The sequence below is a fragment of the Chryseobacterium ginsengisoli genome, assembly GCF_039542325.1.
Classification (GTDB): domain Bacteria; phylum Bacteroidota; class Bacteroidia; order Flavobacteriales; family Weeksellaceae; genus Chryseobacterium; species Chryseobacterium ginsengisoli.
The window spans coordinates 1-115,343 of the sequence record NZ_BAABHX010000007.1 but is presented as its reverse complement, the minus strand read 5'-3'; the positions used below and the strand labels follow the sequence as shown (position 1 = coordinate 115,343).

At 35.3% G+C, this 115,343-nt stretch carries 100 protein-coding genes and 1 riboswitch (1 of these 101 running past the window's edge); of the genes, 49 read left to right on the top strand and 51 right to left on the bottom strand.

Features of this window, described 5'->3' with window-relative positions; translation table 11 throughout:
* Window positions 1-318 carry the 3' portion of an AI-2E family transporter gene (locus ABD940_RS18510; RefSeq protein ID WP_345207250.1) on the top strand. The gene continues 795 nt to the left of window position 1, outside the view, so the window shows 318 of its 1,113 coding nt (coding positions 796-1,113); its start codon lies off the left edge, out of view; the stop codon is at window positions 316-318.
* A gap of 93 nt (window positions 319-411) precedes the next feature.
* Here ABD940_RS18510 and ABD940_RS18505 read toward each other — a convergent pair whose 3' ends face one another.
* On the bottom strand, window positions 412-663 hold the full coding sequence (locus tag ABD940_RS18505) for a bacteriocin-like protein (RefSeq protein ID WP_345207248.1): 252 nt from the start codon (window positions 661-663) through the stop codon (window positions 412-414).
* Between the two features lie 151 nt (window positions 664-814).
* Between ABD940_RS18505 and ABD940_RS18500 the strand changes: the two genes are divergently transcribed.
* Window positions 815-1,192 (top strand): MauE/DoxX family redox-associated membrane protein, encoded by a 378-nt coding sequence (locus tag ABD940_RS18500; RefSeq protein ID WP_345207246.1) that lies wholly within the window; start codon window positions 815-817, stop codon window positions 1,190-1,192.
* An 85-nt stretch (window positions 1,193-1,277) separates the two neighbouring features.
* On the opposite strand, the gene ABD940_RS18495 is transcribed toward ABD940_RS18500, so the two are convergent.
* Window positions 1,278-2,636 carry an acyl-CoA dehydrogenase family protein gene (locus tag ABD940_RS18495; protein WP_345207244.1) on the bottom strand — a complete coding sequence of 453 codons (1,359 nt, stop codon included), beginning with the start codon at window positions 2,634-2,636 and terminating at the stop codon, window positions 1,278-1,280.
* 207 nt (window positions 2,637-2,843) lie between these two features.
* On the opposite strand from ABD940_RS18495, the gene ABD940_RS18490 reads away from it, so the two are divergent.
* Complete coding sequence (locus ABD940_RS18490) at window positions 2,844-3,752, top strand: DUF4349 domain-containing protein (RefSeq protein ID WP_345207242.1); 909 nt, start codon at window positions 2,844-2,846, stop codon at window positions 3,750-3,752.
* Between the two features lie 76 nt (window positions 3,753-3,828).
* On the opposite strand, the gene ABD940_RS18485 is transcribed toward ABD940_RS18490, so the two are convergent.
* On the bottom strand, window positions 3,829-5,259 hold the full coding sequence (locus ABD940_RS18485) for a glycoside hydrolase family 125 protein (RefSeq protein ID WP_345207240.1): 1,431 nt from the start codon (window positions 5,257-5,259) through the stop codon (window positions 3,829-3,831).
* A gap of 206 nt (window positions 5,260-5,465) precedes the next feature.
* Here ABD940_RS18485 and pgi point away from each other — a divergent pair, with 206 nt between their 5' ends.
* The 9 genes from pgi (at window position 5,466) to ABD940_RS18440 (ending at window position 12,886) form a co-directional block, all read left to right on the top strand.
* Entirely contained in the window at window positions 5,466-7,106 is a 1,641-nt protein-coding gene (gene pgi / locus ABD940_RS18480) for a glucose-6-phosphate isomerase (RefSeq protein WP_345207238.1), read from the top strand.
* 42 nt (window positions 7,107-7,148) lie between these two features.
* Window positions 7,149-7,367: a hypothetical protein gene (locus ABD940_RS18475; RefSeq protein ID WP_345207236.1), complete on the top strand. Its 219-nt coding sequence runs from the start codon at window positions 7,149-7,151 to the stop codon at window positions 7,365-7,367.
* On the top strand, window positions 7,357-7,647 hold the full coding sequence (locus ABD940_RS18470; RefSeq protein WP_345207234.1) for a type II toxin-antitoxin system RelE/ParE family toxin: 291 nt from the start codon (window positions 7,357-7,359) through the stop codon (window positions 7,645-7,647). The genes ABD940_RS18475 and ABD940_RS18470 overlap by 11 nt, the downstream gene beginning before the upstream one ends.
* A gap of 31 nt (window positions 7,648-7,678) precedes the next feature.
* Window positions 7,679-8,563 (top strand): bifunctional 5,10-methylenetetrahydrofolate dehydrogenase/5,10-methenyltetrahydrofolate cyclohydrolase, encoded by an 885-nt coding sequence (locus ABD940_RS18465; RefSeq protein ID WP_345207232.1) that lies wholly within the window; start codon window positions 7,679-7,681, stop codon window positions 8,561-8,563.
* 7 nt (window positions 8,564-8,570) lie between these two features.
* Window positions 8,571-9,200, top strand: coding sequence for a 7-carboxy-7-deazaguanine synthase QueE (locus ABD940_RS18460; RefSeq protein ID WP_345207231.1), 630 nt, complete (start codon window positions 8,571-8,573; stop codon window positions 9,198-9,200).
* A 41-nt stretch (window positions 9,201-9,241) separates the two neighbouring features.
* The gene (locus ABD940_RS18455; RefSeq protein WP_345207229.1) at window positions 9,242-10,612 is read left to right on the top strand and encodes an exopolysaccharide biosynthesis polyprenyl glycosylphosphotransferase; all 1,371 of its coding nucleotides are present in this window, start codon (window positions 9,242-9,244) and stop codon (window positions 10,610-10,612) included.
* Between the two features lie 105 nt (window positions 10,613-10,717).
* The gene (locus ABD940_RS18450; protein WP_345207227.1) at window positions 10,718-11,470 is read left to right on the top strand and encodes an MlaE family ABC transporter permease; all 753 of its coding nucleotides are present in this window, start codon (window positions 10,718-10,720) and stop codon (window positions 11,468-11,470) included.
* Window positions 11,470-12,285, top strand: coding sequence for an ABC transporter ATP-binding protein (locus tag ABD940_RS18445; RefSeq protein WP_345207225.1), 816 nt, complete (start codon window positions 11,470-11,472; stop codon window positions 12,283-12,285). The genes ABD940_RS18450 and ABD940_RS18445 overlap by 1 nt, the downstream gene beginning before the upstream one ends.
* On the top strand, window positions 12,269-12,886 hold the full coding sequence (locus ABD940_RS18440) for an outer membrane beta-barrel protein (RefSeq protein ID WP_345207223.1): 618 nt from the start codon (window positions 12,269-12,271) through the stop codon (window positions 12,884-12,886). The genes ABD940_RS18445 and ABD940_RS18440 overlap by 17 nt, the downstream gene beginning before the upstream one ends.
* 39 nt (window positions 12,887-12,925) lie before the next feature.
* Here ABD940_RS18440 and ABD940_RS18435 read toward each other — a convergent pair whose 3' ends face one another.
* Both ABD940_RS18435 and ABD940_RS18430 read right to left on the bottom strand, forming a co-directional pair.
* Complete coding sequence (locus ABD940_RS18435) at window positions 12,926-13,243, bottom strand: hypothetical protein (protein ID WP_344833693.1); 318 nt, start codon at window positions 13,241-13,243, stop codon at window positions 12,926-12,928.
* Between the two features lie 91 nt (window positions 13,244-13,334).
* Window positions 13,335-14,141, bottom strand: coding sequence for a M48 family metallopeptidase (locus ABD940_RS18430; RefSeq protein WP_345207221.1), 807 nt, complete (start codon window positions 14,139-14,141; stop codon window positions 13,335-13,337).
* Window positions 14,142-14,249: 108 nt separating this feature from the next.
* Between ABD940_RS18430 and ABD940_RS18425 the strand changes: the two genes are divergently transcribed.
* Complete coding sequence (locus tag ABD940_RS18425) at window positions 14,250-14,795, top strand: DUF4251 domain-containing protein (RefSeq protein ID WP_345207219.1); 546 nt, start codon at window positions 14,250-14,252, stop codon at window positions 14,793-14,795.
* A 9-nt stretch (window positions 14,796-14,804) separates the two neighbouring features.
* On the opposite strand, the gene meaB is transcribed toward ABD940_RS18425, so the two are convergent.
* Window positions 14,805-15,788: a methylmalonyl Co-A mutase-associated GTPase MeaB gene (gene meaB / locus ABD940_RS18420; protein WP_345207217.1), complete on the bottom strand. Its 984-nt coding sequence runs from the start codon at window positions 15,786-15,788 to the stop codon at window positions 14,805-14,807.
* Window positions 15,789-15,958: 170 nt separating this feature from the next.
* Here meaB and ABD940_RS18415 point away from each other — a divergent pair, with 170 nt between their 5' ends.
* Window positions 15,959-16,246: a c-type cytochrome gene (locus ABD940_RS18415; RefSeq protein WP_345207215.1), complete on the top strand. Its 288-nt coding sequence runs from the start codon at window positions 15,959-15,961 to the stop codon at window positions 16,244-16,246.
* Between the two features lie 40 nt (window positions 16,247-16,286).
* On the opposite strand, the gene ABD940_RS18410 is transcribed toward ABD940_RS18415, so the two are convergent.
* From ABD940_RS18410 to ABD940_RS18370, 9 genes are all read right to left on the bottom strand, one after another.
* Window positions 16,287-17,279, bottom strand: coding sequence for an enolase C-terminal domain-like protein (locus ABD940_RS18410; protein ID WP_345207213.1), 993 nt, complete (start codon window positions 17,277-17,279; stop codon window positions 16,287-16,289).
* Between the two features lie 64 nt (window positions 17,280-17,343).
* Window positions 17,344-19,923, bottom strand: a complete 2,580-nt coding sequence (locus ABD940_RS18405; RefSeq protein ID WP_345207211.1) for a T9SS-dependent M36 family metallopeptidase — start codon at window positions 19,921-19,923, stop codon at window positions 17,344-17,346.
* Window positions 19,924-19,984: 61 nt separating this feature from the next.
* Window positions 19,985-20,512: a tetratricopeptide repeat protein gene (locus tag ABD940_RS18400; protein ID WP_345207209.1), complete on the bottom strand. Its 528-nt coding sequence runs from the start codon at window positions 20,510-20,512 to the stop codon at window positions 19,985-19,987.
* Window positions 20,499-21,197, bottom strand: coding sequence for a peptide chain release factor H (prfH, locus tag ABD940_RS18395; RefSeq protein ID WP_345207206.1), 699 nt, complete (start codon window positions 21,195-21,197; stop codon window positions 20,499-20,501). The genes ABD940_RS18400 and prfH overlap by 14 nt, the downstream gene beginning before the upstream one ends.
* Window positions 21,198-21,204: 7 nt before the next feature.
* Entirely contained in the window at window positions 21,205-21,825 is a 621-nt protein-coding gene (locus ABD940_RS18390; RefSeq protein WP_345207204.1) for a hypothetical protein, read from the bottom strand.
* A gap of 2 nt (window positions 21,826-21,827) precedes the next feature.
* Window positions 21,828-22,493 carry a nucleotidyltransferase domain-containing protein gene (locus ABD940_RS18385; RefSeq protein WP_345207202.1) on the bottom strand — a complete coding sequence of 222 codons (666 nt, stop codon included), beginning with the start codon at window positions 22,491-22,493 and terminating at the stop codon, window positions 21,828-21,830.
* 74 nt (window positions 22,494-22,567) lie between these two features.
* Complete coding sequence (locus tag ABD940_RS18380) at window positions 22,568-23,959, bottom strand: RtcB family protein (RefSeq protein ID WP_345207200.1); 1,392 nt, start codon at window positions 23,957-23,959, stop codon at window positions 22,568-22,570.
* 101 nt (window positions 23,960-24,060) lie between these two features.
* Window positions 24,061-24,498: a hypothetical protein gene (locus ABD940_RS18375; RefSeq protein WP_345207198.1), complete on the bottom strand. Its 438-nt coding sequence runs from the start codon at window positions 24,496-24,498 to the stop codon at window positions 24,061-24,063.
* A 36-nt stretch (window positions 24,499-24,534) separates the two neighbouring features.
* A complete protein-coding gene (locus ABD940_RS18370; protein ID WP_345207196.1) occupies window positions 24,535-24,702 on the bottom strand; it encodes a hypothetical protein in 168 nt (55 codons plus the stop codon).
* Between the two features lie 631 nt (window positions 24,703-25,333).
* On the opposite strand from ABD940_RS18370, the gene ABD940_RS18365 reads away from it, so the two are divergent.
* The 3 genes from ABD940_RS18365 to ABD940_RS18355 are packed head-to-tail and all read left to right on the top strand — an operon-like array spanning window position 25,334 to window position 28,573.
* Entirely contained in the window at window positions 25,334-26,767 is a 1,434-nt protein-coding gene (locus tag ABD940_RS18365) for a hypothetical protein (protein ID WP_345207194.1), read from the top strand.
* On the top strand, window positions 26,760-27,407 hold the full coding sequence (locus ABD940_RS18360; protein WP_345207192.1) for an ATP-binding cassette domain-containing protein: 648 nt from the start codon (window positions 26,760-26,762) through the stop codon (window positions 27,405-27,407). Before ABD940_RS18365 ends, ABD940_RS18360 begins: the two co-directional genes overlap by 8 nt.
* A gap of 5 nt (window positions 27,408-27,412) precedes the next feature.
* Window positions 27,413-28,573, top strand: coding sequence for an FtsX-like permease family protein (locus tag ABD940_RS18355; protein WP_345207190.1), 1,161 nt, complete (start codon window positions 27,413-27,415; stop codon window positions 28,571-28,573).
* Window positions 28,574-28,624: 51 nt separating this feature from the next.
* Here ABD940_RS18355 and ABD940_RS18350 read toward each other — a convergent pair whose 3' ends face one another.
* From ABD940_RS18350 to ABD940_RS18310, 9 genes are all read right to left on the bottom strand, one after another.
* Complete coding sequence (locus tag ABD940_RS18350) at window positions 28,625-29,125, bottom strand: hypothetical protein (RefSeq protein WP_345207188.1); 501 nt, start codon at window positions 29,123-29,125, stop codon at window positions 28,625-28,627.
* A 68-nt stretch (window positions 29,126-29,193) separates the two neighbouring features.
* Window positions 29,194-31,311, bottom strand: coding sequence for a methylmalonyl-CoA mutase (gene scpA / locus ABD940_RS18345; RefSeq protein WP_345207186.1), 2,118 nt, complete (start codon window positions 31,309-31,311; stop codon window positions 29,194-29,196).
* A 331-nt stretch (window positions 31,312-31,642) separates the two neighbouring features.
* A complete protein-coding gene (locus ABD940_RS18340; protein WP_425550372.1) occupies window positions 31,643-33,688 on the bottom strand; it encodes a prolyl oligopeptidase family serine peptidase in 2,046 nt (681 codons plus the stop codon).
* 118 nt (window positions 33,689-33,806) lie between these two features.
* Window positions 33,807-34,307: a hypothetical protein gene (locus ABD940_RS18335; RefSeq protein ID WP_345207182.1), complete on the bottom strand. Its 501-nt coding sequence runs from the start codon at window positions 34,305-34,307 to the stop codon at window positions 33,807-33,809.
* A gap of 80 nt (window positions 34,308-34,387) precedes the next feature.
* Window positions 34,388-35,053 (bottom strand): hypothetical protein, encoded by a 666-nt coding sequence (locus ABD940_RS18330; protein ID WP_345207180.1) that lies wholly within the window; start codon window positions 35,051-35,053, stop codon window positions 34,388-34,390.
* A 292-nt stretch (window positions 35,054-35,345) separates the two neighbouring features.
* On the bottom strand, window positions 35,346-36,431 hold the full coding sequence (gene prfA, locus ABD940_RS18325) for a peptide chain release factor 1 (protein ID WP_345207178.1): 1,086 nt from the start codon (window positions 36,429-36,431) through the stop codon (window positions 35,346-35,348).
* A 448-nt stretch (window positions 36,432-36,879) separates the two neighbouring features.
* Complete coding sequence (locus ABD940_RS18320) at window positions 36,880-38,181, bottom strand: APC family permease (protein WP_345207176.1); 1,302 nt, start codon at window positions 38,179-38,181, stop codon at window positions 36,880-36,882.
* A 4-nt stretch (window positions 38,182-38,185) separates the two neighbouring features.
* Window positions 38,186-40,615, bottom strand: coding sequence for a TonB-dependent receptor plug domain-containing protein (locus ABD940_RS18315; protein ID WP_345207174.1), 2,430 nt, complete (start codon window positions 40,613-40,615; stop codon window positions 38,186-38,188).
* Between the two features lie 106 nt (window positions 40,616-40,721).
* Window positions 40,722-40,825: riboswitch (SAM riboswitch) on the bottom strand.
* Window positions 40,826-41,210: 385 nt separating this feature from the next.
* On the bottom strand, window positions 41,211-44,054 hold the full coding sequence (locus tag ABD940_RS18310; protein ID WP_345207172.1) for an alpha-amylase family glycosyl hydrolase: 2,844 nt from the start codon (window positions 44,052-44,054) through the stop codon (window positions 41,211-41,213).
* Between the two features lie 249 nt (window positions 44,055-44,303).
* Between ABD940_RS18310 and ABD940_RS18305 the strand changes: the two genes are divergently transcribed.
* Window positions 44,304-45,311 (top strand): alpha/beta fold hydrolase, encoded by a 1,008-nt coding sequence (locus ABD940_RS18305; RefSeq protein WP_345207170.1) that lies wholly within the window; start codon window positions 44,304-44,306, stop codon window positions 45,309-45,311.
* 135 nt (window positions 45,312-45,446) lie between these two features.
* Window positions 45,447-45,878, top strand: a complete 432-nt coding sequence (locus tag ABD940_RS18300) for an organic hydroperoxide resistance protein (protein WP_345207168.1) — start codon at window positions 45,447-45,449, stop codon at window positions 45,876-45,878.
* A 148-nt stretch (window positions 45,879-46,026) separates the two neighbouring features.
* Here the strand turns inward: ABD940_RS18300 and ABD940_RS18295 are convergent, their stop codons facing one another.
* On the bottom strand, window positions 46,027-48,087 hold the full coding sequence (locus ABD940_RS18295) for a T9SS type A sorting domain-containing protein (protein WP_345207166.1): 2,061 nt from the start codon (window positions 48,085-48,087) through the stop codon (window positions 46,027-46,029).
* A 112-nt stretch (window positions 48,088-48,199) separates the two neighbouring features.
* Window positions 48,200-49,237, bottom strand: coding sequence for a T9SS type A sorting domain-containing protein (locus ABD940_RS18290; protein WP_345207164.1), 1,038 nt, complete (start codon window positions 49,235-49,237; stop codon window positions 48,200-48,202).
* A 145-nt stretch (window positions 49,238-49,382) separates the two neighbouring features.
* Here ABD940_RS18290 and ABD940_RS18285 point away from each other — a divergent pair, with 145 nt between their 5' ends.
* Window positions 49,383-50,252, top strand: coding sequence for a helix-turn-helix transcriptional regulator (locus ABD940_RS18285; RefSeq protein WP_345207162.1), 870 nt, complete (start codon window positions 49,383-49,385; stop codon window positions 50,250-50,252).
* A gap of 98 nt (window positions 50,253-50,350) precedes the next feature.
* Here ABD940_RS18285 and ABD940_RS18280 read toward each other — a convergent pair whose 3' ends face one another.
* Window positions 50,351-50,638: a hypothetical protein gene (locus tag ABD940_RS18280; protein ID WP_345207160.1), complete on the bottom strand. Its 288-nt coding sequence runs from the start codon at window positions 50,636-50,638 to the stop codon at window positions 50,351-50,353.
* A 170-nt stretch (window positions 50,639-50,808) separates the two neighbouring features.
* Window positions 50,809-52,416 carry a fumarate hydratase gene (locus tag ABD940_RS18275; RefSeq protein WP_345207158.1) on the bottom strand — a complete coding sequence of 536 codons (1,608 nt, stop codon included), beginning with the start codon at window positions 52,414-52,416 and terminating at the stop codon, window positions 50,809-50,811.
* 334 nt (window positions 52,417-52,750) lie between these two features.
* On the opposite strand from ABD940_RS18275, the gene fumC reads away from it, so the two are divergent.
* Window positions 52,751-54,145, top strand: coding sequence for a class II fumarate hydratase (fumC, locus tag ABD940_RS18270; RefSeq protein ID WP_345207156.1), 1,395 nt, complete (start codon window positions 52,751-52,753; stop codon window positions 54,143-54,145).
* A 100-nt stretch (window positions 54,146-54,245) separates the two neighbouring features.
* Here fumC and ABD940_RS18265 read toward each other — a convergent pair whose 3' ends face one another.
* From ABD940_RS18265 to ABD940_RS18250, 4 genes are read right to left on the bottom strand one after another with little or no spacing between them, the layout of a single operon-like run.
* Complete coding sequence (locus tag ABD940_RS18265; protein ID WP_345207155.1) at window positions 54,246-55,280, bottom strand: S41 family peptidase; 1,035 nt, start codon at window positions 55,278-55,280, stop codon at window positions 54,246-54,248.
* Between the two features lie 54 nt (window positions 55,281-55,334).
* Window positions 55,335-56,372 (bottom strand): outer membrane beta-barrel protein, encoded by a 1,038-nt coding sequence (locus ABD940_RS18260; RefSeq protein ID WP_345207153.1) that lies wholly within the window; start codon window positions 56,370-56,372, stop codon window positions 55,335-55,337.
* A 27-nt stretch (window positions 56,373-56,399) separates the two neighbouring features.
* The gene (locus ABD940_RS18255) at window positions 56,400-57,014 is read right to left on the bottom strand and encodes a hypothetical protein (RefSeq protein WP_345207151.1); all 615 of its coding nucleotides are present in this window, start codon (window positions 57,012-57,014) and stop codon (window positions 56,400-56,402) included.
* A complete protein-coding gene (locus ABD940_RS18250) occupies window positions 57,001-57,561 on the bottom strand; it encodes an RNA polymerase sigma factor (protein ID WP_345207149.1) in 561 nt (186 codons plus the stop codon). The genes ABD940_RS18255 and ABD940_RS18250 overlap by 14 nt, the downstream gene beginning before the upstream one ends.
* 189 nt (window positions 57,562-57,750) lie before the next feature.
* Here ABD940_RS18250 and ABD940_RS18245 point away from each other — a divergent pair, with 189 nt between their 5' ends.
* Window positions 57,751-57,942 (top strand): bacteriocin-like protein, encoded by a 192-nt coding sequence (locus tag ABD940_RS18245; protein ID WP_345207147.1) that lies wholly within the window; start codon window positions 57,751-57,753, stop codon window positions 57,940-57,942.
* Between the two features lie 91 nt (window positions 57,943-58,033).
* Here ABD940_RS18245 and ABD940_RS18240 read toward each other — a convergent pair whose 3' ends face one another.
* The 6 genes from ABD940_RS18240 to ABD940_RS18215 all read right to left on the bottom strand — a co-directional run bounded on the left by ABD940_RS18240 (window position 58,034) and on the right by ABD940_RS18215 (window position 64,886).
* Window positions 58,034-58,852, bottom strand: a complete 819-nt coding sequence (locus ABD940_RS18240) for a T9SS-dependent choice-of-anchor J family protein (protein ID WP_345207145.1) — start codon at window positions 58,850-58,852, stop codon at window positions 58,034-58,036.
* Window positions 58,853-59,001: 149 nt separating this feature from the next.
* Window positions 59,002-60,222 (bottom strand): aminotransferase class V-fold PLP-dependent enzyme, encoded by a 1,221-nt coding sequence (locus tag ABD940_RS18235; RefSeq protein ID WP_345207143.1) that lies wholly within the window; start codon window positions 60,220-60,222, stop codon window positions 59,002-59,004.
* Between the two features lie 159 nt (window positions 60,223-60,381).
* The gene (locus tag ABD940_RS18230) at window positions 60,382-61,029 is read right to left on the bottom strand and encodes a 50S ribosomal protein L25/general stress protein Ctc (protein WP_345207141.1); all 648 of its coding nucleotides are present in this window, start codon (window positions 61,027-61,029) and stop codon (window positions 60,382-60,384) included.
* 55 nt (window positions 61,030-61,084) lie between these two features.
* Window positions 61,085-62,023, bottom strand: a complete 939-nt coding sequence (locus ABD940_RS18225) for a ribose-phosphate pyrophosphokinase (protein ID WP_345207139.1) — start codon at window positions 62,021-62,023, stop codon at window positions 61,085-61,087.
* A gap of 84 nt (window positions 62,024-62,107) precedes the next feature.
* Window positions 62,108-63,640, bottom strand: a complete 1,533-nt coding sequence (locus ABD940_RS18220; protein ID WP_345207137.1) for a G-D-S-L family lipolytic protein — start codon at window positions 63,638-63,640, stop codon at window positions 62,108-62,110.
* 10 nt (window positions 63,641-63,650) lie between these two features.
* Window positions 63,651-64,886 (bottom strand): OmpP1/FadL family transporter, encoded by a 1,236-nt coding sequence (locus ABD940_RS18215; protein WP_345207135.1) that lies wholly within the window; start codon window positions 64,884-64,886, stop codon window positions 63,651-63,653.
* A 272-nt stretch (window positions 64,887-65,158) separates the two neighbouring features.
* On the opposite strand from ABD940_RS18215, the gene ABD940_RS18210 reads away from it, so the two are divergent.
* The 5 genes from ABD940_RS18210 to ABD940_RS18190 all read left to right on the top strand — a co-directional run bounded on the left by ABD940_RS18210 (window position 65,159) and on the right by ABD940_RS18190 (window position 72,428).
* Window positions 65,159-66,613 carry a PSP1 domain-containing protein gene (locus ABD940_RS18210; protein ID WP_345207133.1) on the top strand — a complete coding sequence of 485 codons (1,455 nt, stop codon included), beginning with the start codon at window positions 65,159-65,161 and terminating at the stop codon, window positions 66,611-66,613.
* On the top strand, window positions 66,606-67,070 hold the full coding sequence (locus ABD940_RS18205; RefSeq protein ID WP_345207131.1) for a gliding motility lipoprotein GldH: 465 nt from the start codon (window positions 66,606-66,608) through the stop codon (window positions 67,068-67,070). Before ABD940_RS18210 ends, ABD940_RS18205 begins: the two co-directional genes overlap by 8 nt.
* A gap of 6 nt (window positions 67,071-67,076) precedes the next feature.
* The gene (locus ABD940_RS18200) at window positions 67,077-69,455 is read left to right on the top strand and encodes a transglycosylase domain-containing protein (RefSeq protein WP_345207129.1); all 2,379 of its coding nucleotides are present in this window, start codon (window positions 67,077-67,079) and stop codon (window positions 69,453-69,455) included.
* Between the two features lie 75 nt (window positions 69,456-69,530).
* Window positions 69,531-71,072, top strand: a complete 1,542-nt coding sequence (locus ABD940_RS18195; RefSeq protein ID WP_345207127.1) for a protein adenylyltransferase SelO — start codon at window positions 69,531-69,533, stop codon at window positions 71,070-71,072.
* Between the two features lie 81 nt (window positions 71,073-71,153).
* Complete coding sequence (locus ABD940_RS18190) at window positions 71,154-72,428, top strand: DUF6080 domain-containing protein (protein ID WP_345207125.1); 1,275 nt, start codon at window positions 71,154-71,156, stop codon at window positions 72,426-72,428.
* 55 nt (window positions 72,429-72,483) lie between these two features.
* Here the strand turns inward: ABD940_RS18190 and ABD940_RS18185 are convergent, their stop codons facing one another.
* Window positions 72,484-73,023 carry an SPOR domain-containing protein gene (locus tag ABD940_RS18185; protein ID WP_345207123.1) on the bottom strand — a complete coding sequence of 180 codons (540 nt, stop codon included), beginning with the start codon at window positions 73,021-73,023 and terminating at the stop codon, window positions 72,484-72,486.
* A 184-nt stretch (window positions 73,024-73,207) separates the two neighbouring features.
* Here ABD940_RS18185 and ABD940_RS18180 point away from each other — a divergent pair, with 184 nt between their 5' ends.
* The 14 genes from ABD940_RS18180 (at window position 73,208) to ypfJ (ending at window position 89,934) form a co-directional block, all read left to right on the top strand.
* A complete protein-coding gene (locus tag ABD940_RS18180) occupies window positions 73,208-74,569 on the top strand; it encodes a c-type cytochrome (RefSeq protein ID WP_345207121.1) in 1,362 nt (453 codons plus the stop codon).
* A gap of 22 nt (window positions 74,570-74,591) precedes the next feature.
* A complete protein-coding gene (locus tag ABD940_RS18175) occupies window positions 74,592-77,657 on the top strand; it encodes a TAT-variant-translocated molybdopterin oxidoreductase (protein ID WP_345207119.1) in 3,066 nt (1,021 codons plus the stop codon).
* Window positions 77,658-77,682: 25 nt separating this feature from the next.
* Complete coding sequence (gene nrfD, locus ABD940_RS18170; protein ID WP_345207117.1) at window positions 77,683-79,080, top strand: NrfD/PsrC family molybdoenzyme membrane anchor subunit; 1,398 nt, start codon at window positions 77,683-77,685, stop codon at window positions 79,078-79,080.
* Window positions 79,067-79,588 (top strand): DUF3341 domain-containing protein, encoded by a 522-nt coding sequence (locus ABD940_RS18165; RefSeq protein ID WP_345207115.1) that lies wholly within the window; start codon window positions 79,067-79,069, stop codon window positions 79,586-79,588. The genes nrfD and ABD940_RS18165 overlap by 14 nt, the downstream gene beginning before the upstream one ends.
* 1 nt (window position 79,589) lies before the next feature.
* Window positions 79,590-80,279 carry a c-type cytochrome gene (locus tag ABD940_RS18160; protein WP_345207113.1) on the top strand — a complete coding sequence of 230 codons (690 nt, stop codon included), beginning with the start codon at window positions 79,590-79,592 and terminating at the stop codon, window positions 80,277-80,279.
* An 8-nt stretch (window positions 80,280-80,287) separates the two neighbouring features.
* The gene (locus ABD940_RS18155; RefSeq protein WP_345207112.1) at window positions 80,288-81,619 is read left to right on the top strand and encodes a quinol:cytochrome C oxidoreductase; all 1,332 of its coding nucleotides are present in this window, start codon (window positions 80,288-80,290) and stop codon (window positions 81,617-81,619) included.
* Between the two features lie 170 nt (window positions 81,620-81,789).
* Window positions 81,790-82,803, top strand: coding sequence for a hypothetical protein (locus ABD940_RS18150; RefSeq protein WP_345207111.1), 1,014 nt, complete (start codon window positions 81,790-81,792; stop codon window positions 82,801-82,803).
* A 50-nt stretch (window positions 82,804-82,853) separates the two neighbouring features.
* Complete coding sequence (locus ABD940_RS18145; RefSeq protein WP_345207109.1) at window positions 82,854-84,050, top strand: hypothetical protein; 1,197 nt, start codon at window positions 82,854-82,856, stop codon at window positions 84,048-84,050.
* 4 nt (window positions 84,051-84,054) lie between these two features.
* A complete protein-coding gene (locus ABD940_RS18140) occupies window positions 84,055-84,591 on the top strand; it encodes an adenine phosphoribosyltransferase (RefSeq protein ID WP_345207107.1) in 537 nt (178 codons plus the stop codon).
* Between the two features lie 118 nt (window positions 84,592-84,709).
* Complete coding sequence (locus ABD940_RS18135; protein WP_345207105.1) at window positions 84,710-85,333, top strand: hypothetical protein; 624 nt, start codon at window positions 84,710-84,712, stop codon at window positions 85,331-85,333.
* Window positions 85,334-85,489: 156 nt separating this feature from the next.
* Complete coding sequence (locus ABD940_RS18130) at window positions 85,490-86,185, top strand: YfgM family protein (protein ID WP_345207103.1); 696 nt, start codon at window positions 85,490-85,492, stop codon at window positions 86,183-86,185.
* 3 nt (window positions 86,186-86,188) lie between these two features.
* A complete protein-coding gene (ribH, locus tag ABD940_RS18125; RefSeq protein ID WP_345207101.1) occupies window positions 86,189-86,707 on the top strand; it encodes a 6,7-dimethyl-8-ribityllumazine synthase in 519 nt (172 codons plus the stop codon).
* 213 nt (window positions 86,708-86,920) lie between these two features.
* Window positions 86,921-89,005, top strand: a complete 2,085-nt coding sequence (locus ABD940_RS18120; RefSeq protein ID WP_345207099.1) for an LTA synthase family protein — start codon at window positions 86,921-86,923, stop codon at window positions 89,003-89,005.
* A gap of 77 nt (window positions 89,006-89,082) precedes the next feature.
* Window positions 89,083-89,934: a KPN_02809 family neutral zinc metallopeptidase gene (gene ypfJ / locus ABD940_RS18115; RefSeq protein ID WP_345207097.1), complete on the top strand. Its 852-nt coding sequence runs from the start codon at window positions 89,083-89,085 to the stop codon at window positions 89,932-89,934.
* A 52-nt stretch (window positions 89,935-89,986) separates the two neighbouring features.
* On the opposite strand, the gene ABD940_RS18110 is transcribed toward ypfJ, so the two are convergent.
* Window positions 89,987-90,838, bottom strand: a complete 852-nt coding sequence (locus tag ABD940_RS18110) for a GLPGLI family protein (RefSeq protein ID WP_345207095.1) — start codon at window positions 90,836-90,838, stop codon at window positions 89,987-89,989.
* A gap of 13 nt (window positions 90,839-90,851) precedes the next feature.
* Complete coding sequence (locus ABD940_RS18105) at window positions 90,852-91,814, bottom strand: GLPGLI family protein (protein WP_345207093.1); 963 nt, start codon at window positions 91,812-91,814, stop codon at window positions 90,852-90,854.
* 214 nt (window positions 91,815-92,028) lie between these two features.
* On the opposite strand from ABD940_RS18105, the gene ABD940_RS18100 reads away from it, so the two are divergent.
* From ABD940_RS18100 to ABD940_RS18070, 7 genes are all read left to right on the top strand, one after another.
* On the top strand, window positions 92,029-92,358 hold the full coding sequence (locus tag ABD940_RS18100) for a HesB/IscA family protein (RefSeq protein ID WP_345207091.1): 330 nt from the start codon (window positions 92,029-92,031) through the stop codon (window positions 92,356-92,358).
* Window positions 92,359-92,439: 81 nt separating this feature from the next.
* Complete coding sequence (gene sufB, locus ABD940_RS18095) at window positions 92,440-93,888, top strand: Fe-S cluster assembly protein SufB (RefSeq protein WP_047399199.1); 1,449 nt, start codon at window positions 92,440-92,442, stop codon at window positions 93,886-93,888.
* Between the two features lie 10 nt (window positions 93,889-93,898).
* On the top strand, window positions 93,899-94,276 hold the full coding sequence (locus tag ABD940_RS18090; protein ID WP_345207088.1) for a hypothetical protein: 378 nt from the start codon (window positions 93,899-93,901) through the stop codon (window positions 94,274-94,276).
* Window positions 94,277-94,289: 13 nt separating this feature from the next.
* Window positions 94,290-95,033 (top strand): Fe-S cluster assembly ATPase SufC, encoded by a 744-nt coding sequence (gene sufC / locus ABD940_RS18085; RefSeq protein WP_345207086.1) that lies wholly within the window; start codon window positions 94,290-94,292, stop codon window positions 95,031-95,033.
* A gap of 128 nt (window positions 95,034-95,161) precedes the next feature.
* On the top strand, window positions 95,162-96,469 hold the full coding sequence (gene sufD / locus ABD940_RS18080) for a Fe-S cluster assembly protein SufD (protein WP_345207084.1): 1,308 nt from the start codon (window positions 95,162-95,164) through the stop codon (window positions 96,467-96,469).
* A gap of 240 nt (window positions 96,470-96,709) precedes the next feature.
* Window positions 96,710-98,245: a YifB family Mg chelatase-like AAA ATPase gene (locus ABD940_RS18075; protein ID WP_345207082.1), complete on the top strand. Its 1,536-nt coding sequence runs from the start codon at window positions 96,710-96,712 to the stop codon at window positions 98,243-98,245.
* 254 nt (window positions 98,246-98,499) lie between these two features.
* Complete coding sequence (locus ABD940_RS18070; protein ID WP_345207080.1) at window positions 98,500-98,838, top strand: hypothetical protein; 339 nt, start codon at window positions 98,500-98,502, stop codon at window positions 98,836-98,838.
* 6 nt (window positions 98,839-98,844) lie between these two features.
* Here the strand turns inward: ABD940_RS18070 and ABD940_RS18065 are convergent, their stop codons facing one another.
* The 3 genes from ABD940_RS18065 to ABD940_RS18055 form a co-directional block, all read right to left on the bottom strand.
* The gene (locus ABD940_RS18065; RefSeq protein ID WP_345207078.1) at window positions 98,845-99,321 is read right to left on the bottom strand and encodes a DUF1905 domain-containing protein; all 477 of its coding nucleotides are present in this window, start codon (window positions 99,319-99,321) and stop codon (window positions 98,845-98,847) included.
* 10 nt (window positions 99,322-99,331) lie between these two features.
* Window positions 99,332-100,003, bottom strand: a complete 672-nt coding sequence (locus ABD940_RS18060) for a hypothetical protein (protein WP_345207076.1) — start codon at window positions 100,001-100,003, stop codon at window positions 99,332-99,334.
* Window positions 100,004-100,104: 101 nt separating this feature from the next.
* Window positions 100,105-102,303 carry a S46 family peptidase gene (locus ABD940_RS18055; RefSeq protein WP_345207074.1) on the bottom strand — a complete coding sequence of 733 codons (2,199 nt, stop codon included), beginning with the start codon at window positions 102,301-102,303 and terminating at the stop codon, window positions 100,105-100,107.
* An 86-nt stretch (window positions 102,304-102,389) separates the two neighbouring features.
* On the opposite strand from ABD940_RS18055, the gene ABD940_RS18050 reads away from it, so the two are divergent.
* Window positions 102,390-102,824: an META domain-containing protein gene (locus ABD940_RS18050; RefSeq protein WP_345207072.1), complete on the top strand. Its 435-nt coding sequence runs from the start codon at window positions 102,390-102,392 to the stop codon at window positions 102,822-102,824.
* A gap of 417 nt (window positions 102,825-103,241) precedes the next feature.
* On the opposite strand, the gene ABD940_RS18045 is transcribed toward ABD940_RS18050, so the two are convergent.
* The 7 genes from ABD940_RS18045 to ABD940_RS18015 form a co-directional block, all read right to left on the bottom strand.
* The gene (locus ABD940_RS18045) at window positions 103,242-105,302 is read right to left on the bottom strand and encodes a hypothetical protein (protein WP_345207070.1); all 2,061 of its coding nucleotides are present in this window, start codon (window positions 105,300-105,302) and stop codon (window positions 103,242-103,244) included.
* An 80-nt stretch (window positions 105,303-105,382) separates the two neighbouring features.
* Entirely contained in the window at window positions 105,383-106,054 is a 672-nt protein-coding gene (locus tag ABD940_RS18040) for a hypothetical protein (protein WP_345207068.1), read from the bottom strand.
* 92 nt (window positions 106,055-106,146) lie between these two features.
* Window positions 106,147-107,928 (bottom strand): hypothetical protein, encoded by a 1,782-nt coding sequence (locus tag ABD940_RS18035; protein WP_345207066.1) that lies wholly within the window; start codon window positions 107,926-107,928, stop codon window positions 106,147-106,149.
* A gap of 225 nt (window positions 107,929-108,153) precedes the next feature.
* A complete protein-coding gene (locus ABD940_RS18030; RefSeq protein WP_345207064.1) occupies window positions 108,154-108,855 on the bottom strand; it encodes a DNA-binding domain-containing protein in 702 nt (233 codons plus the stop codon).
* Between the two features lie 182 nt (window positions 108,856-109,037).
* Window positions 109,038-113,780: a DUF8202 domain-containing protein gene (locus ABD940_RS18025; protein ID WP_345207062.1), complete on the bottom strand. Its 4,743-nt coding sequence runs from the start codon at window positions 113,778-113,780 to the stop codon at window positions 109,038-109,040.
* Between the two features lie 93 nt (window positions 113,781-113,873).
* Entirely contained in the window at window positions 113,874-114,395 is a 522-nt protein-coding gene (locus ABD940_RS18020; RefSeq protein ID WP_345207060.1) for a hypothetical protein, read from the bottom strand.
* Window positions 114,396-114,825: 430 nt separating this feature from the next.
* The coding region (locus tag ABD940_RS18015; protein ID WP_345207058.1) for a hypothetical protein at window positions 114,826-115,343 on the bottom strand (518 nt) is incomplete at its 5' end.

Genomic DNA, 115,343 nt, shown 5'->3' with positions numbered 1-115,343 from the left:
TCCACTTGTATTTATGTGGCGATCGGCTATATTGGTATTCATATTGTTGACGGAAATATTGTCCTGCCGTTCGTTGTAGGTTCAAAAGTAAAAATCAATGCCCTGTTTTCTTTTCTCGGAATCATCATCGGAGAACATCTTTGGGGAATTGCGGGAATGTTTTTGTGTATTCCGGCAATCGCAATCATTAAAATTATTTTTGAAAGAGTTGATGGTTTAAAGCCTTGGGGAAAATTATTAGGCGAGGAAGAAAAACCTCACAAAAAGAAAAAAAGTTACAAAATTTCGAAAAATATTACTTTAAAAGAAATGGATTGATTCATGAATAATAAGTAATTGGTAATGAATAATTTTTCAGCTAATCAATATTTAATATAAAAGAAAGCCTTCAAATTGAAGGCTTTTTATTTTTTACGCTGCGCAAAGTGGGCTCATTCCGTTCGGACATGTTTCAGTACAATAGATATACGTTCCGTTATCCGGACAATATCCGATTGGATCTCCTGGTGGATCCGTTGGTCCACCTCCTCCACCTAAACATGGATCTCCTGGTGGAATCTTGCATGGACAACCAATTGGTCCAATATCACATTTTCCGGGACCTCCTCCTCCTTGAATTTCTTTTAAATCTGTACGATTCAATTTTTTAAGATTTTTCAACATACTATTTCGTTTTAATTTGTCTGTCAGACAAATATATAAAATCAAAAGATACAACCGTCTATTATTTCCCTAAAAAGAGAATATTTTTAAAATTATTTCCTTTTCTAACAACGAATTAGATTTTTATTTAATTTTAATAAAAAATCATATTATGAAAATCGTAAAATTTATTCTGTCCCTTCTTTTCGGACTTATGTTTATGAATGCGGGACTCGACAAATTCTTCCATTACACTCCAATGCCAAAATTGACTGATGCGCAAATTAAAGTTTTTGCCGCCTTCAATGAAATCGGTTGGTTGATGCCATTGGTCGGAACAGTTGAAGTAATCGGCGGGTTATTATTTATCTTTCCTAAAACCAGAGCATTGGGCGCAATCATTATTCTTCCGGTTATGGTCGGAATTGTATTACATAACGTTTGCAAAGATCAGTCTCAAATGGGAATTATAATTTCAGTTGTCCTGTTTTTGGTTAACCTTTGGATGATTGTCGATAACAAAGAAAAATATAAAGCCTTAGTAAGCTAAAAAAGATAATGGTCAATTGTGAATTCGCTTTGTCTGTTAATTTCTAATTCACTTGCTGACAAAATTCACAATTGACCATTTAATATTATACAAATGCACTGAAGCCTGTAATCGATCTTCCGACAATCAGTGAATTGATTTCTTTCGTTCCTTCGTAAGAATAAATTGCTTCTGAATCGGCTACAAATCTTGCGACATCATATTCAAGCAGAATTCCGTTTCCGCCCATCACTTCACGTGCTCTGGAAACAATATCTCTTGTTCTTAAGGTACAGAAAACTTTCGCTAAAGAAGCGTGTTCATCTTTAAGAATTCCTTCATCCTGCATTTCGGAAAGTCTGAAAACCATTGTCTGCATCGCCGTAAGATTTGACAGCATTTCTACCAAATGTCCCTGAATCATTTGAAAAGACGCAATCGGTTTTCCAAATTGTTCACGCGTTCTTGTGTACGCCAAAGCACTTTCATACGCACCTCTCGCGCAACCTGTTGCCATCCAAGCCACTCCGGCTCTTGTCATTCTTAGTACTTTTGCAGTGTCTTTGAATGAATTGGCATTTTGTAATCTGTTTTCTTCGGTGACTAAACAATCCTTCAAAGTTATCAATCCGTTCTGAACGATTCTTAATGCCATTTTTCCTTTGATTTTCTCAACAGAATAACCCGGATTATCTTTTTCAACAATAAAACCTTTTACTTCACCATCATCTAAATCTCTTGCCCAAATAATAATTAAATCTGCAAATGTTGCATTTCCGATCCATTTTTTCTGACCATTTAAAATCCAGCCTTCAGGAGTTTTTTTACAGGTCACTGTTAAACCACCTGCAGCTCCGGAACCGACTTCCGGTTCTGTTAAACCGAATGCTCCTATTTTTTCAAACTTCTGCATTTGAGGAAGCCATTTTTGTTTTTGTTCTTCCGAACCGCAAATATAAATTGAACCCATTGATAAACCCGACTGTACGCCAAAGAAAGTAGCAATCGAAGCATCAATTCTCGCCATTTCCATCGCAATGACACCTTCCATTAAAAAAGGCATTCCAGGACAGCCGTAACCTTCATATGTTACGCCACAAATATCAAGTTTTTGGAATTTTGGAATTAATTCAAAAGGAAATTCGTCTCTTAGCCAATAATGGTTTACCAAGGGTTTCACTTCTTTTTCCATGAAAGCTCTTACTTTCAACTGAATTTCGCGCTGTTCAGGACTTAATGTGTGATAAATATCGTAGAAATCACCATCAATTGGCGGTAGTTCTTTCTTTTTCTTATTCGGATCGAGCATTTTTATTAGACCTCCGAGTTGTTTATCATCAAGTTTTGAGAAGCTTTGCATCAGTTTTGGCAGGTCAACTTTTTGAGAAATGACACTTAACTGATCAAAATCTATTGATCTGAATAAATCTATCGCGTTTCTGATTTTGGAAAAAGTATTTGACATAGTAATTGTTTGTGTGTTGATTTGTAAAAGTTAAGCAAAAATTAATCCGAAAACAAGCACCTTTTACTGACTTCATTTTACAAAACGTTGATTATGAAATATTTAAAATAGAATCTCTCTTTACAAATTTTTTACCCGCGATTTTCAAACTTTACAAATGATTCCGTCTGAACTTTGGGATAAGCAAAACATTAAAAAATAAATATCATGAAAACCACTTACATCAGATTATCAATCGCAACAGCACTTTTATTAGGAATTTATTCATGTAAAAAAGGAGAAGCAACTGCAGATTACGAAAAAACAACGAGCCTAGATTCTGCAGCTGTTGCAGTATCAGACAGTGTTTCTTCAGTTGCAACAATGAAAGTAAAAGACAAACAATTCATTAAAACCGCAGATGTGAATATGGAGGTGAAAGATGTTTATGATGCAACAATTTCCATTGAAAAATCTGTTCAGGAATTGGGAGGATTCGTTACGCACAGTGATTTAAAAAGAAATGTCGTTTCAGAAGACACTTACAATACTTCAAACGAAGAAGCTATGTTGGTAAAAAAATATCAATCGGAAAATACAATGCAGGTAAGGGTTCCGACAACAAGATTAGGTGAATTACTGACTATAATTAATGATAAAAAACTATTCCTGAATTCAAGATCAATTAATGCAGAAGATGTGACTTCAAGTATAAAATATGCTGAATTAGAAGGAAAAAGAATCAAAAAAACGGGTGAAAATATTTCTCAGCTAAAAACCAATAAAGACAAAGTAAAACTCGACGACGAAAATATGTCTGAAAACAACCAGCAACAACTGGCAAATATGGATGTAACCGATAATCTGAAGTACAGCACTGTCGATATTTATATTAAAGAACCTAAAATCAGAATTGCAGAAATTGCCATTACCAACACAAAAAGTATAGATGATAAATATAAATTCGATTTCATTTACAGTGCAAAATCGGCTTTCGTGGAAGGATATTATTTAATTCAAAAAATTATTGTTGGATTAATTACAATTTGGCCACTTGTATTGATTGGAGCTGCAATTGTCTATTTCTTAAGAAAAAGAAAATCGCCTAAAAAAGAACAGACAACTACAGAAATATAAGCTTTTCTAACCTTTGGTTATCAACATATATTTAAATTTTACAAGAAACCTCCAGATTTTCAGGAGGTTTTTATATTTAGAACTTTCTTTTCAGAATTTCAGGTTTTGTTTTATGAAGGTGAAGAATCACTTCGCCAAAAAGTGTATTTGCCCAAGCAAACCACGATCTTGTAAAATCTTTCGGATTATCAACATCAAAAGATTCATGAATAAATCCTGTTCCAGCGTGAGTTGCCTTTATCGTTTTCAAGCAATAGATAATTTCCTCTTCATTATCGGTTGTCAAAGCCTGCATAATTAATCCGAGAGGCCAGATTTTATGTTCTCCGATGTGCGGTCCGCCAATTCCTTTGGCAAATTTCCCTTCGCTGAACCATGGATTTGACTTATTTAAAGAAAATTTTCTCGTGTTTTTGTAAATTTCATCATCTTTTGAAGCATATCCCAAATAGGGAATCGACAACAAATTCGGAACATTGGCATCATCCATAAATAAAGCATTTCCGAAACCGTCGATTTCCAGAGCATAGATTTTTCCGGCTTCAGGATGATTTAAAATAGCATATTTCTGAATGGCTTCATCCACTTCTTTCGCTAATTTTTTAAATTGATCTGAAGAATTTTCATCTTTTAAAATTTCAGAAAAAATCTCTGCTGTTTCTCTCAAAGAAACCACTGCAAACATATTGGAAGAAATCAAAAACGGATAAAAAGTAGAATCATCAGAAGGTCGGAACATCGAATGAATCAAGCCGATCTTTTTTGTCGGATTTCCGTAACCGCCACCAAATTGTGTGTCTAAAGGATTTCCATTTGATCTTTGAAATTTATACGGACCTTTTGAATCTTTTCGTTGCTGTTCTTGAAATGTCTGTAAAATTAAAAGCATTGCTTTTTTCCAATCGGCATCAAAAACTGAAGAATCGCCAGTTATTTTCCAATAATTGTAAGACAAACGCATTACATAACATAAAGAATCGATTTCCCATTTTCGTTCGTGAATTCCGGGTTTCATCTGCGTAGAATCGTTTTTCCATTCGCTTATTTTACTTGCATTATCGAAAAATGCATTCGCATAAGGATCAAGAAGAACACATTCGACCTGTTTATTGATAACACCTTTCAAAAGATCTTTTAATTTTTCATCTGCATTGGCAAGACTTAAGTAAGGATAAACCTGCGCCGAAGAATCACGAAGCCACATCGCGTCAATATCTCCTGTGATTACATATGTAAAAGGTTTGCTATCTTTCACATAAAATTTCACCGTTGTATCCAATGTGTTTGGGAAACAATTTTCAAACATCCAAGCCAATTCTTCATCAGCAATAGATTTTTTGATGGTTTTTATTGTTTTTTCAACAGCTTCGGAAACGAATTTTCTTTGATCCAAATTTGGTCTTTTAGAAATAAAATCATTTATAAATAAAAATTTTGCGGAGGTTGGTAAAGCGAAAAACCCTAATCCTAATGAAGATTTTTTAATGAAATTTCTTCTGTCAAGCATGATCTTAATAAAAAATATTTAACCCTAAAAGTAATAATTTTAAAGATTAAAATCTTCATTTAATAATAAACTTAGAATCGATTTTTAATCATCAATTAACATCATTGAAGTAAAATTCCGTAAATTTGCAAATCAATAATTTTGCATGAGGATTTGGCATTCAACAATCCTAGATCCAAAGCCTTAAAACCCTAATTTCTAAATATATGCTATCAAAAATAAATCCTACTCAAACCAATAGCTGGAAAGCGCTTGACGAACAATTTGCAAATAATGATTTCGATTTAAGAAGCCTTTTTGCATATAATCCGAATCGTTTTAATGAATTTTCTATCAAAAGACCTAACTTTTTGTTCGATTATTCTAAAAATCTGATCGATTCTAAAACGAAAAATCTTTTATTAAATCTTGCTGAAGAATGTGAATTGAAAGATGCAATTTCTAAAATGTTTTCTGGAGATAAGATTAATGAGACGGAAGGAAGAGCAGTTTTACATACAGCTTTGAGAGATTTTTCCGATAAAGAAATTTTGGTAGACGGAGAAAACATCAAACCTCAAATTAAAAGAGTGTTGGATCACATGAAATCTTTTTCTGAAAGCATTATTTCAGGAGATCATAAAGGTTTCACAGGAAAAGAAATTACAGATGTTGTCAATATCGGAATCGGAGGTTCAGATTTGGGACCTGTGATGGTGGTTTCGGCTTTGAAACATTTTAAAACTAGGTTAAATGTTCATTTTGTTTCTAACGTGGACGGAAATCATATGGCGGAAGTTGTAAAGAACTTAAATCCTGAAACAACTTTATTTATCATTGCTTCTAAAACGTTTACAACTCAGGAAACAATGACGAACGCAAATTCAGCGAAAGACTGGTTCTTAAAAGCTGGAAAACAAGAAGATGTAGCCAAACACTTTGTAGCTTTATCTACTAATGTTCAAGCAGTTAAAGACTTCGGAATCGCAGAAGAAAATATTTTTGAATTCTGGGATTGGGTTGGTGGAAGATATTCACTTTGGAGCGCAATTGGCTTAAGTATCGTTCTTTCAGTTGGATATGAAAATTTTGAACAACTATTAAGAGGAGCTTACGACACGGATCAACATTTCCAGACAGCAGATTTTTCTGAAAACATTCCTGTTTTAATGGGATTAATTGGAATTTGGTATCGTAATTTTTATGCCGCTACAACGGTTGCAATTCTTCCTTATTCACAGTATTTAGATAGATTCCCTGCCTATTTCCAACAAGGAGATATGGAAAGTAATGGAAAATGTGTTGACAGAAACGGTGAATTCGTAGAATACGAAACAGGACCAATCATTTGGGGAGAACCGGGAACAAACGGGCAACACGCTTTCTACCAATTGATTCACCAAGGAACGGAATTGGTTCCTGCAGATTTTATTGCCTATGCAAAAAGTCCGAACAAAGTTTCAGATCACCAAGATAAATTATTAGCAAACTTTTTCGCTCAGACTGAGGCACTTGCCTTTGGGAAAACAGAAGAAGAAGTTGAAGCAGAACTAAAAGCTTCAGGAAAAACCGATGAAGAAATTGATTTCTTATTGAATTACAAAGTCTTCCACGGAAACACGCCAACCAATTCATTCTTGTTCAATGAATTAACTCCTTTTTCATTAGGACAATTAATTGCTTTATATGAACATAAAATTTTCGTTCAGGGAGTGATTTGGAATATTTTCAGTTTCGATCAGTTTGGTGTGGAATTAGGAAAAGTTTTAGCTAATAAAATCCTTCCGGAACTTGAAAAGAATGAGGCAATTAGTTCTCATGATTCTTCGACGAACGGGTTGATTAATTATTATAAATCAAACAAATAAATTATTGTTGATTTTCATTAATTTTGATTAAAAATAAAAGATATGACACAGATTATCATTAACCTAAATAACAAGGAAGAAGAGACCTTTGTGGAAACTTTTTTGAAAAGAATGAAAATCAGCTTTGAAAAAAATGAGGATGGTTTTGCGTTGACAGATGAAATGAAAAGAGTGATTGATGAAAGATTAGCTGAAGATGAAAGTACATATGTAGATGCCGAAGAGTCTTTAAAAAAGATTTCTGAAAAATATGGTATATAAAATTGTTTTATCTACAAAAGCAGAAATAGAAATTGATGATGCTATTCAATATTATAATCAATTTTCTAAATCAGCAGCAAAATCTTTTAAGAAACAACTTTCAGACTCCTATAGAAAGATTCGACTGAATCCTTTTTTTGAAAAAAGATATAATAATGTAAGATTCTTACCATTTCCGAAGTATCCTTATATTGTTTTATTTCGGATTGATGAAATAGCAAAGAAAGTTTTTGTACTTTCCGTTTTCTGCACCCATCAGAATCCAGAAAAATATCCTTAAAAAATCTAATAAAAAGTAATAAAAGTAAAAAATGGCAGAAATTCTTGACGGATTAAAAGTATCCAAAGAAATAAAAGCAGAAATCAAGGTTGAAGTTGAAAAAATCGTTGCTTCAAAAAGAAGAGCACCCCATTTGGCAGCAATTCTTGTTGGAAACAACGGAGCGAGCAAGGCTTATGTAAATGCTAAAGTGAAAGATTGTGAAGAAGTAGGTTTCCAGTCGAGCTTAGTTAAATTTCCAAGCACGGTTTCTGAATCTGAATTATTGGAAAAAATTGAAGAACTTAATAAGGATAAATCTGTAGACGGATTTATCGTTCAGTTGCCTTTGCCAGATCAGGTTGATCAGGAGAAAATCATTAATGCTATTGATCCAAGAAAAGATGTTGATGGTTTCCACCCTACAAATTTTGGGAAAATGGCTTTGGAAATGGACACTTTTCTTCCTGCGACCCCATTCGGAATTTTAACATTATTGGAAAGATATAATATTGAAACAAAAGGTAAAGACTGTGTCATCATCGGAAGAAGTAAAATCGTAGGAAGACCAATGAGTATTTTGATGGGAAGAAAAGATTTTCCCGGAAACTCAACGGTTACGTTGACACACTCTTACACAAAAGACATTGAAGAATATACTAAAAAAGCAGACATCGTAATTACAGCTTTAGGTGATCCTCACTTTTTAAAAGGTGAAATGATTAAAGACGGTGCAGTGATTGTTGACGTAGGAATTACAAGAGTAGACGACGATTCTCCAAAAGGATATTATTTGGCAGGTGACGTAGATTTCGACAGTTGTGCAGCAAAAGCAAGCTGGATCACGCCGGTTCCGGGAGGAGTTGGACCTATGACCAGAGCGATGTTGATGAAAAACACCATCATTGCTTATAAGACTTCAGTCTATAACGACTAATTTTAAAATGAATAAAGAAGAAGATATTTTATTAAAAGAAGGTAAAATGCTCCCTGTAATGGAGCATTTTTACACTCTTCAGGGAGAAGGAGCACACACGGGAAAAGCAGCCTATTTCATCAGATTGGGCGGTTGCGACGTCGGGTGTCACTGGTGTGATGTGAAGGAAAGCTGGGATCCGACTTTACATCCATTAATGAATGCAGAAGAAATTGCAGAAACAGCCGCAAAGCACTGTAAAACAATTGTTTTAACAGGCGGTGAACCATTAATGTGGAATCTTGAAATTTTAACATCCAAATTAAAAGAATTGGGATGTACAGTTCATATTGAAACTTCAGGAGCTTATCCGATGAGCGGGCAAATCGACTGGATTACCCTTTCACCAAAGAAAACGGGACTTCCAAAAGAGGAAATTTATCAAAAAGCTCATGAACTTAAAATGATTGTTTTTAATAATAATGATTTTAAATTTGCTCAGGAGCAGGCTTCAAAAGTTTCAGAAAATTGTACTTTATATCTTCAGAGTGAATGGAGCAAACGTGATGAAATGTATCCAAAGATCACAGACTTCATTTTGGAACATCCTGAATGGAGAGCATCAGTTCAGACTCATAAATATCTGAATATCCCATAAAAATATGTAACTTAGCCCTTCGTATCCGAAAATACTGATAGATGCAGAGAATTCGATACTCTAGATACTTGAAATCGATCATCATTTTGCTTGACCTTTTGGTTATTGCATCTATTTTTATATTCTTTTTCCTGAGCCGAAATCAAGACTTAAAGTATAACCAGGAAACATGGTATCAGAACTTATTTTCTTTGGCGTTATTGTTCTTGTTCTGGATGCTTCTGAGCGGTAGAACAAGAATCTATAATATTCCGAGAAACTTAACATATACTTTGTTTCTGGAACGGCTTCTCGTTCATTTTTTGTTGTTTATTTTGGGCGTTTTGCTGATAGGAAAAGTAAGTTACAATGTATTTTTCAATTCGGATATATATTGGCTTTCGTTTTATTTATTTTTCTTTATTTTCTTAGCTAAATCATTGATATTCTTTGGGATAAAATATTTCCGAAGCTTGGGTATCAATCACAGAAACATTATGTTTTTACATGAAAACAGCTCTACGGAAGTTTTAAAGAATATTTTAAAAGAAAGAAAAGATTACGGTTACAAAATTTTCGATTATGAAAATCCTGAAATTGAAGCCAATGAATTAATAGAATTCTGGAAAACAAACGGAATTCATACTTTATTTATTCCAACAGAAAATTCTTACGACGAAAAACAGGAAAAGGATATTTTCAGATTAGCAGAAGCCAACAAAGTTCATATTTCACTGATTCCCAGCATTACACAAAGTAATTTCTTTTTGTATGATATGGGCTACATTCAAACGCAACCCGTTCTTAATCAGGCAAGATATCCATTAGATTATTATTCAAATTTTTTGTTAAAAAGAACTTTCGACATTGTTTTTTCAGCCTTTGTTTTGGTATTTATTTGTTCGTGGTTATTCCCGATTATTACAATTTTAATTAAATCTTCATCAAAGGGGCCTGCTTTTTTCATACAAAAAAGATATGGTTTCCATGAAGAGGTTTTTGATTGTATTAAATTCCGGACAATGATCGTGAATGATGAATCTTCAACAAAAACAACAGAGGAAAACGATGCAAGAATAACGAAGATCGGTAAATTCTTAAGAAAAACCAGTCTTGACGAAATGCCACAATTTTTAAATGTTTTAAAAGGACAAATGTCAATCGTCGGTCCAAGACCACATATGTTGGCTGTAGATAATTATTACAAACCTAAAATCGGGCGATACAGTTTACGAAGCATGGTAAGTCCCGGAATTACAGGTCTTGCGCAGGTAAACGGGCTTCGTGGTGACGCAGGAGACGTAGAAGTTGAAATGAATAAAAGAGTTTTGGCAGATGCTTTTTATGTAAGAAACTGGAGTTTCGTACTTGATCTGGTTATCATTTTAAAAACAGTTTTATTAGTTGTCGGTGGAGATAAAAACGCAAAATAAAGATTTTGGTCTACATTATGATATAATAGTTTTAAGAGTAAAACAGAGGCTCAGTCTTCATCTCAACTTTAATTTAATTCAATAAAAAAAGTCTAATTTAGCAGAATGTTAAAAAAGTTTTTTACAGCAGTAGGAGAATATATTATCCTTATGGGTAAATCCATGCAGAAGCCTCAGAAAATGAGAGTGTTCTGGAAGCTGTTCATGCGAGAAATCAATGATTTGGGAGTCAACTCTTTCGGGTTGGTGATCTTTACATCTATATTCGTCGGAGCCGTTGTTGCGATTCAAATGTTCAACAACTTTGATGCTTCCGATTTTCCTATTCCACCTTCATTTGTAGGATATGCTACAAAAGCGGTTTTGATCCTGGAATTTGCTCCTACGATTATCAGTCTGATCTTAGCGGGAAAAGTGGGTTCTTATATCGCTTCAAGTATCGGAACAATGAGAGTTTCTGAGCAGATAGATGCATTAGATATTATGGGTGTAAATTCACCTAACTTTCTGATTTTACCAAAAATACTTGCCTGTGTTATTTTTAATCCTTTATTAATTGCCATCAGTATCGTTTTTGGTATCGGTGGAGGCTATATTGCCGGAATTCTTACAGGAAACTGGACGACAAACGATTATATGACCGGAATCCAGATGTATATGCCTAATCTTTTTATATATTATGCATTTGCTAAAACTTTGGTTTTTGCCTTCATTATTGCAACAGTTCCTTCTTATTTCGGATATAATGTAAAAGGTGGTTCACTGGAAGTAGGTAGAGCGAGTACACAAGCGGTGGTTTGGACGATGGTATTCATTATCCTTTCAGAATTACTGTTAACCCAATTAATATTAAGCTAATGATTGAGGTAAAAAATTTAAAGAAAAGTTTTGATGAAGTTGAAGTACTTAAAGGAATTTCAACAACCTTTGAAAAAGGAAAAGTAAACCTGATTATTGGGCAGAGTGGTTCGGGAAAAACTGTTTTCCTTAAAAGTTTACTGAATGTTTATCAACCTTCATCCGGAGAAATTCTTTTTGACGGCAGAGATATCAATATCATGAACAGAGAAGAAAAACAGCATTTACGATCTGAAATCGGAACCCTGTTTCAGGGAAGTGCGTTGTTTGACTCTTTAACGGTGGAAGAAAATATTATGTTTCCTCTGGATATGTTTACCAACTTAACTTTCAGAGAAAAGAAAAGAAGAGTTTTTGAAGTAATCGGAAGAGTACATCTAGATAAAGCCAACAGAAAATTCCCATCAGAAATTTCCGGAGGTATGCAGAAACGTGTGGCGATTGCAAGAGCGATTGTAAACCACCCGAAATATCTTTTCTGTGATGAACCCAACTCAGGACTAGATCCATATACTTCCAATGTAATTGATGATCTTTTGCTTGAAATCACGAAAGAATACAACACGACAACGATTATCAATACCCACGATATGAACTCTGTAATGACAATTGGTGAAAAAATTGTATATCTGAGATTAGGAATCAAAGAATGGGAAGGAAATAAAGACGTTCTGATCACGGCGGGCAATAAAAATCTGATCGATTTCGTTTATTCATCAGAATTATTTAAAGAATTAAGAGAATATTTACTCGAGAATAATAAAACTATTGAGAATACAATCACAAAAATTGACGATAATGAAAAAGGTACTTAGTATAGCATTAATAGGATTTTCTCTGTTTGCGTCTGCACAGATTTCTCTGGCAGGAAAAGCAAACTTAATTTTCCCGACAGGATCGCCATCATGGCAAAATATTAAAGGAACAGTAAATCAAGCAATTGACGGAAAAGGAAAAAACAATGTAGGTTTCAACGTTGGTTTGTCATTAAAAGCCAATCTTCCTGCATCATTTTTCGTAATGCCGGAATTGTATTATACTTCTTTTAAAAGTGACTTTACAGACCCTACAACCAATACAACTTTTGATATTAAGAACAATCGTATAGATTTGCCGGTTCTTATTGGTCACAAAGTTTTAGGAGATTTCTTAGGCGTTTTTGTAGGTCCGGTTGCGAGCTATAATTTAAGCAAAGAAGATACTTACAACGACTTTAAAGAAAATGCGAGAGACAATTTCACAGTAGGTTATCAATTCGGAGCTCAATTGGAAATCAAAAAATTACTTTTGAATGCAAGATATGAAGGGGCGTTCAGTAAAGATTCCAGAAACTTCATTAATAAAGTTTCAGGAGATGAAATAAGATACGACAACAGACCTAATTTATTTATGGTAGGTGTCGGTTACAAATTCTAAATTCAGCGAAAATAACAATTATAAAGAAATCCTCAACTCTTAGATTTGAGGATTTTGATTTTCATGATTTCGAAGTTCGGCTTCACGTCTTGCTATTTCTGCAGCCTGTTTTTCCAGATCTTCTTTATCTTTTTGCAGTTGCTTGAATTCTTTTCTTTTTTGTTCTTCTTTTATCGCACTTCCTTTACTTACATAGCCTACCATTCCGCCGATAATTAAACCGATTCCGATTCCTCCCAAAATTCCCATGATATGAGGCATTCCCAAATCATTAATAGTAAAATTGGATGATGTCAGATAAAATAAAAGTACCGATAATGCCAAAAGTACAAGTCCGATAATCGTTAAATTTTTCATAGTGTTGTGTTTAGTGGTTAAAATTAAAAAGCCTTACCAATTTAGTGAAAATATAATAAGGCTTTTACTCAAGATTAAAATTCTTTATTAATTATACTTTTCCGCCTGCAGCTTTGTAATATTCAAGAGCTTTGGGTAAGTTTTTATTGATGTCCGAAATTCTTGTCTCAGGATTCGGGTGAGTCGAAAGGAATTCAGGTTGTCTTGCACCTGTAGAAGCTGCTTCCATTCTATTCCAGAAAGGAATTGCCTCTCTTGGATCATAACCAGCCATTCCCATTAAATACAGTCCCATTTGATCTGCCTCAGATTCCTGATTTCTGCCATATTTCAACAAAGCAACCTGAGAACCGATCGGATAAACTTTCTCAAAAACACTTGCCCATTGACCGTTAGAAATTGTTCCTCCTAAAATTTGTCCTCCATATTGAGCAACCATTGCCTGAGAAATTCTTTCATTTCCGTGTCCCGCCAAAGCGTGAGAAACTTCATGTCCTAAAACAACAGCTAATCCGTTGTCATTTTTTGTAACTGGTAAAATTCCTGTATAAACAGCAACTTTTCCTCCAGGCATACACCAAGCGTTCAGTTCACTACTTTGTAACAAATTGAATTCCCAGTTGTAGTTTGCAAGATCTGCAGAACGTCCTATTTGCTGATAATATCTTTCAGCAGCAGATTTTATTCTGGATCCTACACTTGTCACTCTTTTCGCATCTGCCGTTCCAGAGATTACTTTTCCTTTTGATAATGTCGTTTTGTATTCCTGCGCAGACATTGTCATTATTTCCGAGTTATTTGCCAATTGCAGAGAAGATCTCCCTGTAATTGGGTTTGTAGTACATGCAGCAATAGCAAGAGCCGTTGCTCCAAGTCCTAAAATGTGTTTTATTTTCATAATTTCGAGTGTATTAATTCAACCTTTACAATTTTTATTCCAAAATAATTTCTAAGCGATATATTTGCATATAATTTGCTATTTAAATTTAATAATTATTTTACTATCATGAAAAAGTATATTTCAATCATATTCATTTTTGGATTTTTAATGATCTTCCAAAATGGTTTTTCTCAAACCAAAGCCAATTCTCAGACCATTACTGAACTTATCAACACAGATGATTTTTCATTTCGCGCGGAAAGAGCAACGCCCACAAATTATGATGTCATTAATGTAATGAACTCAATGCCGAATTCTACTTCAACAAGAATTCTTGATCTTTCGGGAAGTAATTATTCGGTTGATTTAAGAAAAGACAAACTTGAGGTTACTTTACCTTATTTTGGAAGGGTTTTTAATCCAACTTACGGAAATACAAGCCAAAACAGCTACAGATTTACCTCAAAGGATTTTGCAGTAACCAAATCTCAAGGTAAAAAAGGAAAATGGATCGTAAAAATTAAAGTGAACGATCAAAGTACTGTAGATGAAATCATTATTGAAGTTTTCAAAAACGGAAAAGCATACACATCGATAAGAAGTAACGACAGACAGCCGATTTCTTATGACGGATTTATTTCGAAAAATGAAGTGGAAAAAGAAAAACTTTAATGAATTAATTTACTCTTTAGATAAAAATTTCTCAACAAATAACTTTGCTTCGGTACTTGGATTTGAAATCATTGTCGAAGCATTTTTTTTGTGCTGAATATAAGCTTCTTCTACAGAATTATTTTTCTTCATCATCGATAAAATATATTCCTGAACCCAGTATTCAAAACGTTTTTCTCCTTGTTGAGTTCTTACTTCTTCGAATCTGTTGGTTTTCTTTTTAAGATCAATAAAATCATTAATTTTATCAAAAACATCGCCTAAACCTTCATTACTTAAAGCCGATCCCAGCAAAACCGGAACTTTCCAGTCTTTTTCTTTTGGCGGAATAAAATCTAAAGCTCTTTTTAATTCTAATTTGGTATTTTTTGCTTTCTGAAGATTATCTTTTTCAACTTTATTAATGAAAATAACATCAACCATTTCCATGATTCCTCGTTTGATTCCCTGAAGTTCGTCGCCCCCGCCAATTATTTTTAAAAATAAAAAAACATCGGTAATATCTGCAACCAAAACTTCAGACTGTCCTACTCCAACGGTTTCAATTAAAATATAATCATAACCTGCAGCTTCACAGATCATCATTGTTTCGAATGTCGTATTCGCAACACCGCCCAAAAATCCGGAACTCGGAGAAGGGCGAATGAAAGCATTCTCTTCTTTGGAAAGTTCTTCCATCCTGGTTTTATCACCCAAAATACTTCCTTTATTGATTGCCGAACTCGGATCGATGGCTAAAACGGCTACTTTTTTCCCATTAGAAATGACCAATCTTCCGAAATTTTCTATAAAAGTTGATTTTCCTGCACCCGGAACTCCCGTCACTCCCACTCGGATCGAGTTTCCCGTGAAAGGCATGATTTGTTTTAACAGTTCTTCGGATTGTTGTCTGTGCTCGGCTTTTTTACTTTCAACTAATGTAATCGCTTTTCCGATCAGGCGTTTGTTTCCCGATCTTATTCCTTCTATTAGCTCTTCTGTAGAAAATTTCATTGATTCAAAAATAATAATTAAATGTGAGAAATTGAAGTCTCAATCATCAATTGTGAAAGGTTAAATCACTTTATTATATTTTCTGTAATTTGTATTTCTTCTAAATTAAGTTCCATATCATCAATGGAAAAGGGAATTTCCTACATTTGTCTCAATCAAATAGTTTAAACATGAAAAAAATAATCGCTGTAGCATCATTCACTGCTGTTTTGTTAGCATCTTGTACGCCAAAAGCTTCTACAGCAACAGCTCCAGTAGCTTCAACTTCTACGGCTGAACAGATTGCACAAGGAAAAACAATCTTCGAAAACTCATGTGGAAGATGCCACAAATTACCTAATCCGACATCTCATACTTCTGTACAGTGGGTAGGAATTATGAATTCTATGGCGCCAAAAGCAAAATTGACTGATGAGCAGCACCAATGGGTTTATGATTATATTGTTTCTGTAAAGTAATTTTAAAAATATATCAATAAAGTCCTCTTTTGAGGGCTTTTTATTTTAAAGTAATTCCCAAACCTGGTTTTTGGGACAGAATTATTTTACCGTTTTCTACGAAATTTCCTGTGGCATAATCATTGGAAATAAGATTCGCGCCGTCAAGATCAACATAATCGACAAGTCCTGTTAAAACACAGCCAGCAGAAATTCCTACGGAAGATTCTGTCATACATCCAATCATGATTTTGTAGTTTAATTCTCTTGCTTTTTCGATCATTTCTAAAGCAGGAGTCAATCCTCCACATTTCATTAATTTGATGTTGATGCTTTTATAATAAGAAATTAATTCATCTAAGGAATCCAGATTTTGACAATCTTCATCTGCCATCCAATTGGCGAAACTTTCTTTTTTCAAAATTTCATAATTATCAATCGGTCTTGGTTGCTCCAAATAGGAAAATTTCTGAACCTCATCATTTTCCTGAAACCAGATACAATCTTCATCAGTAAAACTTGCGTTGGAATCTAAAGCGATATTTTGATTTAATTTCAAAAGTTTTTCAACATTATTTTTATCTAATCCTTTGCATTTTACTTTGAATTTGTTCCAAGAGCTTTTTTCAATTTTTTCAATCTGATGTTCTATTTCTCCAATGGAAATCGTGATGGAACTTTCTACTAAATTTCCTGACGGAAGATTATTTAATTCAATAAAACTTTTGTTTTCCAGCTTTCCGAAAAGATCCCAATAAGCACAATCTAGCGCAGAAAGCAAAAATGGATGAAGATTTAAGTGTAATAAAAATTGGAAAAATTCTTTTGGAGGAATGATTTTCTGAGCTTCAATCTTTGTCTGAATTTCCTTTAATTTTAAAACAAAACGTTGAAGATCAATTTTATAATAATCAATCGCTACACATTCTCCATAGCCTTTGCAATTTTGATGAGATAATTCTACGAGTAATGCGTCTCTTTTGTCATAGTTCCCGTAAGCAATTGAGAATGTTTCTTTTAAATGAAGTTGTTTTAATTTAAATCTTAATTCCATAAATAAAGCTACAAAAAAAGGAAGCCAAACTGACTTCCTTTCTTAAAATTATTGTTTGAATATATTATTTTACGATCAATTTTTCAGTCTGAGTTTTTTCTCCCTGCTTTATATTCACCATATAAACTCCTTTTTGTAATTCTTTTGTTGAAAAAGCTTTTTTAGAGGTATTTTCTCTTGTATCAGAAAGCACTAATTTTCCTGACATGTCGAAAAGTTTTACTTTAACATCTTCTTTGGATTTATCTATATTTCCCACGAAGAATTCGTCATACGTCGGATTCGGGAAAACAACATATTTTGTTTCTGTAGTTCCAGCTTCCTGAGTTGCCAACACGACATTACATTCTGCAGGATAAGTAAAGTTTTCTACCTGATCTGTTCCAACAGTTTTGCTTCCAGCTGAAGCGTTCACTCCTATACCTCTTTTTGCGAAAGCTTTCCATATCATACATTTATCAGCACCTCCTGTTTTCACCTGATCTGCCTGAAGAATCGCATCTCTTCCATCAATAAAAGTGGGACTGCAAACCTGAAGTTTCAAACCATCTACTACCAATTGTAGAATTCTTGCATTTCCTGAATTTGGATTGGCTAAAACATCATTATTATAGCCATATTTTTCTACATATTTCCATGTAAGATCCCAAAGTGTTGATGCCCAGACAAAACCAATAGAGTGAGAATCTCCAACCATTGTGTTTGTATTGGCATAGGTAAATCCATTCACTGTAAAATCAGGAGAATATTTTGCCGGTCGTATTCCGTTTCCTGTAGTTGGCTGTTCTGCTACATACGTTGCCATTCCTCTTGCCAAAGCTGATGTATCTCCCGGTCTTGCAGTAAGCATTAAAGCAAAAAAATCTGACCAGCCTTCTCCCATCTGTTCTGTAGAATTGGTTGATGAAAGACAGCTATATCCCTGTCCCGTTAATCTATTCGAAATTCCATGACCGTATTCGTGAGCTATAACTCCATTATCTAAACTTGAATGTTTAAATCCGTTATAATCATTTATTAAAGTTGCATTGATAGGATTTCCACCCGTAACCTGAGCTACCAAAAACTCACCTTCCGTTTTTCCCATATTAATAGAAGGAATAGTTACCTGACTTCCGTAAGTTCCCGCTCCCATAGTCACAGGAGTATCTGTACTTGGTCTATAAACAATTACTCCGACAGCTCCTGCATTTTGAGCATTTAAAACTTTAAGGCTGTATTCACAAGTTGTACTTGTTACGATAGCAATTTTGCCTGTAAGACTTCCCGCAGTCGGCTGTGTACATGCATCTGCAGGTGTGGAAACAGCAATGTCTCCTGTTACAGATTGTCCTTCAAACAATAATGGTCCGAAAGAAGCTGTTCCTGTTAAAACTTTAGGTCGGCTTGCAACAGTTGACGGAGAATTGTACTGATATCTTGAAATAGGATCTGCCGTTGTCTGGCTTCTCGACCAAATATACATCTGCATTCTTGGCGCGAGAAGATAAGTTGTCCCGCTTATTACCGTTTCATATCCTGAGCTGAAGTTGGCATTATTCAATCCGCTTCCGTCAAAAGCTTCTGCATTTACAGCATCTCCTCCAATTCCTCCGTTTGCGAAATTATTAGTCTGAAAATTTCTAGCTGCTTCTGTAAATCCGAACTTGTAAAATACGTCATGAACTTTATTATTCATGTAAAAAAGATTCGTAATTGCCGCATCTTTCTGAGAAAAAGGATTGATATATCTTCCTTCAGCATACGTGAAATCAAAATTTCTTGAAGCTCCTCCATCCGGAGAATATCCTGCTACATTTGCATTTGCCTGATCCGAGTAAGCATACACATTATTTCCTCTTGTATTCGTATAACTTGCTGTGCCTGTTGAATGCCATCCTTCCGGAGATGCCGTAATATCCCAAGGATTATTTAAAATAGAACGTGATCCGAAACTTGGCGCTTCAACCGGAAGAGGAAAAACATTATAAGATGCATTAGACGGAACCAATAACGAAGTCGTTTTCTGAGAATCTAAACTTTCGGTGGTAAATTTTACTGGTTCTGAATAATTTAAATCTGCTGCTCCGTTATTATTATGGTCAAAATCACAACTTACCGTTAAATTATCTTTTGTAAGAATTTCACCTGTTGAAGCATCTGCAATGACATGCCAAACATCCGAAGATTTTTTATCTGAAACGAATAATTCCTTAGCCAAAACAAACACATTATTTTTTTCAAAATAAACATTCGGCAGATATTCTACTCTTGAGATTTCCTGTAAATTCAGATTTTGCTTCAATGCTTCTTCAGAAAGTTTTTCTTTTGGATTTGACTGATTTCCAATTACAATCTCTTTTTTGAAGTCATTTTTTTCTGAGATAATTTTTTCATCTTTTATAATAACTTTTCCAAGCGCATTATAAACACGTAAACCGTCATAAGTTTGCTGAATATTCACAATATTGGCACCCAAACTCTTAGAATTATCTTCGTTGAGAATTATAAAACCAAGTTTGTTATCAAAACTATTTTTCTGAGAAAGCTGTGCGTTCTTTTTGTAATAATCCTGAATCAATACTTTCGAATTTTGCCCATTCATTGTACTGTAGGCAAACATTACCGCCACAGAAAGCGGAATAAAAAATAGATTTTTTTTCATGGGATTGACTTTAAACAAAGCTAAGATTTTTTCTTCATTTCATGTCAGGAAATATATTATGTTAAGAAGGAGACTTTTTCGCCCCCTTCTTCTTTTTAATTTTGCTTTTCTTCGGCATTTTAGATTTGATAAATTTCTTACGATCTTTTACCACATTCAAACTATGCTCGTTAAAACAATATTTTGCGGCTTGATCCAAAAATTTTAATGCATTGACAAAACTTCCTCTTTTCTCAGAAAGTAAAGATCTGTAAAACCATAAATTCGACTTATCGATTCCTTTGATTTTCAATGAATATGCAATCAGTTTTTCGGCTTCATGAAAATCTTCGTTATCCAAAAGACATTTAATGTAATATTGGGGAACATTCAGATTCGTGATATCACATTGCATCGCTTCTTCGAAATACAGTTTGGCTTTTTCATAATCGTTCAACATTTCGCTGTAAATTCGTCCCATCAGACAAAGGCTGTCTGCATCTTCCGGATCGTAGGACAATGCATAATTCAATGCTTCCAAACATTCTGGAAGACTGTATGGATAATTGTCCAAAGCCTCAAAATAATATTTATTTTTAGTTAATGTCATTTTTGTAGTTTTTTAATTCATTTTTCAATTGATTTCTTTCTTTTTTGAAAGATTTTTCCTGATAATTCTTTTTAAAATCTGTTCCGGAAAATGTACGGATCGAATTTCCTCTTTGCACCTGCAAATGATTGTTCCATGTTTCCTGCATTCGTTTTTGAAGCTGAATAATATTCTGTTCCAACACTTTTTCCTTTAATCTTGTAATCGACAGTTTTTTATTCTCCAATTGCGAACGCGAATCCTGTACGAAAACACTTTGTCGCGTCGGTAAATGTGTCGCACGAACCGCAGTGTTCACTTTATTTACGTTTTGTCCGCCACTTCCCTGACTTCTGGTCGTCTGAAACTGAATATCTTTTTCATTAAAATCGATTTTCTCCAAACCTTCCAATTCAAAAACTCCGATAAACCAGTTGCTTCTTTTGTGCAGTTTCCGGAATGTACTTTTTCCTGTCCAACAAATGCTTCCCAACCAGTTCTTCAAAAATTCATTTATATTTTTTGATTTTAAAAGTAGGGTTACAGATTTTAATGTTAGGTTTTCATCACCATTTTCACGGTGAATGATTTCGTAGTCTATTTTATTATTTTTTGCCTCCTCAAGAAAGACCTTCAGAACTTTTGCAACTACCCATTGGCATTCTAAAGGTCCTCTTCCGGAGGTTATTTGTATGAGTTTTTCCATTTTTATTTTACTTAATTCTAAAATGAACAGGATAAATAATATCTGAAAACAGGCAATCAAAAACAGTCGGATCATCATTACAATCTGTAGAAACTGATTTTACTTTTATTAAAGCCAAATCATCTGTAATTGCTTCATAACCTTTTTCCTTCATTATATTTAAAATTGAATTGTATTTTCCTTTTTCATAAGGGTCAACAATTGTTAAAACACTGTCCGTTTCAAATTTTCCTTTTTTAATTATTTCAAAAGTTTGGATATAATACATCTTTAAAAACCAATTAATCCAAACCTTGCAACAATGTAAAGCCTTTCCCGTTTCCAGATATTTTTCAAAATCCCAGTCTTTATATCCTTCGCTTGTATCTACCTCATCAATATCTTGATTCAAATAAAAATTCCAAACATCTGAAATGTCTCCCATTTCTTCTTTTGAAAATTTATCCTTTTCAGAAGATAAAGACTGAAAATGCACAACAACATTTACTTTTTCAAATTCATTACAAAACAGATCGGTTACATGAGGATTTTTTAAAAACACATTTGCTTTTTCTCTCAATAATTTTCTGTCATTTGAAAAATTTTCATTGATAAATTCAAATACTTTTTCTTTGATATGATTGTCCATTGTTATTTTGGAATTTCACTTAATCTTGGATGACCGACAGGATCAATTCCTTTTTCCAATAAATCTTTTGCAGCCATCACCGCCCAACATTTATCGCTGGAATGAATATTTCTGTAAAATGAAAGTAAAACTTCAGGTTTTACAACCGTAAATCCATTAGTTTCAACAGTTTTTAAATCGTTTCTCTCAAAGAAATCAATTGTAATTCTGTGGAACTTTTCGTTGTCTAATTCGATTGTTTTCTCATATCTTCGGAAGTTTTCTTCACTCGGCAAATGATCATAACGCGTCCAGACTTTCTGAAAACCTTCCTGCTGAAGAATCATAACAACTTCTGCAACATTTTCTTTATTTACAAAAACATCAATATCCTTATGATCGTGAGCATGTTTGTATTCTGTATGTCCGATTTCAGACATAAAATGCCACGCCCAACCTCCTGATAAAATGACTTTATTTTTTAATTTTTCTAAAATTTCCAGTCCGTGTTGAATTCTAAATTCCGGCCAGACTTCACCGTATCTTTTTATATTATGTGGTGCTCCCATTTTTTTTTTTGCTTTTTCATCGTTTTTTACTTTTGTCATTTCGAACGAAACAAAGTGTAGTGAGAAATCTGTTTTTGTAAATTCTTCATTCCACTTCGTTCCATTCTGAATGACAATCATTCCTTAAATAGTTTACTGGCTATTCTTAGTATCAGTCAAAATCCATCAACCAATAACTATAGCCTATCAACAAATTATCTATCCATTCTCACAATTCGAGGCTGGAAAGTTCCCAGAATATCGACCAATTCACTTTGCGCGTTCATGACTTCGTTAATATCTTTATACGCCATCGGTGCTTCTTCCGTATTTCCGCCCATCAAAGTGACATTCTTCATTTTTAGTTCTTTTTTGATATCATTCTGGGTGAAAAGACTTCTACATTCACCTCTCGAATGAGCTCTTCCCGCACCGTGAGAAGCCGAATTCAACGAATCTGGATTTCCTTTTCCGCGCACGATGAAGCCTTTTGCTGTCATTGATCCGGGAATCATTCCCAATTCATTTTCGTTGGCTGGAGTTGCGCCTTTTCTGTGAACGATCACTTCTTTTCCGTTGTGGATTTCTTTCCACGCGAAGTTGTGATGATTTTCAATTCTGGCTTTCACTCGTCCTCCGACAGCTTTTACCAATCTCCTGTGAATATCGTCGTGACAAGCTGAAGCGTAATCTCCTGCCAAATTCATCGCAGTCCAATATTCTAATCCGAGATGTGTGCTCAAATCCAGCCAAGCGAAGTTTTGTGCTTCTTTTGGCAACGGACATTGTTCCGTTGCAACTCTTGAATAATATTGAGCAATTTCAGCTCCCAACCCACGCGAACCGCTGTGAGAAAGGATTCCGAGATATTTTCCTTTCGGGAGCCCGATCTGTTCATCTTCTTCTTTGATTTCAACTTCCCCGAATTCTACAAAATGATTTCCACCGCCGGAACTTCCCATTTGTTTGATGGCTTTTCCTTTTAATCTTCTCAAAATCGGGATCATATCGAAAGTATCTCTGTCGAAAATTTCGTGATCAACGTGAGATTTATGTGTTTCATACATTCCGAATTTTGTATGTTCGGCAAGAGCTTTTTCGTATTTATCTCTTGCTCCATCAAGATATGAAATAGGGGTATCCAAAATACTGAGGCTCATTCTGCAACCAATATCCATCCCGACTCCGTACGGAATCACAGCATTTTCTACAGCCAGAACTCCTCCGATCGGAAGTCCGTAACCGCTGTGTGCATCGGGCATCAAAGCTCCCTGTGTTGAAATTGGAAGTTTCAAAGCCGTGTACAATTGGTTTTTTGCTTCATCTGAAATGTTGTTTCCGAAAATCTGAAAAGAAGTACGGTTGGCATTCAACATTCTTTTTTCTGTTTTCTTGGATGAAAGCAAAGCTTCTGCGATTTGTCCGAAGGTTAAATCTTTTTCAAATTGTTCCGGATTTTGCAGAATTTCCTTTAAAAGAGATTTCACATGATGAATATTTTTCGTTGCAAAATTTCTTTTCATGACCTCCAAAGCGATATTAACGCTCTGATTGTTTGGATAGCCTATTTTTAATATATCTTTTCCTTTAAGTTTTAAATTTCCCATTGTTTTTGTTTTAAAATTCTCGGACATAGCCGTCCTCTAAGTTCTCTACAATCTCTGTTGCAGACATTTTGTAGTGAAAGTATTTTTCACTTTCGGTGAGATCAGATTGAATTGGATTTGCCATAAATTTTCTTTTGAATAATACCCTGAACTTTATATTGTTTTATGTAAAATTCTACTTCTGCATATTCTTTTTCCAAATCTGCATTTACAGGCTTGTAATGCGTAATCATATTTGGTTTTATTCTTAACGTAAATCTCCATGGTTCTATAAAATCATAGTAATCGTAATACATTTTACGAAAAGGACAATATTCTCTTCTTTTTAAAAAGTATTGCCTTTCTCGCTCTGTGAGCTGAATCTTCGGATTATTCCATTCATACGACGAAAGAGATTTTAGCTTTTGTTCCCTTTCTACATATATTCTTCGTCCGAATTTTTTCTTCTTTTTTAAAAAGTGCCGAATTTCCGAATACATGAATGTGTTTATTTTCTTAAGAATCCCCTCAAAGAATTCTGCATCTTTTGTTCGCTTCACATCTTCTGTTATAGCGAAAAATCTTACAAACCCTCTTTAATAAGGCTCTTCTAAAGGAATCCAAGGAATATCTCTTTTAATTTTCCAAAGCTCTTTGCTACGATTATACTTTTTTCTAATCTGTTTTTCTACATCTTTTTTTATTATTCTTTTTCTGCTTCTCAGACTTCTTAATCTTGAAAACAGAAGGTTCTTATTTTCCATTAATTATAGATATTAGAGGTGAAGTATTGATAGTTAAACTATTATACATCACATTAAATCTTCTCCAACTAATATTTTAGTTGAATTTATTTTGTCATTTTGATGAGAGCTTCTTCCTATCGTCAGAATGACAATGCGGATACTTTTCTTAGCCCCGATTGCAGCGACATCCTTTTTTTGCGTCGGCTTGAAAAAAGCGTTGGCAAAAAAGATATAGCGGAAAGCGGGAAACAGCTTCAAATAAAAAATTATCTGCTATTTCGAAAAGCTCCTAAATTTTATTAAAAATGATTTCGGGGAAACTTGTTTGAGTTTGAATATTGCGCAATAAAAAACCCGAAAATCTTACGACTTCGGGTTTTGATATTTCAATATACTGTTATTCTATGAGTGTACCAAACCACGAAGCCTCGCCTTTGCAAAAGGCAATCCTACTGTTGAATGTAGATTAAATTTGAACATTGCTTCGTTGTTTTTAAATGGTTAAACTTGATTTTCAGATGCAAAGATATAATTTTTTTTGAATATCAAAACTTTTTTTCATTTTTTGTTATTTCTCCACACATGGGACATATTCGGGACAAAATGTTATATTTGCTTTCTTAACTTAATAATTATGAAAAACACTTTAATGAAATCGTTATTTTACGTTTTTGCATTTGCTATTCTTTTTTCCTGTAATTCCAACAAGAATAATGAAATTTTAAATTACACAACGGATACTACTTTAGGGCTTTCCAGAGTGAATATCAATTCAATTTCAGAGAAAATTCCTGTTGATAAAATTTTAAAGGAAAAGAAAGACATAGATGGTGATCAGAAGTTCTTCTTACAATTGGTAAGCAAACCGAAAGAATCCGGTATTGATACGAATAAACCTCTTTATTTTATTGTAGACCAAGGAAAATCTACATCCGATCCCGATGCAAAAGCTTTTTTCTGGGTTAGCGACAAAGCCAAATTTCAGAAAAGCATGTCTGATCTTACAAAAAGTAAGGTAACAGTCGATTCAAAAGATTACATCTACATCGACGGAAAATTATCAGGCAGTATAAAAGGCGATATGGCGATTATTTCCAGCGAGAAATCATACAATCCTTATGCAGGATACAACGGAGGAATGTCTGCAGACAACGCCCCAAAACTTAATGAAAAGTATTTTACGGATTTCTGGGCAAGAAAAGGAACATCAAGCACGACAATTAAGGATCAGGTAAACCAATCTTTGGTAGACAATAAAGATGTAAGCGGATGGGTAAATCTTGCTGCTTTGGCAAGCTATGCTTCAAAAGGTTATATCGAAACTCTTGCTATCAACAAATTAATAAAAGATTCCGGAATCGGATTCGATTTTAATTTTGGAAAAGGAACATCCGAAATGGATACGAAAACATTCTTTAATTCGGATATGAAGAAGATCGTTGAAAAGTATTATGATAAAAATAATGTAAACTATGATCTTGTAAAAAATGTTGAGTTAGATAATGCAAAATCTTTTACAGTAGGATTTTTCAGCTTAGACTTTATGAGATATTTAATAAAAGAGGCTGGTTTTGAAGCTACTGTAAATAATTATTTGGCATCAACAAACAAGACGTTGGAAGACATTACTTCTACTTTCACAGGAGATTATGCTTTTATTGATTTTAAAACTGTTCCTACAGATACAATGGATTACTATCAACCAAGAAACAATGCATTGGTTTTAGGTTTCAATCCTAAGAAAAAAGATAATCTTACTACATTGCTAGAAGGTCCTTTAGGTCAGAGTAAAAAATATATGATGAGCGAAAATCAGGTGATTTTTTCTGATGATAATAATGTGATCTATCAATTTCAGAACAAAAAGGCAGGAAAAAATTCTAAGCTTGATAAAAAATCGGGAGTTACCGCTTATTCCTGGTCTGACGGACATGATTATAATCAAAAAGAAAAAGCGACTGTAAAAGTTGTCGACATGGTGAACGAATCTAAAGAAGATGGCGGAAACCTTGTTTCTAAAACGGTATTTACTTTAGACAAAAAAGACGAAAACGCATTGTATTATTTAATAATGAATGGATAATATTGTTTTAGAGAATATTTCACCAAAATATTTCACTCCCAGAAATATCGAACAGTCAGAAATCTGGAAAAAGAATATCTCTTTCCGGAAAGGAGAAAAACTGCTGATTGTCGCACCTTCCGGGAGTGGAAAATCTACGCTTGCCACAGCTGTTCTCGGTACGCATTTTCAGTACGAAGGAAATATAAAATACGATCAGGAAACTGTAAAAAATCTTCACCTTGAAAAAATCGTGGAAAACAGAAAAGACGGCGTAAGTCTGCTTTTTCAGGATGTACGATTAATTAAAAATCTTACCATTTCAGAGAATATTTTACTTCGAGTTTTTAATAAAGACAGAAAAAAATTCATCCCGAAAATGGAAGAATATGCTTCACGACTGGGAATTGAAAATCTTTTGCAGAAAAAGGCAGAAAACTGTTCTTATGGTGAAAGACAGAGAAGTGCTATTGTGAGAAGTCTAATAAATCCGACCAATTTTCTGATCTATGACGAATGTTTCAGTCATTTGGATCTGAATAATAAAAAAATTGCCTTCTCATTGATCAACGAAGTTTCTCAGGAAAGCGGAAGCTGTGTAATATTTTTTGAGCTGAATGAATTTCCTTTCGAACACAACTATCAAATTCTTCATTTATAAAGCTTATGAAGAAATTTTTTAATTCAATCATATTGTATGCAGGATTATTTATAGCATTTATTTTGGTGCTGTCTTGTTTACAGCTGTATGAAAATGCCAACAGACTGTTTGGTAATAAAAGCAGTGACAGCAATTACTGGCTTACTTTCAGCAAGAAAATCACTCCCGATAATATCGGAAGAAAAGAACTTCTTGGTTTTAATGAAAATGATATTTCCAAACTGAAAAAATGGGAAGAGGTAAAAAGTGTCTATCCATTTTCTGCCAACGAATTTAAAGCTTCTGCCAATGGCGGAGATTTTATTCCTTTTTATACCGATCTATATTTTGAAGGAGTGGATCTAAAAGCAATCGATGTTCCACTAGCTGATGAAGATTTTCAGGTAAAAGGAGATGTAATTCCGATCATTATTTCAAGGGAATATCTGAACCTTTATAATTACGGATTTGCTTTAAACCAGGGACTTCCGCAAATTTCGGAGGATTTTGCAAAGAAAATTGAAATTAATATCAATATTGTCGTTAATAAAGAAAATAAAACCTACAAAGGAAGAATGGTCGGACTTTCAGACAGAATTCATTCTGTTTTGATCCCGAAAAGGTTTCTTGATTCTCTGAATTTAGTTGCAAAACCCCAACTTGCCAATCAGCCTAAAGTCTACAATCGGGTTTTGGTTCAGGTAAAAGATTCAGGGGATGAGGGATTGATTTCAAAGATGAAGGAAAACAATTATGAATCGAATCAGGAAAGTCTACGTTCTGCAAAAATAAAATCCAAGCTTTTTCTTGTTTTAAAAGTGATTGCGATCTTAGGAGTTTTCATCTTTGCTCTTTGTCTGTATATTATTGTCAGTTTTATTAAAATTCAGTTTTTAGAAAAACAGGAAGAGGTTTCCATCAAAAACAGTTTGGGATATTCTCCGAAGAAAATGGTGAATGACATCAGTCGACGCTTCAGTATCAATTTAATGATTGTCTTGACTTTAAGTCTAGGTCTGATTGCTTTCGGACAATACTTTTTAGCACAATCTGATGTTTCAAACGGATTATTATCAAAATATATTAATCCTCTCCTTTGGACGGCAATTATTGTAATTCCGGTACTGGTTTATTTCTTTGTAAAAGAATTGATTTATCGCTGGCTGATAAAGTCGTGGAAAATATAGAAAAAGACCATCAAATTGATGGTCTTTTTATTTTATAGCGTATTAAATATTTTATTCTTTTGATCCAAGGTCATCCATAGCATCATCCATTCCTTTAACGACATTATTATGATAAATTCTTTCAGAACCAAGGAAATAAATATTGTGTTTTGCTTTTGCAATGATTCCGTTATATTCTTCTTCGGTCATTCCTTCCGGAATATCTGTTTTATCTTCGGTCGTTTTTCTGTAAACTTCCAAAGCTCCATTTCTGTTTAAAATAGACTTTGCTGATGTTGCCTGCTCAAGATCGTTTGTGTAAACAATAACATTATTTTTTCCGATACTGTGTTTACGATAAGCATCCAACATTTCTGCATCGTGAGCAAAAGTATACTCAAAGAAACCTTTGGTCTGCTCATCTTCCTGATAATGATCCGTTGACAACCCGTCTTCTACATTTGATTTTGAAACAATAATATTTGCTTCATCAAAACCGTTTTCTCTTAAATCTTTTATAATTTCCTCTGTATCCACAGTGGTAGGAAATACTGATACTACTGTATAAGCCATAACATTTTATTTTTTGGTTATGGTCTACAGTACAAAAGCTGTGCAATTTATACTTTATAAAAGTTAATTTAGTTTAAAAATTTCTCCAGAATATCTACAGCACATTTCGGAAGATTTGTTCCCGGACCGAATATGAAATCGGCTCCGTTGGCATATAAAAATTCGTAATCTTGTTGCGGAATTACACCTCCAACAACGATTGTAATATCATCTGCTCCGAGTTTTTTCAATTCTTCAACAACTTGCGGAACCAAAGTTTTGTGACCTGCAGCCAGAGATGAAACTCCCAAAATGTGAATATCATTTTCAACAGCCTGTTTTGCAACCTCTTCCGGGGTTTGGAATAATGGTGCAACATCGACGTCAAATCCCATGTCTGCAAATGCCGTTGCTACAACTTTTGCTCCTCGGTCATGACCGTCCTGTCCCATTTTGGCGACCATTAATCGCGGACGACGACCTTCTTCTTCTTCAAATTTCTGAGTAAGAGTAAGAGCCTGATTAAAATATTCGTTCTTTCCTGCATTCATGGCGTAAACTCCTGAAATTGTTCTGATATTTGCTTTATAACGACCGAAAGTTTCTTCCATCGCATCGCTCATTTCTCCAAGCGTTACTCTTCTTCGAGCCGCTTCGATACACAATGCCAAAAGATTTCCTTTTCCTGTTTTTGCAGATTCTCTTATTTCATTTAGAATCTGTTCAACTGCTTCGGAATTTCTATTTAATTTAATAGATTCCAATCTTTCGATCTGCTTTCTGCGAACTTCCGTATTGTCAATATCTAAGATCTCAATGGCGTCCTGTTTTAAATCTGATCTGAATGAATTAACTCCAATGATAAATTCTTCTCCACTATCAATTTTCGCCTGCTTTCTCGCGGCAGCTTCCTCAATTCTCATCTTTGGAATTCCTGCTTCGATAGCTTTTGTCATCCCGCCTTCCTGCTCTACCTCATCGATGTATTTCATCGCTTCTTCGATCATTTGTTGAGTTAAGCTTTCAACCAGATTACTTCCGCCCATCGGATCTACAACATCACAGATTCCGCTTTCCTGTTGAAGAATAATTTGTGTATTTCTAGCAATTTTTGCTGAATAATCTGTCGGAAGTGCGATCGCTTCATCCAAAGCGTTGGTGTGAAGAGACTGAGTTCCTCCCAAAGCCGAAGACAATGCTTCAATCGCAGTTCTTGTGATATTATTGAAAGGCTCCTGTTCCGTTAAAGACCAACCGGAAGTCTGAGAATGTGTTCTTAATGCTAAAGATTTTGGATTTTGAGGATTGAATTGTTTTAATAATTCAGCCCAAATATATCTTGCAGCCCGCATTTTTGCGATTTCCATAAAGTGATTCATTCCGATTGCCCAGAAAAAGGATAATCTTGGAGCGAAATCATCAACATTCATTCCTGCTTTTATTCCTGTTCTTACATATTCCAAACCATCTGCAAGTGTATAAGCCATTTCCAGAACCGGAGTTGCTCCCGCTTCCTGCATATGATATCCTGAAATGGAAATTGAATTGAATTTCGGAATATTCTGAGAAGTATATTCAAAAATATCTGCAATGATTTTCATCGAAGGTGCAGGTGGATAAATGTAGGTATTTCTCACCATGAATTCCTTCAGAATATCATTCTGAATCGTTCCTGAAAGTAATTCCTGGGAAACTCCCTGCTCTTCTGCAGCAACAATATAAAAAGATAAAATCGGAAGAACCGCACCGTTCATCGTCATGGAAACTGAAATCTGATCTAATGGAATTTCATTAAATAAAATCTTCATATCCTCCACAGAATCGATAGCAACTCCGGCTTTTCCAACATCTCCGACAACTCTCGCGTGATCCGAATCATATCCTCTGTGTGTCGCCAAATCGAAAGCAACGGAAAGTCCTTTCTGTCCTGCCGCCAAGTTTCTTCTGTAAAAAGCATTGGATTCTTCTGCCGTTGAGAAACCTGCATACTGACGAACTGTCCAAGGTTTCTGAACATACATTGTAGAATACGGACCTCTCAAATAAGGAGCAATTCCCGGAGAAGTTTGCGTTAATTCCAGATTTTTAACATCTTCAGCTTTGTAAGAAGATTTCAATTGTAATCCATCTTTTTCGAATGGATAGATTTCCGTATTTTTTTCAGTTATATTAAATTGAGGAGTTTTATTCTGAACTTCCCTTCTCATACTTTCGGATTTATTAGATGGCTAAAATTACACATTTTTGAGATAATAATTTTGTGATATTTTTATGTAAAAAAGCGAAATTGCAAAACTGCAAAATCGCTTTTTATTTCAGTGCACTACATTTTTGTTAAAATGCAGCACATTTATGTCTTAGTAATGTCGACTTTTATTAAAGTACATTAGAATTTTGCTTCAGTACACTACATTTTCATTTAAGTTCATTAGAATTTTAATACAGTACACTACATTTTTATTCCAGTGCGCTCCATTTTTATCTTAGTATAGTAGATCTTTACTCTACTGCACTAGATTTGAATTAAAATATCCTGTGTTATTTCCCAAGTTTTTTAATTCCCATTTCATACAAAGCAAAAGAAAGCAAATCTGCATTTTCACCGATAACCTGTTCTGTTGATCTTCCAGCTCCATGACCTGCATTTTTTTCAATTCTTAATAAAATAGGATTGTTACAAGCCTGTTTTTCCTGTAATTCCGCACCGAATTTGAAAGAATGAGCCGGAACTACTCTGTCATCGTGATCACTTGTAATAATCATGGTTGATGGATAACAAGTTCCCGCTTTTACATTGTGAACCGGAGAATATGATTTTAAATATTCAAACATTTCCTTGTTGTCTTCTGCTGTTCCGTAGTCGTAAGACCATCCTGCTCCAGCCGTAAATTTATTATACCTCAACATATCCAAAACTCCAACTCCGGGAAAAGCAACTTTCGCTAAATCAGGACGCATTGTCATGGTTGCACCCACCAACAAACCTCCGTTTGATCTTCCGGAAAGAGCCATATAATCTTTTGAAGTATAACCTTTTGCCTGTAAATATTCTCCTGCTGCAATGAAATCTTCAAAAACATTTTTCTTCTGTTGTTTTGTTCCTGCATCGTGCCATTTTTTTCCGTATTCACCGCCACCTCTAATGTTTGGAACAGCGTAGATTCCGCCATTTTCCATCCATATCGCGTTTACGACAGAGAAAGCGGGCTGCAAACTGATGTTGAAACCTCCGTAAGAATAAAGAATTGTGGGATTCTTGCCATCAAGCTTCGTCCCTTTTTTATAATTGATCATCATCGGAACTTTTGTTCCGTCTTTCGATGTATAGAAAACCTGTTCGGAAACATAATCTTCAGGATTGAATTTCACTTTCGGTTTTTGATAAACTTCTGATGTTCCCGAATCTGCATTGAATTTATATGTTGTTCCCGGTGTGATGTAATTGCTGAACGAGAAATATAATTCTTTCTCTTTTTCTTTACCTCCAAATCCTGAAACATTTCCTTTTCCCGGAAGAGCAATTTCACGGATCAGTTTTCCTGTTCTGTCATATTGTTTTACCTGATCAATAGCGTCGATCATATACGTTGCGAAGAAATATCCGCCACCGGTTGTGATTCCCAATACATTTTCTGTCTGTGGAATTACATCTTTCCATGTTTCAGGAGCCGGATTTTTGATGGTTGTTTTTACCAAACGCATATTCGGAGCGTCTTTATCCGTAAAAATATAAATATCATCTCCTTGAGTGTCTACAATATTTACGTTGATATCAAAACCTTTGTTGATCTGAACAAAATCGCCACCGTTTTTTAAATCTTTAATATATAGTTCATTTCCGTTGGTTGCATTGGCTGCAGAAATAATTAAATATCTCTGATCTTCAGAAACTCCTGCTCCTAAATATCTTCTCGGTGTTTTATCGCCTCCGAAAATTAATTTGTCTGCAGATTGTTTAGTTCCTAATTTATGAAAGAAAACTTTGTGTTTATCCGTCATTCCTGAAAGTACAGTTCCTTCTTTCGGCTTGTCATAGCTTGAATAATAGAATCCTTCATCGCCTTGCCACGAAATTCCGCTGAATTTCACATCAACTAAAGTTTCATCGATCTGTTTCTTTGTAATGGCATCAATAATAATTATTTTATTCCAGTCGCTTCCACCTTCTGAGATAGAATAAGCGGCTAAATTTCCTTTTTTATTGAAAGACAAACTTGAAAGTGAAGTTGTTCCTTTCTCCGAGAATTTATTAGGATCTAAGAAAACTTCTGTTGCTTTTGTTTTGTTATCGGTTCTGTATAAAACCGACTGCGCCTGAAGTCCGTTATTTTTATAATAATACGTATAATCGCCTTCTTTGAATGGAGCTGAAATTTTTTCGTAATTCCAGATGTCTGTCAATTGTTTTTTGATCTCATCTCTGAAAGGAATTTTAGAAAGATAATTCTGGCTATGCGCAACTTCTTCGTCTACCCATTTTTTTGTTGGCTCAGAGTCATTTTCTAAATCTCTGTACGGGTCTGCAACAGCAGTTCCGAAATAATTATCTGTTTGATTTCCTTTTAATGCTTTTGGATAAATCATTTTTTGCGAATAAAATGTTGCCGAAAACAAAACTCCGGCGGTTAATAAAATAGGTCTTAGTCTCATATTAATTTGATTTTCTCAAAAATAAGGAATCTGTTTTAAATAAATCAGTTATTTAAAATCTGTATCCAACTGAGGCGGAAATCTGAATGACCAACTGATAATCCGAGCCGCTTGTAGGTTGTAAAACTTTTCCAACACCTGCATTCAATAAAGCTTCAGCAAAAAAGCCTGATGACAGATCAGCTTTTTCACCAATTCCTAAACCCGCTGCTATTATTGAGTTCCTTTTTCCGCCATCAAGCAAGTTTTCTTCAGAATCTCGCGGAATATAAGATTCATACATAGCAAATCCCTCTAAAAAAAGATCTGTAGCATATGTATAAGCATCTTCCTGAAAATAATATCTGTAAAAAGGAACTGCATAATAGTTTTCTGTTTTTTTCATTAAAAATCTGGCTCCAACAGTAGAATTTTGAGAAAAAATTCTTTCATATCCTACTCCTATTCTATTAAAAAATAAACCAAATGCATCAATTTTAACTTCGTTAGCTTCTTGAGAAAAGTACATAACTGAACTAAAAATCAGGCAAATTAATATTAGTTTTTTCTTCATGGAAAATGTAGTTTTAAGTTTTTTTTCAAAAATAAAGAATCCACTGAAATAAAAAAGCCGTCTTAGGAGACAGCTTAATATTAATTGATATTTTTAAAATAAAATTCATTCAGTTTCCAGGTCATTTCTTGGGGTCCGCCGTTCCAGTAGTAAGTATCATTTCCTGCTTTTATTTGAAACATATTAAACTTCTGAACCGTTGTAACTGTTTTACTCGCTTTTTTGAATTGAATAGTAAGATCTACAAGGTATTTTTTCATTTCAGCGGCGTCAATTTTCTTAACGTCTCCAATATTTAGTTCCGAAGCATTCTCGGGAACTTTAAAACTCACTTCATAATTAATTTCTGAAATTGCCTGATTTTTTATATTTTCATTAAAAACCGGCTTAATAGTTTTGATATTGTATTTTGCGTCTTTAAAATTATCCATTAAAACAACGAAATAATTACGTGCTTCATCTTTACATTCAGAAGCAACATTAGCGGGAAGATTGGAAAGAAAAAGCTGTGTAAAATAATCGACTCTTTCCGTATAGGTATCTCGTAAATTCATTTTATGAGTGCTCTCTTTTCCCAGAAAATTAATAAGATAGCTATTCAGTTCTTTTAGCGAATCATCATTGTATCTTACAAAAGAATCAAAGTAAAGATTAAAGACGTTTTCAGCGGGTAAAATATTTTGTGATTTTAAGTTTTGAGCACAGAACATCAACATTACCAGGAAGGTAATCTTAAGCTTTTTCATAAGTATAGTTTAATTCAAATTAGTGTATAAACTCCTGAACTTTAAGAGTTATTATATAAAATTAAATATTATTTTCAAAAATCATACTACACACATAGAACTTTCAATTGTAAAATTTAAACTAGAAATAAGTTATTTTAATTTAAAATATTGATTCAAAACAAATTAAATATAGAATAATTTCTATAGCTAATTTTATCAAATATTTTTCAATAATATTAAATCTGACTCGAGATAAAACAAAAAGTCTCCGGAAACCCAGAGACTTTAAAAAGATTTTATGATAAAGATTTTATAAATTTTCTTCTTCGCCTTTCATTTTTTCGGCGTTTTCTGCCATGATCACGGCGTCGATCATTTCGGAAATATCTCCGTTCATATAAGCGTCAAGGTTGTACATAGATTTGTTGATTCTATGATCTGTAACTCTTCCCTGAGGATAATTGTATGTTTTGATCTTCGCAGAACGGTCACCTGTAGAAACCATCGATTTACGTTGTGCAGCGATATCTCCCTGAACTTTCTGTAATTCGATGTCATACAATTTGGTTCTCAACATTTCCATTGCCAATTCACGGTTTGCCAACTGAGAACGAGCTTGCTGACAAACAACCACCATCCCTGAAGGTTTGTGCGTCAACTGTACTTTTGTTTCAACCTTGTTTACGTTCTGACCTCCTGCTCCACCTGAACGCGAAGTCTGCATTTCAATATCTGCAGGATTTAGTTCAAAATCAACCTCTTCAGCTTCCGGTAAAACAGCAATTGTAATGGCTGAAGTGTGAACTCTACCTTGAGATTCCGTTTCAGGAACACGCTGTACACGGTGAACTCCTGACTCGAATTTCATGATTCCGTAAACGCCTTCTCCTTCCACTTTCATGATCAATTCTTTGTACCCTTTCGCCGCTTCGTTGGAATCCGTCACTTCATGTCTCCATCCTTTCGTTTTGAAATACATAGAATACATTCTGTATACGTCTTCCACAAAAATTGCAGCCTCATCACCACCAGTTCCTGCACGAAGTTCTACAATAACGTTTTTGTCATCTGCAGGATCTTTAGGAATTAATAATACTTTTAATTCATCCTCCAATCCCGGAATTTTTTCTAACGCTTCGTTTTTCTCGATTTTTGCCAATTCAACAAAATCTTTGTCTGATCCGTCAGCAATAATTTCGTCGGATTCTTCGATCGTATCCAAAGCTCCTTTATATTGATCGTAAACTCTTACAATTTTTCCCAAATCGCTATATTCTTTGTTCAGAGAAGAATATCTTTTCTGATCTGTAATAACATCAGGCTGTATAATAAGGTCTGCAACCTCATTATATCTTTGTTTTATAGCTTCTAATTTTGGAATTAATGATTTAGACATTATGAAAATTTTGTGGGTGCAAAGATACGGAATATTAATTCAAAACTCAAGAACCCATCTCATTACATTATTTTTTCTCGCAAAATATTGCAGTTTGTCATTCAGAACGAAGCGAAAGCGTAGTGAAGAATCTATTTTAAGGCAAGGTTCGCAAAATTTTTCTTTGAAATGATTGAGGATATTTCTCGTTCGCAAAGGCGTTTCATTCAGTGAATGATAGACGATTTCTTAATTATTTTTTATTAAAAAATTCAACAGCATTTTTGTTATTCTGAAGGAATCTAAGATGTATTATTAAAGATCCTTCGACTCCGCTCAGGATGACATCGCTAATACTAACTGTTTAATTAAATATTTGATATTTAAAACCCAATTAAGCAAGTGTCAGTCTGAGCGAAGTCGAAGACTTTTAATGTAAATGACATTAATAATTCAAAAAAATCAAGAATCAAGCTTTAGACTTCGTAATTTTTCGATCAATTAAATAAAGAACAATTCCCAGCGCTACAATTCCCAATCCGATAATGCTTTCCTTCGGATTATGAATAAATGTGAAATACAAAATATACACACTAAACAACAAAAAGACAGTTGGAAAAATGTAAAATAAATTGGATTTAAATATTTTCCGGTCACTTTTTGTAATAAAGAAAGCCGTAGAAATTGCCAGACTCGCAAACAATTGAAGAATAAAAGCCGTGTAAACAAAGATTTCTTTAAAACTTCCAGTTAAAATAATCAACGTTGCAATTACGGCATGAGCAAAAATAGCACGAACTGGAATTCCTTTCTGATTGGTTATTGACAAACTTTTCCACAATTTGTTTTCCTTAGCAAAAGCCTGTGTCAATCGCGAACCAACCCACAAATATCCACTGATTGTCGCCACTAATTGTAAAGCAATAAAAATATTCACCACTTTTCCGAAAGTATGACCGAGCATATTATTTGCTGCTTCTCCCATCACATCTTCTTTTCCTGCTAATTGATTGACTGGAGCATGTTTCAGCATAATATAATTCACCATAAGATAGCAAACCGTCACGAAAACTGTTCCGATAATCAGGGATTTTGGAAGATTTTTTTGTACATCTTTAATTTCTCCCGCAATGTAAGACGCAGAATTCCATCCTGTGTATGAATACGTTACGAATACTAATGACGTAGCAAAAGCGGGAAGCATAATTTCGTTCTTCCAGGAATCATCCAGTTTCAAACTATTTCCAATAGATTCAGATTCTGAAAGTCCGACTCCGAGAATAATTAAAACAATAATGAAGGCAATTTTAATAAAAGTAAAAAAATTATGAAATCGACTCGAAGCTTTTAAACTAAATGATAAAAATATTGCGACTAAAAAAATCACTCCAATCGCAAAACTATTTCCAAAAGAAACATTGAATGCGGAAAGATATTTCGACATGGCTAAAGCCGCCAAAGCAACTGGTGATGAAAATCCGATGATCAAAGAAATCCAACTCACCAAATATCCCAAAACCGGATGATATGTTTCTTTCAGATAAATAAAATCGCCTCCGTTTCCTTTGAAATGTGAACCCAATTCAGCATAACAAAAAGCTCCGAATAAAGCCAAAATTCCTCCAATGCTCCAAAGGAGGAATATGCTGTAGGTATTCGTAATGTCAGCAAGCTGGAAACCCAACGTTGTGAAGATCCCTGTTCCGATCATATTCGAAACGACAATAGCAACGGCAGTTTTCCAGCCAATCTGATGTGAGGTAGAATTCATTTAATTAAAATGTAAAATTAAGCCTTCCGAAGAAATAATTCCCCAAAGTTCCCATCTGAACAGGAGCATATTTGAAAACACCATAATACGAATTTTCATAAATCTGAAGATCAGGAAAGACATCAAAAACATTATTTGCCCCAATTGTAAGATTGATATTTTTTGTAAAATCATAACCAACGCTCACGTCTGTTACTACTTTTGGAGCAAATTCCTGAACGCCACCGAAAGGATAACCGTCTCTTATCACTTTTCCGAAATATGTGTTTCTTACTAAGAAATTAAACTTCCCAATTCCATAATTTAAACCTAAAGTTGCTTTTGTTTTTGGAGATAAGCTTTCGATAATATTAATTTGATCCGGTCCGAAAAATTCGTTCTGCGGAGTCTGAAGGTTTGCTGGAAAATGAAAATCTGTGATTTTTGTTTCTGTATAATTTCCGGCAAGATTAATATTTAAATTTCCGCCACCTAATCTCCAATCATAAGCAACCACTAAATCTACACCCTTTGTTTCCGTATCAACAGCATTGGCGAAAAACCGTCCACTTTCTACACCATAAACCGCCAATCGATCGTCGGTAATATTACTTGTAATCACAATTCTGTCTTTAACTTTAATTAAATATCCATCCAATGTAATCGAAAGTTTATTTAAAGGTTTTAAGGTAAATCCAACGCTTGCATTAACAGAAGTTTCCTGTTTCAGCTTATCAAAACCAAGAGCCTTTGCCGCTTCGCTGTCATTGTTAAAAATTCCTTTTGTAACGATTGAATTTCCCGTGGTGGAAATATCTGCATATGAATTATTGAAATATTGCTGTTGTAAAGAAGGCGCTCTGAAACCCGTTCCTACAGCAGCACGAATGGCGTAGTTTTTTATAAATTCATATCTCACCGCCAATTTTCCGTTCAGAGTACTTCCAAAATCTGAATAATTTTCAAATCTTCCGGCTAAGTCTACATCTAATTTTTTATCTAAATCATAAGAAACATCTCCGTAAATCGCTGTCGAATGTCTCGATTTTGACAAAGCATTTGTCGGTGAAAAACCAATAAAAGACTGTGATCCTCCTGCTCCAACAATATCAGCAGAAGGTGTAGAAGCTGTCACAACATTTCCGTAAATATCATATCTTGAATAAGAAGCTTCTTCTCCAGATTTGATTTCATATTGTTCAAATCTGAATTCTCCGCCAAAAGCAATATTGAAGTTCTTAATATTTTTAGAAACATCAAGATTGATTGTATTTTGAAGGAAATTATGCGCTCCTGCATCAAAACTTGTTGGAGATTTTGCTCCCAATGAAGCATTAACCGTGTTACTTACATCATAATCGAATGTATTGCTTCCGAAAGTATTGCTCAGATCCAAAAACCAGTCATTTTTATTATATTTTGCTCCGATCGCATAAGAAAAATCATATACTTTAGAACCTAAAGTCGGCTGAAAACCGTTTGGATAAATAGAATACACATTATTAGAAGTTTCACTTGGAAGTCTTCTGAAACCATAACCTTGTCCTTCTTTTATGCTGAAACCTCCGAAAGAATATAATTTGAATTGATCATTAACCGGATATTCTGAATTAAAAAACAACTGCGCCTGTTTGATTTGTGCATCCCCAATCTGGAAATTAAAATCATCACGACTCAAACCTCTCTGTTGAATAATTGCATCATCCGAAGCTCTTGCCGTAGCAGGATCACTTGCAAAATCATACGCAAAATTGTCTCCGAAAATATCCAGATTATGATTTTGCGTTCTCGTTGTTTTTCCTCTGTAATTTAGTTGTAAAGACAAATTGATGTAGCTGTCTTTTTTACCCAGAGAAGTTCCATAGTTTGCTCCGGCTTGATAAGTTTCACCATCGTTTCTTCCTGAAATTCCATAATTAAGACTTGCTGAACCGCCAATATTTTTTTTAAGAATAATGTTGATAACTCCTGCAATTGCATCAGAGCCATATTGTGCTGCAGCTCCGTCTCTCAGAACTTCAATTCGATCAATAGCAATTACGGGAATTGTACTCAGATCTGTTCCGACCGAGCCATTTCCAACTGTATTTTGATAATTAACTAAAGATGTCGTGTGTCTTCTTTTTCCATTCACTAAAACCAAAACCTGATCCGGTCCCATTCCTCTCAAAGTCACGGGATCGATGTGTTCCGTACCATCCGAAGCCGATTGACGAACCGAATTGAACGATGGAATCACATAATTCAACAAATCCTGAACAGTAGTTTGCGGAGAAGATTTCTGTATTTTTTCTATATTGATAACATCTACCGGAACCGGAGTTTCGAGTTTTGTTCTTTTAGCATTTCGATTTCCAACAATAACAACATCTTCAATCTTACTTTCTTTTTCCTGTTCCTGAGCTGATAAAATTCCAACTGCCAAAAGCAGCACACTTACGCTGAGTTTCTTCATTTTCCTTCAGTGTTTTTTATTTTTAAACTAATTAATATTTGTTTGCGAAAAATCACAAATCACGAAAAGACCTTCAAGAAAATGGAATAATACAGAATATTGACTTCACTTATCTTCCCCCAAAACGGGTTGGAATTAGCACCTTTACATAAGAAATGTCGGTTGCTAAGGTTTCACAGGGCCAATTCCCTCCACCTTTCTTGATAATCTACTGCAAAGGTAGACTAATAATTTTAAATGACAAAAACCTATCGATTTTTCATCTTTAAGAACATTTTTAAGCTTGTGAATAAAATGTGGATAAGATATTAATTACCTCTTAGCAACATATGAATTACATATTAGCAAGCCTAAATCTCCGTTGATAAAATATTCTCGAATCGTGGATAAAATGTGGACAATCTATTAATAAGCTATTAGCAACAAATGGAAAACCCTAAATTTTGATGTGGAAAACCTTGTGAATAACGTATTGAAAAGCCGTTAGTAGCTCATGGATAAACATAATTTTAAATACTGATAAAGTGCGAATAAACAAAAAAAGAGATCATTTTCATGACCTCTTTTATTATTAAGATTGAGACTTATCCACAGCTTATTTCACAATCATTTTTTGAATAGCCACTCCTGTATCTGATTTCAAATGAACCAAATACGAACCTGAAGGATAATTTGTTTTCAATTCATAGGTTCCGTTTTCATTAGTAAGCTTAAACGAATCCATCTTTTTTCCACTCATATCATAAATGAAAATCTCTCCGTTCTTAGCTTTGTGGTAAATTAATTTTGCAGAGCCATTTTTCACAGGGTTATCCCCAATCTGAAGAGATAGCGTGTTTTCAGAATTCACATTCATTGTGGATAATGTCGTTGAAGCATAATTTCCAAAAATTCTAAATTCTCCCGGCTGAAGTAAAATCGGAGCCGTAGTGGAAGTAACTGTGGAAATAGAATTATCCATTAAATTCTGCCATTGTCCAATATAAGGAAAGTAAGGAACCACATTTTGAGCTGCAGTAGTATAATTTGCAAGAACTACAACATTTTTCACTCCAGTTGTAATCGTATTATCGTAAACAAAAATCCTCGTAATCAATCCAGTCGGATCATTTGTCAGGTTATTAGATTCTACAGTATACGTTTTTGATTTGAAAACCGGATTTGTATTTCTAATATTAATGATTTTAGCCCAAGTATCATAAACTGCTTTTCTGTTTGCGTTTGTATCATATCCCAATGTGAAAGCAATTGGCTTTTCATCTGTTCTACAACCGTTATTGATCGATCCATCTGCACATCTGTTGATACTGAATTCGTACCCCAATTCTCCAAACTGCCAAATCATTTTCGGACCGGGAATTGTAAAGAATGTTGCTCCAAAAGCTTTCATTCTATCTAAAGATGTATTTAAGTTTTTAACATCATAAGCACCATTCACAGCACCATAAGCAAGGTTTTTAAACATCAGTCTTTCTTCGTCATGACTTTCTCCGTAGCCAACTCCAGACATATTTGTAAAACCATGAAGCGTATGATTCATTCTGTCAAAATTGCTGTTTTCCTTATAACCCATTGTATTTTGATTGTAAGGCCCATTCTGATTATTCCACAACATTACTCCTTTTCCTTCCGCAATTCTGTAGTTTGCCCATTGCTGTTCTTCTGCATCCGTTCCCAAATGTTCAAAAATCATGTAAGAATTAGGATCAAGTGCCCATTGTCTGTCAGCATAATATTTCAAAATATCCACTCTGTCCTGCTGATAAGCATTTGTACAAGCTTCATCTGTTTCAGAACAGCTTTGTGTGAATCCTTTTGTTAAATCCCAACGGAATCCATCAACATGATATTCCAACAGCCATTGTTGAAGACATCTTTCAACGTAATATTTAGTTGAAGCACTTGTGTGGTTAAAATCATTGAAAACATTATAAGAATGTTTAGGAACTGTATTAAAATAAGGATTGTTTGCGGCAACATCTCCGTAACCATCTCCATCAGGATCTACATTCCAAAGTCTTACCAACGGAGAACGCCCTGTAGCGTGATTGAAAGCAATATCTAAAATCACAGCAATTCCGTTTTGATGACATAGATCAATAAATTCTTTGAATTTTTCAGGCGTTCCATACGCTTTATCTAAAGCATAATGAAAAGAAGTATTATACCCCCACGAAAGATTTCCTTCAAACTCCATGACAGGAAGAAGCTCAATTGCGTTGATATTTAAGTTTTTTAAATACGTTATTTTATTAATTAATGACTGCCAGTTTTTCTCCTGTGTAAAATCTCTTAATAACAATTCATAAACAACAAGATTTTCTTTTGCCGGACGCTGGAAATTGGTCGTTTGCCAATTGTAAGGAGTTTGTCCTGTTTTAAACATTGAAACTTCAAATCCCTGTCCAGCCGGAAATGCAGGTAAATTCGGATAAGTTGTCGATGAAATATACTGATCATCATAAGAAGACAAAATCTGCGGAGAATAAGGATCTGCAACTTTTCTCAAATCATTCGTTCTATATTGGAAAGTATATAATTGCTGAGGCGTTAAACCACTTAATTCAATCCAATATAAATCCGGATTTCCAGTATCTCTTTTCATTAAATAAGCATCATTTACGATCCAGTTATTAAAACTTCCGATCACATGAACGAAATTTTTAGTCGGAGCATATAAAGCCAAGCCAACTTTTGTATTATCAGTCGGATGATAATTGATCCCTTGTCTGATCCAACTTGGAATTGCTTCCGAAACCACATTCCTCGGAACCTGCAAAATAAACGTAGAATTTTTAGAATTTGAATTTGCATCAGTTGCAATTAATTCCATGCTTGCATCTCCTGTTACTGTGTAATTGTAAGAATAAGACGTTGAAGCTGTAGAAGTAGAATTCACAACAGTTCCGTTTGCTTTCAACTGAAACGTTGCATTAACGCTTGTTGTTGCCGTAATGTTAATTGAATTTCCCGTAGGAACCGACGTCAAGCTGTTTGCCGCAGGGTTTGTTAAGTTTAAATTTAAGACTCCGACATTGACAAAAATATCAGGTGAAGTTTGATGAGATCCAGTTTTATCTTTTAACAAAAATCCAAATCGCCCAATTCCGGTTCTCCCGTAAAAAGTGGTTGGCGTAAATGTCAGAGAATAAGTATCCGTCGTGGAATTATAATTTAATCTATTCAACTCATTAGAACTATTCCAACTCCCATTGGTAGGACAATCCTGACTGTTCTGATAATTTGTATCCAAAGACCATGTCCAGATATAAATGGCATTGTTTACAACTCCCCAAGCAGTTTCATCTATTTGATTTCCCGGGACGGTTAAAGTAATATTATCCGTTTCATTGAACGGATTCGGAGTAATAGTATAGCTTATCTGCCCAAATACGCAGGCAACGACAAACAATAAAAATCCGGAATAAAACTTTTTCATAAAATTCGTTTTTTTAAAGTTAATTTAATACTAATGTAATTTATTTTTTGTCAATTATTCATTTTTCTTTGAAAAAATAAGCGTTTTAACATCTTGAAATACTATGCATTGACTAATAAATTTCATTATACATACCAAACCATCATTTGTCTAATTCAAGGCTGAGTTTGTCCGTTTCAGATAATTTTCAATGGTTTTGCAAATGAAAGCTTTCTACTTTTGAGCCATCAATTCAAAAACTCAATCATTATGTATCAAAACTCATTACATCAAAAGATTTATTTCATTAAAAAATATTGGATCGCAGCGTTTCTTCTTTTAATTTTTAATATTGGACTAAATGCTCAGCAAACGAAAAGCTCATTAGGAATTTTAAAACAAATCAATGCAGGTGTTCTGAATGTTGGTTATACAGAAGCTGGCCCATCCAACGGAACTCCTGTAATTTTACTTCACGGCTGGCCTTACGATATTCACAGTTATGAGGATGTAGTTCCTATGTTGACAGCAAAAGGATATCGGGTGATCACTCCATATTTGAGAGGTTTTGGAACAACGAGATTTCTTTCTGATGAAACGATGAGAAACGGACAACAAACCGCAGTAGCAACAGATATCATTGCATTAATGGACGCTTTAAAAATTGAAAAAGCTATAATTGGCGGATTCGATTGGGGCGCAAGAACCGCAGATGCGATAGCCGTACTTTATCCTGAAAGAGTAAAAGGCTTGGTTTCAGTAAGCGGATATTTAATTACTAATCTTGAAGCAAATAAAAAACCGCTGTCTCCGAATGCAGAATTAGGTTGGTGGTATCAATATTATTTTTCAACAGAGCGCGGCGAAAAGGGATATAGAGAAAATACATATGAATTCAATAAGCTTATCTGGAAAACAGCTTCACCATTGTGGAATTTTAGTAAAGAAACATATGATCAGACTGCAGAATCTTTTAACAATCCTGATCACACAGCTATCGTAATTCATAATTACCGTTGGAGATTGTCTTTAGCAAAAGGAGAAGCAAAGTATGATGAATTGGAGAATAAACTTTCAGCCAGACCTAAAATTAATGTTCCCACCATCACAATAAGTAGTGATTTTGACGGAGCTGCAATTAATGGAAAAGCTTACGAAAATCAATTTACAGGAAAATATTCACATAAAATTTTAAAAGGAATAGGGCATAATGTTCCACAGGAAGATCCCCAATCTTTTGCCAATGCAATTATTGAAGTTGATGGTTATACAAAATAATTTCACTTTTGGGAATGTCTGTTTTAAATCTCAAATTGTCTGTTTCACTTATTTTTATGATTTTATTCAATTTAAAACCCAACTAATTTTGACCTATAATTTTAAGCCAATTAATAACATCTAAATTTTTTAATAATGGAAAATAATCAAAACTTAAACTTAGAAAAAGTATTATACACAGGAAAAACTCACACAACAGGCGGTCGCGATGGATTTTCTAAAAGTTCCGACGAAAATCTTAACATAAAACTTTCAACACCGGGCGGAAATGAAGCAGGAACAAATCCTGAACAGCTTTTCGCAGCAGGTTGGTCGGCTTGTTTTATCGGAGCTTTAGGATTGGCAGCGAGAAAAAGAAAAATCAGACTTTCTCCTGAAACCGCAGTAGATGCAGAAGTAGATCTTTGCCTGAATGATGATGCCTACTTTTTACAAGCCCGTCTGAACATAAGTCTTCCGGGAATTGATACCGAAACAGCTAAATTATTAACTGAAGAAGCCCATCAAACCTGTCCTTATTCCAAAGCGACGAGAGGAAATATTAATGTTGAAATCAATATTATTTAAGCTTTTTGGTATTATGCTTTTTGTATAAAACAGAATCCGGCGCGGGACTTTGTCCCGCGCCGGATTTCCTTGTAATTTAAATGAACTATTATCTAAAAACAAAAGGCTCTTGCAAGCCTTTTGTCTATCAATCAAATATGCGTGGAAATTAATTTTTAACCACTTTCTTAGAAAAAGTCTGCCCGTTCTTTAGTTTTAATTCTACAATGTACACTCCATTTGTAAGACCTTGCATATTAATTTGGTTACCCGAAAACTGAACATTTATTTTTTGTCCAACGATATTGGTAACATTTACAGTTTCAATGGACGAATCTGTTTCAATATTTAAAATTCCGTTCGTTGGATTTGGATAAATTCCGATTGGTTTAATGGTAAGATTAACATCAGAAGTAGCTAATCCTGTAAAATCTTTCATACATCTTACAGCCTCTCCCTGTCCTCTTGGTCCCCCTGAAGTTGGAGTTACAATAGTTGATCCTACATATAAATATTTTCCTCCCGAACTCGCCGTTTCCGAACTCCAATAATAACCTCTCGTTCCAGCAAAAGTAAATGCTCCTGAAGTATTACTTCTGTATCCCGCTGCCGGTAATTTCAATTTACTTGCATAAGCTGCTGCAGGACCATTGATATTTTCTGCGCCTACCAATGTTACCCATTCTGCTGAAGTCGGAAGTCTCCAACCTTGCCCGATCGCTTTACATGGATCTGCTCCGTTTGCTGATGTAACAGATGTTGAAGATGACGCATTCCAAGCATCACTTGTTGCGTTAGTCGCCCACCACGAAGCCGTACTGGAACCGATAATGAATGAATTTGTTCCCGCTAATCCATCAGGTGAATTTGTAGAAGGAGTTGTTGTTGTCGCAGATGTTCTCAACTGATGTCCATCGTCCCATCTTCCCCACTGGAAAAGATCTCCGTAAGAATTGGCATCATCCAGAGAGGTCGCAACCTGAGAACTTCCTAAGTTCTGTTGAAGCCAAACTTTTCCATCCATTCCTCTTACCGTTGTATAACTAACTATTTGTCCTCTGTATGTAAATTTCACACAACCCAAATCTCCCGGATTGGTTCCAGGATCTGTATTATTACAGTCCGGAGTTAAAGAAATTCTTTTCACTTTTGTTCCGCCTTGTGAATACGCTAGAACAAGATAATTATTTACTTTATCGAAAGCCAGATCATTATAAGTTGCCTGTCCGTCAGAAACAAAACTTCCTCCAAATGTTCCCCATGTTTGGCTTGCCGTATCTAATTTATAAGCTGTATTTCTTAAATAATCATCATTTTCCCAACGACTTGCTACTATATAAGGTGTCCCTGTAGAAGTTACAGCAAGTGCAACGTGTTGTATTCTTCCGCTGGAGAAATTAGCATTTCCTACTTGCACCCAGTTTGCACCGTCGAATTTTTTTACATTTAATTTTTGACCATTTGCAGAGTTTGAAACATAAGCTACATACAGATTATTATTTCCATCAATTGCAATATCAGAATTATACTGCTCACTGGAAGAAGCTACATCTACAATATTTCCTCCAACCAATGTCCAATTATCAGAAGTTGTTGCTGTAGTTGTATTTTCATATACTCTTACTCCGCTTGATACATTACAGGTATATACTTTATTATTTGTTCCGATCACCATTTCGGCAAAAGCTGCTCCACTGGAAAATCCTGTATTTCCAACCTGTTCCCAAGTTCCGTTCACATAACGCTGAACTGTTCCTGAATTATGTGTTGAATATGTAAACAAAACATTTGAAGGAGAAACTGCGGAAGCCTGATAATTAACGGTAGAAGTTGTCGGACTTGATAATTGTGTCCATGAAGTCCCATTAAACTGGCGAACTTCCAATCCCGTTCCCTGATTTGTATAATAAACATTTCCGTCCGGTGCTAATGACAAAGAATTATAAGTAGCAAAGCTAGTTGTAATTCCGGGACTGCCCCCGACATATGACCATGAAGTTCCGTTAAACATTTGAACAGAACCTTTAGAAACTGCAAGATCATAATAAGAAATATAATATTTTCCTGTAGAATTTATAGTCAGGTTATTAAAACTAGTCCCTCCTGTAGAAATCGGTTGCACCCCTCCTACATCTTCCCATTGCTGCGCATATGAATAACTCGCTGCCATTGTAAGTAAACCTAAGCCTACTCCAATTTTTTGTAATGTATAATATAAATTTTTAAACATAGGTAATGTTATTTTTATTTATTCTAAATTATATTAATTTGGCGCGAAATTACCCCTAATCAACAAAAGACAATTATCATTTTCAAACATTCGATTATCATAGGCTGAATATTTAATTTTTAATAACTTTCTGCGATAGACTTTTCCCGTTTTTTAATTGTATTTCAACAATATAGATTCCGTTTGGAAATTCCTGCAAATTGATTTGATTGTTTGAGAATTCAACTTTTATTTTTTGTCCGACAACGTTAAAAACATTTACATTCTCAACCAATGTGTCTATTTTAATATTTAAAATACCATTAGTTGGATTCGGATAGATACCAACATTTACTTTCTTAATATCGGATGCTCCCAATATTATTGAAGCATCTTTAATGCATCTCACCGACATTCCGGCATCTCTTCCAGCACTATTTGTAAGCGTAGAAAACTGACTGATATACAAATGCTGCCCTGAACCTGTATATGGTGAAGCCGAAGAAGACCACAAATACAATCTTGTTCCCGGAGAAAAAATTCCCGAATAATCTTTCATTCCCGCAGGAACTAATTTCAGATTACTCGCAAGTGCTGAATTATATTCTGAAATATTTTCTGCTGTCATGGCATTATCAATTTCATCTACAGTGGGAAGTCGCCAACTTAAGCCGATAGCCTTACAAGGATCTGCTCCATTATTTACTGTTGCTGAAGACGGATTTTCAGCTGTCCATTTATCAGAAGATACGCCCGCTGACCACCAATTTGATGATGAATTATATCCTGCGGAATAAAAAGAAACATCTCCCATATTCAAACCTGAAGGATTATTGGGAGAAGGAGGAACAGCTTTCAGTACTGAATTTCTATCCTGATGTCCGTCATCCCATCTTCCCCATTGAAAAAGATCACCGTAAGCATCAGAATCTGTAAGTGAAGAAGCTATTTTTGCACTTCCCAAATTCTGCTGAAGCCATATTTTTCCATCCGCTCCTCTTACCGTTTTGTATGTAACCGATTGCGCTTTATAATTAAAAGTTACACATCCTACATCTCCGGGAATATTTCCAGGATCATTGCATGTCTGTGATTTAAAATTATTTGTAAAAGTAAAAAATGAAATCGCTAACGATACTTTACAGATAACAGAAGATAATTTGTTAATCATAAAAATTTTATTTTTAATTATTCTAAATTTAATTTAATTTTGCAAAATTAGCTGCTGCAAAAAATTCAAAATAATCATTAACGAACTTTTTGTTATCTATATTCAGCTTTATTCAATTTGTACCATGTCTGTAAAAATCGCTCGTATGAAGAATCAATCTCATAAAGGATTATTGTTCAGATCCGAAAACATTAAAATTTTAATGCAAGAAGACCTATATCCTGAAAAATTTTCAAAATCTAATATGATTGAGAGCAAATCGAGCTTCAATTTACTTTTTCTGTTGAGTCCTAACATTAATCTCGCAGCTGAAGATTGCGGAACAAAGTTTCTGTTTAAGAAAAATCAATACATTCTTCATTACTCTCCCGAAGAAAGTATGGCAGAATTGTGGACGGAAAACCAGGAACTATTGAAATACTTTCAGATTCAGATTAATTATAATTACATTTCAAACCTCATCAATCCTGATTCTAACAAAGAAAGCGCTGATATTCTGGAAAGTATGATACGAAATAATTATATTTTCCTTCACAAGCAAACTCCACCCGATATGACCGTTGAAATGCATATGATTTTAAGGGAAATTGTAAATTATTCAAAAAAGGGGGTAATGCAGAAACTATTTGTTGAAGCTAAAATTATTAAACTTTTAATATTAATTTTTGAACAGTTCAATGAAAAAAATACGGTCGAAGAAACTCCGAAAACCCCTTCAATGATTAAAAAGTTTGTAGATGAAAATTATCATAAAAATATTAAAGTTGAAGAAATCGGGAAATTAATCGGGATTAATCAAAATAAGATTCGAAAAGAATTCAAAGCTCAATATCACATGACCGTCAGTGACTACATTGCTGAACTTAGAATGCTGAAAGCTAAAAAGTTAATCATTAATAAAGAAATCATGATTAAAGAAATTGCTATCGAATGCGGTTATGAATATGTGCAGAATTTTACGAGAGCCTTTAAGAAGAAATTCGGTGTATCTCCTGAAAAACTGAGAACTGAATAAACAAAAAACCACTTAAAAAATTAAGTGGTTTAATATATGTTGTTTTGCTTTGATATTGCTTCCTCAGAATTCAGGTGAGAAAACAATGACAATATCAATTAATGATGATGTCCGTGACTGTCATGTAAGAAAGGACCATTCCCTTTTGGGTTGCTGTAGATTACTTCTACACCTTCCTGCTCGTTTACCTGCTTACTTCTGATATCTTCAGGATCGAAAGGTTTAATTTTTCCGAAATACTCTTTCAAACCTTCTGTCAACCACATTGGAATTACCAATCCGAAGAACATGAAGATACACCAGAATCCCACCAAGAACATTGTTACGAAGAAAATTGTCCAAAGGAACTGGTAAAACGGCCAAAATGCTGATAAAATCGTTATCATTTCTTAAAGATTTTAGGCAAAAATAGGACTTTTTATTTTTGTACACAAAAGTATGTGTCCTATTTTTATTATTTATTTTGATTTTAAACTAAATAGAGAGGTTAGATATTAGATGTTAGAAGTTAGACTTACAATTATTCTGCTAAAATTTTAATCCAATATCATCAATATTAATGAGCAAGATTAGCAAAGAAATCATTTCCTTTATCATCCGTAATGATGAATGCAGGAAAATCTTTCACCTCGATTTTTCTTACCGCTTCCATTCCTAATTCTGGGAAATCTACAACTTCAACAGACAAAATATTATCTTTTGCTAAAATTGCAGCCGGACCTCCAATCGAACCGATATAGAAACCTCCGTACTTATGACAAGCGTTAGTAACATCTGCAGTTCTGTTACCTTTTGCCAACATCACCATACTTCCGCCGTGACTTTGGAATTCATCTACATAAACATCCATCCTTCCCGCAGTTGTAGGTCCGAAACTTCCTGAAGCCATTCCTTCCGGAGTTTTTGCAGGTCCTGCGTAATAAATCGGGTGGTTTTTGAAATATTCAGGCATTGGCTGTCCTGCATCCAATAATTCTTTGATTTTTGCGTGAGCAATATCTCTTGCAACGATCAATGTTCCATTTAATTTTAATCTGGTTTTGATTGGATATTTTGAAAGTTCAGCCAGAATTTCAGGCATCGGTTTATTCAAATCAATCTCAACTGCTTCTTCCAAATGTGGCGGTGTTGCCGGTAAAAATCTTTTAGGATCTTCTTCCAATTGCTCTAAGAAAATACCGTCTTTGGTAATTTTTCCTTTAATATTTCTGTCTGCCGAACAAGAAACTCCCATTCCGACAGGACAAGAAGCGGCGTGACGAGGCAATCTGATTACTCTCACGTCGTGTGTTAAATATTTTCCGCCAAACTGAGCCCCGATTGAACTTTCCTGGCAAATTTTCTGAACTTTTGCTTCCCATTCCAAATCTCTGAACGCTTGTCCAGCTTCGTTTCCTTCAGTCGGAAGATTGTCGTAATACTTTGCAGATGCTTTTTTCACCGCAGCTAAATTGGCTTCCGCAGAAGTTCCACCAATAACCAAAGCTAAGTGATAAGGCGGACAAGCCGCTGTTCCCAAATCTGAAATTCTCTCCTTTACAAAAGCTTCTAGAGATTTTTCGTTTAATAAAGATTTTGTCTTTTGATATAAGAAAGTTTTGTTGGCTGAACCTCCTCCTTTTGTTAAAAATAAAAACTCGTAGTAATCTCCTTTTTTAGCATAAATATCAATCTGCGCAGGAAGATTTGACCCTGAATTTTTTTCATCAAACATTGTTAAAGGCACAACCTGAGAATATCTCAAGTTTCTCTTTTGATAGGTATTGTAGATTCCTTTGCTTAAATATTCACCGTCTTCAACGCCTGTGTAAACATTCTCGCCTTTTTTACCCATAACAATCGCCGTTCCTGTATCCTGACAAGAAGGTAAAGCTCCTTCCGCAGCAACTGCAGCATTTTGCAACAAGTTATAAGCAACAAATCTGTCATTATCAGTCGCTTCAGGATCGTCGATAATTCTTTTAAGACTTTCTAAGTGAGACGAACGAAGCATGAAAGAAACATCCGCCATTGCTTCTTCTGCAAGAAGTTCAAGACCTTTTGGATCAATCGTTAAAATTTCTCTTTCTCCATGTTTTTCAACTTTCACATAATCTGATGTAAGCTTCTTGTAAACCGTATCATCTTTCTGAATCGGATACGGATCCTGATATCTAAATTCCATTTACTTTCAATTTTTCGGTGCAAAAATACGGCTTACACAAAAAAACATGAGCAAAATCAGTGATTTAGGTTGATATTTATAATGATTATAAATTGCAGGGGTTTTCATTTCTCATTAACTTTATACGAACATATTTTTAACCACAAAAGACACAAAAGTTTTTAACACTTTAGTATTTTAAGTTTAATAAATACTGCTTTAGAAGAACACGTTAGTTTTTGAAAATCTATGATTTTCATTTTGTGAACTTTAAAAGTTTTTATTGTTAAAGTTTAAACTCAATCTTTTGTTCCTTTTGTGGTTAAATTAAAACTAAATAAAAATTTCAATCACAATGAATTACAGAATAGAAAAAGACACTATGGGTGAAGTGCAGGTTCCTGCAGATAAATTTTGGGGTGCACAAACGGAGCGTTCTAGAAACAATTTTAAAATTGGTCCGGAAGGATCTATGCCTCATGAAATTATTGAAGCTTTTGCTTATTTAAAGAAAGCTGCAGCTTTTACCAATACAGATCTGGGAGTTCTTTCGGCTGAAAAAAGAGATATGATCGCAAAAGTTTGCGAAGAAATTCTTGAAGGAAAACTGAATGATCAATTTCCTTTGGTAATCTGGCAAACCGGTTCAGGAACACAGTCTAATATGAATGTGAATGAAGTGATTTCCAACAAAGCACATGTCAACAACGGTGGAAATTTAGGTGACAAATCTGAAATTCATGCGAATGATGATGTGAATAAATCACAGTCGTCCAACGATACTTATCCGACAGCAATGCACATCGCGGCTTACAAAAAGGTTGTTGAAACAACAATTCCTGCGGTTGAAAAATTGAGAGATACATTAAAAGAGAAATCAGAAGCTTTTAAAGATATTGTTAAGATCGGAAGAACGCATTTGATGGATGCAACACCTTTAACCTTAGGTCAGGAATTTTCAGGATATGTTGCTCAGTTGAATTATGGAATTAAAGCATTAAACAACACTTTACCTCATCTTTCTGAGCTTGCTTTGGGCGGAACTGCGGTTGGAACCGGTTTAAATACACCTCAAGGTTACGATGTAAAAGTGGCGGAATATATTGCAAAATTTACCAATCTTCCTTTTGTAACGGCTGAAAATAAATTTGAAGCTTTGGCTGCTCACGACGCCATCGTAGAATCTCATGGAGCTTTAAAACAATTGGCGGTTTCTTTATATAAAATTGCTCAGGACATCAGATTAATGGCTTCCGGACCTCGTTCCGGAATCGGGGAAATTCACATTCCGGAAAATGAGCCAGGTTCTTCAATTATGCCGGGAAAAGTAAATCCTACACAAAATGAAGCGATGACAATGGTTTGCGCTCAGGTTTTAGGAAATGATACAACAATTTCTTTTGCGGGAACTCAAGGAAATTATGAATTGAATGTTTTTAAACCTGTCATGGCTTACAATTTCCTACAATCGGCTCAATTAATTGCAGATGCATGTATTTCATTTAATGATCATTGTGCAGTTGGAATTGAACCTAATATTGAAAGAATTAAAGAACTGGTTGACAAATCTCTGATGTTAGTAACCGCTTTGAATACTCACATCGGTTACGAAAATGCAGCAAAAATTGCAAAAACCGCTCACAAAAATGGAACAACTTTGAAGGAAGAAGCCATTAATCTTGGATTTGTAACTTCTGAACAGTTCGACGAATGGGTAAAACCTGAAGATATGGTAGGAAGCCTGAAATAAGAAAATTAGATTTAAAAGTTAAATATTGTACGAAAAACGCCGGAAATTTTTTTTTCGGCGTTTTTATCAATTTATCTATGAATGTAATGTGTGCTTAAAACTATTTTTGAAAGAATTTTATAGATTCCTGAATATTTTTATCTAAAAGGAAATCATCAAAATTATCTCCTTTGGCAACTGCAATATCCGGAACAATTCTTTCGTAATAAACTCCGTTTCGATCGCTGTCATAAGAAGTCGTTAATGCCATCTCAAAACCAAAAGGTAATTTTGCCTGGATATTTCCTGTGGTATAGCCTAAAGTAGCTTCTCCGATAAGAACAGTATTTGGTCTTCCTTTAAATGCCAATGCCGTTATTTCTCCTGAGCTTGCCGTAAGTAAACCTGTAATCACCGCAACTTTTGCATTGTCTAATAATTCTCCTTTAGGATTTATATAAGATAATTTTTTAGAGTTATACATATATGTTCCATTTGAAAGCTTTATTTTATATGCCGGTTTTTTGTCAACATCAAGTGAGCCCCAAACTTCATTACTTCCAAGAAAATCATATAACGACAAAAGCATTGGCTCCGAATTTCCACCTGTATTAAAACGCAAATCGATAATCCAGCCTTCGAGTTTATTTTTACTCTTAATGTCTGCAATTTGATCATATAAAGGTTGCGCTACTCTATGAATATTGTCTGCACTCATATCTGAAAAAGATATTTTTGGCATTAAAATATATCCGTATTTTCCATCAATTACTTTGACTTCAAAGCCCGGTTTTGTATCAAACTTCTTTTTCCACTGCTCGCTGAAACTTTCTTTTGGCGGAATCTTTGTTGTTACAGAATATCTGTTTTGATCTTTATATACAGTACAATGCGTTGCTCCTATTTTTTCAAACAATACTTTTATCTCGTTTAAAGAATTTTTAAAATTGCTGTAATTTTTCAGATTTTCTTTGGTTTCAGATTCAACTGACTTCCATTCAACAGATTTTCTATGTAAATATGCTTTTTTCAGATTGGAAAACAACTGATCATAAAATACATTGATGCTGTCCTGTGAAGTCTTTGCTTTTTGTGCATTGAAATGAACTGACAAACCCAAAATAAAAAACAGAGCTAATACATTTTTAAAGATCATTTATATAATATTAAGTTATTCATGGTAAGTTTCAGATAAAAATATTCAATGATTTTACCACCAAAGTGCTACACCAAAAACCAATGCTTTATCATTTTCAAACTTGTTATCCTTAAAGAAATTTCCGAAATCTTTTTTTACGAAAATACTGAAATCATCATAAGAAACGGTAAACTGAGCTCCATAAATAAATGGACTCACCTGATAATTCTCTCTTCCTCTGTCACTGATTCCGTCTCCTTTTATGATATTATTGGTAGCCATTTTTACCCCTCCGTAAACATTCGCTCCTACTTTGAATCCTTTTTGGTAATCTCTGTACTGAATATCCATTCCGGCATTTTTCAATTTAGAAAAATTATACTGTAAACCTAGAGGAACCATGATATATCCCGTTCTAAGCTTACTTTTGCTTAAATTTTTGTCAAAGTTTGCAAGAAAAACATCGGCATTTATATCTTTCATGAAAAACATATTATTATCAATATTCAAAGTTCTCCATGAGAAACCAATTCCGGAAATTAATCCCCACGGACTTGTTCTGCCAAACTGATAATTGAATTTTAATCCAAATTCAAAATTTCCTGCGTAACCTAAATTTTTATCTAAAATATTATCTGCCTTATCATTGGTAAGGTTCATGATTCCGTATGAAATGTAACCGGAAAAATTCTTTACAGGTCTGAATTTCTTTAATAATTTTGCTTTCAATTCTTCATTAGATGTCACATCCGAATTAAGAAGAGAATATCTTACCTGCTTTTGGATCACGTTATCAAGATCGAAACCCAATTCTTCAATTCTTTGGTCTATTTTTTCAGAAAAACGATCGGCAATGACTGATTTTTGCTTGTCAAATTCTACCTTATCGAGATTTTTTGCCTGAAGAATAAGCAATTCTGCCTCCATCAATTTTTTCTCTTCCTGAATAATGGCATCGATTTTTTTGGCGTATTCGTCCACTTTTTCTTTTACAATCGGACTCACTTCTGTGTCTTCTTTTGGCTGAAGATTTACTATTGGCTTTCTTTGTGCGTAAATTGATGTAGAAACGAGACATACGAATCCCATCATGATAAATTTCTTGATCATATTATTAAGTTTTAGTTATTAAAAAGATTATTTTCCGTTCAGATCGATTGTCGCAACATTGGTTACTCCTTTCGTTTTTTCGATCACATCTTTATGTTCAACTGAGAAAAGTAAAGTTGACGGATCTACATATTTTTTCTTTCTCGCCGGTATTTTTGCAGAATCGGACTGAGCAATGACTTTTTCCGGTTCGATTTTAGAAATATTTGATATAATTTCGGGAGCATTTTCTTTCGTTAAAGGCAATGGTTTTTCCTGTACTGCAACTTTCGAATTGGAAGTTTGAGCTTTATTGTCATGAGAAATATTTTGTATCGCAACAGATTCTTTTTGATCTTGCTCTATAACTTCGGGAGATTTTATCTCTGCAGGTTTATTTTCCTGAATTTCCGGATTCTTATTCTCAACAGCAATTTTAGATTTCAGGTCTGGTTTATTTTCTTTATTAAAAAACAGAACAGCACCTAAACTGAATGTTAAAATAAGACAAGCTGCCACCAAAAACCAATTAACTTTCGTTTTAGAAGAACTTATCGGAGTTTGGGCTTGAATTTCAGTCCATAAATCTCGTGAAGGAGCTATTTCTCTTTCCTCGATCTGTTTTTTGATCTGATATTCTATATTATTTTTAGTAGTGTTCATTTTTCAATGCTTTTTGTTGTTGAAAGTAAATTTTTCTCATCTTTTCTTTCGCTCTGAATAATTGCGTTTTGCTCACAGCCGTTGAAATCTGCAGTGCATCCGCAATTTCCTGATGCGAATAATCTTCAAAAACATACAGGTTAAAAACCATTCTGTAAGCGTCCGGAAGCTGATCCAGAAGTTCCTGCGCATTAAAATCAAAAACGACATCTTCTTCATGAATTTCCTCCAGATAAGATTGATTAATATCATCCAGATAAAAAACTGTTTTATGACTTTTAATAAAGTTCAGGCATTCATTCACCACGATTCTTCTTGCCCAGCCTTCAAAACTTCCCTCGCTGCGAAAACTTTCAATATTTTTAAAAATTTTGCAAAATGCTTTAATGAGACAATCTTCCGCCTGATACAGATCGCTGATGTAACTTCTGCTTACACTCAGAAATTTCTTTACATTCTGATCATAAAAAACTTTCTGTGCAGCCGGATCCTGTTTTTTCAGGCGGCTTAACAAATCATCTTTTTTATTTCCGAACAAAAGCTTCATAATTATTTGTTTCTACTAGTAAGACAGTGAAAAACTGAAAAGGTTACACATTAAAAAATTTTTTTTGTTTTTTTTGATTATAAAATTCAAAATTAACATTAATAAAGAATTTCTCATCATAATATCAGATTGAGTTATATTTTTTCTTACATTAGTGAATAATTACAAATCACTATAAAACAAAACATTATGAAAAATCTAAAGAAAATTCAAAGAGAAAATTTAAAACAGATTTTAGGCGGTCATACTTGTCCCGCGAATACCTATCACATTACTTACAACGGTTATCATGCCTGTTGTCTGCAAATTCCAACCGGAAATCCATGTACATCAACAAAATGTCTGGTTCCTATGGAAATGTGCGAATCCGATCTTAACTAAAAGACACATAAGTTTAAACAAAAACGGTCAGAAAGTATTTTTCCGACCGTTTTATTTTAATTTAAGTTTTAAATTTCCGAAATTATAATTTTTATTGTTTTATGATTTTTTTAGTGACCTTTCCTTTTTCATTTTCAATTAAGATCATGTAATTTCCTTTCGGAAGATCTGATAAATTATAAGAATCTGATTTTCTGGTGAAAGTTTTTACCAATCTTCCGGACATATCAGTCACTGAAATTTTTGAGTCAGATCTAAGATCAGATTTAATATAAAGATTATCTTTTACAGGATTGGGATATATTTCGAACTTATCCTGAAGTGAAATATCAGAAGTTGCCAAAGCAGTGCCTGCAACAATCGAAACATCATCAACCACTACTCCAAACGAATAATCTCCTACATCATCATAAACAAATCTAAGCCTGAAATTAGCATTTACATATGGTGTCAAATCTATATTTGTGGCATTTGCATACGTCACAAGAACATAGGTAAGAGTACTAAAATCAATAGTCCAATCTCCTGCCTCTCCGGAAAAAGTGAACACCTGAACCCAGGAAGTTCCATTAAATGCTTCAACTTTAAGAGTCGTATTAAGATTATAAATCATATTAGCATATTTAAATGATAATTTAGGATTTGTAACCCCTGTAAGATTGATTATTGGTGAAACTAATCTCGCATTGGAATTAACTCCGCTTGGTCCCGCATCGTCATCATCAAAAAAAGCTGCCCCATTCGGAAATGAAGCAAAACCACTTTGAGCTCCCACTCCCCAGTTAAAAGTAGTATTGGGATTATCAGTTGTCCATCCGGCAGGTATTGTTCCTGCATTGAAATTCTCCGAAAATATTTGTGCATCACTAAAGGAGCAAACAAACAAAAAAAGTAATAATAATTTTTTCATGATAATATTTTATTAATGGTGGTGTAAAATTAGTGATTAATAATCCATAAATCTTTATTATACCGAATAATTAATTTTTAACACAATTTCAAAACAAAAAAGGCTTCTAAAAATTTAGAAGCCTTTTATTGTATTAATTAAAATTTATTTTAGCTTAGCATCTTTTGCGCCTTTTTAACACCTTCTACCAATACATCAATCTCACTGAAAGTATTGTAAACTGCAAAACTTGCTCTTACCGTTCCTGCAATATTAAAGAAATCCATAATTGGCTGTGTACAGTGATGCCCTGTTCTTACTGCAATTCCTAATTTATCGAGAATCATCCCGACATCAGAAGCAATTCCGACACCTTCTAGGTTAAAAGAAACAACTCCGGTTCTGTTGGCTTTTTCACCATAGATTTTTATTCCTTCAAGCTCTAAAAGTTGTCTCTGAGCATATTCCAGCAAAGCATTTTCATGATTCTGAATATTTTCCTGCCCAACTTTCTGAATAAAATCTACCGCAGCTCCTAAAGCAATATTTCCACCAACATTTGGTGTTCCTGCCTCATATTTAAAAGGAAGTCCTGCATAAGTTGTTGCGTCAAAAGAACATACCGCAATCATCTCTCCTCCTCCATGAAATGGCGGCAAATCTTCAAGTACAGCCTGTTTTCCGTATAAAATTCCAGTTCCCATCGGAGCATACATTTTATGTCCTGAGAAAACAAAGAAATCACAGTCCATTTTCTGAACATCAATTGTAAAATGTGGTGCAGACTGAGCTCCGTCTATTACAATATATGCATCTGTATTTTTTCTGGTTTTTGCAATGATTTCTTCGATAGGATTTACAATTCCCAAAGCATTTGAAACCTGATTTACAGAAACAACTTTCGTTTTTTCACTTAAAAATTCATCGAATTTATCCAACTGAAGAATTCCGTTTTCATCAATTGGAATAACTCTTAATTTTGCCCCGGTTCTTTCACAAAGCATTTGCCACGGAACAATATTCGAATGATGCTCCAGATAAGAGATAATGATCTCATCGTCTTTTTTTAATTTTTGAGTTAAAATATAAGCGATAAGATTTAATCCTTCTGTTGTTCCTTTTGTAAAAATTACTTCAAAATCATGTTCAGCATTAATGAATTTCTGGATTTTTCTTCTTGAAAGCTCCATTTCTTCCGTAGCCAACTGACTTAATGTATGAATTCCTCTATGTACGTTTGCGTTAAGCTCTGTGTAATATTGATTCCAAACCCCCAAAACGGAATTTGGCTTTTGAGATGTCGCTGCATTATCTAAATAAACCAAAGGTTTACCGTTAACCTGCCTGTCTAATATAGAAAACTGACTTCTGATTTCCTGAATGTCAAACATTTATTAAATTTTTAAATTAAAGCGCTCTTATTTAGAACTCTTCAAATTTACGGCTTTTTTCCGAAATGATATTGAATGAAATCGATTATAGATGCAATCTAAAAAAAACAAAAACCTGTCAAAAAATTGACAGGTTCTATATTGTTTAAATAAGTATCCTTATTCTGCTGCAGTTGTTTCTTCTGCTGCCGGAGCTGCTCCTTCTTCAGTTGCAACTTCTTCTTCATCCTCATCATCTTCAACTACTGCTCCTCCTTTCATTGCATTTCTAGACATCTTAACAGCTACTACAACTGCGTTGTCTGGGTGTACAAAAGAATATCCTTCAGTCTTAAGACCTCCAACATAAAGTTTGTTACCAATTCTTAACGGAGTAACATCTACAACTACCTCATCAGGTAAGTTTGCAGGAATAGCTTTTACTTTCAATTTTCTGAAAGACTGACGTAAAACACCACCAGCTACAACACCTTTAGAACGACCAGTGATTCTTACAGGAACTTCCATAACTACTGGCTTATCGTCAGATAATTGGTAGAAGTCTGCGTGAAGAATTTTGTCTGTAATTGGGTGGAACTGAATATCTTGAAGAACAGCAGGAATTACCTGTCCGTCGATTTCAATAGATACCGTGTGTGCTTCAGGAGTATATACCAAACCTTTGAACGCTTTCTCTTCTGCAGAAAAGTTCAATGGCTCACCACCTCCGTAAACAACACAAGGAACTAATTCAGCATCACGTAAAGCTTTTGTAGACTTTTTGCCCACGCTTTCTCTTTTTGTACCTTGAATTGTAATAGATTTCATTTATAAAAATTTAAAAAATTGTTTTAATTTTAATTTGCAAACAACTAAAAATCAATTAAATAACAAATTTACTGCTAATTGACTGATGCTCATGAACCATCTTCATAACGTCCGCAAATAATGGGGCGCAAGATAGCACTTTTATTTTAGTTGACAAATTATTTTTTACAGGAATTGAGTCAGTTACAATAACTTCCAATAATTTTGAGTTCTCAATATTATCATAAGCCTTTCCTGAAAGAACTCCGTGCGTCGCCATTGCTCTTACAGATTTTGCTCCTTTTTCCATCAAGATATCTGCAGCTTTACAAAGCGTTCCCGCAGTATCAATCATGTCATCGATAAGAATAACATTTTTTCCTACTACATCTCCGATAAGGAACATCTCTTCTACAACGTTGGCTTTTTTTCTTTCCTTATAAGCAATAACTACATCTGCACCAAGGTGACCTGCGTAGTTTTTAGCTCTTTTCGCACCTCCCATATCCGGAGAAGCAATCGTAAGGTTTTCTAAGTTTAGATCTCTTATGTAATCCACAAAAATTGTAGAAGCATACAAGTGATCCACAGGAATTTCAAAGAATCCCTGGATTTGATCCGCATGGAGATCCATTGTCATGATTCTTGTTGCTCCTGCTGCAGTTAAAAGATTTGCAACCAATTTGGCACCGATTGGCGCTCTTGGCTTATCTTTTCTGTCTTGTCTTGCAAGTCCGAAGTAAGGAAGCACAACGGTGATGCTCTTTGCAGAAGCTCTTTTCGCAGCATCAATCATTAGAAGAAGCTCTAATAGATTATCTGCCGGAGGGAATGTAGATCCAATTAAGAAAACCCTTCCTCCTCTTACGGATTCGTCCAAAACAGGCTCAAATTCCCCATCACTGAACGTCTGAAAGTTGATTTTTCCCAATTCTCTCCCATAGTGTTGGGCAATTTTTTCTGCTAGCTCCTTACTAGTTCTTGTCGAAAATAGATAACTTTGTTGCTCGGCCATTTTTACTTTTTAAAGATTTTGCAAATTTAAAAAAAAACCACAAGAATTGGTCTTGTGGTTTCTAAGTTTTTATTTTTATAAATATTATGGGAATTTTACGCCTGAATATTTATTAGGATCTACTTGTGGAAGCGTAGATCTGTATTTTTTATTAATTGCTTTAATAAATTCATTGGCAACAATAGCATATCCTCTACCTGTAAGGTGAACTCCATCAAGTGAGAAAGTTCCTCCTGTTACAAATTTTGCAGAATATTTTACTCCATCCCAAGAAATTCCTGATTGAGAATTAAGATCAATCATTTTATTGTTAGCATCTACGAATGCCAACCCATAAGAATCTGCCAATCCTCTGATTGCTGTATTGTAGGCATCAACTGCTGTTTTTACAGCCGCCGCTTCTGTTTTAGATAAAACATGCTGATTTTCCAATGGATAAGAAATTCCGTATACATTAACCGGCGAAGGAGCTCCCGTCACAGTAGTTCCAATGACAGATCTTGAAGTAAGAAGAATATAATCTTCTACTGTAGTTTGTCTTGCCTGTCCGAAAATTTGTCCGAAAGCTGTTGCAGTAGGAACTCCTAATGAAGGAGTAAGAGCAGCAGTAAGTTGCGCAGATAAGTTGGGTAAAGAAGTATCTTTTATTAAAACCGGATTTGAAGATGTAGAAGAAAGTAAATTAATTCTGTCTCCAGCTCCGAAAGCTGTTAAAGCTTGTTTTAATGGCCCATACAAACTTGTATTCAATGTAGTTAGATTTGCACCTAACGCAGTAGGAGTTAATGGATTGTAAGGCACAGTTGTAAAAAACGGAATAGATGTCACATAAGGGATATTTGCAATAACACCTTTTGTAGCACCTCCGGCTTTTAATTTATCCAATCCAGCTTTGATTGCTCCTGCAACCACATTTGGATCAGAGATATCATTAGAACCATATGTTGCAGGATTTATATTTCCTGTCTGGTTTACACCAGCTCCACCACTTGTAGCATAGCTTAAAACATCGTTATTTCCAATCCAATAAGAAAAGAATGTAGGACTTTTTGCTACTGCATCATCTACAACAGATGAAGTATTGCTTGATGAAAATCTCGCATAATAAGGATTTGCTGTTCCCAACAAAATTCCTCCAGGATTTCCATAGTTTGCAGCTACCAAATGAAATGATTTTGCACCCGGAACTCCAAAATTATTCAAAGGTCCCGTAATTTTAGTTAAAACATTTGTAGTAGGAGTTCCTGCAACATTTGCAATATCCGGAGAACCATTTGTAAATGACTTAATATAAAGTTTAGTAGCCTGAATTACGTTTCCTGCCAAAACTAAACCTCCATTATTATCAGCCATTAAAGGCTGTACGAAGTTTCCTCCGCCTGCAAGCTTCATTTGCCCTGCAATAATGTTTGGATAAGATTCATTCTGCCCGTCAATATATAAAGCATTATCTCTATATCCCGATGTCAATGAATTTCCAATGGAAATATAATTGGAAAAATTTGCTTCTCCATTAGTTACAACAATATCCTGTACGTCTTTATCAAAATCATCCTCGCAACTCGTCGTAAAAAGAAGTGCGGAAATAGCGAATGTAGAAATTATAATTTTTTTCATAGTCTTTCAATTAAAAAGGGTTGTAAGATAAACCTAAACCTAAATAGAACGCTGTAGCTTTAGCCTGTCCATAAAAGCCAAGAGCTTTATTGTTAACATTTCTTGCCTGTGGCATTGCATAACCTCCTGCAATGTCAACTCCAAATTGTTTTAGCTTAAATCCAAGCCCGCCTGTTACAACATATGTATTAAACGATGGAGTTTCTGCAATAAAATTATCATCGCCATAAGGAGATTCATCATAATAAGCACCTAAACGTCCGTAGATCATATTAGTGAATGCATATTGAGTTCCTAATCTTACAGTTTTAGAATTTCTAAAGTTTTTAGGTGAAACTGAAACTGTAGGATCTGCTTGATTTCCAACAGGTGCTGTCGCAAAATCCAAAGTCAGTTTGCTGTATCTAGACCATCCATGATAATTAAAATCGGCAGAAACCAACCATTTCGGAGTAATCTTATATGTTAAACCTATTGTATATTCTTCTACCAAAGGTAAAGTTGCAGAGAAACTGTCTGTTCCGGTTGAAGGATCTAATCCTAACAACGGATAAATAGAAGCTGACGGGAATTTAAATGTAGCCGTTCCGTCCTTAGCTTTCATATCCACTGGTGAACGATAGGCAATACTTACATCCAATTTCGGATCAGGTCTCATATAGAAACCAAATCCATATCCGTGTCCGCTTGCTTTGCTATCAAGATTAAGCTGTCCTCCGAATTGAGTAACGGCTTTATCCCAATTTACATTTCCTCTTGCATAGATATAGCTTGCTCCAAAAGCCAACCAATCATTAAATTTATATGAAACCATCGGCTGGAAGTAGAAACTTTTCAGTTCAAGTTTTTGAACCATTTCTTTTCCTTCCCAATCATTTGGCCATTCAATAGTACTACCAAAAGGAGTTGAAAAACTGAAACCAACTGATAATTTTTCCATTGGTCTGTAAGTAATCGCCGCATAAATAGGCGTTCCCATCGGATTATCAGTTTCTGTACTTTGCAAAGTGTTTAAATTCTGAAAAGTAACTTTGTTACTCGCTCCAAATCCTCCTGCAACAATACTTAGTTTCGAAGGAATGAATGACATACCCGCAGGATTGAAGAATGCCACACTCGCATCTTCAGCATGCGCACTGGTATGTGCCATTGCCAATTGCTTTACCCCTTGCAGAGAAACCCTGAAGCCTCCTGCGTAAGATAGAACACCTGCCAATAATGCAGTTGATACTAATATTTTTTTCATAGACTATTATTATATAACCCAAATATAAAATTATTTTAGTTATACCTGTTAATAAATCATAATTTTTTAAACAATATAAACAAAGAAAACTATGTTTGAAATAACAATTTAAATAGAATAGGCTTAAGACAATCATTATTAAACCTTTAATACAACTTAAACTATTAACATAATATTTTGTTTAACATTAAACAATGCTGTTTCTTAATATTTGATTATTTTAGACCTTATAAAGATAAAAATCATAAATTTGCAAATTAAATATATAATATATGAGTTGTGGATGTAAAACATCCGGCGATTCTGCACATTCTTGCGGACCCAAGAAGACCGCGAATGGCTGTGAAAATGTAAATACCTGTGGTAATAGTTATAAATTAAGTGTTTTTGACTGGCTTTCTAACATCAACAATCCCGCACCAAACAGGTGTGATTTTGTGGAAGTTAGATTTAAAAATGACAGAAAATCGTTTTTTAAAAATGTAAATAATATCCCATTACACATAGGTAGTGTAGTAACAGTAGAATCAAGTCCCGGACATGATGTAGGTGTGGTAAGTCTCACCGGAGAACTAGTGAAAATTCAGATGAAGAAGAAAAGAGCTTCTGAAGAAACAGCACTTAAAATATATAGACAGGCCAACCAAAAAGATCTCGAGGTTTGGCAGGAAGTAAGAAAAAAAGAAGAAAATGTAAAGATAGACGCACGAAAAATTGCTCACAGATTAGGTCTTGAAATGAAGATCACAGATGTTGAGTATCAAGGAGATGCATCAAAAGTTACATTTTATTACACCGCTGATAATCGTGTAGATTTCAGAATGTTGATCAAAGAATACGCGGGAGCTTTCAGAACGAAAATCGATATGAAACAGATCGGTTTCAGACAGGAAGCGGCAAAGGTAGGCGGAATCGGATCTTGCGGTAGAGAGCTTTGCTGTTCGACATGGTTAACGGATTTCAGATCTGTAAATACCAATGTTGCAAGATATCAGCAATTGAGTATCAATCCTCAAAAACTGGCTGGACAATGCGGTAAACTTAAATGTTGTCTTAATTATGAATTAGATAGTTACCTTGACGCATTAAGTCACTTCCCTTCTTCTTCCACGACGTTGGATACTGAAAAAGGAAGAGCTTTCTGTATTAAAATCGACGTTTTCAAAAAGAAAATGTGGTTTGCTTATATTGATAATTCTATTGCATGGTATGATTTTGATATTGACCTTGTTAAAAAACTGATTGCTAAAAACAAAAAAGGGGAAAAAATCCTTCCTCTTGAAGATTTGAAGCAACCGGATATTCCTTTGGCAACCATCGACTTGATTCAGGAAAACAGTGTTGACCGATTTGAGAAGAAAAACAGAGGTAATAATAAGAACAGAAGTCAGAACAGACCGAATAATAACAATCAGAACAATCCAAATCAGGGTCAACAAGGTCAAAATAAAAACAATAGACCAAACAACCGTCCTGAAAGACAAGAACGTCATGAGAGAACGGAAAGATCTGAAAGACCTCAAAAACAGGAAAGACAGCCACAAAACCCAAATGTAAATTCTAACAACAACCAACCGAGACAGCAAAAGCCTCAACAGCCGCAGCAACCAAAAGCTCAGTTGGAAAAAGTAGAAGCCGCACCGGGTTCTGATGCTGAAAAAAAACCAAACCCAAACAAAAAGAAATTCAAAAAGAAGTTTCCTCCAAAAAAAGATAACAATGCGTAAAATTTTAGGATTATTGCCTCTTATCCTTTTCTTTAGCTGTAATTCTTCTTCAGAAGGAGAAGTTATTATGAATTCCATTGATAATAAATGGAATAAGAAAAGTGAACAAAAATTTAATCTTGAAATTTCGGATCCGCAAAATCCTAAAAATATTATATTTGTTGTAAGAAATAACAATGATTATCCTTATAGTAATGTAAGATTCATTGTTAATTTCACCGACATTCAAAGTAAGAAAAAGCAAACCGATACATTGAATTATGTATTGGCTAAACCGAACGGAGAATGGCTTGGTACAGGATTTGGTGACACGAAGGAAACTTTATTTCAGTACAAACTGAACTACAAATTTCCGGCAAAAGGGAAGTATGAAATCGGCTTAACTCAGGCTATGAGAAACGACGTCCTTCCGGGAATTGAAGACATTGGAGTAAAAATAGAAACGGCTAAACCGTAATCATAAATGGAAGTAAACAAACAAAACACAGGAAATAAAGGGAAAACCTTCCCGCTTCCTCCCAAAAAGAAAAATACCGCTTGGAAAAGGTGGGTAAAATTTATCTGGATCGGATTCTTTGCTTTAGTTTTAGGAATTTCAGGAGTTTTCTTTGCAGTTTCTCAAGGTTTTATTGGAGAAATGCCCGATGTAAAAGAACTTGAAAATCCGGACATTTATGTTGCCTCTCAGATCTACTCTTCAGACGGAGTTTTATTGGGCAAGTTTGAGAAAGAAAAGACGCAACCTATTATTTATAAAGATCTTCCTCCTTATTTAATTTATGCTTTACAGGCTAAAGAAGATGAGCGTTTCAAAGAACATTCAGGAATCGATTTGCAATCAGTTGCAAGAGCAATCGTTTATGGTGGTGGTCGAGGTGGCGGTTCTACAATCACCCAACAGTTGGCAAAACTACTTTTCACGGGAAATGCATCTCAAAACAGAGTCGAAAGAGCTTTCCAAAAGTTAAAAGAATGGGTCGTTGCTGTAAGTCTTGAAAAAAGATATACGAAAGAAGAAATCATCACTTTATATTTCAATAAATTTGATTTCCTATTCAATGCAAACGGAATTGAAATGGCTTCTAAAGTTTATTTCAATAAAAAAACATCCGAACTTACATTACCTGAAGCTGCAACATTTGTGGCAATGCTTGAAAATCCAAGAAAAAACAATCCTTACAGAAATCCTGAAAAAGCGAAAATAAGAAGAGATGTTGTTTTGGATCAAATGCTGAAAACAGGATATATTGATCAGGCAACTTTCGACAAAGCTGCTGCAACTCCTATTACTGTTGATTTTCATCCGATTAGTAATATTACAGAAGGCTACTCGTCTTATTATAAGTTTTATTTAAGAAAAGAAATCGATAAATATCTTGACGATTACGAAAAGGAAACAGGAAAAAAATTAAACCTTTACAAAGACGGTTTAAAAATATATGTTACGCTTGATTCTAAAATGCAAAAATATGCAGAAGAATCAATCAGAGAACACTTAACAGATCTTCAGAAAAGATTTGATGCAGAGCAAAGAGGCAGAAAAAACTGGCCTTTTTATTTCCTAAACGACAAACAGGTCAATGACCTTATGCTTCAGGCAATGAGAAGAACAGGACGTTACAAACTTTTGAAAGCTGATAACATGCCTGAAGATTCTATCATGATGGAATTCAAAAAGCCAATCAAAATGTCTCGTTTTACCTGGGCTGGAGAGGAAGAAGTGGAAATGTCACCTTGGGATTCTATCAGATGGCACAAAAAAGTTGCTCAGGCAGGTTTGATGTCTGTAGTTCCGGGATCGGGAGAAATCAAAGCTTGGGTTGGAGGTATCGATTGGCAGCATTTCCAATATGATCACATTAAACAAGGTAAAAGACAGGTTGGATCAACATTTAAACCTTTCGTATACGCAACAGCAATCATGAAACTAGGTATGACTCCTTGTTCTGTGGTTTCAAACGCAAGTTTCAATAAAGGAACTTATCATGTTCCGGGAAGAGGCGGAATGCTTACATTGAAAGATGCTTTGGCACACTCTCAAAACCCGGTAGCATTACGTCTTGCCGAAATGACAGGAACTCAAAGTGTAATCCAAACTGCGAGAGATCTTGGAGTGACGGAAGATATTTCTACAAGTTTACCGATGGCTTTAGGAGCATCAGATATTACCATTTACGAAATGGTAGGAGCTTACAGTACTTTTGCTAATTATGGTAACTACAATAAACCGGAAATGATCTGGAGAATTGAAGATGCAAATAGCCGAGTAATTAAGGAAGTAAATGTAGAGCCGAAAGAAGTAATGAACCCAATGTATGCTTATACCATGATTGAATTAATGAAAGGTGTAGCACAATTTGGAACTGCTTCAGGAGAATTAGGAAGAAAAGGAATTTCAAAAGATATCGAAATTGCAGGTAAAACAGGAACAACTCAGAATAACTCTGATGGTTGGTTTATGGGAATCGTTCCAAAACTGGCAACCGGGGCTTGGGTTGGATGGGAAGACAGAGCAACCCACTTCTACGGAACAGGAGAAGGTCAGGGTGCTAAAATGGCTTTACCAATCTGGGCAATTTTCATGAAGAAAGTTTGGGCAGATAAAAGCCTGAAGATTTCTCCGGATGATAAATTTGTGAAACCTTCAGAATGGAAAGACGGCTGTTCAAACCTTAAAGGACTTGGTTCAGGATATGGAGATGATGGAGGATTACAAACAATTGATGAAATTAAAAATCCTCAGTCTGTAGAATCAAACGGACCTAAAAATTCAGGTAAAAAAGAAGAAAATGTGAATGAGAACCTGAATACAGGTGACGACATAGACTTCAATAATAAATAATTTCTCTTTTAGAAATATACAAGACCTTTCAATCATTTGGAAGGTCTTTTCTTTTATAATTAATACCTTTGGAGTATGAATATTGAAAACATCAACCAACCCTTTATAAAAATATTTCCCGGAGATTTTTCAGGCAACACTATGCAGAGAAATACTCCCAAAGTTTTGTTTTCCACAGTCGAGCCTGTTGGTTTTAATCATCCGAGACTAATTGCTTTTAATGAAAAACTTTCAGAAGAAATCGGACTAGGAAAATTCGAAGAAAAAGACCTCAGTTTTTTAGTCGGAAACAATCTTCCTGAAAATATAAAAACATATTCCACCGCTTATGCAGGACACCAATTTGGAAATTGGGCGGGACAGTTGGGTGACGGAAGAGCAATTCTCGCTGGAGAAATCACTAACAGTTTGAGAGAAAAAAAAGAAATTCAATGGAAAGGAGCCGGAGCAACGCCTTATTCCAGACATGCAGATGGAAGAGCCGTTTTGAGATCGTCTGTTCGTGAGTATCTCATGAGCGAAGCAATGTTTCATTTGGGAGTTCCTACAACCCGTGCTTTAAGCTTAGCTTTCACAGGAGAAGATGTTGTAAGAGATATGATGTATAGCGGAAATCCACAAGATGAAAAAGGTGCAGTTGTTGTAAGAACTGCAGAGAGCTTTCTTCGTTTTGGGCATTTTGAATTGATGTCGGCTCAACAGGAACACAACACTTTGCAACAACTTGTTGACTTTACCATTGAAAATTATTTTAAAGAAATTACTTCGGAAGGCGTTCAAAAATATAAAGATTTCTTCGAAAATGTTGGCAGAAGAACAGCCGATCTGATGGTTGAATGGTATCGAGTGGGATTTGTTCATGGCGTAATGAATACAGACAACATGTCAATTTTAGGTTTGACAGTCGATTACGGACCTTATTCTATGATGGACGAATATGATCTGAATTTCACACCAAACACCACCGATCTTCCCGGAAGAAGATACGCTTTCGGAAAGCAGGGACAAATTTCACAATGGAATCTTTGGCAGTTGGCAAACGCTCTTCATCCTTTGATTAAAGATGAAAAATTCCTGGAAGAGATTTTGAATGATTATGGAAGTTATTTCTGGGAATCTCATGATAGGATGCTGTGCAAAAAATTTGGTTTTGATCAATTATTAACAAGTGACGAAAAGTTTTTCACCAATTGGCAAAGTTTGATGCAGGATCTTCAGCTTGACTACACTCTATTTTTTAATGAACTTGAAAAATATGATGATCAAAAAGATCTAAGACTTCAATTTGAAAATGTTTCTTATACTTTTTTAAATGATGAAAAGATTTTGAAGCTGGAAGATTTTATTAAAACTTACCAATCAAGATTGGAGAAAAATATCATTTCAAGAGAAAAATCTTTAGAAATTATGCATAAAACAAATCCTAAATTTATTTTAAGAAATTATCTTTTGTATCAGTGCATCGAAGAAATCAATGAAGGAAAAAATGATATGTTGAATAAATTATCTCATGCTTTAGAAAATCCGTACCATACAATTTACCCTGAATTTTCAGCAAAAAGACCTTCAGATTACGACGATATTTCAGGATGTTCAACACTTTCCTGCAGTTCTTAGGTTTAAAATCATAAAAATCAATACACAAACTCATCAAATTTGGTGAGTTTTTTATTTTACTTTTGCAGAAAGTTTTTGCAGGTGTCAAAATTCAAAACAAAATTCATCGATTTTTTTAAATTACTTTTTCCGTCAACAGGAATTGAGTTACTCGTTTTTCTTTTCTTTTTGGTCATTTACGGATATCTGGGTTCCTACATCGCGATCCATCATAAAATCATTTTTGATGCAAGAATTCCCTGGGATGCCTATTTTAGTTTTGATAATAAATCGATCGTAATGACCGGCGGAAGTTTCGAAAGACACCCTCTATCCTATTATTTTTTCAACTGGATCCGCGAATTGGCTTTACTTTTTTCAGACGGAAAAATGGATGGAAATTTCCGTTTTGCCTTGGCTTGGTTTAGTAATCTTGCTGTAAGTTTAAGCGTTCTTCAGGTTTTTAAATATCTGAAAAATATTATTGGACTTCCTTTAATTCTTAGTCTTTTATTGATTCTGTTTTTCGGATCTTTTTCAACGACAATTTTACTCTCTTTTACTCCGGAGAACTTTACATACACGTTGTTTTTATTGACTTTCTTTAATCATTATTCAGCTATAAAACTAAAAAAAGAAGAGAAAATTCCGACTTTGGCATTGGCTTTATCAGGAATTACAATTGGAGGTTTGACGGTAACAAATATTATTAAAGTTTTTATTCCTGTTGCTTTCGAAAAAGGACTTTTTAAAAGTTGGAAAAAATTTGAAAATGCGGTTTTCAGAGGAATTTTTACTTGCATTTGCTTTATTTTATTATACTTGAACCGAATTGATTTTAAATATCAAAACATTTTCAGCAAAACCAACGAGCAGTACGAAAAATTCTCGAATGTGAAATCAACGCCAACTTGGGACATGATTCTCTCCTACTTTTTCGGAGGAAATATGTTGTTTTCAAACTTCATTCTTCGCGATAAAAACAACATGAAAGGCTATGAATATAAAGGCATTGTAATGGACGTTTATTCGTCATGGGTTCCATACTATTTCATCGCTGTTTTATTGGCATTAATTTTTTGGAGTTATCTTAAAAATTTTAAAAATAAATTAGTTCAGGTTTTGATGATTTCATTCCTGTTTGACATTGGAATTCATTGCATTATGAGATTCGGACTTCATACTTCTTACATTTATGGAGGGCACTTTGCTTTCGTTTATCCTTTACTTTTGGGGTGGTTGTTTTACTCGTACAAAGAGTCTCCGAAAATGCTATCATTTCTTGCTGTAATTTTCTGTATTTTATTCTCTTATTTGCTCACAAATAATTACTTGAGAATGAATGAATTTTTCTGGTTTTTGAATCAATATTATTAAAAACAAAAAGCTGAGAAAGTTTCTCAGCTTTATAAATTTTATGTTAAATTAAATACTACTTCGCTTCAGCACAGAAAATCCTGTATTGTACCGCAATTGCCGATTTAAAATATTCTTTTACTCTCGAAAGATCAGCCGCAGCACTTTGCTTTGTGAAGTAACTTCCCGCCAAGATTTTATAGTTTGGTCTTAGCGAAGCATCCGTTTCCACTTTAAGATTTGGGAATCTTTTTCTGAAATATGATTTCACTTCGTTTGCTTCATCATTACTTTTCACTGTCGTGATCTGAATTTTGTATCCTAAAATTCTAGGATTCTTTCTACAGATTTCCGCATTCGTCAATTCCCTGCTTGGAACATAAATCTTTGTAGGTTTTGAAGAAGTGTAATCATCGTCATCATCTCTGGAAGTCGTTGTTACAGCCACTTTGGAGCACTTATCTTCAATGCTTTCCAAAGCTGTATTTACCTTAGAATCCATCGTAATGGTAAGTTCGGTTCCAGCCAAAGTATCTTTTTTTACAACCTGCTGTGCATCAATACCATAAAATGATAACAAAGATAATATCGAAAATATTTTAATCAGATTTTTCATTTAAACTTGTTTGCGCAAATTTATACAAATTAAAAAATTATACCAAACACAGTTATTTAGAATAATTACAAATTAAACGTAAATGACATTTTCCCCTTTCCATATGCCGTTAAATTCCTGTTAAAAATATTATTTTTGCGGGATTGATTGAATGTTCAATATTTACTAACATAAGATAATTTAAATGATTAGTTGGAGAAAGCATTATAGACAAACGTTGATCGCAATAGGCTTATTGCTATCAACCAGTGCTTCAATTTACGGGCAAGACGGCGATCCGAAGAATGGTGAGAAACTTTTCAAAGCGAATTGTACTGCATGTCACGCACTAGACAAACAAGTTGTAGGACCACCTTTGAAGGGGATTGTTGCTAAAGTTAAAGAAGAAGCGGGCGTAGGTCCGGATTGGCTTCACAAGTGGATCAAAAACAACAAGGAGCTGAGAGCTTCCGGAGACAAGTACGCAAACGAAATTTTCGAAAAATTCAACAAGACTGAGATGCAGCTCTTTCCAAATCTTACAGATAAGGATATTGATGACATCTTAGCTTTTACAACTAATCCGCCGGCTCCGGAGCCTGCTGCAGACCCTAAAAAAGATGCAACAACAACGGATGCAGCTGCAGCACCGGCAAACAATACGACTACAAGCGTAGTTATTATTTCACTTTTAGCAATTGCTGCTTTATTGGTTTGGATCTTAATTAAACTAAGACAATTAGTAAAATTAGGTCAGTCTGAAGACTTAGCTGGACTTAATGAAACAAGAGTAAAATCTTTCAGCGAAATCTATGAAAAATACCATTATGTAGGTAAAGGATTGATCGCAATTCTTGCGCTTTTGGCAACTTACGGAATTTGGAACTGGATCATGTGGATCGGGGTTTACAAAGGATACAAGCCAGAACAGCCTATTTATTTCTCACACAAAATTCACGCTGGAGAACAGAAGATTGACTGTCAACTTTGTCACTCAAGTGCTAAATACGGTAAAGTATCTGAAATTCCATCAATGAACGTTTGTATGAACTGTCACAGAACTATTTCTGAGTACGGTGCAAATGATTACATGGAGCCAGGAAAAGACAAAGCATTCTATGACGGAGAAATCCAGAAAATATATGCCGCTACAGGTTGGGATCCTGCGAAACAACAGTACACAGGAAAAACCCAGCCAGTTGAATGGACAAGAATCCACAACATGCCGGACTTCGTATACTTCAACCACTCTCAGCACGTTGTAGCAGGTGAACAAGCAATTATTAATTCTTTCAACAAAAAGAATCCTAACAACAAAATTGATGTTGTATGTAAAGCTTGTCACGGAAAAATTGACACAATGAATGTTGTTCAGATGGCTAATGACTTCACAATGGGATGGTGTATCGAGTGTCACAGAACTACAGAAGTCGACATGAACAACGGTTATAATAAAGAATACTTCAAAAATCTACACGAAAAGTTGAAAAAACAATACCCTAAAGATGGTGGTAAGATTACTGTAGATGCGATTGGAGGTCTTGAGTGTGGTAAATGTCATTATTAATAACTAAAAATTAGAAGTATAAATGGCTTCAAACAAAATACAATTTAGAAGTATTCACGAACTTAAAGACCCGGCTTTAAATAATAAGCTGGCTCAGAAAGAGTTCCAGGAAGAAATTCCGGTAGAAGATTTTCTTGCAGATGCAGAAGAGAACGGTTCCGGAACTTCAAGAAGAGATTTCTTAAAATTATTAGGTTTCTCTACTGCAGCAGTAACATTAGCTGCTTGTGAAGCTCCGGTAATTAAAACGATTCCTTATGTGGTAAAACCGCATGATATCATTCCGGGGGTTCCAAACTATTACGCTTCAACATATTTCGATGGATTTGACTTTGCTAGTGTTTTAGTAAAAACCCGTGAAGGTAGACCAATCAAAATAGATCCAAACCCAGCTGCTGGTGATTTAGGTAAAACTAACGCAAGAGCTCAGGCAAGTGTACTTTCTCTTTATGATAATGATAAAGTAAAACAGCCTAAATTTGAAGGTAAAGACGAAACTTTCGATAAAGTAGACGGCTATATTATCAAAGGATTGGAAGAAGCTAAAGCTTCAGGTAAAAAAATCGTGTTATTATCACATTCTTTTGCTTCACCTACTTTCAAAAAATTATTCGCTGAATTTAAAGAGAAATATCCTACAGCTGAACTAGTAACTTATGATGCTTTCCCTTATGCTGCAGCATTAGATGCAGCTCAGGAAGTTTTCGGACAAAGAGCATTACCGGTTTACGACCTTAAAGGAACTGAATTGGTGGTAGGTTTCCACGCTGATTTCTTAGGAGATTACAATGCAGGAAGTTTAGAAACGTCTTATGCAGCAGCAAGAAAACCGGGAGCAAGTATGTTGAGACACGTACAAGTGGAATCAAACATGTCTATCACTGGTGCTAATGCTGACGAAAGAATCAGATTAAAACCAAGTGCTGTAAACAAAACTTTAGTTGAAGTTTATAATGCAATTGTAGGAGGTGGTACTTCTGATAAGACTGCTTCTGAATTGGCTAAAGAATTATTAGCAAAAGGTAGCAAGGCTATTGTTTTCGCTGACGGTTCTAAAGGCGCTCAGGTTTTAGCTCATTTAATTAACCAAAAATTAGGATCAGTTGCTTTCACTGGTAAAGCTAACTTCCTAAAAGATTTCGATAAAGCAAAATTCGAGGAATTCCTTGGATGGGTAAATGCAGGTCAGGTTGGTGTTCTAATTGCAAACAATGTAGATCCTATTTACTCTTACCACAAAGGACAAGATTTCAAAAAATCTTTAACTAAAGTTCCTTATGTAATTGCTGTTGCTGATAAGAAAAATGAAATGTACAAAGCAGCTAAAGCTGTAATTCCTGTAGCTAACTGGCTAGAATCTTGGGGAGATATTGAGCCTCAGACAGGAGTATATTCATTAATGCAGCCTACAATTCAGAAGATCTACAAATCAAGACAGATCGAAGAATCTCTATTGGTTTGGAAGAATGGTAAGAATAACGCTGCTAATAATTATTATGATTATTTAAAAGGTAGTGCAACTTCAATTTTAGGGGCAACTTCTTTCAACAAAGCTTTATATAACGGTATCAATGTTTCTAATAATGCTACGACATTGTCTTACGCAGGTGGAAACGGTGCTCAAGCTGTTGCTGAATTAGGAAACTTCAAACCTTCTGATCTAGAATTGGTATTATATACTAAGACTTCAATGGGAGACGGTACTCAGGCAAACAACCCTTGGTTGCAGGAATTACCAGATCCATTAACAAGAATGTCTTGGGATAACTACTTGACAATTTCTCCGAAAGATGCAGAAAAATTTGAAATAGATAACGATCTTAATGCAAGAATGCAGTTGGATGGTTCTATTGTAAACCTTACTGTAAATGGAGTAAAAATAGAAAATGTTCCTGTATTCGTACAACCGGGACAAGCTGACGGATCTGTAGGTCTTGCACTTGGTTATGGTAAAAAAGATTCAGGAGCAACAGCTGATACAGGTGTAAATGCTTATCCTTTATTCGATGGTTCTAACTTAGTTGTTTCTAATGTTAAAATCGAAAAAACAGGAGAAGATCACGAATTTGCAGGTATTCAGCTTCAAAATACATTAATGGGACGTTACGAAATCGCTAAAGAAGTTCCTTTGGCTGAATTCTTAAACGTAGCATTTGACGACGAACATAAAGGATGGAATAAGCCTTTGGAATATCACACGATTAGTGGAGCCCTTCCTGCCAGAAAGATTGACCTTTGGGATGCTTTCGATGATACGGATGGACCTCACTTCAATTTATCAATCGACTTGAACTCTTGTACTGGTTGTGGAGCATGTATCATTGCTTGTCAGGCAGAAAACAACGTTCCTGTTGTAGGTAAAGAAGAAATCAGAATGTCTAGAGATATGTATTGGTTAAGAATTGACCGTTACTATTCTTCAAGACAAAAAGTGGAAGTATATGAAGGATTAAAAGAAGGAATGGCTGTACCAGAATTATATGGTACTGCATTCGGAGACGGAGGTGCATTGAACCACCCGGCTGATAATCCAGATGTGATCTTCCAACCGGTAATGTGTCAGCACTGTAACCACGCTCCTTGTGAAACTGTATGTCCGGTTGCGGCTACTTCACACGGTAAGCAAGGTCAAAACCACATGGCTTACAACAGATGTATCGGTACTAGATATTGTGCAAACAACTGTCCTTACAAAGTAAGACGTTTCAACTGGTTTACTTATAACCTAAACGACAAGTTCGATTTCAACATGAATAACGACCTTGGAAGAATGGTTCTAAACCCAGACGTAGTTGTAAGAACGAGAGGGGTAATGGAGAAATGTTCAATGTGTATCCAGGAAACTCAAGCTACAATCTTAGCTGCTAAGAGAGAAAACAGAAAAGTAACTGACAACGAATTCAAAAATTCTTGTGCTTGTGCTGCTGCTTGTTCTACTGGAGCAATGACGTTTGGAGACATGAATGACAAAGAATCTGAAGTGAGAGAATTATATTCTAGCAACAGAAGATATTATTTACTGGAAGAGATCGGAACAAAACCAAACGTGTTCTATCATACTAAAGTAAGAAACAGAGTAGAAAAATAAAGTTTAAATAATAAATAGGTAAAAAATGTCAGGACATTACGAAGCTCCGATAAGGGAACCTCTAATTATTGGTCACAAAACTTATCACGATATCACAGAAGATATTGCACGACCTATCGAAGAAAGAGCAGGAAAACTATGGTGGATTTCACTATATGCAGCCTTAGTTCTATTTTTATATGGTTTTGGATGTATCGCTTATACTATCGGGACAGGTATTGGAGCATGGGGGCTTAACAGAACTATTAACTGGGGTTGGGATATTACCAACTTCGTATGGTGGGTAGGTATCGGTCACGCCGGAACACTTATCTCCGCAGTATTATTATTATTTAGACAGAGATGGAGAATGTCTGTAAACCGTTCAGCTGAGGCGATGACTATCTTCGCAGTTGTACAGGCGGCAATCTTCCCTGTAATCCACATGGGTAGAGTTTGGGTAGGATATTGGGTATTCCCTTTACCAAACCAATTCGGTTCTCTTTGGGGGAACTTCAACTCTCCTCTACTTTGGGACGTATTTGCGATCTCAACGTATTTCTCAGTATCAACAGTATTCTGGTTCATGGGATTAATCCCTGACTTTGCAATGATCAGAGACAGAGCAAAAACTCCTTGGACTAAGAAAATTTATACATTCCTAGCTTTCGGTTGGGGTGGTAAAGCAAAACACTGGCAAAGATTCGAAGAACTGTCTTTGGTTCTTGCAGGTTTAGCAACTCCACTTGTATTCTCAGTACACACAACCGTATCTTTTGACTTCGCGACTTCAGTAATTAAAGGATGGCACTCTACGATCTATCCTCCTTACTTCGTCGCGGGTGCGATCTTCTCAGGATTTGCAATGGTACAAACACTATTGTTAATCGCAAGAAAAGTTTGTCACCTTGAAGATTATATTACAATGTATCATATCGAAATTATGAACATCGTAATTGTATTAACTGGTGGTATGGTAACTGTAGCTTACGCAACTGAATATTTCATCGGATGGTACTCAGGATCTAGATTTGAAGATTTTACATATCTTTCTCCGGGTGCTGCTGTTGGACCTTACTGGTGGGCTTTTTGGTCACTAATTATATGTAACCTTGTAGTTCCTGCTTCATTCTGGTTCAAGAAAATGAGAACGAATATTATCTGGACTTTCATCGTTGCATTGATTATCAACATCGGTATGTGGTTTGAGCGTTTTGACATCATCGTTATCAACCTTTCTAGAGATTACTTACCAGGATCTTGGACAATGTTTAAACCAACGATCATTGATGTGGGCGTATACTTAGGAACAATCGGGTTCTTCTCTGTATTATTCTTATTATATGCAAGAACATTCCCTGTAATTGCACAGGCTGAATTAAAATCGATTCTGAAAATTTCAGGTGAAACTTATAAAGCAAAAGAAGGAGATGAGCACCACTAAAATTGTATACGGACTTTATGCTGATGACGACGATTTAATGAACGGCGTTAAAGCATTCAACGATAAAGGAATCGCGATAAACGAAGTATATACTCCGTTTCCGGTTCACGGACTAGATAAAGCTTTAGGATTAAAGAAAACCAGAATTTCTGATGCTGCATTCTTCTACGCTCTTTATGGTGTAAGCATAGGGGCTACTGTAACTTGGTACGTGATGAATCATGACTGGCCTCAAAATATTGGTGGTAAACCTGCTTTTGACTGGGCACACAACATGCCTGCATTCGTAGTTCCAATGTTTGAACTTATGGTATTCTGTGCTGCTCACATGATGTCATTGACTTTCTTAGCTAGAAACAAAATGTATCCTGGAGCTCCTGCTCAGAACCCAGATCCGAGAACTACCGATGATAAATTCATGATGGAATTCGTAACTGAAGATGTAGAATCTGTAAAACAGTTGCTTATTGAAACTGGAGTTGAAGAAATAACTGTTAAAGACGCTTAAAATGAAAAAGAATGTATTAAAAATTACAGCAATTTTAGGTTTAACAACGATTTTACTTAATTCTTGCGGTCCAAAAGAAAATACACCATTAGTATATTTCCCTGATATGTACTTCCCGGTAGCTTACGATCCATTGATGAAAGCTCAGGATGCATATTCAGATCATGAAAACGAGATCCCTGCTTTTGTTAAGAATAGTTTTGCAACAGGTCTTGCCCCAGTAGAAGGATCAGTTCCACAAAATAAAGACGGTGTTTTTGAAGAAGGATTACTTCCAAAAAATGTTGACGAATATAACGCAGGTTATAATGCTTCAAAAACAACAACAGCTTCTCCTTTAAATCCAGCTAACCAAGCTAAAGATATCGAAAGAGGAAAAATGTTGTTCGAACATACATGTGCAGCTTGTCACGGTGTAGGAGGAGATGGACAGGGACCAATCGTTCAGTCAGGAGCTTTCTCTGGTGTACCAAACTATGCTGATAGAGAAATTACTGTAGGATCTGTTCATTATGTATTAACAAACGGTAGAAACGCAATGGGATCTTATGCGGGACAATTGAACGCAGGAGACAGATGGAGAGTAGCAATGTATGTGATGAGCGCCTTCAAAAAAGGAGCAGCAGCACCGGCAGCAGCTACAGCTACGGCGGAAGCAAAACCTGAAACTACTACCGAAACTAAAAAATAAGAAAAGAAATGTATAGTTTTTCACCAAAATTAAAATCAACTTCTATAATACTTCTTGTTGTAGGTTTAGTTCTGTTTGGCATTGGTTTCTTTATGAATAAAGGAATCACTACTGAGAAAATTAGCGAAATGATGGAAGCTGTTCATGCTTCCGGTCATAATGCTCCTACACATTCAAGTGAAATGGTTGGTCCTCAGGATCACGCTGCTCACCTTGAGCATGCTGAACTTCAGGTTCATAACCAGCCTTTAGCAGCATTACATTTTGTAGCTGTATTTTTCTTTGGAGTTAGCTGTGCTGTACTGTTTTTCTACTGTATTCAGCATGCTGCTCATGCAGGTTGGCCGATTATCATTACAAGAGTGATGGAAGCTATTGCTTCTTATATTCCTTATGGTGGAGCGATTCTGGTTATCCTGATGATCTTAAATATTACTCACCAAGGTCACTTATTCCATTGGATGGATCCTGAATTGACAAACCCTGAGTCTGCTCATTTTGATGTGATCTTATTTGAAAAAAGAATATTCTTAAATATACCTTTCTACGCTGTAAGAACTTTGATCTATGTATTAGGTGCTTCTTTCTTCGCTTGGAAATTGAAAGCTCAGTCTAAAAAAGTAGACGAAACTAAATCTAAAGTGGAATATCAATTCCTTTACAGATGGGCAGTAGGATATATCGCATTCTTCGGGTTTGCTTCTGCAGCTTGGGCTTGGGATTGGTTGATGTCTATTGACCCTCACTGGTATTCTACAATGTATATCTGGTATTCAATGGTTAGTTGCCTTTCAAGTGGTATCGCAGTAATTATTCTTTTAAGTGTTTACTTAAAGAAAAACGGATTCTTACCTCAGTTCAATGACAATCACTTACACGATTTAGGTGTATTCCTTTTCGCTACAAGTATGCTTTGGACATATACATGGTTTGCTCAGTTCATGCTTTATTGGTATGCGAACATTCCGGAAGAGGTTAATTACTTCTTTGGAAGATTCCAACACTATGGTACTACATTCTTGCCGATGTTGATCGTTAACTTCTTATTACCATTATTGGTTTTAGTAAGTAGCAGCATCAAAAGAAACTACAAAGTGGTTACTGTAATGGCAATCGTAGTTATCTGCGGTCATATTTTAGATTACTTCAACATGGTAATGCCTGGAACGGTAGGACCATACTGGAAAACTCCTGAAGTATTCATCCTGATCTTAGGAGCTATTCTGTTCATTGTAGGATTATTTATGTTCACAGTGCTTTCAGCATTATCGAAACTTAAATTGATTCCAACAGGAAACCCTTACTTACACGAATCTGAAATTTATGAGTATCCTTTCTAAGGAAAACTTGTAACAAGATAAAAAACGAAAAAGACTGATTGTAATGATCAGTCTTTTTTTTGCTCTAAAGTGAAAAATAAAAAAATTTTGTGCAACCTTTTTCAATTTTAGTTGTCTTATCTTTAGAATTCTGATTCTGATTTTAATATTAATTAAACCCTAAAACTGCCATGAAGAAAAATATCTTTTTATTCTTATTTGTTGTCATCTTAAATTTCGTCAATGCACAAAGCATAACTTTTATTTCGGAAAAGACCAATAAACCTTTACCTAAAGTTTCGGTTTTTGGAAAAGACGGAAGTATTTTGGCATTCTCGGATATTGACGGTAAAATTGACAAACAATTATTGAAGCCGGATCAGGAAAAATTTCAACTGGTTTATGAAAATATTTCTGTTGCAACTTTATCTTATTCGGATTTTGATAAGGATATAATTAAAATTAATGATCGTGTAAAAGATATCGAAGCGGTAGTCATCAAAAATAATAAGCCCGCAAAATACATTTTTGTAAAAGGTAATTTTAATACTTATGTTACTGTAAATAGTAAATTGAATTGTTATGCCGACGGAATTGTTACCTATATTTTCGATAACAAAACAAAAAAATTGAAAAGCACCAATGTTGAGCAGTACAGAGTTTTCAGGCTGGAAGATGTAAAGTTTGAGAAAAAGCAAACTGCAATGTGGGATTATGATGCAACCATGGAAGTTCCGGATTTGAAAGAAGTAGGAAATATTCTGGATTATAAGCAAAGAAATTCTGTAATGAAAGAATTAAAAGGAGAACAAAAAGATCAGGTTGAAATCACAGGAGAGGCACTACAGAAAAAAGAATTTGCTTTATTCGGATATAGATTTTTTGATATGAAAAGTATTCTGAATGTTTCTTACGAAAAAGCCTCGAATAAAACTTTAAGAGATTTATTGGAATTCAATGAAATTGGTTTTATTAAATTAAAACATAAAAGCGAACCGGAATACAATCAATTAATTCTTTACACAAATTTTTATCCTACAGAACTGGATTTTAAAAATGATAATGACATCGAGAAGGTAAAATTCAAAACGGATAATAGTGATTATACAACGAAATACTGGGAAGATTCTTCTTTTCCGAATATGCAGACTGTTTTCAGTTCATTTTTTAAGGATGATTTAAAAGAGAAACAAAATAAAAAATAAAATCCTCTATTAATAAAGGTTTTACTATTTTTGTGGTAAACCGAAAAAAAATGAAAAAGTTTTCTTTTCTACTAATTTTCAGCTTGTTGCTTTTCACAGCTTGTAAGAAAGATCATGTAGATGCTACAAATACTAAAACTTTACAGTCTAGTATCAATGATATGACGGCAAGTCTTTCTACCATTAAACAGATTAAGTTTAATGAAGCACTATACATTCTGAAAACATTTGGAGTGGAAGCTGATGGAGACGTTGCAGAATTAAAAGCTCTTGGACAATTGATTAACGGAAAAAAAGTTCCTGAGATCATGACATTAGCCGATCAGGTTGCACAAAAAAACGGCATCGAATGGGCAAGTACATCTCCGCCTTCATTAGGTGAAATGAATATTTTCGGTGACGAAAAAGCAAAAGAAACTGATGCGAATGACGTAAAAGCAAATTCATTAAGCATTATAACAAGACCAACAGGCGATGACGGAGCGGGAGCACCAACAGCTCTTCAGATCATTCCGAGATTGGTTGACAACGCAGGAAATCCGGTTTCATTTACAGGTGCTGGTTTGGAAGCTACGCTTGAAGTTTTTAGTAATGGAGTAAAACTTTCGACTGCGAAAAACTTAATGCAGGATAATAATTTCAAAGGATTTAACTTAAAATTCTCTTCAATTCCTGCAGCTAAAGTTGTTGATAATAAAATTGACATCACCGTTTCTATAAAAACAACGGCAAAAACTTTCAAAATGACCAAAATCGGTTTGGATGTAAATCCGGATTTACTGAAAGTTCCTGTTGCTCCGAAAGTAGATTCTACAGCAGTAAATCAGGATCCGGCAGTAATTGATCCGAATAATCCAACAGCTACTCCAACAGCTACAGATCCTAATGCAACCTCTGCAACAACTCCGGCTGCGCCAAAACAACCTGTTGCAGATCCTAAAACGACAGTGACAGGATTCTTAAATAATGTAAGCTCTCAAAATTTAAAAGCAGCATATAATTCGGCAAGCAATCCAAGTTGGGGAAGTTATGAGTCTTTCTCAAACCCGACTTCAGGTTTTGGTTCTATAAAAAATGTTAGTGTAAAAAATATTTCAACCAATGCTTCAAACGCAAGTTCGGCAAGTGTAAATGCTACTTATGACGTAACAGATAAAAGTGGAAAAACAACTTCTTTAAAAGTAACTTTTGGACTTAAAAGCGTAAACGGAGAGTGGAAAATTTCAAGCTATAAAATAAATCCATAAGCAAATGGCTTCGCAAGAATTAATTAAGAATTTAGAAGAGACAATTGAAAACATTTCTGATTTTCCTATTCCGGGAATTCAGTTCAAAGACATCTCTCCTATTTTCTTAAATCCAAAACTGTATGAAGATGTTATCGCAGATTTGGTAGAATTCAGCAAAGGAAAAATCGATGCCGTTTGCGGAATCGAAAGCCGTGGTTATCTTTTTGGGATCGCGATTGCAGTAGCTTTGGAAGTTCCTTTTATCTTAATCAGAAAAGCGGGGAAACTTCCGCCTCCTGTAATTTCCGAAAAATACGATCTGGAATATGGAAGTGCAATCATCGAAACCCGAGAAGGACAAATAAAACCCGGACAAAAAATTTTGATTCATGACGATCTTTTAGCTACAGGAGGAACTACAGAAGCTGCAGCAAAATTAGTTGAAAAACAAGGCGCAACAGTTTCACAGTTCAGTTTTCTGATTGGATTAAAAGACCTGAATGGAGAAGAAAAGCTTAAAAAATTTAATGCAGAAGTTTATCATATTTTAAAATATTAAATTTTTATAGATTTAAAACAATCCGTTTTAATTTACAATGTGCAATAAGTTCTTATTTGTTCTAATTCTTTTTTTAGTTCCAAAAATTGTTAAGTCTCAGATTGAGGTAAAGTTTTCAATGGAGTTGGATAGAAAAAGTGCCGTTGTCACGATTAAAAATAATTCAACAAAAAACTATGCCTTTCCGATTGAATTGACAAATTTAAAGGCATATTATGAGAATGATATTGTCTGCGAATATTTCCATTCATATCATGCACCTTCACATGGTTTATCTTTTTCATTGAAATTAACAGATCCGAAAACAAAAGAAATTTTAAAACCACAAAGAACTCACGTTAACATTGATTTTGAAAGTTTTGAAAAATATTTGACGGAAAATAAAGGTTGCTTTTCTTTAGACGAAGAAAAAGAAGAATGGCAAGTAAAACACAAAATCAAGGATAAGACAAAAGCCGATTTAAACTATTACATCTATAATCATTTAATTTACTTAAGACCTAATCAAAGATTTAGTTACAGAATAGTAATAGATTTGGAAAATATCTCAAGTGAGTTTTATTTTATTGACAGGTATGATGTGAAACCTAATACAAAATATGCATTTGAACTTTATACGGAAATCACTGACTGTATTTATGATCTTTTAACGCCTGAACAAAAAGAAGAAATCAAAGATTATACTTTATTTACAGGAAAAATTACAAGCAACATAATCGACTGTAATTCAACTCCCGAATAAAGCTAAAAAAAATAAAAAATACATTGAAGTGTTAATCATTTTTGTAGATAATTCGATTACAACATTTAATTATTTAAATAAAATCAATAATACTCACAAAGTATTTTGTAAATCATTCAGAAACAATTAAATTTGCATTTCAATTTTTAATAATTTATGGCAAAACTTATAAACGATCAGGAAGGTAAAGAAACAGTAGAGTTTTTTAAAGATCTTGACAGAGAGGCTTTAAACACAGAAAGATTCCTTGAAAAATATTCAAAACCTCTAGGTATTATTTTTGGAATACTTGTTTTAGGTGTTCTGGGTTTCTTCGGTTACAAACAATTTGTTGTAGCTCCTAAAAATGCTGAAGCGATGAAAAGCTTTTTAGCAGCTCAGAAAAATCTTGCTGATGGTAAAGATAAAGAAGCTTTGGGAGGAAAATCTGCGGCAAACCCTGGTTTCGTAGGAACTTATAACGAATATTCTGCAACAAACATTGGTAAACTTTCTGCTTATAACGCAGGCTTACTAAAGTTTAAAGAAGGAAAATTCCAGGAAGCTTACGATCTTTTGGATAGCTTTTCATCTGATAATAAGACAATGATGGCAATGAAATTCGGAGCTATGGCAGATGCAAAATCTGGTCTTAACAAAAATGATGAAGCTTTACAGTTATTAGATAAAGCAGCTTCTGCTTCTGACGATCCTTATACAACCTACTATTTCACAAGAAAAGCAGGTATCGTTGCATTGGGATTAAAGAAAAATGCAGATGCTAAAAAATATTTTGCTACAATTGACGAAAAATATCAGGACTACGACAACGGAATGTCTGATTCTTATATTGAAATGACTAAATATTACTAAACAATGGCAACAGTTAATCTTTCTGATTACAAGCCACTTAATATAACTAATGCCGATGAGTTTTCTATCGGCATTGTTTTTTCTGAGTGGAATGATTTTGTAACATACAATCTTCGTGATGCAGCTCTGGAAATCCTTCAAAAAGAAGGGGTGAAATCTGAAAACATCACTCTTTTTCCGGTTCCGGGAGCTTTTGAACTGAATTATGCGAGCATGCAGCTTTGCAAGGAGCGTACATATGACGCGGTAATTTCTATCGGATGTGTAATTCGTGGAGAAACACCTCACTTCGATTATGTTTGTTCAGCAGTTGCTCAAGGAATTAAAGATTGTAACATTATGACCGATACTCCTACAATTTTCTGCGTTTTGACGGACGATACAAAAGAACAGTCTATCGCAAGAAGCGGCGGAGATCTTGGTAATAAAGGAGTTGAAGCGGCTGTAACAGCTTTAAGGATGATCGATTTCAAAAAAAATCTATCCGGCAGAAAAGGAAACATTGGTTTCGGACTTTCTTAATTCTTCAATTAACTAATTACTATCACAAGATATACAAAAGAATCATTTTTTAATGGTTCTTTTTTTATGAGAAGAAATATTAAAATAATTTTAAAATTATCAGTTTTAAGGTAAAATTCTAAATGTCTTCAAAATTTATAATTAATATTACATTTTAGTTTTATATTAGACAAGTCTGAACTAAACTATATTTGCAAAAAAAATTTAAACTCAATGTTTACCCAAAAAATTAAACCATTCCTGTATTTAGGGGCTTTCTATCTTATCATTTCCTTGATTTTAAGGATTGTTTTTTTCTTTCATCCAATTACTACAGCAAGTTTTGGAGTATTTGAAATTTTAAAAATTATTTTGGTTGGAGCCTTAAATGATATTTTGGTTTTCGTTTTAGCCAGTGCTTTTTTGGCTTTATATTTTTTATTTTTATCAAATTCTAAGTATAAAAAACCTTACGGATATATTATTTTAGGAGGACTAGTATTGATCTTTTTATACATCCTTCTTATTCCAAATAATATTTTCAAACAATATGGAGGTTCAATTTCAGAAATTGCATTGTCATTTATCGGTTTAAAAATAATTTTATTCAGCTTAATGCTTTTTTTACCGAAAAATCGTTTGAAAATAAGAAATTCACTATATTTTATTACGCTTTTCCTTTATGTTTTATTGATTGTTTTCAATGCGGTAAGCGAATACTTTTTCTATAATGAATTTGGTTTGAGATATAATTTCATTGCGGTAGATTACCTTATTTACACGAACGAAGTTATTGGAAACATCATGGAAAGCTATCCTGTTGTTCCGTTGTTTTTAGTAATTTTTGCAATCACTCTTGGAATTACAATTTTTATTTATAAAAAAACAAAAAACGAGCTTTTAGAACTTCCGAATTTGAAGCAGAAATTCATTTTATTGGGTGCATTCATTCTTTTGGTCGGAATAAGCTTATTGGGACTAAATTTAACTACAAAACTAAAATCTAATAACGTTTTCACAGAGGAAATTCAGGCGAATGGTTTACCTAAATTTTATTGGGCATTTACGCACAACGAATTAGATTATTTCCAGTTTTATCCTGAAATCAATCAAAATCAGGCTGAAAAGAATTTTTTAAGTCAATATGCTCAACCTGTTTTAAAAAGAAATATTGTTTCAACCCAACCGGAATTAAAGAAAAATGTTGTTTTAATTTCTATTGAAAGTTTATCTGCAGATTTTCTTGAACATTACGGAAATACACAAAAAATCACTCCTTTTTTGGATAGTTTGGCAGACAAATCATTGATGTTTACAGATCTTTACGCTACAGGAAACAGAACCGTTCGAGGCTTGGAAGCATTAACACTTTGTATTCCTCCAACTGCCGGAGAAAGTATTATTAAAAGAGAAAATAATAAAAATAAATTCACAACAGGAAGTGTTTTCAAATCTAAAGGTTACGACGTGAAATTTTTATACGGTGGTTACAGTTATTTCGATAATATGCAGGATTTCTATGCTGGAAATGGTTATGACATTGTTGACAGAAATAATTTTAAGCCTGAAGAAATCACTTTTGCCAATGTTTGGGGAGTTGCAGATGAAGATATGGCTAAAAAAGCAATTCAGACGATGAATGCCGAATCAAAATCCGGAAAACCATTTTTCAATCATTGGATGACAGTTTCCAATCATAGACCTTTTACTTACCCGAACGGGAAAATAGATATTCCGGGAGATGTAAAATCTCGTGAAGGAGGTGTGAAATATACCGATTATTCTTTGCGTAAGTTTTTTGAAATGGCTAAAAAACAGGATTGGTATAAAAATACGGTTTTCGTTATTATTTCCGATCATTGTGCTTCTAGCGCAGGAAAAACAGAACTTCCGATGGATAAATACAGAATTCCGGCAATGATTTTCTCAGAAGGATTTATTGAACCTCAAAAATTTACAAAAACGATGTCACAGATCGATGTGATGCCTACTCTTTTCGGTTTGCTGAATTTCAATTATCAATCTAAATTTTTAGGACAGGATGTTTTCACGAAAGAATTTCAGCCGAAAGCTTATGTGGCAACTTATCAGGATCTAGGATTTATAAAAGATAATTATTTAACGATTATTTCCCCGATAAGAAAAGTAAAACAATATACTTTAGCTCAACACAAAAATAATCTGAAACCTGAATTCAATATTTATTTTGATGAAAATCAACTTAAAGACAAAGAGCAAAACAAAAAATTGGTAGATGAAACAATTTCGGCTTATCAATCAACTTCTTATTGGCTGAAAAAAAATCAGCTTAACCGCTAATTAATTATAAAATATTTGCATCATTCATAGAAAGTATACTTTAAATTTTTAAATTTACAGACAAATAAATACAAACTATGAAATGGACAGACGACAGAGGCGGTAATGTGGAAGACAGACGCGGACTAGGCGGTGGAGCCGTTGTAGGAGGCGGATTGGGAACTCTTATTATTGCTGCAATTATATTTTTTCTTGGAGGTGATCCTTCTACGATTCTTTCCTCAGGTGCAGGTTCCGGCTCTCCGAGAACAGAACAGAGAGAACTGACGGAAAATGACAAAAAAATCGGAGAAATGGTTGATATGATGGGAAAATGGAACATCATAACATGGGATCAGGTTTTTAAGGAGAACGGAATGACCTATACTCCACCGAAAATTATTCTCTTTTCAGAAACAACACAATCCGGCTGTGGAACGGCACAGTCTGCAATGGGACCATTTTATTGTCCTGCAGATCAGTCAGTTTACATGGATATGAGTTTCTTTAATGAATTACAGCAAAAATTCGGAGCAAAAGTAACCGAATTTACAATAGCTTATGTTTTGGCTCATGAAGTTGGACATCATGTTCAGACTCTTTTAGGAACCACACAAAAAGTTGATCAGTTAAGAAGAAGCGGAAGATATTCCGAAGCCGAAATGAACAGAGTTTCTGTTGCAACGGAACTTCAGGCTGATTTTTATGCCGGAGTTTGGGCTAAAAGAACAGATTCAGACAAACATATCCTGGAACCAGGCGATATTCAGTCGGCAATTGAAGCTGCGGAAGCAGTTGGGGATGATAATATTCAGAGAAGATCACAAGGATATGTAAATCAGGAAAGCTTCACGCACGGCTCGTCTGCGCAACGTAAAGAATGGTTTATGAAAGGTTATAACACTGGAGATATAAGACAAGGTGATACTTTCAATCAGCTTTTGAAATAATTTAAACAAGATAAAAATTAAAAAACCCTGAAGAATCTTCAGGGTTTTTGCTTTATTGTAGTTCAATCGGATTGCTATTTTTCTTTGCTTCATCCTTAATTCTCTCCTCCATTCTTTTTCTCATATCGGCAGGATTTTGATTTCCGCCACCGCCTCCACGGTTTCCGCCGCCACCGCCGCCAATTCTCATCGGACCGCCACCGCCGCCTTGAGTCATGAATGACATTGGATCTTCCTGGAATTTTTTCTGCTGCTTCACATAATCTCCTCTTTTTACTTTAATAATATTTCCGAATTGATTCATTGTTGGAAAATCTGCTATCTTATAGTTTTTCATTAAATCAAAAGAATATTCTCCTTTATCATCTTCCACTTTTACAATAAGCCCCGGAAGTCCTCCGAATTTGTATGGTCCGTCCTGATAAGGCAGATCTGTTGTAAACCAAGCCGTCCATTTTCTTCCTCCAAACTCCGTTTCGGCTTTCTGAACTTTATATTCCCCGATTTTTGTAGTTTCTGAAGAAATTTTCCAGTTGATTGGTCTGTCTTCTTCATAGGTATAAACATCTCTTCCAATTCTGTCCTTGAAAGTCGTTTTCTGAGTTTTTTTATCTTTTTCAATAGAATAATTGATGTTCGACCTTAAGCCTTCCATCTGCTCTCTGTTGAAACCTCTGGCTCCCCCACTCTGGAAAGTTGCCTGCATAATAGAATCTCTTTTAATTCTGTTCTCAGAGTAAAAAACAGATTTCTCAGGAGAAATATCCAGGTATGCATTTTCCGTTTTAATATCATTTTTATCTGATGCGTCCGCTTTCATCGTAACCTGATACACAAATCTATTCGTCTGTGCAAAAGCCGATTGCATGAATAATGCTAAAGCAATAATGCCTAATTTTTTCATTTATATTATATTTTTATTTTAATTCTATTGGATTTGAACTTCCTCCGCTAAAAGCATTTATATTGCCCGAACTCTGCATAGGAAAACCATTATTTCCTCCGTCCATTCCCATTCCGCCACCATTCATTCCTCTTCCTCCACCGTGACCGCCGCCACCTCGCATTCCGCCCATACCGCCGCCGTTCATTCCTCCTCCATGTCTTCCGCCACCGCTGTTAAAATCCTGCATTCCAGCTCCATTACTTCCAGCCATAGATTTTCTGTTTTTTATAAATTCCATTTCCAGTGCGATTCTATCTCCATGAAAATTAACTCTTGAACTTTGTTTTGCGTCAGAACTTATGGGTTCTTCAAAAGAATTTTTAATGATGATTTTTTTAACCAAATCAAATTTATAATCTCCTTTATCGTCTTCTAGTTTTACAATTAATCCCGGTAAACCCGAAAATTTATAAGGTCCGTCGGAAATATTAATATCTTTTGTAAACCAAGCCGTCCAGATTCTCCCTCCGAAGTTTACGGTTGCCTTTTGAGCCTGATAACCGTTTTGTTTCTCAACGTCATTAGTAATTTCCCACTTTACAGGTCGGTCTTCCTGATAATAAATTTGTCTTCCACCTACTCTGTCATAATAATAAACCTTTTGCTCAGGAATATTTTTCGTGATAAAATATTCAAAAAAAGTAGGTTCCATTTGCTTTCTTCCTCCCGATTTTGAAAAATCTTTTTCTGTTTTTTTATTATTTTCTTTTTCTTCAGGTTTAAAAGAAGCAAAAAGAGAATCTTTAATTAATTTATTTTCACTGATAAACAAAGACTTACTTCCTTTAATATCCAAAAAAGTACGCTCTGTTTTCATGCTCACCAGATTGATTGAATCCGGATTTACAGCAGTTTCATAAATATATCTCGTAGTCTGTCCGTAAGACATTGCTACTATAAATAACACAAAAAAACCAAGTAATTTTTGTTTCATTATTAATTTTCTTTATAGATAAAAAATACCAGTCAAAGTTAAATCAAAAACGTATTATAAAGGTTTAAGACGTAAAATTTATATATTTTTAACAGTAACTTCATTCAAAAAATAATCCTATTAAGAACAGAATCATTAAAATAGATATCTTCGATTTGAGATTGCGGAAATTAGTTCGTATTTTTGCATCATTAAATCATTCTAAATAAATACAATGATAAAAGTATCAGACCAAGCAAAGGCAAAAGCCATCCAACTTATGACAGAGGATGGTTTCAACCCTGCTGAAGATTATATAAGAGTTGGGGTAAAAAGTGGAGGATGTTCTGGTTTAGAGTATGTTTTGGGATTCGACAATCACAAGACAGACACAGATCAAATTTTCGAAGATAATGAGGTGAAAATTATTGTTGAGAAAAAATCTATCCTTTATTTAGCGGGAACAGTTCTTGAATATTCAGGAGGTTTGAACGGAAAAGGATTTGTTTTTAACAATCCGAACGCATCCAGAACATGTGGATGTGGTGAAAGTTTTTCTTTATAATTAGAAATTAGAATTTAGAGGTTAGAAAATTAGCGCATTGCAAAACTAACATCTAAATTCTAGTATCTAAAATCTAATAAAATGAGCAAATATACAGAAGACGATTTACGCGTCGATTTAGAGAATAAAAAATATGAATTCGGTTGGGAAACGAAAATCGATTACGAGGACTTCCCTACTGGTTTAAATGAAGATATCGTCCGTGCGATTTCCGCTAAAAAAGAGGAACCCGAATGGATGACAGAATGGCGTTTGGAGTCTTTCAGAATCTGGTTGAAAATGGTGGAGCCGGAATGGGCAAACATTAAATATACAAAACCGGATTTTCAGGCAATTAAATATTATGCTGCTCCAAAAGCAAAACCTGAACTAGAAAGTTTAGACGAAGTAGATCCTGAATTATTGGCAACTTTTGCAAAATTGGGAATCAATATTGAGGAGCAAAAAAGACTTTCGGGAGTTGCTGTAGATATTGTAATAGATTCCGTTTCTGTAAAGACAACTTTTCAGGACACATTGATGGAAAAAGGAATTATTTTCTGCTCTATCTCTGAAGCTATTAAAAACCACCCTGATTTAGTAAGAAAATATCTTGGAAAAGTAGTTCCGAGAGGAGATAATTTTTATGCAGCATTGAATTCTGCAGTATTTTCTGACGGAAGTTTCTGCTATATTCCAAAAGGCGTAAGATGTCCGATGGAATTATCAACGTATTTCCGTATCAATCAGGCAGGAACAGGTCAGTTTGAAAGAACCCTTGTGATTGCAGATGAAGGAAGTTATGTTTCTTACCTTGAAGGTTGTACAGCTCCGTCGAGAGACGAAAACCAGCTCCACGCTGCTGTTGTCGAGCTGATTGCAATGGATAATGCTGAAATTAAATATTCAACCGTTCAAAACTGGTATCCAGGGAATGAAGAAGGAAAAGGCGGTGTTTTCAATTTTGTAACGAAAAGAGGACTTTGCGAAAGAAATGCAAAAATATCTTGGACTCAAGTTGAAACAGGTTCTGCTGTAACTTGGAAATATCCTTCTTGTATCTTAAAAGGTGACAATTCAATCGGTGAGTTCTACTCTATCGCGGTGACCAACAATCACCAATATGCAGATACAGGAACAAAGATGATTCACATCGGGAAAAATACGAGATCAACGATTATTTCTAAAGGTATTTCTGCAGGAAAATCTCAGAATTCATACAGAGGTTTGGTAAAAGTAATGCCTTCTGCAAAAGGAGCAAGAAACTTCTCTCAGTGTGACTCTTTGTTGATGGGTAACGAATGTGGAGCTCATACTTTCCCATATATAGAAATCAAAGATCCGACAGCTCAACTGGAGCACGAAGCAACGACATCAAAAATCGGAGAAGATCAGATTTTCTATTGTAATCAAAGAGGTATTGATACAGAAAGAGCAATTGCTTTGATCGTAAACGGTTTCAGTAAAGAAGTTTTAAATAAATTACCAATGGAGTTTGCTATTGAAGCTCAAAAGTTACTTGAGATTTCTTTAGAGGGTTCTGTAGGATAAAATTATTAAAATGAATTTAACAAAAGGACAAAAAATACTTATAGGAATAATACACTTTCTTCCATTTTTGGGAATTATTTTTTATTTCATTGCATTTTTCAGCATGTTTATGAGTATATCAAATGGTGTAAACAATGGTGAAGGCGGACCATTTCCAGCGGAATTTGCACAAAGCTTTTTTATAGCGTTTATACTTATTGCTGTTACCTGTCTTATAGGTGTAGGTATTTTAGTTTTTGACATTATTCATTTAACAAAATCAAATAAAGGAGATACTACAAACAAAGTTCTTATTTGGATTCTTATTCTTGTTTTTTCACAGGGAATTGGGTCTATCGTATATTATTTTGTTGAAATTCTTCCTAATAAAAAGAAAGAAATATTTTAGATTTTACACATTTATGTTAGATATAAAAAACTTGCACGCCAAAATTGAAGACGGCGCAGAAATTTTAAAAGGAATCAATCTTGAAATAAAACCTGGTGAAGTTCATGCCATCATGGGACCAAACGGAGCCGGAAAATCTACTCTTTCTTCTGTTATTGCAGGGAAAGAAGACTACGAAGTTACAGAAGGAGAAATTATTTTTGATGGTGAAGATATCATCGAAGATGCTCCTGAAGACAGAGCTCACAAAGGGATTTTCCTTTCTTTCCAATATCCGGTAGAAATTCCGGGAGTTTCTGTGACAAACTTCATCAAAGCTGCAATGAACGAAAACAGAAAAGCAAAAGGATTATCCGAAATGCCAGCAAAAGAAATGTTGGCTATGATTCGTGAGAAATCTGAGCAATTGGGTATTAAAAAAGATTTCCTTTCAAGATCATTAAACGAAGGTTTTTCGGGAGGTGAAAAGAAAAGAAACGAGATCTTCCAAATGATGATGCTTAATCCAAAATTAGCTATTCTTGATGAAACAGATTCAGGATTGGACATTGATGCATTGAGAATTGTTGCAGACGGTGTAAATGCCTTTAAAAATGAAGGAAATGCAGTTCTTTTGATTACTCACTATCAAAGATTGCTTAATTATATTCAACCTGACTTCGTTCACGTTTTAGCAAACGGAAAAATCATCAAAACCGGTGACAAATCTCTTGCTTTGGAACTGGAAGAAAAAGGGTACGACTGGCTTCTTAATTAATTTAAAGATTAAGAAATTCAGAGATTTAGATATTATTTAAATTTCAACCTTGAAATTTCATTCTTCGGAATGACAGATTTCAGCCAAATAAAAAGAAAAAAATGGTGCAAACCACAGATATACCAGTAATGGCATTAAAAGAACAAATTATAGAAAATCACGGTGAGTTTTTGGAGAGTCTTCGTCACAGATTTCTGGATGATGATAGAAAAGCTGCTCTTCAAAGATTTGAAAAACTTGGTTTTCCGACAAAAAAAGACGAAGAATATAAATATACCAACCTAAAGGAGATTACCGAAAAAGGATATAACTTTTTCCCAAAAGAAAATCACAATATCACCAAAGAACAGTTGGATGAATTGCATCTTGGTGAAGAAAATTTTGACTGGATTACTTTTGTGAACGGCAAACTTCGCAAAGAATTATCAAAAGTTTCGATTGAAAATGTTGAGTTTCTTTCGTTCAACTATGCTTTGAATGATGAGAAGCACAGAGATATTTTTGAGAAATATTTTAATACAATTGCTTCAGATAAATCTGCTTTCACAAATTTAAATCAGGCTTACTGCAAGTATGGTTTTTTCTTGAAAGTTCCAAAAAATGTTGTGATTGAAAAACCTATTCACGTTTTCTATATTTCTCAAAACCAGGAAGAAAATACTTTCTACAATACGAGAAATTTATTAATCGTAGATGAAGGCGCAAAAGTGGAAATCATTGAAAGTCACCACAATTTTGACAGCACGTATGTGTTGACAAATTCTGTGACGGAAATTTTCACATATCCAAATGCAAAAGCAGATTGGCATAAAGTTCAGAATGATAATGATACTTCTTACTTAATTGATAATACTTTCGCAAAACAGGAAAAAGACAGTTTAACGACTGTCAATACTTTCTCTTTCGGAGGTAAATTGGTAAGAAATAACTTAGATTTCATTCAAAACGGATCGAATATCAATTCATTCATGAACGGAATTACAATTATCGGAAAAGATCAGTTGGTAGATCACCACACCGCAGTTCATCACAATCAGCCGAACTGTGAAAGTTATCAGAATTATAAAGGTATTTTCAACGGAAATTCTCACGGAGTTTTCAACGGAAAAGTTTTTGTAGATAAATTGGCTCAGAAAACGAATGCTTATCAGCAAAACAACAACGTTTTATTAAGCGAAGGTGCTAAGATTGATACTAAACCTCAATTGGAGATTTTTGCAGACGATGTGAAGTGCTCTCACGGTTGTACTGTTGGACAGTTGAATGAAGACGCCATGTTCTACTTAAGAGCAAGAGGTATTTCTAAAAAAGAAGCTCAGGCTTTATTGTTATACGCATTCGCAAACGATGCGATGCAGAATATTGATATTGAGCCTTTAAAAGAAAAAATTTCAAAGCTTTTGGCAGAGAAATTAGAAGTTGATATAGAGTTTTAACAATATATAATTGGTAAATAAAAGGGCTGTTTCAGAAATGAGACAGCCTTTTATATTTTTATTGATTGGGATTTTTTTATTATCAAATAATTTTTTTCTTACATTTTTAATTTCTAATGTAAATGTACATTCTTGATGGAAAGATTTATGAATTTCATTTTCATTTTTGTCTTTTTTGATTAATTTTAATAACAAGATGATTAATTAAAATTTTTCTACATTTACCACAAAACGCAAACAATGCTGATTAAAGTTTATGGCAGCGCAATTTATGGAGTTGCAGCACAGACTATTACAATAGAAGTGAATATAGATACAGGCGGGGTTGGCTATCATTTGGTAGGGCTTCCTGATAATGCTATTAAAGAAAGCAGTTATAGAATTTCTGCCGCTTTGAAAAATGTCGGTTATAAAATCCCGGGCAAAAAAATTACGATTAATATGGCTCCTGCAGATCTTAGAAAAGAAGGAGCCGCCTACGATTTGAGTATTGCTATAGGAATTCTTGCTGCTTCGGATCAAATCCTTGCCGAAAATATTCAGGATTATATTATTATGGGGGAGCTTTCTCTTGATGGGACGTTACAGCCGATCAAAGGAGTTCTACCTATTGCGATTCAGGCTCGTGAAGAAGGTTTTAAAGGAATAATTTTACCAAAACAAAATACACGTGAGGCGGCAATCGTGAATAGTCTTGATGTGTTTGCTGCTGAAAATATCAAAGAAGTAATTGACTTTTTTAATGAAGGAAAGCCACTTCAAAAAGTTGAAATTGATACCCGAAAAGAGTTTCAGGAAAAAATTAATGATTTTCCATTCGATTTTTCGGAAGTTAAAGGACAGGAAGCTGCAAAAAGGGCAATGGAAGTTGCTGCAGCCGGAGGACACAATATTATTTTGATAGGACCGCCCGGAAGCGGGAAAACAATGCTGGCCAAAAGAGTTCCTAGTATTTTACCACCTTTAAGTTTGAAAGAAGCATTAGAAACAACCAAGATTCATTCTGTTGCCGGAAAGATGGGAACAGAAACATCATTAATGACTGTAAGGCCTTTCAGGGCACCTCATCACACGATTTCTGACGTCGCGCTTGTCGGCGGCGGCGGTTATCCGCAACCCGGAGAAATTTCTCTGGCTCATAATGGTGTTTTATTTTTGGATGAAATGCCGGAATTCAAAAGAACAGTTTTGGAGGTCATGCGACAACCATTAGAAGATCGTGAAGTTACGATTTCCAGAGCAAGATTTACAGTAAATTATCCTGCAAGTTTTATGCTGGTCGCTTCGATGAATCCAAGTCCGAGCGGTTTTTTTCCTGATGATCCTAATAATACTTCTTCAGCTTATGAAATGCAGCGGTATATGAATAAACTTTCAGGACCACTTCTAGACAGAATTGATATCCATATTGAAGTTCAAAAAGTTGAATTTGAACAACTGGCAGAAAAACGGAAGGGTGAAAAAAGTGAAGATATCAGAAAACGTGTTTTAACGGCTCGTGAGATTCAACGGGAGCGATATAAAGATTTAAAAATCAGCTATAATGCTCAAATCGGACCTAGAGAAAGTGAAAAATTTTGTGAACTGGATTCTACATCATTCAACCTCATCAAATTAGCAATGGAGAAGCTTAATCTTTCAGCAAGAGCTTATGACAGAATTCTAAAAGTGGCAAGAACGATTGCAGATCTCGAAGAATCTGAAAAGATTCTTTCTCATCACGTTTCTGAAGCGATACAATATAGAAGTCTGGATCGGGAATTCTGGAATGCTTAGTTTGTTTTTAATAATAATGATTTCAAATTAAAACATCATCCGATTTTCCAAATAATAAAAATTCATTGATCTCCTTCTTCTAATATTTCATTTAAATATAATTTTTTAATTATTAATTTTTGCATGATTTCGGGGCAACCTCGTTGCCCCGAAATTTTTATTATCCAATTATTGAAAATACGACAAGTTTTGTCGTTGCAAAGAGTGATGTTTGCAATAATAAAATTAAGTATAACCTAAATCAAAATATTTAAATGAAAACAACCGACGAAATAATGGAAATTAGTTCAATAGAAAAGAAATCAACTTCAATTAATCTATTATCTAAAGATTTTGCGCCCAATGAAAGTTCGGTAGCGGAAATTAAAATATCCGATCTTGAAAATACTTTCGGAACATTAATGATTCAAAATAATAATGGACAATTTGCTCAATTCTCATGGCAAAAAAATGTGGTTTCAACCAATACTGAAACGGGTTATTTTAAAGAAATTATGAATGATTTAGGGGTAATTGTTCATCATAATGAAGATTCAGTTACAGTTATCAATGGTGGTGTTAATCAATTTCTTACGGTAAGTTTAGAGATTTGACCTTGGTTAAATTCCTTTCTTTCCGTCCAAAATCATCTGGATCATTTTTACTTTTCTGTTTTCTCTGGTTTCCGGTTTTTTTGCCTCCTCGATCCAACGAATATATTCCTTTCTATGAGTATAACTCATCTTGTCAAATAGAATTTTTGCATCCTGATTCTCATTAAAAATTAAATTAATATCATCTGCAATTTCAACAATTCTTTCTTCTTTATCTTCAATTAAAGAAACCGAAACCTCATCTCCGAAAGTTTTTCCCAACTGCTTTCTTATTTCCTGAGTTAAACCTAAAATATGACACTCGGATTTCATTTTAGTTAAGCTTCCGCGATATTCAACTTTATCATCAAAAGTTGCCTTGATCTTTACCTGACCTTTTTTATTAAATAATACTTCCGTAGAAAAAGGAAATTCAACAAAAGCGGCATTCATGTCTCCGTTTTGTTTAATAATTGCTTTGAATTGAATAGATTCTGTTTTCATTTTTTTTAAATTAACAAAGTAACCACCATACATTAAAACTCTCAAGCTTTCCGTCTTTAAAATAAAATATGAAAGAATCATCCTCATTTTTTGAAACAGGAATTCTAAAACTTACAACATTTTTACGATCGGTTTCTTCTTTTTTCAGTTTTGGAAAAAGCTTTTGGAATTCATCGAGCGTTGTATTTTTATTAAGTATAATATGATGTGTTTTGATTTCGAAATCATTCCTGTCAGATTGAGCTCCGTTAAAAAGAACAAAATGTTTATCCGAATTAAATTCGGCATTGTTTACATAGAAAGTCGTTATTTTTCCATCAAAATTTGCCAGGTCTTTTCCATAGGTTTTTTCCAGCCATTCTTTATCAAGCCATTCAAAAGCGCTTCCGCATTCCCATAATTCTGTTTTTACGGAATCCATTTTCGGATAAAGCTTTTCAAATTTTGATTGAGGAAGCAGGATATCACTTCCATTTACTAAGACATTTTCTAATGCTAAACTATCTTCAGTAAAAGGTTTTGGATATATCTTCTTTGATATTTTATTTATGTTTAAACTATCTTTCTTTGAATCGATTTGTAGTAAAGAATCGTTTTTCTCCTTTACCTTATTATCAGGTTCTTTTTTACAATTTAATAATAATAAGAATGTCAGAAAACTCAGGAATATTTTACTTTTCATACTGTTTTGTGAAATGTTTTAAGGTTGTTAAAATAATAAAAATTAAACAAAAAAAACCGCGAAAGAAAACTTTCACGGTTATTAAAATATATCAATAAAGATTATTTTGCTTTTTTAGCCGGAGTTGCTTTAGGCATTTTTGTTTTTGTATCTGCAGGAGTATTTTCGTCTTTTACTAATTGCAATTCGTCGATCAATCTTCTTGCTCCAGCGTATTTGTCGATTGTCCAAAGAACGAAACGAACATCTACGTTGATTGTTTTTTGCCATTCTTTTTCGAAAACGATGTCACCGCTTAATGCTTCACTGTTTCCGTCGAATGCGATACCGATAAGGTTTCCGTCTGCATCGATTACCGGAGAACCAGAATTACCTCCTGTAATATCGTTGTTTGATAAGAAGTTTACCGGCATATAACCTTTTGCATCAGCATATTGACCGAAATCTTTCAAATTATAAAGGTCGATAACTCTTTGCGGAAGATCAAACTCTTCGTCATTTTTCTTGTATTTTCCTACAAGACCAGCCATGTCTGTATAATAGTTATCCGTAACACCGAAATAGTTTCTGTCTGTTCTGATAGGCAATTTATCTACCGTTCCGTAAGTTAATCTCATGGTAGAGTTTGCATCCGGATAGAATTTTTTCTCTGGCATAGCTTTCATTAATCCAGCTAAGAATAATCTGTTGTTTTTAGCAAAATTATCATCGATTTTCACGAATCTTTCTGCTGAAGCTTTTTGATCAGCAACAATTCCGTTTGCGATTTTCCAAAGCGGATCTGCATCCAATTTCAAACGATCCGGGTTCAACACAAAGTTTGTCGCAGAAGTTTTGTTTGCAAAAATTGAAGAATATGCAATATTAGAAAGGTTTTTAGAATCTAATCCCATTACTGTTTCAGAAGCAACGTCTTTATTTACTTTTGTCTGATAAAGGTTTACCATAGAATTCATCATTTCACCTTCAAGTTTAATGTTGATGTTTTCATATGCTGTTTTCAAAGCTGCGTCTACTTTTGGCTTCATAGCTAATCTGCCTTTCATATCCTGCTCTGCGTAAGCTTTAAGAACACTTCCTACCTGTAATGCAAGTGTGAAATATTTAGAGTTTCTTGAAAGCTGAGTCATATACATTCTCTCAACATTTCTGTCAGAAGTTTGTTTGTAGTAAATTCCGATATCTTCTAAAACTGTTTCATTTTCAGTAACATTTGCTGGTTGTACAGCCCAAGTTTTGAATTTTTCTTCAACAGCCTGTTTCTCCGTAATAGTTCCGTTTTTGATAACAGCATCGATTGTTCCCTGTCTGTTTTTCCAGTAGTTTGCTACAGAAGCATACTGAGAAGCATAGTTAAGCTGAGTACCTTTATCCTTATCCATGTACTTCTTCATAACATCCATTGCTAATTTAGAAGCTTCAACCCAAGCCGGGTAATCTTTGTTAACCATTTGCTGAATTCCGTAAGAAGTCAGGTAACGGTTTGTTCTTCCAGGGTATCCCAAGATCATTGAGAAATCTCCAGGTTTTACTCCTTTAAGAGAAACAGGTAAGAAATGTTTAGGCTTCAAAGGAACGTTTGTTGGCGCAAATTCAGCAGGATTTCCGGCAGCATCAGCATATACTCTGAAAACTGTAAAATCTGCAGTGTGTCTTGGCCACTCCCAGTTATCTGTATCACCACCAAATTTTCCTAATGCTGAAGGCGGAGCTCCAACCAATCTGATGTCTTTATAATCTTGGTAAACGAAATAGTAGAATTCATTTCCATTGAAGAAATCTCTTACTACTACAGTATATTTTCCGTTTTCAGAGTTTTCAGACTGGATCGCTTTTGTTTCAGCGTCGATCACAGCTTTTCTCTCTGCAGCGGACATATTGTTATTTAGTTTTGAATTGATTCTTTGCGTAGCATCATCCATTCTTACCAAAAATCTTACATAAAGATCTTTTGCATTGAATTCGTCTTTTTGCTTCATTGCCCAGAATCCGTTTTTCAGATAGTCTTTTTCCGGTGTAGAAGCAGCAGCTACAGCACCATAACCACAGTGGTGGTTTGTAAAAATAAGACCTTGACTAGAAACAATCTCTCCTGTACAAAAACCTCCGAAGCTTACGATCGCATCTTTTAAACTTGAGTTGTTCACAGAATAAATTTCTTCCGGTGTAAGATGCAAACCTTCTTTTTGCATATCTACACCATTAAGTCTTTTTACGAGCATTAACAGCCACATTCCTTCATCTGCCCTCATTTGAGCAAAACTTAAAAGGAAAGTGAATAGTAGTAATATTCTTTTCATTTTATAAAATAATTTTTGTGTCGCTAATTTACTAAATTTTATGCTATTCTGTCCTCCAATGGTATGAAAATGGATTATAGCGAGTTATGAAAAAGATAATGCTTGCAGTTTTTACTGTTTTATGTGTAAGTTTTATGATAAACTGTTCTTCAATTCCTGTTAGAAATTTTCAGATTCAAAGGGAGTGGATGTTGGTTTCTTTTGGAAACTATACTAAAGAAGATTTAATTAAAACTCATGCTAAAATTGATCTTACCTCATCTAATGAAAACGGAAAAATTAAAGGAGGTGCTTTTATGGGATGCAATAAAATGTTCTTTACTTCTGAATTTAAAAAAGATGGTAAAGTAAAAATTTCAGGAATTGGATCGACATTAATGGCTTGCCAAAATATGAAACTGGAAGATGATTTTTCTAAAAGTTTTAAAAATATGACCAATTATAAAATTGAAGGACATTTTCTTACATTGAGTGATGATCATGAAAATTCAATGAAATTTATTGCTTCGGATTGGGATTAATTTTTTAATAATTCATCAATATTTATTTTCATTATTTCCGGAATTCTACTGTTCTGAAAGTTCTAATTCTATTTTCTCTCATTTTTATTGATTTTCAACTGTTACTACAACGAAGGTATAACGGAAATTCTCATTTCCAATCACCTGTGAAAACTATGACTGGTTTTGACGCCTTTTGACCGGTTTTGACCGGTATTAAAACCCATTTCTTCGGATCATGTTCGGGTCTTCTTCGGGTCGGCTTCGGAAAAATGGGATTTTTTCCGAAGGATTGTCGAAGGACACTCGAAGAAAAGAGCAGGAATTTTTCAATTATAAAGTAAGCATTGCAAATATGAAATTAGATTTTTTCAATAAAAAAGCCTGCCCAAATCGGCAGGCTTTAAATTATTATTTATGTTTTAAGATTTATTACCATTATCCTTTTCTTGTCACAGAAAGAAAAATTTTCTTTTCGGTTCCCACTTCCATACACCACCATTTGAATTCGTACCATCTGTACGTTGTAGCATCTACCTGCACCTGAAGATTTGTTGTTATTACTTCTGCATTAGAATTCGTCCAGAATACAATATTGTTGGCATCAACCTGAACAAAGCTTCCCGATGTTAAACTGTTATTAAGAGAAGTTTCGTTTTCATTTACCTGAGTGGCAAAAGTCTGATAACTTACCAGCTGTGTTCCGGTTGCAATATTATATACTCTCGGATCATAGTAAGTCGAGTTTACGCCCTGTAAGTTCATTTCCAGACCATCCAATTGAGGCAATGCCTGTAAGCTGTTTGCAGTAACATAAGTTTTTAGGTTAAAAGTACTAGTATTAGCTGTCGCAGCCGGAAGAGAGTAGACTCTTGATACGGTTTCCCCGATGTTTATAGTACCACTTCCTGATCCTGCCGTCTGTGGAAGTCCCGTAACATATCCCAAAACACCATTAGCATCTGCAACCACTGTTCTCGTAGCGGTAAAGGTCTGGTTTTGAGTTGCAGAAGCAGTCCCACCACTTTGAGTATAAATTGCATTGGATGTTCCGTTTAAAGGAAGAACTCTTAAGCGGGTATTTCCATTTACATCCAATCTTTCAGTAGGAGGAGATGTATTAATAGCAACATTTCCTTCTCCTGTTATTCTCATTCTTTCAGTACCGACAGCACTTGAACCAGCACTTGTCGTAAATACAAGAGGGGTACTAGTTGTGGTATAACTAGTACCTAAATAAAATCCACGTGAATCACTTGTTGCTATTATTTGACTTACACTTTCCGGATCTTGAAACAGTTGAAGACTAGAGTTTGCTCCGTCACTATTATTATCATCCGATGCTATAATAATACTTGATCTTTTGCCGCTTGCAAATCCTCTTTGATTAAATCCTCCGCTAGAGTCCCAAATAGAACTTTGACTAGTTCCTGTAAACGTAAGGGAAAATCCATTATTACTTAAGGTTCTCCCGCTTGTTAAAGCCCCATTATTATTATAAATATTCACATCATTTACTTTCATTCTCTGCCATGCGGTTCCATCAAAATAATAATATCCTGCAGAAGTAACGTTAATAGTCTGCCCTGCAGGAGCCGTATCAGCCGCAGTTGCATACACTATTGCAGCCAATTGGCTGGTTGTATACGTTTTAGCTCTCATCTGGCTTCCCGTTAACCTTGGCGCTCTTATACCATCCAGAATAGTAGCAGTTGCCGGAGTTCCCGCAACATCCAGAGTTACCTGAGGATTGGTAGTCGTTATCCCAACATTACCTTCTCCAGTGATACGCATTTTTTCTGTTGCCAAAGCGTTGGCTCCTGTATTTGTTGAGAAAGTTATGGGAGCAGAAATGGTTGTTTGATTGGTGCTCAATGCCAAACCTGTAGCATCATCACCTGCAATGATCTGAGCATAGCTTTCAGGATATATCTGAAAATCCAGACGGGAATTGATGCCATTACTATTATTGTCGGGTGCGAATAAGATCATATTGGCATATTTTGAAGGGGAAGAAGCTAAACCTTGCTGCATTAGTGTTCCGTCAGAGTCCCAATAAGTTTTCATTTTCGTGCCTGTAAAAGTCAGGTTGAAGCCGTTGGTGTCCAATGTGCGTGCATTTGTAAGCAAACCGTTGGCATTATAGATATTATCTGAAACTACTTTTTGCCACAGGTTTCCATTAAAGAAATAATATCCTACAGCATTGATGTTCACTCTTTGCCCCGATGTATTACCTCCTGATATATCAGTAATATAAATCAAAGCACCACTCTGGTCCGCTGCATACGTTGCAGTATTAGTTGTAAGCTCAGCACGCGTAAGACGTGGAGCCTGCAATCCAAATATCTGGGTATTATCTATGATGTTACCTCCTGTATCACGTTTGGCACTTACATCCATCGTTGTTTTCGGAGTAGAAGTATTTACTCCGACCTGAGCTGAAACTGTTGCACTTACTAAGATAAGCGCTCCTGCTAGTAATGTAAATTTTTTCATTAGTGTTAAAATTTAATTGTTAAAAAACTGTTATAAATTATCTGAGTCTTTTGATTTATTAATTCATTAAAGAAAGTTTTCTATTTAGTTTTTATAGAATTATCTAATGTTCTTATTTTCTGAACATGCTGTAAAGTATATCTCTTTGTATTAGCATCCGCCTTCGCAGCGCTAACAACAATTCCTCCTGCGTCTATATAGGCGTTCATCTTCACAGCATCATCGGGAGATAACCTGTCTTTGCCTGAAATAATAACATCGTATTTACCTTTAAAGTCAATCGCAGATAAATCTGTATTAGACAAGTCCACATTTATATCTGACAGGGTAAAACTTTTCGTTTTCTTTAGTTTTTCCGCGAGATCATACTTCAACGCAGAATCCAGTTGACTGATCAGTAAATTATTGTTATTCACAAAATCCCATCCGTCTTTTGTATATCCTACTGTTATAAGTTGGGCTGTTTTGGCACTTGCACTATTTCTGAAACACCCCGTCCATGCCGCAGGAGATCCCTGATATCCTTTTACACATTGGTCCGTAAGATCATAGATCATCATCCCGGGTTGGGGATCAGCAATCGCACCAGTATTAGCGACTCTATTCAGATAAAGTGCTTTATTGGAAGCGGCAAGATCCAGATCGGCATTGGTGTTGGGTGTATTGGTATCTACACCCACCTGGCTGTAGGATATAATTCCCAATATAAGAGCCATACCCGTGGTTATTTTTTTTACTATTATGTATTTCATATATTGTTTTTTTTAAACCTCCCGGAGCATAAAGCCCCGGCAAGGTTTGGTATCTTATATAATTCTCTTATCTCTTTATGAAATAATATTTATTACTCCTGAATGCAGCGTACAGATTTACCTCTGTCTATTTCAGCATTGCCCGTATTACCTGGGTTCACGGTACTATTCATCAAAGTATTTGTACCATTATTTGCGGCAACATAACCATCCGCTGCCGAATAGACAGGAACAGTTGAATTAAACGTATCCCCGGTTCTATCACTTTCTCCGGCATTAGTTAGCCTTAACTTTTTGGTTGATGAATATATTCCGCCACTGCCGGAAGCAGTAATCACAGCCTGCCATTCGGCTCCTATTGGCACTTTGAAACCTTGAGGACAAGGGTTGTTGGGTGAAGAAGCCAGCCATCTGTTAGCTTTGGGAGGTACGGTGATCGATGTCCACTCAGCAGGAAGGTAAGTAGGTGCTGAAAATATAGAATAAGGATGAGTCGGATTCCAGCTTGCTGCTTGTCCATATACATATCCATATTTAAAAGTCCCTGTACTTGTTCCATTAATAGATCTTTCCATAAGTTCATGCCCATCGGCTTTTCTACCCCACTGCAAGAGAGATCCCATAGCATTTATATCCGTGGTGCTTGTTGCCTGCTGGGTAAGGTTAAATGACGGGTGATCCAGATTGGCATAATTTGCTCCAAGATTATTATTCAGCCATATTTTACCGTCTTCTGCCTGTACCGGCAGGTAAAGGAAGTTGTGCTCGTATTTGCCGGCATTGTCTATCTGCCCAAACATCCTGTCCGGTATACCCGGTATATCGCGCAATTCATAAGTAGTGAATGCTCCTGCCTGGTTGTATGGATATTGGAAAGTTCCTAATAACAATCCCAGGTAATCATTCCCTATCCCTGCATTGATGTCTAGTTTCTTAGCATTCAAAGTCCCGCCAATAGCTTTTATAGTAGCCACAAGAGCTGTATTTGCGGTTGTAAGAGACTGTGCAGCCCAGGATAATTGTACCTGTCTGGATATGCCATCCTGTGTAAGGTTTGCCGGAACCGTGACCGTATAGCTCCATGCTGCAACAGTCCCGCCACTTCCTGTAACCGTAGCCGGTATATATACTGTAATCCCTGTAGTTGTGATGCTACCCTGTATATCCACCAAAAGATCTGCTGTTCCATCTGCATTTATTACAGAGGTGTTTGCGGGAGCTGTAGGCTTTGTATAAGGCAGATAATCGTTGTCGTATATAGAGGCTGTCCAATAGCGGCTGCTTTGTGCCAGCGTAACAGTTCCCGGCAATACATTCACAGGATTACCCGCTGCAGGATTTACCGTTAACGAAATCGCATTGACTCCGGAGCACGATTTCCCGCCAAAACCCATACTCACGGCAGTCGTTCCTGCGGTAGCAGGTGTTCCTGTGATATTGAAGACGACATTACCATCTCCATTAGCAAAAACACCTGTAGGAAGTGTAAAAGTAAGACCGTTCTGTATAAAGCTTTGTGGTGCGTAAATTCCACCATTACCTCCGGTATATGGAACAGTTAATGTTCCTGTGTAAGCCTGACCTACCGTTGCAAAAGCAGGTGTAAAATAAGCTGCAGCACAGTTGATAGCCGTCACTGCGCCCGTAGAATCTGCACTAAAACAATCAGACCATAGTGCAGGAGCACCTTGATAGGCTTTTATACAATTGTTTGCGATGTCATAAATAACCATCCCCACCTGAGGATTAGCTATTGCAGATGTATTGGTAACCCTATTAAGGTAGAGTGCTTTGTTGTTCGATCCCAGTTCGATACTGGCACTGGCGTGAGGGGTTGGTGTATTGATCCCGATCTGACCCGATACTTTTGTCATCAGAAAGGAAAAAGCTACCGCTGTTAATCGTAAAGTATTTTTCATATATGCTGTTTTTATGTTTTTATTCTAGCCGTCGTTTTATTAAAAAATGATTGATTTTCATGGGTTTTACTCTATCGGGCGAACGAGGTCACCTCGACAGCGTTATAGAGACACCTTAACTCGAGCGAGTGAAGGTGGTTCACTTGTGCTATTGTACCGTAAGCGGTTTTTCAAACTCTGCTATACGGGTTCTTTTAGCTGTATTGTTCCTCCTGTATATTGGGTTACAATCTCTATAGTATAGGTTCCGGATGCCAAATCAGGAATTACAATAATGAGCTCAGACGGATTATTGGTAACAATATCTCCGGACTCTACCAATGTTTTTGTCCGCGTGGCTGTTTCTACGAAATAAATTCCGTTGGCAGCATCATCACCGAATACCTTAATTTTTGTTCCTGAGATCTTAAGGTTTCTTCCGGGTGTCAGAATATCATTGATGGTACCGTTCTTCACGTCGGCTACCTGAAGAATAGCGGAAGATGCATCGGCAACTCCTATAATGTTTACTTCTATATTAGGAATCTCCGATCTCAGCTTTTCTCCCTGGTTGAATCTGAACAATATGCTGTGTTTATCCTTGTTGAATGTTTCCGTAGGACTATCAAATACACCGCGGATCTGTGTGCTCGCCGTAAAATATCCTGTGTTTATAGAATAGCCATCACAAAGCTGGTAAGCCATTTCTTTCAGAAAAAGTTCTGTAGCGTGTTCCATTGCAGCGGCAGACACATCTGCACCACCACGGTTGGCTGCAGATTCGCAGATTTGTTTTACATTCAATGATCGCTCGCTTACTGTACGTGCGATAAAGTCGTTCGGATTGTCTTTTGTAAGAAGGTTATCATATAGATAAGCCTTGATTTTGTGTAAGATTGGCATGATTTTTTAGATTTTTGTTTTAGTTATTAAATTTGAGATTCTTGCTCTCCTGTATATTCTGTAATAATTTTATTGTATCTGAATTATCAATATTAATTGTTGTTAAAAACTTTAATTAGGAAAAAAAGGGGCTGAAAAGGAAAATTCCTAAACAACCCCCTTTGTTTAAATATCAATTAAAACTAATCCGGGCAGGTTTGTGTACTTATACAATACCATCCGAAAGTAGTTCCTCCATCTTGTGAAGTATACATTTTCATACATTTATTGGTCGTATCATACACCATCATCCCTTCTACAAAATTCGCCGGTGCAATACCTACAGGATTTCCTGCTGAGAATGCTACTCTGTTGGGTACAAAGCCTTTGGTTTTAGATTCCAGTACCATCCATCCTCCTGTACGGATTGCAGGCCAGTTGTCTCCATTTGTCCCCGCTCTGGTAAGAGAAGTAATGCCTACTTTACCCGGCAATGCAGGATTACCCGCACTTGCTATTGCTGCAGGTTTGTAGCAGACCGGATTACATATGCTAGCGAAGGTAATGAAGTTCGTCTGGAAATGTACACCATAGTTGCTGGTATTAGCTGCAAAGGAGCTTCCATTGGAAAAAGCCGAATAACGCCATACATAGGTGTCGCCCAGCATAAAAGCAATGCCGGGAATAGTGACAAAAGCAGCATCAAGGGTAGATGTCTGTGCCAGGGGTTTCAGCCAGTAGCCGGAAAGATTGTTGGTACCATTGGATACATTATTACCATTCGAATACATCCCGAATCTGCTTGCTTTTACCACATATCCCGCGGGTGCAGCCGGGAAATTCCCAATGGTAATCGTAAATTTACCTAAGGGATCGAGGGCACCGTTTGCAATTTTGGTCGTGAAAATCATATCCGTACCGTTATTGGGCGGCATCAGCGTTTCGGTGGTGCTGTTGTTTGCCGGCAGGCTGTTGTACAATCTTCCCGTACCTGCTGAGGTTTTAGGCAGGATGGTAACTAATTTTTCTAGTCCAGTATCAAATAAGGCAAGCCCCTCCCATTGGTTGTCTGTGCCATACTGGTTGTTCAGGTCGCTGTACTGCACAGGTACTGTAAACTGGTTGCCAATTCCCGGCACGGCTGTACCGCTGGTAAGCTTATAAACAAGGTTTATCGTACCGCCGTTTACGGCTATGGTATTAGCTGCCAAGGTAGCATTCCCATCTATAGTGTAAGTAGATTCTGCTCCTGTACAACCATATAAGGTAGTATTTACCGTAGAGCTGTTATTTGCCGTATTATTATCATTAGCATATTCTGCGGTTGCCGTGTTAGTAATTACTGCTCCCACTGTACTACCTGCTGTTCCGGTTACGGTAAAGGTGACCCCACTGCCTTCCGGTAAACTTGGAATGGTAAGACCTGCTGCTCCCTGTAATTCTGCCAAAGTTACAGATGCTGGACACTGTGCGGAACCTAGAGTCCCCGCACCGGCGGCACAGGTAATACCTGTAGCTGTAAAATTAGCAACAGCAGGGTCTTTTACAATTACATTGGTAGCATTGCCAGGTCCGTTGTTAGTTACGCGGATGGTGTAGCTGATCGTACTTCCTGTCTGTGCAGACAAAGGACCTACCTTATTGACCTGTATATCGGCAGGGAAAGATTTCGCAAATGTGATGAATTTACCATCTGCTACATTTTGGTTATATACCCATTTTGAAGCATTGTTGGAGGTAGGATTCACCACCGTTACATTAGTTGTGAAGGCTGCATCGTCTGCTACCAGCATTACCATATTTTGTGTAGTATTATATGATCCGCTGTTGTAGATTGTAAGATCTGTCTCAAAGAACAAAGCTCCTGCATCAGCATCTTTCTCTTGTGCCATCCATACTCTCTGGATTCTTTTATAAGCGTTTGCACCTACTGTAACATCCACAGGTGACGTGGCTACATTCGTATTATCTCCTAATAGGAAATAGGTTTTGTCATTAGCCAATCCGGTACGTGCTGCTGCAAGGTTAGGATTAACAAAATCATTAATTGTTGCAACGGTAAGTATCGCTCCGGCGTTCACGCTTTTTGATACCTTTTGATGGAAAACACCGATGTCTTCTCTTGCAACACCAAAGATATTATTGTTATAAGTTGTATTGGCAGCACCGTTCCATACGATGGCAGCATCAGCATCTAAGTAATGATTTGTATTTACCTGTCCTAAAGTAATACCATATTTAATCGCAAGATAAGAATCTACTCTTCTACGCTCTGTGTCTGACAAAGCGCCTGCGCCATAGATGATCGTTTCGCCTATATTTCCAATAAATCCGGCATTATCACTACCATTACTTGAAAAAAGAGTATTTCCGAAAATATGTCCTCCAAATTGAGCGTTTACAGCTGTAAAAGCAACTGCAGTATTCATGGCTGAACCATTTAATCCTTTCGCAGTATTTGTATTGGTATTTCTGAAATACATGATACTTGGAATGGTAGTACTAAATACCGGGTTTACCCCAAGAAATTGTGTACCTGCCCCATAAGGTCTTCTTTCTAATTGATTGGTGTTCGGGAAAATACCGAAAGCATCCCAGTTGGCAGCCCCGGTTGTGGTATTATCCATACCTACACTGAATAGTCTTGGGTTCGATCCACCTGAAGCCAATCCCTCTTTAGTAAAGGTAAAGACATCATAATTTAAACTCGTTAATGTACGTACAGTGTTATTTCCTAAGGTTTGCGTTCCAACCGTAAAATTAATTCCCGGATTAAAGTTGAAGTAAGAAGATGTTCCTACCACATATTTTGGTAAGGCATTGGTTCCCAACTGTGCAACGGTAGTTCCGTTCCATACATCTGTCCATCCCGTTACATCTGTTCCTGCTCCTGTATTGGTAGTATTTACATCTGCTCTGTACCAGTATGATAATCCATTCTGAACACCTGCAGGTGATGCAGCATTTACATTTACGATGGTATCATCAAAACTTGTACAGGTACCAGTAGCAATGGTCCATCTGAAAGTATAAGCACCTACGGTATTCATTCCCGTAACGTTGGTATTATATGCTGATGGAGTTACAATTACAGGATCTGGAGCACCTGCCGGTTTTGATACCAAAGACCATGTGCCGGTAGAAGTTCCTGCGTTGTTTCCGTTAAGCATAGCTGTAGTAGTGCTTGCCGTAACGATATTTTGATCTGATCCTGCATTGGCCCCCACTTGTGCTGTAACAAAAACAGAGAAGGTATCCTCTAATGAAGTTCCGGCGCATGCGTATTCTGCATTCAAAAATAGTTCAGGACCACCAGTACCCGTTGCTTTTATTTTGAAAACATACTCTCCCGGTTTATTAAGATTACTGATTACTGTAGAGGTACTGGTAATTGATCTATTAGCAGCAACCTCATAAGTAGGAGTAGCCGCCCCTGCAGGAGCTGAAACCAAGGTAAAATCATATCTTCCACCCAGATCCTGAAGATAACTTGGGTTAGCTGCTGTTGTTTGATATCTTGTAGGTAATGGTACTGTTGCTGACACTACTCCTGAGCCCGGATAACATACCGTAATATTATCTACATTAACAGGAGTACGGGCATTATCTGAAATATGAACATAAAAAAAAGGCGCCCTGTTACAACCACCCGCTGCAGTAGCACGAACGTCAAATCTGTACGTTCCTGCCCTCCATCCTCCAGATGGCGGTGTAAGCGTAGCAGTTCTATCCATCGTTCCTGCACCGGTTTCTACTATAGACGATACTGCCACTCCTCCGGGAAGTACTCCTGAGGATGTTACTGCAGTTATGGTAGTAGGCGGATCTGCCGGATTAATTTTATAGTAAAAAGTAATAGGAGTTGTAGTACCCACTCTATTACAATATAGTACTCCTGCACTACCAGTATTACTGAAAACCTCCATCTGATTAGGATATGCCGGATCTGTAAAATCTAACAAGCCGGGCTGAAAGCCATTAAAGTTATAGGTAAGTCTTTTGGTAAAAGTTCCTAAGGTATTTGAAATGGTAAGATCAAATACATAAGGACCTATAGCGTTAATTCCTGAAAAGTAAAGTCTACCGTTATCCATACGGGAGTATTGAATATTTCCTCCGGCTGGTTGGCTTACCACCGTCATGGTAACTGTTGTCCCAAAAGAAGGATTAGCTGATGAATTGGTAGTTACTGTTGAAAATTTCGGTGAAGTGCCATTAGGATCATAAAAAAACGAAGCACCAGTACTTCCCGGACTTACACACTGACTGTAAGTAGCCGGAAATATCATATCCGGATTTGGGATAAACCTAACGATTGCATCATCCTCATACCAGCATGAAGGGTTATTCACAGAAGTAATTCTTAAAACAACACGGTAAGCAGGATCTATGGTATGATTTGCTTTATTGGTAAGCGTTAACGTCGGAGTTGCTGTTGTGGTACCGCTCATCGTGGCATTAGTGGTAACCATATTACCGTTAGCCTCGTAAGTTTGCATGTGATAATACGTCCATGAAGGGGTATACCCATCAGGAATAGTAGCACTAAGATTAGCCACTCCCGTTATTGCAGATATCCCTGTAATATCGGGTCCTGCGGTAAATCCGGTGGTTGCACCCGGTGCCGTTACCGTTACCTGCGATGTTACTGTGCCTGTAGAACATTGCTGGGTAATCATGAATACATAGTTACCGGGATAAGTGATTCCTGTAACATTTGGGTTGTAAGCATTCGGATTGCTGAATACAGGATCCGGTGCACCCGAAGGTTTCGAAACAATAGACCATGTAGGCGTACCGGAAGTTGTTCCTGTGGTAGTAGCCTGCAGGGTAGTACTTGTACCACATATGGTAGCATTACCTCCGGCATTGACCGAACAGGACTGTGAGAAAATCAAGAGATTTCCTGTGAAAAATAGTAAGATTACTATCAGATTTTTCATCATATCATTAGGTTTAAATTTTTTTTACTTATTTGTTTATCATTTATAAACATCTTAATTTTTTTTGTGTGTTATTTTTATCAAGATATTTACTCGCTAAGGCTTCCAAAAAGACCAAACCGTACCATTATATACAGCTAATTGTCTTTTTGTAGTATCATACACCATCATTCCGGGACTCGGATTGATGATATTAAGATGCGGGCTTGCTACTTTTGGTAATACCATTGCTCTGTTCGTATCACCTAAAACCAATATTCCCGCTGTAGAATCTGTGTTTCCTGTAGTATAAATGGAAACTTTAGCTCCGGGCTGTTCCGTCTTATCACTTCCCTGGATACTCAGATCCGCTGTTCCTGTAGTGTCTACACTCAGATCAAACCAGGCATTGTCTTTCAGGTATTTCACCTTATGATCTGTCGTGTCATAGATCATTGTTCCGTTTTCCGTGATCGCACTTTTATTAATATTATAAGGAAGTATAAGTCCCTTATTTTCCGTACTGGCAAATTCCAGCGATACCGAGCTGTTGGTAACATTGGGTTTGCCAATGGCGACCTGAGCCTGTGTATACAGTACGCTTCCGGAAGCCCATAAAATCATCATAATTTTTTTCATTGTTTCTTCATTGTTTTTTTTAATTATTAAAAGGATGTTTAGTAACCTAATAGCATTCAGTTTCGGGGCAACTCACCTGATTCTGAAATGTATCGGGTATTTTTTATATAATTGTCTTGGTATGATTTAGCGAGCTAATACATCCAGGTATCTTTTCTATTTTAATGTTGGGAAATAGTGACCGATTATAGTCGGAAGAAAAAAAGGGTTGAGAAAGGGTGATATGCTTTTTGCTTATAATACATTCTCAACAAAAGAAATGTTTCCCAAAATGATTATGCTATACTATATATTCTGTCTTGAGTATATATAATGATAGCCGGGCAAAAGCCGGTAATAATTCTACTTTCATAATGCTTGTGTGTTTTGTTTTTTATAAAAAAAGGGGAAGAAGGAAGGCGTTTTTCAGCCTCCCTTTTCCCTTGGGGGTTTATGGTTTCCAGAAAGACCAGACCGTACCGTTATATACAGCCAGCTGTCTTTTTGTAGTATCATATACCATCATTCCCGCACTGGGATTGATGATATTAAGATGCGGGCTTGCTACTTTTGGTAATACCATTGCTTTATTGGTATCTCCAAGCACCAGTATTCCTGCTGTAGCATCTGTATTTCCTGTTGTATAAATGGAAACTTTAGCTCCCGGCTGTTCTGTCTTATCATTACCCTGAATGCTTAAGTCTGCCGCTCCGGTAGTATCTACACTCAGATCAAACCATGCGTTGTCTTTCAGGTATTTTACCTTATGGTCCGTTGTATCATAGATAACAGTTCCGTTTTCTGTGATCCCCGATTTATCGATAACATAAGGAAGAATAAGTCCTTTGTTTTCCGTATCGGCAAACTCCAATGACACAGATCCGTTCGTAACATTTGGCTTACTGATTCCGACCTGAGCCTGAACCTGTGAAGCTGACAAAGAAACCATTAATACTACTATTATTTTTT

Excerpts from the sequence above, each read along its gene's own strand:
- ABD940_RS18505 (WP_345207248.1), bottom strand. The coding sequence starts at position 663 with ATGTTGAAAAATCTTAAAAAATTGAATCGTACAGATTTAAAAGAAATT.
- ABD940_RS18500 (WP_345207246.1), top strand. The coding sequence starts at position 815 with ATGAAAATCGTAAAATTTATTCTGTCCCTTCTTTTCGGACTTATGTTT.
- ABD940_RS18495 (WP_345207244.1), bottom strand. The coding sequence starts at position 2,636 with ATGTCAAATACTTTTTCCAAAATCAGAAACGCGATAGATTTATTCAGA.
- ABD940_RS18490 (WP_345207242.1), top strand. The coding sequence starts at position 2,844 with ATGAAAACCACTTACATCAGATTATCAATCGCAACAGCACTTTTATTA.
- ABD940_RS18485 (WP_345207240.1), bottom strand. The coding sequence starts at position 5,259 with ATGCTTGACAGAAGAAATTTCATTAAAAAATCTTCATTAGGATTAGGG.
- pgi (WP_345207238.1), top strand. The coding sequence starts at position 5,466 with ATGCTATCAAAAATAAATCCTACTCAAACCAATAGCTGGAAAGCGCTT.
- ABD940_RS18475 (WP_345207236.1), top strand. The coding sequence starts at position 7,149 with ATGACACAGATTATCATTAACCTAAATAACAAGGAAGAAGAGACCTTT.
- ABD940_RS18470 (WP_345207234.1), top strand. The coding sequence starts at position 7,357 with ATGGTATATAAAATTGTTTTATCTACAAAAGCAGAAATAGAAATTGAT.
- ABD940_RS18465 (WP_345207232.1), top strand. The coding sequence starts at position 7,679 with ATGGCAGAAATTCTTGACGGATTAAAAGTATCCAAAGAAATAAAAGCA.
- ABD940_RS18460 (WP_345207231.1), top strand. The coding sequence starts at position 8,571 with ATGAATAAAGAAGAAGATATTTTATTAAAAGAAGGTAAAATGCTCCCT.
- ABD940_RS18455 (WP_345207229.1), top strand. The coding sequence starts at position 9,242 with ATGCAGAGAATTCGATACTCTAGATACTTGAAATCGATCATCATTTTG.
- ABD940_RS18450 (WP_345207227.1), top strand. The coding sequence starts at position 10,718 with ATGTTAAAAAAGTTTTTTACAGCAGTAGGAGAATATATTATCCTTATG.
- ABD940_RS18445 (WP_345207225.1), top strand. The coding sequence starts at position 11,470 with ATGATTGAGGTAAAAAATTTAAAGAAAAGTTTTGATGAAGTTGAAGTA.
- ABD940_RS18440 (WP_345207223.1), top strand. The coding sequence starts at position 12,269 with ATGAAAAAGGTACTTAGTATAGCATTAATAGGATTTTCTCTGTTTGCG.
- ABD940_RS18435 (WP_344833693.1), bottom strand. The coding sequence starts at position 13,243 with ATGAAAAATTTAACGATTATCGGACTTGTACTTTTGGCATTATCGGTA.
- ABD940_RS18430 (WP_345207221.1), bottom strand. The coding sequence starts at position 14,141 with ATGAAAATAAAACACATTTTAGGACTTGGAGCAACGGCTCTTGCTATT.
- ABD940_RS18425 (WP_345207219.1), top strand. The coding sequence starts at position 14,250 with ATGAAAAAGTATATTTCAATCATATTCATTTTTGGATTTTTAATGATC.
- meaB (WP_345207217.1), bottom strand. The coding sequence starts at position 15,788 with ATGAAATTTTCTACAGAAGAGCTAATAGAAGGAATAAGATCGGGAAAC.
- ABD940_RS18415 (WP_345207215.1), top strand. The coding sequence starts at position 15,959 with ATGAAAAAAATAATCGCTGTAGCATCATTCACTGCTGTTTTGTTAGCA.
- ABD940_RS18410 (WP_345207213.1), bottom strand. The coding sequence starts at position 17,279 with ATGGAATTAAGATTTAAATTAAAACAACTTCATTTAAAAGAAACATTC.
- ABD940_RS18405 (WP_345207211.1), bottom strand. The coding sequence starts at position 19,923 with ATGAAAAAAAATCTATTTTTTATTCCGCTTTCTGTGGCGGTAATGTTT.
- ABD940_RS18400 (WP_345207209.1), bottom strand. The coding sequence starts at position 20,512 with ATGACATTAACTAAAAATAAATATTATTTTGAGGCTTTGGACAATTAT.
- prfH (WP_345207206.1), bottom strand. The coding sequence starts at position 21,197 with ATGGAAAAACTCATACAAATAACCTCCGGAAGAGGACCTTTAGAATGC.
- ABD940_RS18390 (WP_345207204.1), bottom strand. The coding sequence starts at position 21,825 with ATGGACAATCATATCAAAGAAAAAGTATTTGAATTTATCAATGAAAAT.
- ABD940_RS18385 (WP_345207202.1), bottom strand. The coding sequence starts at position 22,493 with ATGATTGTCATTCAGAATGGAACGAAGTGGAATGAAGAATTTACAAAA.
- ABD940_RS18380 (WP_345207200.1), bottom strand. The coding sequence starts at position 23,959 with ATGGGAAATTTAAAACTTAAAGGAAAAGATATATTAAAAATAGGCTAT.
- ABD940_RS18370 (WP_345207196.1), bottom strand. The coding sequence starts at position 24,702 with ATGGAAAATAAGAACCTTCTGTTTTCAAGATTAAGAAGTCTGAGAAGC.
- ABD940_RS18365 (WP_345207194.1), top strand. The coding sequence starts at position 25,334 with ATGAAATCGTTATTTTACGTTTTTGCATTTGCTATTCTTTTTTCCTGT.
- ABD940_RS18360 (WP_345207192.1), top strand. The coding sequence starts at position 26,760 with ATGGATAATATTGTTTTAGAGAATATTTCACCAAAATATTTCACTCCC.
- ABD940_RS18355 (WP_345207190.1), top strand. The coding sequence starts at position 27,413 with ATGAAGAAATTTTTTAATTCAATCATATTGTATGCAGGATTATTTATA.
- ABD940_RS18350 (WP_345207188.1), bottom strand. The coding sequence starts at position 29,125 with ATGGCTTATACAGTAGTATCAGTATTTCCTACCACTGTGGATACAGAG.
- scpA (WP_345207186.1), bottom strand. The coding sequence starts at position 31,311 with ATGAGAAGGGAAGTTCAGAATAAAACTCCTCAATTTAATATAACTGAA.
- ABD940_RS18340 (WP_425550372.1), bottom strand. The coding sequence starts at position 33,688 with ATGATTTATCCAAAAGCATTAAAAGGAAATCAAACAGATAATTATTTC.
- ABD940_RS18335 (WP_345207182.1), bottom strand. The coding sequence starts at position 34,307 with ATGAAGAAAAAACTAATATTAATTTGCCTGATTTTTAGTTCAGTTATG.
- ABD940_RS18330 (WP_345207180.1), bottom strand. The coding sequence starts at position 35,053 with ATGAAAAAGCTTAAGATTACCTTCCTGGTAATGTTGATGTTCTGTGCT.
- prfA (WP_345207178.1), bottom strand. The coding sequence starts at position 36,431 with ATGTCTAAATCATTAATTCCAAAATTAGAAGCTATAAAACAAAGATAT.
- ABD940_RS18320 (WP_345207176.1), bottom strand. The coding sequence starts at position 38,181 with ATGAATTCTACCTCACATCAGATTGGCTGGAAAACTGCCGTTGCTATT.
- ABD940_RS18315 (WP_345207174.1), bottom strand. The coding sequence starts at position 40,615 with ATGAAGAAACTCAGCGTAAGTGTGCTGCTTTTGGCAGTTGGAATTTTA.
- ABD940_RS18310 (WP_345207172.1), bottom strand. The coding sequence starts at position 44,054 with ATGAAAAAGTTTTATTCCGGATTTTTATTGTTTGTCGTTGCCTGCGTA.
- ABD940_RS18305 (WP_345207170.1), top strand. The coding sequence starts at position 44,304 with ATGTATCAAAACTCATTACATCAAAAGATTTATTTCATTAAAAAATAT.
- ABD940_RS18300 (WP_345207168.1), top strand. The coding sequence starts at position 45,447 with ATGGAAAATAATCAAAACTTAAACTTAGAAAAAGTATTATACACAGGA.
- ABD940_RS18295 (WP_345207166.1), bottom strand. The coding sequence starts at position 48,087 with ATGTTTAAAAATTTATATTATACATTACAAAAAATTGGAGTAGGCTTA.
- ABD940_RS18290 (WP_345207164.1), bottom strand. The coding sequence starts at position 49,237 with ATGATTAACAAATTATCTTCTGTTATCTGTAAAGTATCGTTAGCGATT.
- ABD940_RS18285 (WP_345207162.1), top strand. The coding sequence starts at position 49,383 with ATGAAGAATCAATCTCATAAAGGATTATTGTTCAGATCCGAAAACATT.
- ABD940_RS18280 (WP_345207160.1), bottom strand. The coding sequence starts at position 50,638 with ATGATAACGATTTTATCAGCATTTTGGCCGTTTTACCAGTTCCTTTGG.
- ABD940_RS18275 (WP_345207158.1), bottom strand. The coding sequence starts at position 52,416 with ATGGAATTTAGATATCAGGATCCGTATCCGATTCAGAAAGATGATACG.
- fumC (WP_345207156.1), top strand. The coding sequence starts at position 52,751 with ATGAATTACAGAATAGAAAAAGACACTATGGGTGAAGTGCAGGTTCCT.
- ABD940_RS18265 (WP_345207155.1), bottom strand. The coding sequence starts at position 55,280 with ATGATCTTTAAAAATGTATTAGCTCTGTTTTTTATTTTGGGTTTGTCA.
- ABD940_RS18260 (WP_345207153.1), bottom strand. The coding sequence starts at position 56,372 with ATGATCAAGAAATTTATCATGATGGGATTCGTATGTCTCGTTTCTACA.
- ABD940_RS18255 (WP_345207151.1), bottom strand. The coding sequence starts at position 57,014 with ATGAACACTACTAAAAATAATATAGAATATCAGATCAAAAAACAGATC.
- ABD940_RS18250 (WP_345207149.1), bottom strand. The coding sequence starts at position 57,561 with ATGAAGCTTTTGTTCGGAAATAAAAAAGATGATTTGTTAAGCCGCCTG.
- ABD940_RS18245 (WP_345207147.1), top strand. The coding sequence starts at position 57,751 with ATGAAAAATCTAAAGAAAATTCAAAGAGAAAATTTAAAACAGATTTTA.
- ABD940_RS18240 (WP_345207145.1), bottom strand. The coding sequence starts at position 58,852 with ATGAAAAAATTATTATTACTTTTTTTGTTTGTTTGCTCCTTTAGTGAT.
- ABD940_RS18235 (WP_345207143.1), bottom strand. The coding sequence starts at position 60,222 with ATGTTTGACATTCAGGAAATCAGAAGTCAGTTTTCTATATTAGACAGG.
- ABD940_RS18230 (WP_345207141.1), bottom strand. The coding sequence starts at position 61,029 with ATGAAATCTATTACAATTCAAGGTACAAAAAGAGAAAGCGTGGGCAAA.
- ABD940_RS18225 (WP_345207139.1), bottom strand. The coding sequence starts at position 62,023 with ATGGCCGAGCAACAAAGTTATCTATTTTCGACAAGAACTAGTAAGGAG.
- ABD940_RS18220 (WP_345207137.1), bottom strand. The coding sequence starts at position 63,640 with ATGAAAAAAATTATAATTTCTACATTCGCTATTTCCGCACTTCTTTTT.
- ABD940_RS18215 (WP_345207135.1), bottom strand. The coding sequence starts at position 64,886 with ATGAAAAAAATATTAGTATCAACTGCATTATTGGCAGGTGTTCTATCT.
- ABD940_RS18210 (WP_345207133.1), top strand. The coding sequence starts at position 65,159 with ATGAGTTGTGGATGTAAAACATCCGGCGATTCTGCACATTCTTGCGGA.
- ABD940_RS18205 (WP_345207131.1), top strand. The coding sequence starts at position 66,606 with ATGCGTAAAATTTTAGGATTATTGCCTCTTATCCTTTTCTTTAGCTGT.
- ABD940_RS18200 (WP_345207129.1), top strand. The coding sequence starts at position 67,077 with ATGGAAGTAAACAAACAAAACACAGGAAATAAAGGGAAAACCTTCCCG.
- ABD940_RS18195 (WP_345207127.1), top strand. The coding sequence starts at position 69,531 with ATGAATATTGAAAACATCAACCAACCCTTTATAAAAATATTTCCCGGA.
- ABD940_RS18185 (WP_345207123.1), bottom strand. The coding sequence starts at position 73,023 with ATGAAAAATCTGATTAAAATATTTTCGATATTATCTTTGTTATCATTT.
- ABD940_RS18180 (WP_345207121.1), top strand. The coding sequence starts at position 73,208 with ATGATTAGTTGGAGAAAGCATTATAGACAAACGTTGATCGCAATAGGC.
- ABD940_RS18175 (WP_345207119.1), top strand. The coding sequence starts at position 74,592 with ATGGCTTCAAACAAAATACAATTTAGAAGTATTCACGAACTTAAAGAC.
- nrfD (WP_345207117.1), top strand. The coding sequence starts at position 77,683 with ATGTCAGGACATTACGAAGCTCCGATAAGGGAACCTCTAATTATTGGT.
- ABD940_RS18165 (WP_345207115.1), top strand. The coding sequence starts at position 79,067 with ATGAGCACCACTAAAATTGTATACGGACTTTATGCTGATGACGACGAT.
- ABD940_RS18160 (WP_345207113.1), top strand. The coding sequence starts at position 79,590 with ATGAAAAAGAATGTATTAAAAATTACAGCAATTTTAGGTTTAACAACG.
- ABD940_RS18155 (WP_345207112.1), top strand. The coding sequence starts at position 80,288 with ATGTATAGTTTTTCACCAAAATTAAAATCAACTTCTATAATACTTCTT.
- ABD940_RS18150 (WP_345207111.1), top strand. The coding sequence starts at position 81,790 with ATGAAGAAAAATATCTTTTTATTCTTATTTGTTGTCATCTTAAATTTC.
- ABD940_RS18145 (WP_345207109.1), top strand. The coding sequence starts at position 82,854 with ATGAAAAAGTTTTCTTTTCTACTAATTTTCAGCTTGTTGCTTTTCACA.
- ABD940_RS18140 (WP_345207107.1), top strand. The coding sequence starts at position 84,055 with ATGGCTTCGCAAGAATTAATTAAGAATTTAGAAGAGACAATTGAAAAC.
- ABD940_RS18135 (WP_345207105.1), top strand. The coding sequence starts at position 84,710 with ATGGAGTTGGATAGAAAAAGTGCCGTTGTCACGATTAAAAATAATTCA.
- ABD940_RS18130 (WP_345207103.1), top strand. The coding sequence starts at position 85,490 with ATGGCAAAACTTATAAACGATCAGGAAGGTAAAGAAACAGTAGAGTTT.
- ribH (WP_345207101.1), top strand. The coding sequence starts at position 86,189 with ATGGCAACAGTTAATCTTTCTGATTACAAGCCACTTAATATAACTAAT.
- ABD940_RS18120 (WP_345207099.1), top strand. The coding sequence starts at position 86,921 with ATGTTTACCCAAAAAATTAAACCATTCCTGTATTTAGGGGCTTTCTAT.
- ypfJ (WP_345207097.1), top strand. The coding sequence starts at position 89,083 with ATGAAATGGACAGACGACAGAGGCGGTAATGTGGAAGACAGACGCGGA.
- ABD940_RS18110 (WP_345207095.1), bottom strand. The coding sequence starts at position 90,838 with ATGAAAAAATTAGGCATTATTGCTTTAGCATTATTCATGCAATCGGCT.
- ABD940_RS18105 (WP_345207093.1), bottom strand. The coding sequence starts at position 91,814 with ATGAAACAAAAATTACTTGGTTTTTTTGTGTTATTTATAGTAGCAATG.
- ABD940_RS18100 (WP_345207091.1), top strand. The coding sequence starts at position 92,029 with ATGATAAAAGTATCAGACCAAGCAAAGGCAAAAGCCATCCAACTTATG.
- sufB (WP_047399199.1), top strand. The coding sequence starts at position 92,440 with ATGAGCAAATATACAGAAGACGATTTACGCGTCGATTTAGAGAATAAA.
- ABD940_RS18090 (WP_345207088.1), top strand. The coding sequence starts at position 93,899 with ATGAATTTAACAAAAGGACAAAAAATACTTATAGGAATAATACACTTT.
- sufC (WP_345207086.1), top strand. The coding sequence starts at position 94,290 with ATGTTAGATATAAAAAACTTGCACGCCAAAATTGAAGACGGCGCAGAA.
- sufD (WP_345207084.1), top strand. The coding sequence starts at position 95,162 with ATGGCATTAAAAGAACAAATTATAGAAAATCACGGTGAGTTTTTGGAG.
- ABD940_RS18075 (WP_345207082.1), top strand. The coding sequence starts at position 96,710 with ATGCTGATTAAAGTTTATGGCAGCGCAATTTATGGAGTTGCAGCACAG.
- ABD940_RS18070 (WP_345207080.1), top strand. The coding sequence starts at position 98,500 with ATGAAAACAACCGACGAAATAATGGAAATTAGTTCAATAGAAAAGAAA.
- ABD940_RS18065 (WP_345207078.1), bottom strand. The coding sequence starts at position 99,321 with ATGAAAACAGAATCTATTCAATTCAAAGCAATTATTAAACAAAACGGA.
- ABD940_RS18060 (WP_345207076.1), bottom strand. The coding sequence starts at position 100,003 with ATGAAAAGTAAAATATTCCTGAGTTTTCTGACATTCTTATTATTATTA.
- ABD940_RS18055 (WP_345207074.1), bottom strand. The coding sequence starts at position 102,303 with ATGAAAAGAATATTACTACTATTCACTTTCCTTTTAAGTTTTGCTCAA.
- ABD940_RS18050 (WP_345207072.1), top strand. The coding sequence starts at position 102,390 with ATGAAAAAGATAATGCTTGCAGTTTTTACTGTTTTATGTGTAAGTTTT.
- ABD940_RS18045 (WP_345207070.1), bottom strand. The coding sequence starts at position 105,302 with ATGAAAAAATTTACATTACTAGCAGGAGCGCTTATCTTAGTAAGTGCA.
- ABD940_RS18040 (WP_345207068.1), bottom strand. The coding sequence starts at position 106,054 with ATGAAATACATAATAGTAAAAAAAATAACCACGGGTATGGCTCTTATA.
- ABD940_RS18035 (WP_345207066.1), bottom strand. The coding sequence starts at position 107,928 with ATGACAAAAGTATCGGGTCAGATCGGGATCAATACACCAACCCCTCAC.
- ABD940_RS18030 (WP_345207064.1), bottom strand. The coding sequence starts at position 108,855 with ATGCCAATCTTACACAAAATCAAGGCTTATCTATATGATAACCTTCTT.
- ABD940_RS18025 (WP_345207062.1), bottom strand. The coding sequence starts at position 113,780 with ATGATGAAAAATCTGATAGTAATCTTACTATTTTTCACAGGAAATCTC.
- ABD940_RS18020 (WP_345207060.1), bottom strand. The coding sequence starts at position 114,395 with ATGAAAAAAATTATGATGATTTTATGGGCTTCCGGAAGCGTACTGTAT.